The sequence below is a fragment of the Streptomyces sp. NPDC005574 genome (genome assembly GCF_040605435.1).
Lineage (GTDB): Bacteria > Actinomycetota > Actinomycetes > Streptomycetales > Streptomycetaceae > Streptomyces.
On record NZ_JBEXCW010000006.1, the window covers coordinates 1 to 109,953 of the forward strand.

The 109,953-nt window shown below is 71.2% G+C and carries 105 protein-coding genes and 7 pseudogenes (1 of these 112 only partly in view); 54 read left to right on the forward strand and 58 right to left on the reverse strand.

The features are described 5' to 3' along the window. Positions 1 to 125: 125 nt before the first annotated feature. From ABZT03_RS06190 to ABZT03_RS06200, 3 genes are all read right to left on the reverse strand, one after another. Positions 126 to 1,463, reverse strand: a complete 1,338-nt coding sequence (locus ABZT03_RS06190; RefSeq protein WP_356034189.1) for a sugar ABC transporter substrate-binding protein — start codon at positions 1,461 to 1,463, stop codon at positions 126 to 128. Between the two features lie 89 nt (positions 1,464 to 1,552). Next, positions 1,553 to 2,512, reverse strand: a complete 960-nt coding sequence (locus tag ABZT03_RS06195; RefSeq protein WP_356034192.1) for a carbohydrate ABC transporter permease — start codon at positions 2,510 to 2,512, stop codon at positions 1,553 to 1,555. 4 nt (positions 2,513 to 2,516) lie between these two features. Continuing rightward, positions 2,517 to 3,443 carry a sugar ABC transporter permease gene (locus tag ABZT03_RS06200; protein WP_356034194.1) on the reverse strand — a complete coding sequence of 309 codons (927 nt, stop codon included), beginning with the start codon at positions 3,441 to 3,443 and terminating at the stop codon, positions 2,517 to 2,519. Positions 3,444 to 3,815: 372 nt separating this feature from the next. Between ABZT03_RS06200 and ABZT03_RS06205 the strand changes: the two genes are divergently transcribed. After that, the gene (locus ABZT03_RS06205; protein WP_356034699.1) at positions 3,816 to 4,817 is read left to right on the forward strand and encodes a LacI family DNA-binding transcriptional regulator; all 1,002 of its coding nucleotides are present in this window, start codon (positions 3,816 to 3,818) and stop codon (positions 4,815 to 4,817) included. A 37-nt stretch (positions 4,818 to 4,854) separates the two neighbouring features. Here ABZT03_RS06205 and ABZT03_RS06210 read toward each other — a convergent pair whose 3' ends face one another. The 4 genes from ABZT03_RS06210 to ABZT03_RS06225 form a co-directional block, all read right to left on the reverse strand. Next, positions 4,855 to 5,001, reverse strand: coding sequence for a hypothetical protein (locus ABZT03_RS06210; RefSeq protein WP_356034197.1), 147 nt, complete (start codon positions 4,999 to 5,001; stop codon positions 4,855 to 4,857). Positions 5,002 to 5,023: 22 nt separating this feature from the next. Continuing rightward, positions 5,024 to 5,374 (reverse strand): hypothetical protein, encoded by a 351-nt coding sequence (locus ABZT03_RS06215; RefSeq protein ID WP_356034199.1) that lies wholly within the window; start codon positions 5,372 to 5,374, stop codon positions 5,024 to 5,026. Positions 5,375 to 5,523: 149 nt separating this feature from the next. Next, positions 5,524 to 6,291 carry a hypothetical protein gene (locus ABZT03_RS06220; RefSeq protein WP_356034202.1) on the reverse strand — a complete coding sequence of 256 codons (768 nt, stop codon included), beginning with the start codon at positions 6,289 to 6,291 and terminating at the stop codon, positions 5,524 to 5,526. A 236-nt stretch (positions 6,292 to 6,527) separates the two neighbouring features. Further along, positions 6,528 to 7,073: a dihydrofolate reductase family protein gene (locus ABZT03_RS06225; RefSeq protein WP_356034204.1), complete on the reverse strand. Its 546-nt coding sequence runs from the start codon at positions 7,071 to 7,073 to the stop codon at positions 6,528 to 6,530. A gap of 278 nt (positions 7,074 to 7,351) precedes the next feature. On the opposite strand from ABZT03_RS06225, the gene ABZT03_RS06230 reads away from it, so the two are divergent. Beyond that, a complete protein-coding gene (locus ABZT03_RS06230; RefSeq protein ID WP_356034207.1) occupies positions 7,352 to 7,828 on the forward strand; it encodes a nuclear transport factor 2 family protein in 477 nt (158 codons plus the stop codon). A 196-nt stretch (positions 7,829 to 8,024) separates the two neighbouring features. Next, positions 8,025 to 9,788, forward strand: coding sequence for an FAD-dependent monooxygenase (locus ABZT03_RS06235; RefSeq protein ID WP_356034210.1), 1,764 nt, complete (start codon positions 8,025 to 8,027; stop codon positions 9,786 to 9,788). A 170-nt stretch (positions 9,789 to 9,958) separates the two neighbouring features. On the opposite strand, the gene ABZT03_RS06240 is transcribed toward ABZT03_RS06235, so the two are convergent. The 5 genes from ABZT03_RS06240 to ABZT03_RS06260 are packed head-to-tail and all read right to left on the reverse strand — an operon-like array spanning position 9,959 to position 15,492. Further along, the gene (locus tag ABZT03_RS06240) at positions 9,959 to 11,017 is read right to left on the reverse strand and encodes a histidinol-phosphate transaminase (protein WP_356034212.1); all 1,059 of its coding nucleotides are present in this window, start codon (positions 11,015 to 11,017) and stop codon (positions 9,959 to 9,961) included. Between the two features lie 3 nt (positions 11,018 to 11,020). Further along, the gene (locus tag ABZT03_RS06245) at positions 11,021 to 12,040 is read right to left on the reverse strand and encodes a ketoacyl-ACP synthase III family protein (protein WP_356034215.1); all 1,020 of its coding nucleotides are present in this window, start codon (positions 12,038 to 12,040) and stop codon (positions 11,021 to 11,023) included. Further along, on the reverse strand, positions 12,037 to 12,690 hold the full coding sequence (locus ABZT03_RS06250; RefSeq protein WP_356034218.1) for an SRPBCC family protein: 654 nt from the start codon (positions 12,688 to 12,690) through the stop codon (positions 12,037 to 12,039). The genes ABZT03_RS06245 and ABZT03_RS06250 overlap by 4 nt, the downstream gene beginning before the upstream one ends. Then, a complete protein-coding gene (locus ABZT03_RS06255) occupies positions 12,662 to 14,479 on the reverse strand; it encodes a thiamine pyrophosphate-binding protein (RefSeq protein ID WP_356034221.1) in 1,818 nt (605 codons plus the stop codon). The genes ABZT03_RS06250 and ABZT03_RS06255 overlap by 29 nt, the downstream gene beginning before the upstream one ends. Next, positions 14,476 to 15,492, reverse strand: coding sequence for a GlxA family transcriptional regulator (locus ABZT03_RS06260; protein ID WP_356034223.1), 1,017 nt, complete (start codon positions 15,490 to 15,492; stop codon positions 14,476 to 14,478). The genes ABZT03_RS06255 and ABZT03_RS06260 overlap by 4 nt, the downstream gene beginning before the upstream one ends. 621 nt (positions 15,493 to 16,113) lie before the next feature. Between ABZT03_RS06260 and ABZT03_RS06265 the strand changes: the two genes are divergently transcribed. Beyond that, entirely contained in the window at positions 16,114 to 16,533 is a 420-nt protein-coding gene (locus ABZT03_RS06265; RefSeq protein ID WP_356034226.1) for an ATP-binding protein, read from the forward strand. 994 nt (positions 16,534 to 17,527) lie between these two features. Here ABZT03_RS06265 and ABZT03_RS06270 read toward each other — a convergent pair. The 3 genes from ABZT03_RS06270 to ABZT03_RS06280 all read right to left on the reverse strand — a co-directional run bounded on the left by ABZT03_RS06270 (position 17,528) and on the right by ABZT03_RS06280 (position 19,821). Further along, positions 17,528 to 17,908 carry a PASTA domain-containing protein gene (locus tag ABZT03_RS06270; protein WP_356034229.1) on the reverse strand — a complete coding sequence of 127 codons (381 nt, stop codon included), beginning with the start codon at positions 17,906 to 17,908 and terminating at the stop codon, positions 17,528 to 17,530. 195 nt (positions 17,909 to 18,103) lie between these two features. After that, entirely contained in the window at positions 18,104 to 18,727 is a 624-nt protein-coding gene (locus tag ABZT03_RS06275) for a superoxide dismutase (RefSeq protein ID WP_356034231.1), read from the reverse strand. 533 nt (positions 18,728 to 19,260) lie between these two features. Continuing rightward, entirely contained in the window at positions 19,261 to 19,821 is a 561-nt protein-coding gene (locus ABZT03_RS06280; RefSeq protein WP_356034234.1) for a hypothetical protein, read from the reverse strand. Between the two features lie 271 nt (positions 19,822 to 20,092). On the opposite strand from ABZT03_RS06280, the gene ABZT03_RS06285 reads away from it, so the two are divergent. From ABZT03_RS06285 to ABZT03_RS06295, 3 genes are all read left to right on the forward strand, one after another. Further along, complete coding sequence (locus ABZT03_RS06285) at positions 20,093 to 20,842, forward strand: SDR family oxidoreductase (RefSeq protein ID WP_356034237.1); 750 nt, start codon at positions 20,093 to 20,095, stop codon at positions 20,840 to 20,842. Between the two features lie 853 nt (positions 20,843 to 21,695). Beyond that, positions 21,696 to 22,109, forward strand: a complete 414-nt coding sequence (locus tag ABZT03_RS06290; protein ID WP_356034239.1) for a DUF3224 domain-containing protein — start codon at positions 21,696 to 21,698, stop codon at positions 22,107 to 22,109. Between the two features lie 69 nt (positions 22,110 to 22,178). Further along, positions 22,179 to 23,120 (forward strand): hypothetical protein, encoded by a 942-nt coding sequence (locus ABZT03_RS06295; RefSeq protein ID WP_356034242.1) that lies wholly within the window; start codon positions 22,179 to 22,181, stop codon positions 23,118 to 23,120. A gap of 330 nt (positions 23,121 to 23,450) precedes the next feature. On the opposite strand, the gene ABZT03_RS06300 is transcribed toward ABZT03_RS06295, so the two are convergent. Continuing rightward, positions 23,451 to 23,828, reverse strand: coding sequence for a hypothetical protein (locus ABZT03_RS06300; protein ID WP_356034245.1), 378 nt, complete (start codon positions 23,826 to 23,828; stop codon positions 23,451 to 23,453). A 359-nt stretch (positions 23,829 to 24,187) separates the two neighbouring features. Then, a pseudogene (locus tag ABZT03_RS06305) lies at positions 24,188 to 24,955 on the reverse strand (thiamine pyrophosphate-dependent enzyme); the annotation flags it as partial. On the opposite strand from ABZT03_RS06305, the gene ABZT03_RS06310 reads away from it, so the two are divergent. From ABZT03_RS06310 to ABZT03_RS06320, 3 genes and pseudogenes are all read left to right on the forward strand, one after another. Further along, a complete protein-coding gene (locus ABZT03_RS06310) occupies positions 24,897 to 25,442 on the forward strand; it encodes a TerD family protein (protein WP_356034248.1) in 546 nt (181 codons plus the stop codon). The pseudogene ABZT03_RS06305 and the gene ABZT03_RS06310 overlap by 59 nt on opposite strands. 261 nt (positions 25,443 to 25,703) lie before the next feature. Next, positions 25,704 to 26,563, forward strand: a pseudogene (locus ABZT03_RS06315) (LD-carboxypeptidase). 288 nt (positions 26,564 to 26,851) lie between these two features. Continuing rightward, positions 26,852 to 28,069, forward strand: a complete 1,218-nt coding sequence (locus ABZT03_RS06320) for a cytochrome P450 (protein WP_356034251.1) — start codon at positions 26,852 to 26,854, stop codon at positions 28,067 to 28,069. A gap of 83 nt (positions 28,070 to 28,152) precedes the next feature. On the opposite strand, the gene ABZT03_RS06325 is transcribed toward ABZT03_RS06320, so the two are convergent. Next, entirely contained in the window at positions 28,153 to 28,590 is a 438-nt protein-coding gene (locus tag ABZT03_RS06325) for a VOC family protein (RefSeq protein ID WP_356034253.1), read from the reverse strand. Positions 28,591 to 28,766: 176 nt separating this feature from the next. Beyond that, positions 28,767 to 29,303 carry a hypothetical protein gene (locus ABZT03_RS06330; protein ID WP_356034256.1) on the reverse strand — a complete coding sequence of 179 codons (537 nt, stop codon included), beginning with the start codon at positions 29,301 to 29,303 and terminating at the stop codon, positions 28,767 to 28,769. A gap of 334 nt (positions 29,304 to 29,637) precedes the next feature. Here ABZT03_RS06330 and ABZT03_RS06335 point away from each other — a divergent pair, with 334 nt between their 5' ends. Continuing rightward, positions 29,638 to 30,180, forward strand: coding sequence for a GNAT family N-acetyltransferase (locus ABZT03_RS06335; RefSeq protein ID WP_356034258.1), 543 nt, complete (start codon positions 29,638 to 29,640; stop codon positions 30,178 to 30,180). A 46-nt stretch (positions 30,181 to 30,226) separates the two neighbouring features. Here the strand turns inward: ABZT03_RS06335 and ABZT03_RS06340 are convergent, their stop codons facing one another. Continuing rightward, positions 30,227 to 31,093 carry a helix-turn-helix transcriptional regulator gene (locus ABZT03_RS06340; protein WP_356034260.1) on the reverse strand — a complete coding sequence of 289 codons (867 nt, stop codon included), beginning with the start codon at positions 31,091 to 31,093 and terminating at the stop codon, positions 30,227 to 30,229. 114 nt (positions 31,094 to 31,207) lie between these two features. Between ABZT03_RS06340 and ABZT03_RS06345 the strand changes: the two genes are divergently transcribed. After that, positions 31,208 to 31,906 carry an SDR family NAD(P)-dependent oxidoreductase gene (locus ABZT03_RS06345; protein WP_356034263.1) on the forward strand — a complete coding sequence of 233 codons (699 nt, stop codon included), beginning with the start codon at positions 31,208 to 31,210 and terminating at the stop codon, positions 31,904 to 31,906. A gap of 140 nt (positions 31,907 to 32,046) precedes the next feature. Here the strand turns inward: ABZT03_RS06345 and ABZT03_RS06350 are convergent, their stop codons facing one another. The 3 genes from ABZT03_RS06350 to ABZT03_RS06360 are packed head-to-tail and all read right to left on the reverse strand — an operon-like array spanning position 32,047 to position 34,414. Continuing rightward, positions 32,047 to 33,060 carry an ABC transporter gene (locus ABZT03_RS06350; protein ID WP_356034265.1) on the reverse strand — a complete coding sequence of 338 codons (1,014 nt, stop codon included), beginning with the start codon at positions 33,058 to 33,060 and terminating at the stop codon, positions 32,047 to 32,049. After that, positions 33,057 to 34,004, reverse strand: coding sequence for an ABC transporter ATP-binding protein (locus ABZT03_RS06355; RefSeq protein WP_356034268.1), 948 nt, complete (start codon positions 34,002 to 34,004; stop codon positions 33,057 to 33,059). Before ABZT03_RS06355 ends, ABZT03_RS06350 begins: the two co-directional genes overlap by 4 nt. After that, on the reverse strand, positions 34,001 to 34,414 hold the full coding sequence (locus tag ABZT03_RS06360; RefSeq protein WP_356034271.1) for a GntR family transcriptional regulator: 414 nt from the start codon (positions 34,412 to 34,414) through the stop codon (positions 34,001 to 34,003). Before ABZT03_RS06360 ends, ABZT03_RS06355 begins: the two co-directional genes overlap by 4 nt. A gap of 517 nt (positions 34,415 to 34,931) precedes the next feature. Between ABZT03_RS06360 and ABZT03_RS06365 the strand changes: the two genes are divergently transcribed. From ABZT03_RS06365 to ABZT03_RS06375, 3 genes are read left to right on the forward strand one after another with little or no spacing between them, the layout of a single operon-like run. Next, entirely contained in the window at positions 34,932 to 35,621 is a 690-nt protein-coding gene (locus ABZT03_RS06365; RefSeq protein ID WP_356034274.1) for a hypothetical protein, read from the forward strand. A gap of 1 nt (position 35,622) precedes the next feature. Next, positions 35,623 to 36,045, forward strand: coding sequence for a phage holin family protein (locus ABZT03_RS06370; protein WP_356034276.1), 423 nt, complete (start codon positions 35,623 to 35,625; stop codon positions 36,043 to 36,045). Beyond that, positions 36,021 to 36,692: a DUF3618 domain-containing protein gene (locus ABZT03_RS06375; RefSeq protein WP_356034278.1), complete on the forward strand. Its 672-nt coding sequence runs from the start codon at positions 36,021 to 36,023 to the stop codon at positions 36,690 to 36,692. The genes ABZT03_RS06370 and ABZT03_RS06375 overlap by 25 nt, the downstream gene beginning before the upstream one ends. 114 nt (positions 36,693 to 36,806) lie before the next feature. Here ABZT03_RS06375 and ABZT03_RS06380 read toward each other — a convergent pair whose 3' ends face one another. The 4 genes from ABZT03_RS06380 to ABZT03_RS06395 all read right to left on the reverse strand — a co-directional run bounded on the left by ABZT03_RS06380 (position 36,807) and on the right by ABZT03_RS06395 (position 39,514). Then, a complete protein-coding gene (locus ABZT03_RS06380) occupies positions 36,807 to 37,052 on the reverse strand; it encodes a DUF3761 domain-containing protein (protein ID WP_356034281.1) in 246 nt (81 codons plus the stop codon). Between the two features lie 162 nt (positions 37,053 to 37,214). Continuing rightward, complete coding sequence (ppk2, locus tag ABZT03_RS06385; RefSeq protein WP_356034283.1) at positions 37,215 to 38,204, reverse strand: polyphosphate kinase 2; 990 nt, start codon at positions 38,202 to 38,204, stop codon at positions 37,215 to 37,217. Between the two features lie 120 nt (positions 38,205 to 38,324). After that, complete coding sequence (locus ABZT03_RS06390; protein WP_356034286.1) at positions 38,325 to 38,567, reverse strand: DUF6411 family protein; 243 nt, start codon at positions 38,565 to 38,567, stop codon at positions 38,325 to 38,327. 155 nt (positions 38,568 to 38,722) lie between these two features. Next, a complete protein-coding gene (locus ABZT03_RS06395; RefSeq protein ID WP_356034289.1) occupies positions 38,723 to 39,514 on the reverse strand; it encodes a hypothetical protein in 792 nt (263 codons plus the stop codon). A 202-nt stretch (positions 39,515 to 39,716) separates the two neighbouring features. On the opposite strand from ABZT03_RS06395, the gene ABZT03_RS06400 reads away from it, so the two are divergent. The 4 genes from ABZT03_RS06400 to ABZT03_RS06415 are packed head-to-tail and all read left to right on the forward strand — an operon-like array spanning position 39,717 to position 43,480. Beyond that, positions 39,717 to 40,661: an ATP-binding cassette domain-containing protein gene (locus ABZT03_RS06400; RefSeq protein ID WP_356034290.1), complete on the forward strand. Its 945-nt coding sequence runs from the start codon at positions 39,717 to 39,719 to the stop codon at positions 40,659 to 40,661. After that, entirely contained in the window at positions 40,658 to 41,500 is an 843-nt protein-coding gene (locus ABZT03_RS06405; RefSeq protein WP_356034293.1) for an ABC transporter permease, read from the forward strand. Before ABZT03_RS06400 ends, ABZT03_RS06405 begins: the two co-directional genes overlap by 4 nt. 58 nt (positions 41,501 to 41,558) lie before the next feature. Next, on the forward strand, positions 41,559 to 42,815 hold the full coding sequence (locus ABZT03_RS06410) for a sensor histidine kinase (protein ID WP_356034702.1): 1,257 nt from the start codon (positions 41,559 to 41,561) through the stop codon (positions 42,813 to 42,815). Continuing rightward, positions 42,812 to 43,480 carry a response regulator transcription factor gene (locus ABZT03_RS06415; protein ID WP_356034297.1) on the forward strand — a complete coding sequence of 223 codons (669 nt, stop codon included), beginning with the start codon at positions 42,812 to 42,814 and terminating at the stop codon, positions 43,478 to 43,480. Before ABZT03_RS06410 ends, ABZT03_RS06415 begins: the two co-directional genes overlap by 4 nt. A gap of 137 nt (positions 43,481 to 43,617) precedes the next feature. Here the strand turns inward: ABZT03_RS06415 and ABZT03_RS06420 are convergent. After that, a pseudogene (locus ABZT03_RS06420) lies at positions 43,618 to 43,806 on the reverse strand (hypothetical protein); the annotation flags it as partial. 316 nt (positions 43,807 to 44,122) lie between these two features. Here ABZT03_RS06420 and ABZT03_RS06425 point away from each other — a divergent pair. The 3 genes from ABZT03_RS06425 to ABZT03_RS06435 all read left to right on the forward strand — a co-directional run bounded on the left by ABZT03_RS06425 (position 44,123) and on the right by ABZT03_RS06435 (position 47,578). After that, on the forward strand, positions 44,123 to 45,610 hold the full coding sequence (locus ABZT03_RS06425) for a hypothetical protein (RefSeq protein WP_356034300.1): 1,488 nt from the start codon (positions 44,123 to 44,125) through the stop codon (positions 45,608 to 45,610). 5 nt (positions 45,611 to 45,615) lie between these two features. Next, positions 45,616 to 46,554, forward strand: a complete 939-nt coding sequence (locus tag ABZT03_RS06430) for a YbhN family protein (protein ID WP_356034302.1) — start codon at positions 45,616 to 45,618, stop codon at positions 46,552 to 46,554. Positions 46,555 to 46,738: 184 nt separating this feature from the next. Further along, complete coding sequence (locus ABZT03_RS06435; RefSeq protein ID WP_356034305.1) at positions 46,739 to 47,578, forward strand: hypothetical protein; 840 nt, start codon at positions 46,739 to 46,741, stop codon at positions 47,576 to 47,578. Positions 47,579 to 47,635: 57 nt separating this feature from the next. On the opposite strand, the gene ABZT03_RS06440 is transcribed toward ABZT03_RS06435, so the two are convergent. Further along, complete coding sequence (locus ABZT03_RS06440; RefSeq protein WP_356034308.1) at positions 47,636 to 49,012, reverse strand: HAMP domain-containing sensor histidine kinase; 1,377 nt, start codon at positions 49,010 to 49,012, stop codon at positions 47,636 to 47,638. Beyond that, complete coding sequence (locus ABZT03_RS06445) at positions 49,009 to 49,671, reverse strand: response regulator transcription factor (protein ID WP_356034311.1); 663 nt, start codon at positions 49,669 to 49,671, stop codon at positions 49,009 to 49,011. Before ABZT03_RS06445 ends, ABZT03_RS06440 begins: the two co-directional genes overlap by 4 nt. A 665-nt stretch (positions 49,672 to 50,336) precedes the next feature. Here ABZT03_RS06445 and ABZT03_RS06450 point away from each other — a divergent pair. Next, complete coding sequence (locus tag ABZT03_RS06450; RefSeq protein WP_356034313.1) at positions 50,337 to 52,052, forward strand: LCP family protein; 1,716 nt, start codon at positions 50,337 to 50,339, stop codon at positions 52,050 to 52,052. A gap of 9 nt (positions 52,053 to 52,061) precedes the next feature. Here the strand turns inward: ABZT03_RS06450 and ABZT03_RS06455 are convergent, their stop codons facing one another. Then, a complete protein-coding gene (locus tag ABZT03_RS06455; RefSeq protein WP_356034316.1) occupies positions 52,062 to 52,445 on the reverse strand; it encodes a hypothetical protein in 384 nt (127 codons plus the stop codon). A gap of 152 nt (positions 52,446 to 52,597) precedes the next feature. On the opposite strand from ABZT03_RS06455, the gene ABZT03_RS06460 reads away from it, so the two are divergent. Continuing rightward, on the forward strand, positions 52,598 to 53,182 hold the full coding sequence (locus ABZT03_RS06460) for a TerD family protein (protein WP_356034319.1): 585 nt from the start codon (positions 52,598 to 52,600) through the stop codon (positions 53,180 to 53,182). A 309-nt stretch (positions 53,183 to 53,491) separates the two neighbouring features. Here the strand turns inward: ABZT03_RS06460 and ABZT03_RS06465 are convergent, their stop codons facing one another. Together ABZT03_RS06465 and ABZT03_RS06470 are read right to left on the reverse strand one after the other, a co-directional pair. Then, a complete protein-coding gene (locus ABZT03_RS06465) occupies positions 53,492 to 54,031 on the reverse strand; it encodes a hypothetical protein (RefSeq protein WP_356034322.1) in 540 nt (179 codons plus the stop codon). A 265-nt stretch (positions 54,032 to 54,296) separates the two neighbouring features. After that, a complete protein-coding gene (locus ABZT03_RS06470; RefSeq protein ID WP_356034324.1) occupies positions 54,297 to 55,250 on the reverse strand; it encodes an NADP-dependent oxidoreductase in 954 nt (317 codons plus the stop codon). A 650-nt stretch (positions 55,251 to 55,900) separates the two neighbouring features. Here ABZT03_RS06470 and ABZT03_RS06475 point away from each other — a divergent pair. Beyond that, positions 55,901 to 56,773, forward strand: a complete 873-nt coding sequence (locus tag ABZT03_RS06475; protein WP_356034327.1) for a hypothetical protein — start codon at positions 55,901 to 55,903, stop codon at positions 56,771 to 56,773. 275 nt (positions 56,774 to 57,048) lie between these two features. Here ABZT03_RS06475 and ABZT03_RS06480 read toward each other — a convergent pair whose 3' ends face one another. From ABZT03_RS06480 to ABZT03_RS06490, 3 genes are read right to left on the reverse strand one after another with little or no spacing between them, the layout of a single operon-like run. Then, a complete protein-coding gene (locus ABZT03_RS06480; protein WP_356034330.1) occupies positions 57,049 to 57,840 on the reverse strand; it encodes an ABC transporter permease in 792 nt (263 codons plus the stop codon). Then, positions 57,837 to 58,793, reverse strand: a complete 957-nt coding sequence (locus tag ABZT03_RS06485) for an ATP-binding cassette domain-containing protein (RefSeq protein WP_356034333.1) — start codon at positions 58,791 to 58,793, stop codon at positions 57,837 to 57,839. Before ABZT03_RS06485 ends, ABZT03_RS06480 begins: the two co-directional genes overlap by 4 nt. Before the next feature lie 11 nt (positions 58,794 to 58,804). After that, entirely contained in the window at positions 58,805 to 59,470 is a 666-nt protein-coding gene (locus ABZT03_RS06490; protein WP_356034336.1) for a DUF4097 family beta strand repeat-containing protein, read from the reverse strand. A gap of 226 nt (positions 59,471 to 59,696) precedes the next feature. Between ABZT03_RS06490 and ABZT03_RS06495 the strand changes: the two genes are divergently transcribed. Then, on the forward strand, positions 59,697 to 60,452 hold the full coding sequence (locus ABZT03_RS06495) for a helix-turn-helix domain-containing protein (protein WP_356034339.1): 756 nt from the start codon (positions 59,697 to 59,699) through the stop codon (positions 60,450 to 60,452). A 62-nt stretch (positions 60,453 to 60,514) separates the two neighbouring features. Here the strand turns inward: ABZT03_RS06495 and ABZT03_RS06500 are convergent, their stop codons facing one another. Then, on the reverse strand, positions 60,515 to 61,660 hold the full coding sequence (locus tag ABZT03_RS06500; protein ID WP_356034342.1) for an NAD(P)/FAD-dependent oxidoreductase: 1,146 nt from the start codon (positions 61,658 to 61,660) through the stop codon (positions 60,515 to 60,517). A gap of 142 nt (positions 61,661 to 61,802) precedes the next feature. Between ABZT03_RS06500 and ABZT03_RS06505 the strand changes: the two genes are divergently transcribed. The 4 genes from ABZT03_RS06505 (at position 61,803) to ABZT03_RS06520 (ending at position 64,717) form a co-directional block, all read left to right on the forward strand. Beyond that, positions 61,803 to 62,474: a TetR family transcriptional regulator gene (locus tag ABZT03_RS06505; RefSeq protein WP_356034344.1), complete on the forward strand. Its 672-nt coding sequence runs from the start codon at positions 61,803 to 61,805 to the stop codon at positions 62,472 to 62,474. A 221-nt stretch (positions 62,475 to 62,695) separates the two neighbouring features. After that, on the forward strand, positions 62,696 to 63,406 hold the full coding sequence (locus ABZT03_RS06510; protein ID WP_356034704.1) for a GAF and ANTAR domain-containing protein: 711 nt from the start codon (positions 62,696 to 62,698) through the stop codon (positions 63,404 to 63,406). A gap of 198 nt (positions 63,407 to 63,604) precedes the next feature. Continuing rightward, positions 63,605 to 64,183, forward strand: a complete 579-nt coding sequence (locus ABZT03_RS06515; protein ID WP_356034346.1) for an ATP-binding protein — start codon at positions 63,605 to 63,607, stop codon at positions 64,181 to 64,183. 126 nt (positions 64,184 to 64,309) lie between these two features. Continuing rightward, positions 64,310 to 64,717, forward strand: a complete 408-nt coding sequence (locus tag ABZT03_RS06520; protein ID WP_356034348.1) for a CPCC family cysteine-rich protein — start codon at positions 64,310 to 64,312, stop codon at positions 64,715 to 64,717. A gap of 285 nt (positions 64,718 to 65,002) precedes the next feature. On the opposite strand, the gene ABZT03_RS06525 is transcribed toward ABZT03_RS06520, so the two are convergent. The 3 genes and pseudogenes from ABZT03_RS06525 to ABZT03_RS06535 form a co-directional block, all read right to left on the reverse strand. After that, positions 65,003 to 65,632: an NUDIX hydrolase gene (locus ABZT03_RS06525; RefSeq protein ID WP_356034351.1), complete on the reverse strand. Its 630-nt coding sequence runs from the start codon at positions 65,630 to 65,632 to the stop codon at positions 65,003 to 65,005. Positions 65,633 to 65,644: 12 nt separating this feature from the next. After that, positions 65,645 to 66,046, reverse strand: a complete 402-nt coding sequence (locus tag ABZT03_RS06530) for a hypothetical protein (protein WP_356034354.1) — start codon at positions 66,044 to 66,046, stop codon at positions 65,645 to 65,647. Positions 66,047 to 66,218: 172 nt separating this feature from the next. Beyond that, positions 66,219 to 66,887: pseudogene (locus ABZT03_RS06535) on the reverse strand (transcriptional regulator); the annotation flags it as partial. A 2-nt stretch (positions 66,888 to 66,889) separates the two neighbouring features. Between ABZT03_RS06535 and ABZT03_RS06540 the strand changes: the two are divergent. The 5 genes and pseudogenes from ABZT03_RS06540 to ABZT03_RS06560 form a co-directional block, all read left to right on the forward strand. Further along, positions 66,890 to 67,237, forward strand: a pseudogene (locus ABZT03_RS06540) (LuxR C-terminal-related transcriptional regulator); the annotation flags it as partial. A gap of 149 nt (positions 67,238 to 67,386) precedes the next feature. Next, positions 67,387 to 68,628 carry a PQQ-binding-like beta-propeller repeat protein gene (locus ABZT03_RS06545; RefSeq protein WP_356034357.1) on the forward strand — a complete coding sequence of 414 codons (1,242 nt, stop codon included), beginning with the start codon at positions 67,387 to 67,389 and terminating at the stop codon, positions 68,626 to 68,628. Positions 68,629 to 68,750: 122 nt separating this feature from the next. Continuing rightward, complete coding sequence (locus ABZT03_RS06550) at positions 68,751 to 70,037, forward strand: M48 family metallopeptidase (protein WP_356034360.1); 1,287 nt, start codon at positions 68,751 to 68,753, stop codon at positions 70,035 to 70,037. A gap of 79 nt (positions 70,038 to 70,116) precedes the next feature. Continuing rightward, positions 70,117 to 70,503, forward strand: coding sequence for a nuclear transport factor 2 family protein (locus ABZT03_RS06555; protein WP_356034362.1), 387 nt, complete (start codon positions 70,117 to 70,119; stop codon positions 70,501 to 70,503). Positions 70,504 to 70,554: 51 nt separating this feature from the next. After that, entirely contained in the window at positions 70,555 to 71,256 is a 702-nt protein-coding gene (locus tag ABZT03_RS06560) for a 2-phosphosulfolactate phosphatase (RefSeq protein ID WP_356034365.1), read from the forward strand. A gap of 49 nt (positions 71,257 to 71,305) precedes the next feature. Here ABZT03_RS06560 and ABZT03_RS06565 read toward each other — a convergent pair whose 3' ends face one another. Then, positions 71,306 to 71,818, reverse strand: a complete 513-nt coding sequence (locus tag ABZT03_RS06565) for a MarR family transcriptional regulator (protein WP_356034367.1) — start codon at positions 71,816 to 71,818, stop codon at positions 71,306 to 71,308. A 130-nt stretch (positions 71,819 to 71,948) separates the two neighbouring features. Here ABZT03_RS06565 and ABZT03_RS06570 point away from each other — a divergent pair, with 130 nt between their 5' ends. Beyond that, on the forward strand, positions 71,949 to 72,761 hold the full coding sequence (locus ABZT03_RS06570; RefSeq protein ID WP_356034370.1) for an oxidoreductase: 813 nt from the start codon (positions 71,949 to 71,951) through the stop codon (positions 72,759 to 72,761). Between the two features lie 77 nt (positions 72,762 to 72,838). On the opposite strand, the pseudogene ABZT03_RS06575 reads toward ABZT03_RS06570, so the two are convergent. The 3 genes and pseudogenes from ABZT03_RS06575 to ABZT03_RS06585 form a co-directional block, all read right to left on the reverse strand. Next, a pseudogene (locus tag ABZT03_RS06575) lies at positions 72,839 to 73,021 on the reverse strand (DUF899 family protein); the annotation flags it as partial. Between the two features lie 299 nt (positions 73,022 to 73,320). Further along, positions 73,321 to 74,058, reverse strand: coding sequence for a class I SAM-dependent methyltransferase (locus ABZT03_RS06580; RefSeq protein WP_356034373.1), 738 nt, complete (start codon positions 74,056 to 74,058; stop codon positions 73,321 to 73,323). 282 nt (positions 74,059 to 74,340) lie between these two features. Further along, positions 74,341 to 74,775 carry a VOC family protein gene (locus ABZT03_RS06585; protein WP_356034375.1) on the reverse strand — a complete coding sequence of 145 codons (435 nt, stop codon included), beginning with the start codon at positions 74,773 to 74,775 and terminating at the stop codon, positions 74,341 to 74,343. A gap of 274 nt (positions 74,776 to 75,049) precedes the next feature. Between ABZT03_RS06585 and ABZT03_RS06590 the strand changes: the two genes are divergently transcribed. The 7 genes from ABZT03_RS06590 to ABZT03_RS06620 all read left to right on the forward strand — a co-directional run bounded on the left by ABZT03_RS06590 (position 75,050) and on the right by ABZT03_RS06620 (position 80,801). Next, the gene (locus tag ABZT03_RS06590) at positions 75,050 to 75,754 is read left to right on the forward strand and encodes a response regulator transcription factor (RefSeq protein ID WP_356034707.1); all 705 of its coding nucleotides are present in this window, start codon (positions 75,050 to 75,052) and stop codon (positions 75,752 to 75,754) included. Next, on the forward strand, positions 75,751 to 77,136 hold the full coding sequence (locus ABZT03_RS06595) for a HAMP domain-containing sensor histidine kinase (protein WP_356034378.1): 1,386 nt from the start codon (positions 75,751 to 75,753) through the stop codon (positions 77,134 to 77,136). The genes ABZT03_RS06590 and ABZT03_RS06595 overlap by 4 nt, the downstream gene beginning before the upstream one ends. Before the next feature lie 90 nt (positions 77,137 to 77,226). Next, on the forward strand, positions 77,227 to 77,610 hold the full coding sequence (locus ABZT03_RS06600; protein ID WP_356034381.1) for a hypothetical protein: 384 nt from the start codon (positions 77,227 to 77,229) through the stop codon (positions 77,608 to 77,610). Next, a complete protein-coding gene (locus ABZT03_RS06605; RefSeq protein ID WP_356034384.1) occupies positions 77,607 to 78,572 on the forward strand; it encodes an FAD:protein FMN transferase in 966 nt (321 codons plus the stop codon). The genes ABZT03_RS06600 and ABZT03_RS06605 overlap by 4 nt, the downstream gene beginning before the upstream one ends. Then, positions 78,569 to 79,255: a ferric reductase-like transmembrane domain-containing protein gene (locus ABZT03_RS06610; RefSeq protein ID WP_356034387.1), complete on the forward strand. Its 687-nt coding sequence runs from the start codon at positions 78,569 to 78,571 to the stop codon at positions 79,253 to 79,255. Before ABZT03_RS06605 ends, ABZT03_RS06610 begins: the two co-directional genes overlap by 4 nt. Further along, complete coding sequence (locus ABZT03_RS06615) at positions 79,252 to 80,592, forward strand: NADH-ubiquinone oxidoreductase-F iron-sulfur binding region domain-containing protein (protein WP_356034389.1); 1,341 nt, start codon at positions 79,252 to 79,254, stop codon at positions 80,590 to 80,592. Before ABZT03_RS06610 ends, ABZT03_RS06615 begins: the two co-directional genes overlap by 4 nt. Then, a complete protein-coding gene (locus ABZT03_RS06620) occupies positions 80,589 to 80,801 on the forward strand; it encodes a ferredoxin (RefSeq protein ID WP_356034392.1) in 213 nt (70 codons plus the stop codon). Before ABZT03_RS06615 ends, ABZT03_RS06620 begins: the two co-directional genes overlap by 4 nt. 38 nt (positions 80,802 to 80,839) lie before the next feature. On the opposite strand, the gene ABZT03_RS06625 is transcribed toward ABZT03_RS06620, so the two are convergent. Continuing rightward, positions 80,840 to 81,250: a hypothetical protein gene (locus tag ABZT03_RS06625; RefSeq protein ID WP_356034394.1), complete on the reverse strand. Its 411-nt coding sequence runs from the start codon at positions 81,248 to 81,250 to the stop codon at positions 80,840 to 80,842. 404 nt (positions 81,251 to 81,654) lie between these two features. Between ABZT03_RS06625 and ABZT03_RS06630 the strand changes: the two genes are divergently transcribed. Together ABZT03_RS06630 and ABZT03_RS06635 are read left to right on the forward strand one after the other, a co-directional pair. After that, positions 81,655 to 82,017 (forward strand): carboxymuconolactone decarboxylase family protein, encoded by a 363-nt coding sequence (locus ABZT03_RS06630; RefSeq protein ID WP_356034397.1) that lies wholly within the window; start codon positions 81,655 to 81,657, stop codon positions 82,015 to 82,017. Beyond that, a complete protein-coding gene (locus ABZT03_RS06635; protein WP_356034399.1) occupies positions 82,014 to 82,421 on the forward strand; it encodes an SHOCT domain-containing protein in 408 nt (135 codons plus the stop codon). Before ABZT03_RS06630 ends, ABZT03_RS06635 begins: the two co-directional genes overlap by 4 nt. Before the next feature lie 73 nt (positions 82,422 to 82,494). On the opposite strand, the gene ABZT03_RS06640 is transcribed toward ABZT03_RS06635, so the two are convergent. Both ABZT03_RS06640 and ABZT03_RS06645 read right to left on the reverse strand, forming a co-directional pair. Further along, the gene (locus ABZT03_RS06640) at positions 82,495 to 83,913 is read right to left on the reverse strand and encodes a DUF2252 domain-containing protein (RefSeq protein WP_356034402.1); all 1,419 of its coding nucleotides are present in this window, start codon (positions 83,911 to 83,913) and stop codon (positions 82,495 to 82,497) included. A 273-nt stretch (positions 83,914 to 84,186) separates the two neighbouring features. After that, positions 84,187 to 85,527, reverse strand: a complete 1,341-nt coding sequence (locus ABZT03_RS06645; protein WP_356034404.1) for a hypothetical protein — start codon at positions 85,525 to 85,527, stop codon at positions 84,187 to 84,189. Between the two features lie 203 nt (positions 85,528 to 85,730). On the opposite strand from ABZT03_RS06645, the gene ABZT03_RS06650 reads away from it, so the two are divergent. After that, positions 85,731 to 86,015, forward strand: coding sequence for a hypothetical protein (locus ABZT03_RS06650; RefSeq protein ID WP_356034406.1), 285 nt, complete (start codon positions 85,731 to 85,733; stop codon positions 86,013 to 86,015). A gap of 180 nt (positions 86,016 to 86,195) precedes the next feature. On the opposite strand, the gene ABZT03_RS06655 is transcribed toward ABZT03_RS06650, so the two are convergent. From ABZT03_RS06655 to ABZT03_RS06675, 5 genes are all read right to left on the reverse strand, one after another. Then, positions 86,196 to 87,566: a chloride channel protein gene (locus tag ABZT03_RS06655; protein ID WP_356034409.1), complete on the reverse strand. Its 1,371-nt coding sequence runs from the start codon at positions 87,564 to 87,566 to the stop codon at positions 86,196 to 86,198. A 196-nt stretch (positions 87,567 to 87,762) separates the two neighbouring features. Further along, positions 87,763 to 89,535 (reverse strand): MOSC and FAD-binding oxidoreductase domain-containing protein, encoded by a 1,773-nt coding sequence (locus ABZT03_RS06660; protein ID WP_356034412.1) that lies wholly within the window; start codon positions 89,533 to 89,535, stop codon positions 87,763 to 87,765. 254 nt (positions 89,536 to 89,789) lie between these two features. Continuing rightward, positions 89,790 to 91,280, reverse strand: a complete 1,491-nt coding sequence (locus tag ABZT03_RS06665; RefSeq protein ID WP_356034415.1) for an NAD(P)/FAD-dependent oxidoreductase — start codon at positions 91,278 to 91,280, stop codon at positions 89,790 to 89,792. A 246-nt stretch (positions 91,281 to 91,526) separates the two neighbouring features. Beyond that, positions 91,527 to 91,703, reverse strand: a complete 177-nt coding sequence (locus ABZT03_RS06670; RefSeq protein ID WP_356034418.1) for a hypothetical protein — start codon at positions 91,701 to 91,703, stop codon at positions 91,527 to 91,529. A 91-nt stretch (positions 91,704 to 91,794) separates the two neighbouring features. Next, the gene (locus ABZT03_RS06675) at positions 91,795 to 92,199 is read right to left on the reverse strand and encodes a DUF302 domain-containing protein (RefSeq protein ID WP_356034420.1); all 405 of its coding nucleotides are present in this window, start codon (positions 92,197 to 92,199) and stop codon (positions 91,795 to 91,797) included. Positions 92,200 to 92,757: 558 nt separating this feature from the next. Between ABZT03_RS06675 and ABZT03_RS06680 the strand changes: the two genes are divergently transcribed. Then, positions 92,758 to 93,045 carry a metal-sensitive transcriptional regulator gene (locus tag ABZT03_RS06680; protein ID WP_356034423.1) on the forward strand — a complete coding sequence of 96 codons (288 nt, stop codon included), beginning with the start codon at positions 92,758 to 92,760 and terminating at the stop codon, positions 93,043 to 93,045. 163 nt (positions 93,046 to 93,208) lie between these two features. Here the strand turns inward: ABZT03_RS06680 and ABZT03_RS06685 are convergent, their stop codons facing one another. Continuing rightward, a complete protein-coding gene (locus ABZT03_RS06685) occupies positions 93,209 to 93,880 on the reverse strand; it encodes a hypothetical protein (RefSeq protein WP_356034426.1) in 672 nt (223 codons plus the stop codon). Positions 93,881 to 94,212: 332 nt separating this feature from the next. Between ABZT03_RS06685 and ABZT03_RS06690 the strand changes: the two genes are divergently transcribed. Both ABZT03_RS06690 and ABZT03_RS06695 read left to right on the forward strand, forming a co-directional pair. Next, complete coding sequence (locus tag ABZT03_RS06690; RefSeq protein ID WP_356034429.1) at positions 94,213 to 95,400, forward strand: TDT family transporter; 1,188 nt, start codon at positions 94,213 to 94,215, stop codon at positions 95,398 to 95,400. 381 nt (positions 95,401 to 95,781) lie between these two features. After that, positions 95,782 to 98,491 (forward strand): annotated as a pseudogene (locus ABZT03_RS06695) (multifunctional oxoglutarate decarboxylase/oxoglutarate dehydrogenase thiamine pyrophosphate-binding subunit/dihydrolipoyllysine-residue succinyltransferase subunit); the annotation flags it as partial. Positions 98,492 to 98,762: 271 nt separating this feature from the next. Here the strand turns inward: ABZT03_RS06695 and ABZT03_RS06700 are convergent. Beyond that, positions 98,763 to 99,146: a hypothetical protein gene (locus ABZT03_RS06700; RefSeq protein WP_356034431.1), complete on the reverse strand. Its 384-nt coding sequence runs from the start codon at positions 99,144 to 99,146 to the stop codon at positions 98,763 to 98,765. Positions 99,147 to 99,486: 340 nt separating this feature from the next. After that, the gene (locus tag ABZT03_RS06705; protein ID WP_356034434.1) at positions 99,487 to 100,506 is read right to left on the reverse strand and encodes a GlxA family transcriptional regulator; all 1,020 of its coding nucleotides are present in this window, start codon (positions 100,504 to 100,506) and stop codon (positions 99,487 to 99,489) included. A 431-nt stretch (positions 100,507 to 100,937) separates the two neighbouring features. On the opposite strand from ABZT03_RS06705, the gene ABZT03_RS06710 reads away from it, so the two are divergent. From ABZT03_RS06710 to ABZT03_RS06725, 4 genes are all read left to right on the forward strand, one after another. Next, the gene (locus ABZT03_RS06710) at positions 100,938 to 101,630 is read left to right on the forward strand and encodes a type 1 glutamine amidotransferase domain-containing protein (RefSeq protein WP_356034436.1); all 693 of its coding nucleotides are present in this window, start codon (positions 100,938 to 100,940) and stop codon (positions 101,628 to 101,630) included. Positions 101,631 to 101,673: 43 nt separating this feature from the next. After that, complete coding sequence (locus ABZT03_RS06715) at positions 101,674 to 102,291, forward strand: VOC family protein (protein WP_356034439.1); 618 nt, start codon at positions 101,674 to 101,676, stop codon at positions 102,289 to 102,291. Positions 102,292 to 102,558: 267 nt separating this feature from the next. After that, positions 102,559 to 103,158, forward strand: coding sequence for a redoxin domain-containing protein (locus ABZT03_RS06720; RefSeq protein WP_356034442.1), 600 nt, complete (start codon positions 102,559 to 102,561; stop codon positions 103,156 to 103,158). A 107-nt stretch (positions 103,159 to 103,265) separates the two neighbouring features. Further along, positions 103,266 to 106,049: an AAA family ATPase gene (locus tag ABZT03_RS06725; RefSeq protein ID WP_356034444.1), complete on the forward strand. Its 2,784-nt coding sequence runs from the start codon at positions 103,266 to 103,268 to the stop codon at positions 106,047 to 106,049. On the opposite strand, the gene ABZT03_RS06730 is transcribed toward ABZT03_RS06725, so the two are convergent. Continuing rightward, complete coding sequence (locus tag ABZT03_RS06730; RefSeq protein ID WP_356034447.1) at positions 106,039 to 106,758, reverse strand: SDR family oxidoreductase; 720 nt, start codon at positions 106,756 to 106,758, stop codon at positions 106,039 to 106,041. The genes ABZT03_RS06725 and ABZT03_RS06730 overlap by 11 nt on opposite strands. Before the next feature lie 499 nt (positions 106,759 to 107,257). On the opposite strand from ABZT03_RS06730, the gene ABZT03_RS06735 reads away from it, so the two are divergent. Continuing rightward, the gene (locus ABZT03_RS06735) at positions 107,258 to 107,971 is read left to right on the forward strand and encodes an SDR family oxidoreductase (RefSeq protein ID WP_356034450.1); all 714 of its coding nucleotides are present in this window, start codon (positions 107,258 to 107,260) and stop codon (positions 107,969 to 107,971) included. Between the two features lie 31 nt (positions 107,972 to 108,002). Here ABZT03_RS06735 and ABZT03_RS06740 read toward each other — a convergent pair whose 3' ends face one another. Next, a complete protein-coding gene (locus ABZT03_RS06740; protein ID WP_356034452.1) occupies positions 108,003 to 109,451 on the reverse strand; it encodes a DUF488 family protein in 1,449 nt (482 codons plus the stop codon). A gap of 352 nt (positions 109,452 to 109,803) precedes the next feature. Beyond that, positions 109,804 to 109,953, reverse strand: the 3' portion of a protein-coding gene (locus ABZT03_RS06745; protein WP_356034455.1) for an SgcJ/EcaC family oxidoreductase. It continues 222 nt past the right edge of the window; 150 of the gene's 372 nt are visible here — the last part of the coding sequence; the start codon falls outside the window, past its right edge; the stop codon is at positions 109,804 to 109,806.

A 109,953-nucleotide genomic window follows, 5' to 3' on the forward strand; every position in this document is an offset into this window, starting at 1 on the left:
TTTCTTTTATATTCTTTGTTTTTGTTTTATCTTGGCTTGTTTGTAGTTTGGGCGGGGGGTGTGGGTGGGGGCGGGGGGGGCGGGGCGCGGGCCCCCCCCCGCCCGGCGTTCCTGCTCGGTTGCTGCTACTTCTCGACGGTGAAGCCCTGCTCCTGGCCGTACTTGATCGAGGCGTTCTGCCACGACTTCAGCGCGTCCGCCAGCTTGGTGCCGGAGACGTAGGCCTTGCCGACCGTGTCGTTGAAGATCGAGTTGGCGTACTGCTGGAAGGGCAGGTACGACCAGTCGGAGGCGACGTTGGCGGCGGACTCGGCGAAGATCTTGTTCGCCTGCTGGCCTCCGAAGTAGTCGAACTTGGTGTTCTGGAACTCGGTGGACTTCAGCTCCGCGGTGGTCGCCGGGAAGGCGCCCTGCTTGACACGGGTCTGCACACCGTCTCCGGCGTTCGCGTACTCGACGAAGGCGTAGGCGAGTTCCTTGTTCTTGCCCAGCGCGGGCAGCGCCAGGGAGCTGCCGCCGTTCTCCGTGCTCGCCTTGTCACCCTTGGTCCAGGCCGGCATCGGGGCCGCTCGCCAGTCACCGGAGGCGTTCTTCACACCGGTGGCGAAGTTGGCCGGCATCCAGGCGCCGCTCGGCAGGGTGGCGATGGTGCCGTCGCCCAGGCCCTTGTACCAGTCGTCGGTCCAGCCGTAGATGGGCGCGACGAGCTTCTCGTCGATGAGCTTCTGCCAGGTCTCGGTGTACTTCTTGGCGCCCGCGTCGGCGAAGTCGATCTTCACCTTGGTGCCGTCGACCTTGTAGGGGCGCGAACCGGCCTGCCACAGCAGGCTGGTGGTGAGGCCCGCGTCGCCGGCGTCGGCGGCTATGTAGGCCTTGGGGTCGGCCTTGTGCAGCTTGCGGGCCGCCTCGACGTACTCGTCCCAGGTGGTCGGAACGCTGATCTTGTACTTGTCGAAGACCTTCTTGTTGTAGAACAGCGCCATCGGGCCGGAGTCCATCGGCAGGCCGTAGACGGCCTTGCCGTCGCTGACCGCGTTCCACGGGCCCGGGGTGTACTTGGAGGCGAGCTTGTCGGCGCCGTACGCGGACAGGTCCGTGAGGCCCTTGGTCAGGGAGTACTGGCCCAGCGCGAAGTACTCGACCTGGGCGACGTCGGGGACGCCCTTGCCGGCGGAGATGGCGTTCGACAGGGCGGTGTAGTGCTTGTCGCCGGAGCGCTCGCTGACGAGGTTGATCTTGACCTTCGGGTACTTCTTCTCGAAGTCGGCGGCGACCGTCTTGAGCGTCGGCTCCCAGGCCCAGACCGAGACCGTCCCGCCCTTCTGCAGGGCTGCCTGGATGTCTCCGGCCGAGACCTGCTTCTGCTCGGAGCTGTCGTCCGAGCCGCCGCAGGCGGTGGCGCCCAGGGCGAGGGTGGACAGGAGAGCGAGGCCGCGCAGGATGCGGCCGGTCTTTCTGCGCATGGAGGTGCTTCCGCTTCTTCGTGGGTGGGACAGGTGAGGGTGGGGATGAACGGACGTGGGGCTGGGGGGCCGGCCGGAGGGACGCGAGGTCACTCCTTGACGCTTCCGGCGGAGAGTCCCGACTGCCAGTACTTCTGCAGCAGGAGGAAGGCGGCGATCAGCGGCAGGATGGTGATCAGTGAGCCGGTGATGACCAGGTTGTAGATCACATCGCCTCCGATGGTCTCCGCCTGCGAGTTCCAGGCGCTCAGGCCCAGGGTCAGCGGATACCAGTCGGAGTCCTTGAGCATGATCAGCGGCAGGAAGTAGTTGTTCCAGGTGGCCACGGTGGTGAACAGCAGGACCGTCACGAGACCGGGGGCGAGCAGCGGCAGGGCGACCTGGAAGAAGGTGCGCACCTCGCCGGCTCCGTCGATGCGGGCCGCCTCCAGGAGTTCGGTCGGGATGGCCTCGGTGGCGAAGACCCACATCAGGTACAGACCGAACGGCGACACCAGCGACGGGATGATGACCGCCCAGGGGGTGTCGGTCAGGCCCATCTTGCTGAACATCAGGAAGGTGGGTACCGCGAGCGCCGTGCCGGGGACGGCGACGGCACCGATGACCACGGCGAAGACGCCGCGCTTGCCGAAGAAGTCGAACTTCGCAAGCGCGTAGCCGCCCAGCACGGCAAGGAGAGTGGCGCCACCGGCGCCGAGTACGACGTACATCGCCGTGTTCAGGAGCCAGCGCCCGAAGATGCCGTCGTGGTACGTGAACGTGTCGCGGATGTTGTCCCAGAGGGCGAAGTCGTGGGCGAACCACAGCCCGGACGAATCGGCCAGGCCCGACTGGGTCTTGGTGGCGTTGATGACCAGCCAGATCAGCGGTACGACGGTGTACAGGACCACCAGCGCGGTCAGTACCGTGAGCAGCACGCTGCGCTTGGGCCGCCCGGGGGAGTGCCGGCGCGGAGTGCGCAGCCGGGGCGCGCCGTTGCCGGCGGCGGCGCCGGCGCGGGCTGCCTCGGCGGGCGGGGTGGGGGAGGTGGTGGTGACGTGGGTGCTCATCGGGTCACGCTCCCTTGCGCATGCCGCGCAGCTGCACGACGTAGGCGATCACCATCGTGATCAGGCCCATGATGATGGCCACCGCCGCGGAGTAGTTCTGCTGCTGGCCGTTGAAGGACAGCGAGTACGTGTAGAAGTTCGGGGTGTAGTCGGTGGTGATGGCGTTGCGCGCCAGCGGCCGCAGGATGTTCGGCTCGTTGAACAGCTGGAAGCTGCCGATGATGGAGAAGATCGTCGCGATGACCAGGGCGCCGCGGATCGCGGGCAGTTTGATCGCGGTGATCATCCGGATCTGGCCGGCGCCGTCGATCTCCGCCGCCTCGTACAGGGAGGTCGGGATGACGCGCAGCGCCGAGTAGAAGATCAGCATGTTGTAGCCGACGAACTCCCACGTCACGATGTTGCCGATCGAGGCCAGCACCAGGTGCGGGGAGAGCGGGTCGGGCAGCGTGACGCCGAAGGCGTCGTTGATGTCGCCGACCAGGCCGTACTTGGTGCCGTACATGAAGCCCCACATCAGGGTGGCGACCACTGCGGGCACGGCGTACGGCAGGAAGATCGTGATCCGGAAGAAGCTCTTGCCGTAGAGGCGCCCGCTGTCCAGTGCCAGCGCCACCAGCAGGGCGATGCCGAGCATGACCGGGACCTGCACGCACAGGAAGAGGGAGACCCGGCCGAGCGAGGCCCAGAACTGGTCGTCCTTGAGGGCCTGGGTGTAGTTGTCCAGGCCGACGAAGGTGTTCCCGCCGATGAGCTGGTCGCGGAAGAGGCTCAGGTAGATCGAGTACACGATCGGAGCCAGGAAGACCAGGGCGAACACGGCCACGAAGGGACCGATGAAACCCCATCCCGTCCAGGAGCGGCGGTCCCGTTTCGCCGGAGGCGGTGCCGGCCGCGGCTCGGCGGCCACCGGCGGTTGCAGCGTCGTCATGTCGTTCCTCGCTCGTTCACGTTCCGGAACCGGTGGTGCACGGCCGGACGTTCGACGCGTGGGCCGTACCACCTCGATGTTTACGCAAACATCCATCGTCCCGAAAAAGCCGGGAGCTGTTATGTTTACGTAAACATCTGATGGCGGCATGTCTACACTGTCCCGTTGACGGGGGTCAAGGGTCCCCTGGGTAAACCGTGACGTGGGCAGCGGTGGAGAGGTGGCGGACAGCGAGTGGAGACGTCCGGAAGAACGCCGACGAACGGACCCGGACCGGCCGCGGAAGCGGTGTGCGGGCCCGCCGGCGCGCCGGGTGACGGTCCGAAACCCGCCACCGCGCGCACCCGCGGCGGCGGCCGGGCCAGCGCCTCCATGGCGGACGTGGCCCAGCTGGCGGGCGTGTCCTCACAGACCGTGTCCCGCGTCTCCAACGGTTACGCCGGGGTGAACGAGGAGACCCGCCGCCAGGTGCTCGCCGCCATGAAGGAGCTCGGCTACCGCCCCAACAGCGCGGCCCGCGCACTCAAGCGCGGCGAGTTCCGCACCATAGGCGTCATCACCTTCACGCTGTCCACCACCGGCAACGTGCGCACCCTGGAGGCGATCGCCACCTCCGCGGCGGCCGAGGGATACGCGGTGACCCTGCTGCCGGTCGCCATGCCCACCCAGGACGAGGTGCGGGGCGCGTTCTCCCGGCTGGAGGAACTCGCGGTCGACGCGGTCATCGTCATCATGGAGGTGCACCTCCTGGACGCGGCGACCGTCACGCTGCCACCGCACGTCCAGGTCGTGGTCGTCGACTCCGACGCCGGCGACCGGTACACGGTCGTCGACACCGACCAGAGCGGCGGCACCCGGACCGCCGTACAGCACCTGCTCGACCTCGGGCACCGGACCGTATGGCATCTCGGCGGCCCCGAGGGGTCGTTCGCCGCGCAGCGCCGCACCGACGCCTGGCGCGCGACCCTCATCGAGGCCGGCCGGACCATCCCACCCCTCGTCCGAGGCGACTGGTCCGCGGAGTCCGGCTACCGCGCAGGCCTCGAACTCGCCGCCCGGGACGAGTGCACCGCCGTCTTCGCGGCCAACGACCAGATGGCCCTGGGCCTGCTGCGCGCCCTGCACGAACGCGGGCGGCGGGTGCCCGAGGACGTCAGCGTCATCGGCTTCGACGACATCCCCGAAGCCAGCTCCTTCCTTCCCCCGCTCACCACCCTGCACCAGGACTTCGCCGAGGTGGGCCGCCTCTGCGTCGAGGCGGTGCTGCGCAACATGCGCCTGGGCGGAGCACAGCGCGGGACGACGCTCGTACCCACCCGCCTTGTGCCGCGGTCCAGTACGGCGCCGCCGAAGGGGCACGGGACGGGGGCCTGAGACGGCTCCGACATCCGCGCACGCTCCGGAGGGCCGCTCAGGGGAGGCCGTCCGGAGAGGCGGTCCGGAGACCGCCAGCACCAGCTCGCCCCGCGGCTCGCTCGACCAGGTCGTCCCCGCAGGCGACCGGGATCGCGCCGACGGGGCGGCGGAAGTCGTGGTTGGCCGGGGAGGCGATGTCCACGACCGGGACGGTCGCCCGGTGCTCAGCTGAAGGTGTGGACGACTCGGATCGTGCCGGCGATGTGCGTGTTGAACTCGTCGAGCTCCTCGGACGGAACCCACAGTTCGAGGATCGTCTCTCCGCCCGCCTGTCGGACGGGGTAGCGGGACAGGAAGTCCGAGTCGACGTCGAAGCGGGTCACGAAGCCCGCTCCGTCGTGCTTGACGTTCCAGTCACGCGCGATCCTGATCGCGTAGTCCTCGTTGAGCACGGGGTAGAAGATCGGCTGCTCGGGCAGCCGGGGCGGCCAGGCGCGCCACTCGAGCTCACGGACCAGATCCAGCTCCTTGGGGCCGGTCGGCCGCCACAGGGTCGTCGTAGGCCGGCTGGTCATCGCGGTAACTCTCCGAGTAGGTACGTCTGGTAGGGAGACTGGACGATACCGGCGCCCGCGAGTCGCGGACCAGGAGTTTTCCGGAGGTCGGAGCAGTGATCCCCGCCGGGCCCCGCTCTCCGGTCCCGCTGCCCTCCTGACCGGTCAGGTCAGACCGTGGAGGGCGGAGGAGCGGGGGCGTCGGTCGTGGGGGAGGACGAGGTGTCCTCGAAGTCACCGCGGAGAGCGGCCATGACGAACGCCACCATGGAAGCGAGGAGCAGCAGCGCGAATGGCGCCCAGACCGCCGGGATCGCCCACATCGGCCAGTCGTTGGCGGCCTGTGCCCAGGACGTGAGGAGGGCGGCGACGCCTATGCCGACGCCGTGCCACCACACGACGGCTGTTGCTCTCGCGTGACGCCGGTTGCGCGGTGCGACCAGGGACCACAGTCCTGCGACCAGCGTGATCAGGCCGAAGGGGATGCAGGCGAGCGCGCCGCTGAGGCGGTCCTCCGGCCCCCCGGCGGGCCCCGCCGACGTCTGCTGTAGCCGCCCCTCGGCGTCCCGCACCTCGACGATCTGCCCGTGCCAGATCAGGCCGACGGCGTTCTCGCCCGGGGCCATCTCCGACAGGACCGGTTCCGTCCGTGGGAACGTCACCGTCCACAACGCGCCGGAGGGCAGTGACAGTTCGGCCTCCGGCGTCACCCGCCTTCCGCGGTGCAGGTCCGCCTTCCGCACGGTGAAGTCCTGCTCCCACCGACAACCCGACGGCTTCACCGGGACGGAGACGCACATCGGTGCGGCCCGAAACTCCCGCTCCCGCTCGACGGCTCCGCGGAACCCGCGGGCACTCATCACCCCCACGACGAGAACCAGAACCGCGAGCGACAGCAACGCCACGCTCCCGCCGACCCGGCGCCATGCCGATCCCATCGTGCATCCCCCCGACCTAGACCTCGCCGCTCCGCAGGTGGATTCGAACACGGCGGCCGACGGCGGCCCATACCCACTCCCGGCAGCGCGTCACCGGCCGGGATTGCCGGACCAAGGCAACGAGACAGCGGAGCCGACGAGTTGGCTGTGGCTCTCGGACGGTAGACGTCGCGGCCGTGGGTCGTCCGGTGGGGATGGGGAGACGGTGAACCTCGTGGTCGTGGGGCGCCGGATCCTCAGGCCGGCCGGTAGCGCAGGTCCACGGCCAGCGCGGGGTCGCCGTCGTGGATGCGGGCCCAGCGGACCGGCTCGACACCGGGACTGTCGAACAGTCGCACCCCCGAGCCGAGCATGACCGGTGCGAGATGGACGGAGAACTCGTCGATCAGGCCGCGCTCGACGCACTGGCGGGCGATGTCCTGGCCGTGGATCTCCAGGTCCCTGCCGTTGGCCGCGGCCAGTCCGATCTCCACCGCCTCGGCCACGTCGCAGTCGAGAAAGGTGACCCCGTCGTCCGGGATCGCGTCCTCGGGATGGTGCGTCAGCACGAACACCGGACCGCTCCAGGCCCCGCCGTAGGGCTGCCTGCTCGCCCGGCCCGGATGCCGCTCGGCGACCGCGTCGTATCCACGGCGGCCGCCCAGCACGGCCCCCAGGCCGGCGATCGACTCCTGGTGGACACCGGGGGTGACCTTCGTCCCGGACATCCAGTCCATCGAGTGGTGCGGGCCGGCCACGAATCCGTCCAACGACATCATCAGATGCCACAGCACCTTGCCCATCGGATGCTCCGTTCGTCTCGGTGTGCAGGTGAAGACTTCCTGGAGCTCCGAAAGTCATCGGTGGACGACCGAGCCGTCCGTACTGACTCGTCCGCGGCGGGTTACGACGGCCGGGCGGTGCGGAGCGGCTACCGCAGCGCCGTGACAGCGCCGGCTGTCGGCCGAGCGGCGGTCACCTCGGGACCCTGCCGGCCATACGGCCGTCCAGCGGCGGGTGTTGACCGCTGGGCCGGGTAAACCGGTCGTGGACGGGACGGCGGGACTGGTAGGAAGAGGCGATGACCACCGGTGATCTCGACCCCCTGGAACGCTTCCTCGCGGAACGCGCCTGCGAACGCCTGATACTCGAGCTGGTCCGTCGCCTCGACCTCGGTGAGCCGAGCGCGGTCGCCGACCTGTTCACCCCCGACGGTGTCTGGGAGTGGCCCTGCGACAAGCGGCGGATCGTGGGCCGCCAGGCCCTGCGCGCGTACTTCGGATCCCGGCCGGTGGACCGTCTGTCGCGCCGCATGTGCACGAACGTCCTGGTCACGCTCGATTCGCCGGACACGGCCGCGGCGACCACCTACTTCGCCACCTACCGGGTCGACGGCCATACCGAGGGCACGCTGGTCGCACCCCCGCTGCCGGCGAACGTCGGCCACTACGCGGACACGTTCCGCAGGATCGACGGCACCTGGCTCCTCGCGACACGGACCCTCTTCCTTGCCTTCGGCGGGCCGACGGAACGGCTGGACGGTCCCCGTCGGACCTGACCGGATCCGGGACGCCCCGTGCCGGCCCGCGCGCGGTGTGCCGTCGTGCGCGCGACCCCGCGTGGCCTCCCGTACACGAGCCGGGACCGGGCCGTCGCGCACCGTGGCGGCAGCCGCGGCCCGGCTCGCTCTCCGGGGTCTCCCGGGTGACCATGAACTACGGGACCGGTCCGAGGCCAGGCACTGGGAGGCACCCGTGGCGCACACCCGCACCACCGACGTACTGATCGCGGGCGCCGGTCCGGTCGGACTGAGTGCGGCCGCCGAGCTCTGCCGGCGCGGAGTGCGCTGCCGTCTCGTCGACCGGCTGCCGGCCCGGCTGCCGTACGCCAAGGCGGTCGGCGTCCAGCCGCGCACCCTGGAGATCTGGGACCGGATGGGTCTGGCCCGCACCGTCCTGGAGACCGCCACTCCGCTGCGCGGCCAGCTGACCTACGTCAACGGCCGGGAGCAGGGCCGCATCGATCTCCTGCTGCCGCCCGAGGTGCCGTACCACTTCGCGGCGCTGCCGCAGTACGAGACCGAGCGTCTGCTCGAAACCTACGTCGGCGGATGGGGCACGGTCATCGAACGCGGCACCGAACTGCTGTCCTTCACCCAGGACCCCGACGGCGTCACCGCCCGGCTGCGCACCGCCTCCGGCGCCGAGGAGGAGGTCCGCGCCGGCTACCTGATCGGCTGCGACGGAGCGCACAGCACCGTACGCAAGCAACTCGGGCTCGCCTTCGAGGGCAGCGCGTTTCCCGAGGAGTACATGCTGGCCGACGTCGAGACCGACTGGGATCTTCCGCACGGATACGGCGTACGGTCCAGCCATCGTGCCGACGACGGTTCGACCGACGACGGGCTGGTCTGCATCCCGCTGCCCGGCAACGGCCGCTACCGCATGTCGATGCTGGTCCCGCCCGAACTGTCCACGCGGAACACCGGCCGGGGCGCCGCACCGGACAGCGGCGTCGCGCACGGCCTGGAGGGGGGTGTCGTGCCCCGGCTGTCCGACATCCAGGCCGTCGTGGACCGGCTGGCGCCCAGGCCGGCCGTCCTGTCCCGGCTGCGGTGGGCGTCGGTGTTCCGTATCAGTCACCGCATCGTCGACCGCTACGGCGACGGCCGGGTCTTCGTCGCCGGCGACGCCGCGCACATCCACCCGCCCACCGGCGCCCAGGGCATGAACACCGGCATCCAGGATGCCTGCAACCTGGCCTGGAAGCTGGCCCTCGTCGTCCGGGGAGAGGCGCGACCCGCACTGCTCAGCAGCTACGACGCCGAGCGGCGCCCCGTCGGCGAGGAGGTCGTCGGCCGGACGGTGCGGCACGCCACCCAGGGCTTCGACGCCGACCCCGACACCCCGCGAACCCTCATGCTCCGCGAGGCCCAACTTCTGGTGAGCTACCGCGAAGGTCCTCTCGCCGGCAGCCCCCACTGCCCGGCCGACGCACCCGGGCCCGGTGACCGCGCCCCGGACTGCGCCGGGCTGACCACCGCCCTCGCGGCCTACCCGATGCGCCTCCTCGACGTCCTGCGCGGCCACACGGGGCACGTCATGCTCCTCTACGCGCCCGACCCCACGGAACTGACCAAGGCCGCCGAGGCGAGCGGGGCGGTCGAAGCGCGCCGGGCGAGCGGGGCAACGGAGGCCGGCGCGGCGGCCGGGGACACGGTGGCCGCCGGCGCGCCGTTGACGCCGGACGCCGGCGCGAACTCCTCGGACCACCCACGTTCCTGTACGGCCCTGCACACCATCGCCGTCCTCGCCCGCGAAGCCCCACCCACCGCGTCCGAGACCCTGCCCGTGCCGGGATACGCCGACACCGCCGGAGAGTTCGCCCGCCTCTACCGCCCCGACGGCTCAACCGGCTTCGTCATCCGCCCCGATGGCCAACTCGGCACCAGATTCCCCCTCGCGGACGCGGGAACCGCCGTGTCCGACTACCTCGCGGTTCTGTCGATGCCCGCTTGAACGGCGGAGGTGAACGAGGTCAGCGAGCTGTCCGCTGGGCGGGTCGCGGGTCAACCGGCCCGCCGACGAGGCGTTTTGCCTGCGCTGCCCATCGCCCGGGGGCGCCGGTCGCGGGTGGGCGCGCCGACCTGGACCCCGGCGGGCGCCCGCCGGAGTCCAGGTGTACGGCTCTACGCCCTCACCACCCCGCCGGAGCGGGCGACGCTCACCGCGTCACCGCCTGACATCCTGTCCCGGCCCACCGCCGCCAGTGCGGTGCGCACGGCGTCGTTGGCCTCCCGGCTGCCGACGGTCAGCCGTATGCCCTCGCCGGGGTAGTGGCGTGCCTGGACCCCGGCGGCGGCGAGTGCGGCGGCGCCGTCCTCGACCGGGTCGGGTGCGGCCAGCCAGAGCGAGTTGGTGTGGCTCGGGCGTATGCGCCAACCCAGGGTGACGAGTTGCCGACGTAACCGCTCCCGTTCGGCGGTCACGCTCTCCACCCGCCGCTCCAGCTCATCACCGGCCCGCAGCGAGGCCTCCACGGCAGCACTCGCCACGGAGTTGACGCCGAAGGGGAGTTGCTGCCGGCGGACGCGCGCCACCAGGTCGGGGGAGCCGATTCCGTAACCGACCCGCAGGGCCGCCAGCCCGTAGGCCTTGGAGAAGGTGCGCAGGACCAGCAGACCGGGATGCGCGTCCAACAACGCGAGGGCGTCGGGCAGTCGGGTGTCTCGGGCGAACTCCACGTACGCCTCGTCCAGAAGCACCGTCACATGTGGAGGGACGCGCCGCAGGAAGTCGACCAGATCGTCCGCGGTGATCAGGCTTCCGGTGGGGTTGTGCGGATTGCAGAGCACCACGACGCGCGTGCGGTGGTCGAGCGCCGCCAGCAGGGCGGGCAGATCCTGCCGTCCGTCCGGGGACAGGGGCACCGTGATGGATCGGGCGCCGACCATGGACGCCAGCAGGGGATACGCGTCGAAGGTGCGCCAGGCGTAGACCATCGAGTCGCCGCGCTCGACGACCGCGTGCAGCAACTGCAGGGCCACGCCCACCGATCCGCTGCCGACCGCGACGCGGGCCGGCGGCACCCGGCACCACGCCGCGATCCGCTCGGTGAGGTCGTCGGGGTGGAACTGCGGGTAGCGGTGCGCCTCGGCGACAGCCGCCCGCATCGCCTCGCGTACCGAGGGCAGCGGGGGGAAGGGGCTCTCGTTGAGGGCCAGCCGGTGCAGTACGGGGATGTCCATCGGTCAGCCCCGCCCGCCGCGCCAGCGGACGGCGGCCGCGCCGGCGAAGTCACCGGCGTGGGCGAAGCCCCCGAGCACCACCAGGTCACCGTCCTCGACCTGCCCCGAGCGGATCGCGCGGTCCAGCGTGACCGGCATCGCCGCGCCGAACAGGTTCCCGCAGTCGTCGAAGGTGTTCAGGTGCCGTTCGGCGGGGAGTTGCAGCGCCTCCCGCCAGTTGCGCAGGAACGTGCGGTTGGGCTGGTTGGTGATGAGGGCGTCGATGTCGGTGGTCGCGACGCCCAGGCGCCGGCACAGCTCCGTGACCACCTCGGGGACCAGGCGGTTCCCACGGGCCAGCACCTTGGCGACACTCGCGTCGGTGAAGCCGATCCGGAGCTGGGACTCGCCCGGCTCCCAGTACTTGCGGCCGTCGTCGAGCGCCACCGTCATGTCCCCCGCGTACGCGGCGATGTGCCGTGTCTCCACGTCGAGGACCGGGCTGTCGGCCGACGTCGTCACGTAACCCACGCCGCAGCCGTCGCCCGGGATCGCGGCCTGGGCGAGCCTGCGGACCTCGGACTGGGTGAAGCACTGGCCCGCCGCGCTCTGCGCGTTGCAGATGAGCGCGGTCTTCGCGTCGGTGGTGGCGAGGATCTGCCGGGCCAGCTTCAGCATGTACACGAACGACGCGCAGCCCGCGTTGGCCACGTCGACCAGCCACTCCGGACTCAGCCCGAGCCGGCGCGCCACCTCGGTGCCGGCGCCCACGAACGGCAGGTCCGGGAGCTGGCTGTGGACCAGCAGTACGTCGACGCCGCGGATCTCGTGGCTGCCGTGGCGTTCGATCAGGGGCTGTACGGCCCGCTCGACCATGTCCGCGTTCGTCTCGTCGGCGGCGACATGGTGCCGGGCCGGCGGCACCTTGAACATGGGGTGGTCGCGGAGCTTGTCCTCGGCTCCGGGGTAGTCGGTGTAGAACGCGGCGGGAACCGGCTCGCCGGGCAGGTAGCTCGCGACGTCGGTGAGGCTGACCGTCGTCACCGGGCCACCGCCTTCGACGGTGCCACACTGACGGGCAGACCGTTGCGGTGGCGGTACTCCAGGATCGCTTTGAGGTTGTTCATCTCCACGGTGTGTCCCGCGTAGAAGAGGTCCCAGAAGTCGCCGACCCAGGCCCGGTCGGGGCGCGGAGCCTTCTCGGGGTGCGGGTTGTCGTCGTAGTAGGGGTGCCGGCAGTTGGTCCAGGTGATCACCGATCCCGGCTTGTCGAGCACCAGCGCCGCCGGCACGACCCTCATCAGGTAGATCATCCAGAGCTTGTCGCCCTGGTCCCATGAGCAGTGGTAGTCCACGGTCAGCGCGTCGGGGTTGGCGACGACCTCGCAGTAGATCTCCGTGTCGTCCTCGAGCCGGTCGCGGCCCACCCACAGGCCGGGGGTGCCGGAGGGCGCGAAGTCCCGCAGGCTGCACGTCCATTCCTCCAGGTGGTGTCCCTGGCGCAGATAGTCGTAGGCCTGGTCGGGAGGGCAGTCGACGTAGGCGTGGATCGTGCAGTACTGGCCGTAGACCTGGTCGTGGGGGTAGACGGCGTGGGTGAGGTCCATGCAGTGGGCGGTCAGCTCCTCCCTGCCGGGGTTCTCGATCCGCATCAGGCCGGGGATGTCAGCCAACGTGGACGACGCCTCGCTCATGGGGGCACTCCTTGCTCTCGGTTGTCGCTTCAGGGCTGTCGGTGGGCTCGGTGGCTTCGCCGGCGCGCGGGCCCGGGGGTGCCGCGTCGGCCGGGGTGCGTCGCTGGAAGGACCGGAAGGGGAGGAACGGCGGGATCTCGTGGGGGTCGCAGTCCACGGCGACGAACGCCGGGCCCCCGCCCGCGTTGCCCCGCAGCAGCGCCTCACGCAGGTGGACCGCGTCCGCCGCGCCGGTGACGTCCAGGGACGGAAAGGCCGCGGCCACCGCGGCGGCGATGTCGGTCGGGGCGAACAGGTCGTCGTCGCGGCCCCCGCCCTGGAGGAACTCCTCACGCACCGCGCACATGGCGTGCGCGTTGTTGTTGAAGATCACGAAGGTGACGGGTGCGGAGTGCTCCACGGCGGTGTGCACTTCCATCCCGTGCATGAAGAAGGCTCCGTCGCCGGCGAGGACGTAGGTACGCCGGCCGGTGGCGAGCGCGGCGCCGATGCCGGCGCCGAAGGTGTAGCCCATGCCTCCCATGCCGAGCGCCACGACGAAACGGCCCTCTCGCGGCGCGGGCAGCAGATGGATCGCGCTGGCTCCCGTGTTGCCGGCGTCCACGAAGACGTGAGCGTGGTGGGGGAGCGCGGCGTCCACCGCGGCGACCGCGTCGGCGTAGGGGACGGTACGCCCGGGAATCCGCGACACCGGGCCCGGCGGGGGCGTGGGAAGCGGGCCGGAGTGCGGCGGGCAGGGGCGGGGGAGCGGTGGGAGCCGGTCGGTCACCGCGCGCAGGACCTGGCGCAGGTCACCGCCCAGCGCGGTGCCTTTCACGAACGGCGGCTCCGGTCCCAGGGACACGACGTCGGTGTCTGTCAGGGCCTGGTCGAGTCCGCCGCGGGCCAGCAGCGGCAGCCGGGTGCCGGCAAGCACGCACACGTCGGCCCGGCGCAGGCAGTCCTCGACGTTGGCATGGCCCATCACTCCGGCGACCCCGGCGAACCGGGGATCGCGGTTGTCGAAGACGTCCTTGGCGTCGGGGGTCACCGCCACCCACGCCCCCAGCCGCCGGGCCAGTTCGGCCAGCTCCGCGCGCGCGTCGGCGGCGCCGACGTCCTCCCCGGCGATGATCAGCGCCCGGGGGGACCCGCGCAGGGTGTCCGCCACGGCGGCCAGGGCCGAGGTGTCGAGGCGCTCCGTCGACAACGGCGCACCACGGGTCGGTGCGGGGCGGCCCGGCGGGTGGAACTCCGTCTGCTGCACGTCCTTGGGCAGCAGCAGTACGGCGGGCCCACGCGGACCGGTCTGCGCGGCGGCCAGGGCGCGGGGCAACAGCTCCGGCAGCGCGTCGGCGTCGTCCACCCGGGCGCAGAACCGGGATACCGGGGCGAAGACGTCCCGGGCGTCGAAGGAGCCCGCCCTGCCGCTGGAGTCCTGGAACGCTCCGCGGCCCTCCTGGCCGGTCGGCGGCTGTCCGACCAGGGCGAGCACGGGCACCCGGGAGGCGTGCGCCTCGGCCAGGCCCGGGACGAGGTTCATCGCGCCGCCGCCCGAGGTGGCGGCGACGACGCCCAGCCGCCCGGTGGTGCGGGCGTATCCGTCGGCCATCGTGACGGCGGCGAACTCGTGCTTGGCGACGACGCCGCGGACCGCGCCGCCGCGGTGGACGGCGTCGTACAGGTCCTCGATGTTCGCGCCGCCGACGCCGAACAGGTGGGTGACACCCGACCGGGCGAGTTCCCCCGCCAGGTAGTCGACCATGCGTATCGCCTCTGACCTGGGGGTGTCCGAGGTCGTGGTGGTCATACGGGGCTCCTGTCCGTCTCGTGGTGACGGTCGGTGAGGCCGGACGGTGAGATGAGCTGAAAGCGGTGCCGGTACTGCTTGGGGGTGAGGCCCAGGGTTCGTCCGAAGGAGCGGAAGAAGGTCTCGGGGGCCGGGAAACCGCAGCGCCGCGCGATCTGGCTGATGGTCAGATCGGTGGTCTCGAGCAGTTCGCGGGCGCGGGCGATGCGTTCGCGTTCGACGTACTGCCCGGGGGTCGCGCCCACCTCGCGCCGGAAGACCCGGGCGAAGTTGCGCAGGCTCATGTTGGCGCGCCGGGCGATGTCGGCCACGGGCAGCGGGTTGTGCAGGTTGTGCAGGATCCACTCCTGCGCGGCCCGGATCGGCGGATGGTCGGCCAGCTGGGCGTCGAGGACGGCGCTGAACTGCGGTTGCGCCGCGGGCCGTTTGAGGGACAGCACCAGGAACCGTGCCGCCTCCAGCGCCAGTGGCGCGCCGTGGTCGGCCTCCACCAGAGCCAGCGCCATGTCGATCCCGGTCGACACACCGGCCGACGTCACGTAGGGGCCGTCCCAGACGAAGATCGGTTCCGCGTCCACCGTCACGTCCGGGTAGCGGCAGGCCATCGCGTCCGTGTACGCCCAGTGCGTGGTCGCGTGTCTGCCGTCGAGCAGGCCGGCCTCGGCGAGCAGGAAGGACCCACCGCACACGGAGGTGACCCGGCGGGAGCGGGCCGCCGCACGGCGGATCCAGGACAGCAGCGCCCGGTCCTGGAGGGCGCGGTTGAGACTCCACCCGCCCGGCACCAGGAGCGTGTCGATCGGTCCGTCCGCAGCCTCCAGCGGCAGGGCTTCCACGATCACACCCGAACTCGTGCGTACCCGTGGGCCGTCGGCGGAGACGAGGTCGATCCGGTAGGGCATGCCCGGTGAGGGGAGAAGCCGGTTGGCGGTATCGAACACTTCAATCGGTCCGGTGATGTCCAGGGCGAGTGCGCCCGCGTACACCACCACAACAACACGTCGCTCAAACACGATCACACCCTGTATCGGGCGTGGCACTGGCTGCAATGCCAGATTATTGACGTATCCGGCCAAGGCTCGGTCGACGACTACCGAAAACGCGAACTGACCAGGCAGTTCAAGTTCCGGCCGGGAAAGGGGCGGGTGAGGCGGCTCACAACGCGCTGGCTGGTTTTACCGGGTGGCCGGCGGCTTGATCCGGAGAGCGGGAAAGCCGTGTCCTACGGCGGCCGGTCGGAGATCGTCCGCGATGACCCACCGCGCGGTGATGCACGTCAACCGCACTTTCGTGCGGCCGGGCGTCACCGGTCAGGGACCGAACTCGCCCCCACCATGCGGGGAAGCGCTTTCACCGGGGAGGGGGCGATGAGGTCCGAGCCGTCGGAAGGTTGTAGCGGGCAATCTTCAATGTAAATGGTTGAAGGCGACGCGGTTTGAGCGCGGCTCGTGTCGTTCTCCGGAGTGCGGCGGTAAAGCGAGGCCCTTTCTTCACGAGATCTCCCGATCGTTTCCCACGGAGGGTGGTGCAAAGCTGAGATTCGGGTAACCGACTGTCAGGGGACGTCGGTCGCGGACAGCCCGGCCGCGACCGGCAGGCAGCAACGGCAGCAACGGGCCGCGGGGAGGAAATTCATGACCACCAGACCGTCCGTCGCCCAGTGCGTTTCCCGCTTCCCGGCCGTCGCCGCGAGCATCGCCGCGGCCCGGGACTGGGCCAGGGCGTGTGTGCAGGGCTTCGGTGACCCGCTGCGCCAGCACCGCATCATCGAGGCCGCGGAACTGCTGGTCTCCGAGCTGATCACCAACGCGATCCGGCACGGCGCCGGCTCGCCCGTGATCCGGCTCAGCTGGAACGGGCGGATGCTCCGGATCGCGGTCAGCGACCGCGGTCCCCGCTGGCCCCGAATGCGAACCGCGGACGCCGCCGAGCCCGGAGGCTTCGGCATCCGGATCGTGGAACAACTCACGCAGCGCTGGGGTGTCACGCCGGACGACACCGGTAAGACGGTCTGGGCCGAACTCAGCCCTCATGTCCGGCCTGCTGCGACCTGAGGGGCGCCGGACGGCTGCGAGTTGACGGGTGCCGGCCTGCTGCGAGCTGGCGGGTGTCGGCCTGCCGCGACCCGGCAGGCGCCGGACGGCTGAGGTCAGGAGTCCGTGCGCCACACGGCCGGCACTCCGACGGCCGCCTGCTCGCCCGGGCCGCTTCGGCCTCTACATCGCGAGTTTCTCCCACTCGGCCTCAACGCTCCAGGTCCGCGCCCCGCGTGCGAAGTCCGTGAACACGGCGGCGACCTGGTCGAGATCGCGCAGTGGACACCGGTAGTGGCGATCCGCCGAACCGTCTCGGTGCTCGACACCGAAGCAATCCCGGCTCCACCCCGGCCCGCGCCCCGGCGCCCACCTGGACATACCGCTCGCCGCTCCCCTCCAGGATGACGAACCAGTTGTCCGCCGACAGCCCCCGCACCGCTCGCTCGACCGTCGCCGGATCCGAATCCTCCACCGCCAGGCCGGTGCACGAGTCGAGCCGCAGCGCCCTCTGCCCGCGCAGGCCGGCGGGACATGCACCACCCCTGCCTGCGGGTGAAGCAGACGAGGCCGTGCTCACCGGCCAGTTCGACGACCCGGGGAGCCGCGACCGCGACGCGACCCCATCCCATCGCCATCAGGACATGCTCCCCGGAGACGCCCAGCCTGCCGAGCACGGCGATGCCGCATCGGCCATCGCGCCCGCGTCGCCCGGCAGTTCGGGAAACTCCGCGACCAGCGCCCTGTGGAACCGCGCCACCGCCGGATGCCCGACCGCCGCCCCGGAAGCACCTCCGCACAACCGCTCGTACGTCCGCAGTGCTTCGGCGCCCGACGGACGCGTCTGCTCGAACCACACCGCGAGGTCAAACCCATGACACCCCTGTCCCCTGGAATCCCGCCCCGATCGCGGGCGATCCCAGGCGACACCTCTGACAGCGCCGGCACCTCTCATGGGGCGCACTGTTCCCGCAACTCCCGTTCTGGGCCTGCTCGACAGGCGGTGATCACGGCTTCACCGGCCGGGGACCGTGAGCGTCACGGTGGCGCCCGTCTTCAGGGCGGCGCCGGGGGCCGGGGACTGGGCGGTGACCTTGAGGGAGTCGTCACCGATCTGGGAGTCGTCAGTGAACGCCATGCCGTAGTCCAGTTCGGCGAGCCGACCGCGCGCGTCGGCGACGGTGAGTCCCGTGAGGTCGGGGACGATGCCCTGCGCGGCGGTGGGGCTCGCCTTGCCGTCGGTCGTCGGCGACGTGGCGACGGTGGTCGGTGCCGGTGCGGGCGCGTCGTCGTCGTTGCCCTGGCAGGCGGTGAGCGGGCCGCAGGTGAGGAGCAGTGCGGTGATGGCGAGGGCGGCGCGGCGGACAAGGCAGGGGCGAGGGCGGACGTGGTGCATGGAGTACTCCCCGTGAATGGTGCGTTACGTGCCGCACCCAGGGTGGCGGGCGGTCCACGTCGGGCGCCATACGCCGGGCGAGGTAACCGGCCGTCCTGCCGCTTCCGCAGATCAGCAGATCATGCGCGGTCCGCCGGAGCCTGTTCCCCCGCCCGGTGGGCCGGGATCCGGCGGGGGCTCCCGGCCCACCTTTGATCAGGCGGACGCCGGACGGACGCCGACCGCAGCCGTGTAACGGGCGGCCACGTCATCCCAGTTGACCAGGTCCCACAGCTTGGTGACGTAGTCGGGGCGGACGTTCTTGTACTGCAGGTAGTAGGCGTGCTCCCAGGCGTCGAAGACCAGCAGCGGGGTGGTGCCCTGGCCGACGTTGCCGTGGTGGTCGTAGACCTGTTCCACGATCAGGCGGCGGCCGACCGGCTCCCAGGCGAGCACGCCCCAGCCCGAGCCCTGCACGCTCGTGGTGGCCATGGTGAGCTGCTTCCTGAACGCCTCGAAGCCGCCGAGGTGCTCGTCGATGGCTTGGCCCAACGCTCCGTCGGGGCGATCGCCGCCGTCGGGGGAGAGGTTCTGCCAGAAGATCGAGTGCAGGACGTGGCCGGAGAGGTTGAACGCGAACGTCTTCTCCAGACCGACCAACCCGGTCGGCACGAGCTGGTCCTTGGCGCGCGCCTCGGCGATCTGCTCCAGGGTGTCGTTGGCGCCCTTGACGTAGGCGGCGTGGTGCTTGGCGTGGTGCAACTCCAGGATCTGCCCGGTGATGGCCGGTTCCAGCGCCGCGTAGTCGTAGGGCAGGTCGGGAAGCTCGTAGGTGCCCATCAGGCATGGCCCCTCTCTGGTCGGGTGATCGTCAGGAGACACCCTAGCCACTTATTGCAAATAACTTGCAACAGCGAGAAACATGCAGCAACATGATGGATGGCGGGGTCGGCCCGTCAGCTTTCGGGAGCGCGGTACGGGTGCTGGTGCGTGCCGTCCCGAAGGGTGATCGTCTCCTCACCCGGCGTCCGCCGGTCCCGGCCGACCCTGCCCCGCGTGGAGCCCACCTCCCGCAGGTCGAAGTGCACGGTGGGTTGCGGCGGTGAACTCAGACGCGCCGTGTGGATGTAGCCCCGGCCGCGCTGCTCACTTCCAGCCCGGTGCTCACCTCGACGGGAGCTTCGACGCCGCCTTCATCGTGGGCGTCGACGGCAGCGAGCAGCCGCTCGGTACCGCGGACACCGCGCCGACTCGCGCTTGACTCCCGCCGTGATGCGCCGGCGTCATGCGACGGGAGGATCGACACGGTCCGGGCGTCGGAGGAGCGGCAGCACCTGGCTGAGGATGATGAGCAGGAGTCCGCCGAGCAAGCCCTATTGCCAACAGGTGGCCGCGTCGCCGTCCCGCTCGGTGCCGACCGATACCACGTAGACGAGACCCGTGCGGGTCTTCGGGTCCGGCCTGGGTCGGGGTGAGAAGCCTCCTGTGTGGAAGTTGACGCTGAGCAGGAGGTGCCGGCCCTGCTCGGTGCTGGTCCAGCAGGCGCCCTCCACGGTCGCGGGCGCTGCCCAGGCGTCAGGATCCCTCTCCAGCTGCCAGCCGGCCGCCGCCGCCGTCTTCGTGTAATGGGCGATGACGGCGGCGGGCCGGCCGGGGACGGCGTACACGCGGTCCGCGTGCAGCCAGGGCGCTCCGCTGCTGTCGTCGTCGCAGCCGGTCATCACGCCGGCGCCCCGGTAGTTGGCCGGCGCTGTGGCGTGGGCGGGCGCTGCCGCGAGGAGCGGCTGTGCGGCGAGCCGGCTGAGTTCGGGGTCCGTACCGCGGCAGCCGTCACCACCGGCGACTGAGCACGCGCTGAGGGACGTGGCCAGCAGGGGAAGCGTCGCCACTGCCAGCACGGCGCGGCTGACGACCGACGAAGAGGTGAGGGGCAACGGTGCTCCAAATCGGGTGGTGGGCCGCCTGCCTGTCGCCAACTGCCCTAGCGGGTACGGCTGATGATGCACCAAGACGAGACTGGAGGAGCGAGCGCTGGAGTGCCGGGACGGGCCGATCCGGGCGACGGCGCGAGTGCGACGTTCGGGTGGCCGCCTGCCTGGGCCCGTGCTCGGTCATGGCCCTTGACGGCGCGAGGTGGCCTCCGTAGCGTCACGCCTCGTACGTACACATGACCGGCGTTCACATCCAAGGACAGGGGGAGTGGTCGTGACCCAGCGACGCGTGGTGGTGTCCGGCGGCGGGACCGGGATCGGGCTGGCGACGGCCCGGCTCTTCGCCGCGGAGGGAGACCGGGTCGTGCTGCTCGGCCGCCGCGAGGAGTTGCTGCGCAAGGCCGCCGAGGAGCTGAACGACCGCCACGGCGCGGGCACGGCCACCTGGTACGCCGCCGACCTTTCCCTGCCCGAACAGGTGCGTGGGGCGACGGAGTTCATCGTCGCCGACGAGACTCCCCTGGACGTGGTCGTCGCCAACGCCGGGGGCAACGTCGCTCCCGCGCACGACGGGACCCTGGAGTCGGTCGCCGACAGCTACCGGGCCAACTTCGACGCCAACGTCCTGACCGCGGTCCTGCTCACCGAAGCGCTGCTGCCCCACATCCGCCGCCCGGGCGGTCGCATCGTGCAGCTCTCCTCCATCGCCTCGCTGCGTGGTCCCGGCTCGTACGGCGGGTCGAAGGGCTGGATCAACACGTACACCTACGACCTCGCCCAGCGCCTCGGCGCCGAGGGGATCACCGCCAACGCGGTCGCTCCCGGATTCGTCGGCGACACGGAGTTCTTCGGCGACCGGGCGACCCCGGAGTTCGTGGCCGCCCGCGTGGGCCAGACCCTGACCGGGCAGCCGGGCCGCCCCTCCGACGTCGCGGCCGCGATCCTCTACCTGGCCTCGTCGGCGGCGGCCTACATGACGGGCCAACTCCTGCACCTCAACGGAGGCGCTGCGCTCGGGCGTTGACGGGTGGGCGGTGGGGAGAGCCACGGGCGGCCGACCTGTCGTCACCGCCTCAGCACTGCTGGTCGTGTCGCAGCGTCTCGTAGCGTCCGGCGGCGATGTCCTCGCGGGTGCCGACGATCAGGTTCAGTACGAACCCGCCGTAGTCGACGGCCTGTCCCGGTATCTGAACGAGCAGTGTCTACTCACCCTCGTCCGGCGGCATGTCCCACGGGTCGGAGTGGCCGCCGATCTGGATGGCGGAGCCGACCCCTTTGCCGCCGTCCGCGGTCCTGCGGGCCGTGTCCTCGAAGCGGTCCACCCTCTCCGGGGGACAGGACAGGTTCGAGAAGAACAGCAGCGACCCCTCGGCCGGCAGGTCGATGTCCGGGACCTCACGAAGGCAGGGCCGCGCAGTCGAGGGTCAGCAGGAGCGGTTTACCAGCCCTCGGGCCACTCGACGCCCGCCGGCAGCGACGGAAGCCCGCCCTTGCGCGGCCGGCCGGGCGTTCTCCTTCTCGGGCAACTCCTCGTACGGCACGAAGTACACGCGGGGGCGTAAGTCCCGGATCAACTCATCCGCTCGCCGTATCCGGCGCCGACCATGCCGTATGAATGGTGTGCGGTGTTCCGAGGCTCCGGGCGTTGCGGCACTGGTACGCCCAGTTCTGGCCGCCGGAGGACGACAAGATCGCAGAGACCACCGGCATCGAGCCATGCGTGCGCCTCGGTGTAAATGCGGTTTGGTGGACCTGCCTCGTGATCCGCGGTTGACGAGACCCTGGATTGCCTCATCGCGCCATAGGCCTCGAGGAGATGGATGCACGCCACGCGTCACCGACCGAGCATTGTCAGACCGCACCGATACGGTCGTTCCATGAGAGCAGCAGGCACGTTCACAGTGGAAGCGTTCGTCCCGACCGAGCTGAAGCCGGACCCGGCTGTGCCCACCGGGCTGCCCGTGGGGGTGGCGACGATGGAGAAGCGTTTCGAGGGCGAGGTCACCGGCCGCTCGGCGACCCTGTTCACCGCCGCGTTCGACCAGGAGACCGGTGTGGGCACCTATGTGGCCATGGAGTCGTTCGAAGGCTCGCTGCGCGGCAGGACCGGCGCCTTCAACTTCGTGCACTCGGCGACGACGTCCGGCAGCGATCGTACGGCGGAGTTCTTCACCATCGTGCCCACCAGCGGCACGCAGGAGCTGGCGGGAATCTCCGGCGCCGGAGGACTGGCCGTCGACGCGGACGGAACCCATCGGGTCTGGTTCGACTACGAGTTGGAGGCGTCGTGATGACCCTCGACGTGCGGGACGCAGCCCGCCGCCCTTGAAGCCCCGTCGACCAGCGAGGAGCAACAGATCGTGAACGTCGAGATCGACCCGCTCGTACGCGACACCGCCGCCCGGTTCGGGGCCGGCGTCCCGTACGCCCTGAAAGCGCTGGCCGGGCAGTTGGTGGATGATCCGGGCATGGGGCGGCCCTCGGAGCTGCCCGGCGTTCTCACCGTGATGGTCGACGGCGACATGTTCGACGACTGCCCCGACCTGGCCGTCGGCTACGTCCGCGAGCCGGACTTGATCCAGATCCGCTTCCTGCAACCGGCGCGCACCACCGAGCCCCCGGCCCACGAAGAGGACCAGACGCAGGAGTTGGGCCGAGACGAGGGCCTGCGCGCCGATCCCGCCGCGACCGCCCTCGCCGTGCGGCAGATCGCCGATGCCTGGCAGCGCGTCACCGGCTGGCTCAAGGACAACGCCCCGGACTCCTACGCCGCTCTCCGCGCCGGTGCCGGCCCGGCCGCCGTCGCCGCCCTGGAAGGAGACCTCGACACCCGGATACCTGTCGAGCTGCGCGCCCTGTGGATGCTGACGGCGGGGGACGGCCGGGGGTGCCTTCCGGGCAATGAGGCCCTGATGCCTCTGGACGCCGTGGCCGCGTTCTACCGGCGGAGCATGGACGCGCAGTCCCGCGAGGACGTGGACAACGCCCGTCGCCAGGAGGAGGATCGGATCACCGTGTGGAAGGCGACCTGGATTCCCGTCGTCTCGCGCGGCCCGGCTGACAGCACCTCGGGACTGTACCTGGACGCCTCGACCGGCTACCTGGGCCGCTGGTCCCGCTACAACGACGCCTACGGCGAAGAGCTCGACACGCTGGTCACCTATCTCGAAGAGGCTGCCGACATGCTCCAAGCGCCGGCCCTGGCCACGCGGGACAAACCCGGACTCGTCGGTGGAGAGCTGGTGTGGCGCAGCACCGTCGACCCCGAGACGCAGGACCACTGGCAACCCCTGGCCTCCTGACCCCCGGTCTCTCCGAGTCGGATTGAGGGGCGACGGCGCTGCCGGCAACCCTGCTGCGACCAGTGCGCGAGATCCGCCACGACGGTCTCCACCGCGGTGGCATCGCCGAGTTTCGCGGCCGGCGTGGCGAGCCGCTCGGCTCGCCGGGCCACCAGGACCAGGCCCCAGCCTCGCCGGGCCAGCTCCCGGATTCTTCGCTCGAAGCCCGCTCGAAGGCCCGCTTGAAGCCTCCTCGATGTTCGCTCGACGTGCGCTCGGCTCGCGGTGGGTGAGTACGGCCGAAAGGTCGGTCGGTCTCCGCGGGCTCCACGACACCTGTAACTGTGGCCGTCAGGATGTTGCCGGAGGGGTGCCGGTGAGGGCCGCGACTGCCAGCCCCGCCCAGCCCAGAGCACTGGCGGTGCCCGCCACGCGGCGGGTCCGGCCGGGGAGACCGCGGCACAGGAGGACGGCGTCACCGACGTCGGAGGCGATGCGCAGGGAGGTGGCCGTGACCAGCGCCGGTCCCTGGGGTGCGACGAGCATCGCCAGGCCGGTGGCGGCGTCCCGCCATGCCAGGGGGCGTACGACCAGGGCGGTGTGGGGGTCGACCCGCCCCTGCGGATCGACCAGCCCGCAAGGCCGCGCCAGCAGGCCCGGCCGGTAGGTGGTGGCGAGTCCGTAGGCGAGCGTCGCCGCTCCGAGGGCCCTCAGCATTCCGGTCCGCATCGTCAGCACCTTCCCACGCCGGTCGCTCGGTCTTTCCTGCCGTTCACGCGGCCGAGTACCCCGACCGGTGCGACAGCCACGCGCGTCGGCCCAGCCGGTCTCTCAGGGCAGGAAACCGTGTCGGCCCGCAGGGACACACGCCATCGCCTCGTTCGTCGATCTTCACGCGGTCGATGCGGGTTGGTCGTGCAGCACCTGCGTCCCGGGCGCGGAGGAGATCACCTGCTGCTGCCCGTGCTGCCCGTGCTGCCCGTGCTGCCCGTGCTGCCCGTGCTGCCCGTGCTGCCCGTGCTGCCCGTGCTGCCCGTGCTGTCTGTGCTGTCTGTGCTGTCCGTGCTGTCCGTGCTGTCGTCCGGTCCCGCGCCGTGCCGGTCACGGCGGTGCCTGCGGCCGGGCAGCATCTCCTGGATCTTGGCCTTGAGGCCCTGTTTGACCATGGAGTCGCGGTCACTGTCGCCGTGCAGGACGGCGGACGCGGTGGCCTCCATCTGGTCCAGGTCGGCGTGCGGCGGGATCGGCGGTACGGCCGGGTCGGTGCGGAAGTCGATGACGAAGGGCCGGTCGGCCGCGAGCGCCCGGTCCCAGGCCGCCTCGACCTGCTCGGGCTTCTCCACCCGTACGCCGTCCAGGCCGATGCGCTGGGCGATCTCCGCGTACGGCAGATCGGGGATGTGCTGCGACTCCTCGAACTGCGGGGCGCCCGACATGGCCCGCATCTCCCAGGTGACCTGGTTGAGGTCCCCGTTGTTCAGCACGGCCACGATCAGCCGGGGGTCGGACCACTCGGGCCAGTACTTGGCGGCCGTGACCATCTCCATCATGCCGTTCATCTGCATCGCGCCGTCTCCCACCAGGGCGATGGCAGGACGGTCGGGGTGGGCGAACTTGGCGCCGATGGCGTACGGCACACCCGGTCCCATCGTCGCCAGGGTGCCGGACAGGGAGCCGCGCGTCCGCCTGCGGCGGGGGAGGTGCCGCTGCGGATGCTTCAACACGGTGACACCGAGACATACTTGACCTGCGGGGGATTTCCCGTGGTGGTGTGACGGCGCGAGGGGCAGTACTACGGTGATCAGCGGCAGCGGGAGCGGCGGCAAGGGGCTGGTGAAGGCCCAGGTGCGGCTCAAGTGGGATCCGGCTCCGTTCGACCGGCCGCCTCACCATCTCGACATCGTCGCCGCGACCTACTCCGCGGACGCTCCCCACGGGCGGCCGGTGTACGTCGTCCACTACGACAGCCGCTCACCGGACGGCACCATCAACATGGGCCGGCACAGCCAGACCGGGCAGGGCTTCGGCTACGTCGAGGAGATGACCCTCGAACTCGATCGCCTCGCGTCCTCTTTCGCTCGGGTCGTCGTGGGGGTGGTGATCCACCAGAACACCGGGTTCAAGACCTTCGGCGACCTGACGAATGCGGGAGTTCTCGTCGTCGAGGGATACCGGGAACTGTTGAAGGACGACCTGACGCAGATCGCCGGATCCACCGCCGGGACCGTCGCGGAGTTCACCAAGGACGCGTCCGGAACATGGGAGTTCCACGCGAGAGTCCAGGGATTCGACAGCGACCCTGTGGGTTTCATGGCGGAGATGGGATCGGCACCGCAGCTCTGAACCCTCCGCCCGGGTTCTCACGCCGGGCGCGTGTCCCGAAGGGCCGAGCGACCGCTCATCAGTAGGCCCCCGGGCTCCCGGTTCCGCCGATGACCGTCACGGAGCCGCCTGTGGTCAGTCGTGCGCCCCGATGACGGCGGCCCGACCGGCTCCCGATCACGGCGTCGCACCACTGTTTTTGACCTGGCCGATTCGGAGCCCGAGGGGCGTTGACGGAAACGCGGGTGATCAGACGTCGACCGGACCCCTAACCTGACCCGCATGATCTCGCCCGTCTACCCTCCCAAGCCCGTGCCCGGCGACCGTATCGCGGTCATCTCGCCCTCGTCCGGGCTGCCGGCGCTCTTCCCTGTCCACACCTGGACCGGGAACTCCTGCGCGCCCATCCCAAGCCGTTCTTCGGAGCGAGCGACAACACCAATCTGCTGTTGTTCCTGCACAACCTGGGCATCGTCGCCTACCACGGCGCCTGCGTGATGACGGAGATCGGTCGCCCGTACGCCCTTCATCCCCTGACCGCCGACTCGGTGCGCGCGGCCCTGTTCACCTCGGGCCCTTACGAACTCCGCCCCGCGGAGCGCTATCGCGACACCGCCCGCGACTGGGCGGAGCCGGCCACCTTCACCACGGAGCCGGACTCGCAGCCCGCCGACGGCTGGATCTGGCATCACGCCGGCGGAGTTGTCGAGGGCCGCGCCTGGGGCGGCAACCTGGAGATCCTGTCGTGGCTCCTGATGGCCGACCGTGAAATCGAGCGCGACCCCGCCGTCCACGAGGGCCGCGTACTGTTCCTGGAGACGTCGGAGGAGATGCCGAGCGGGGAGGACGTCTACCGCATCCTGCGCAACATGGGGGAGCGGGGCCTGCTGGCGCGCTTCCCCGCCCTGTTGATGGGCCGCGCCAAAGCCTGGTCCTTCGAGCAGCCGAACAGCCTTGCGGACAGGCGGCGTTACGCGCTCGCGCAGCGCGATGCGGTGCTGCGCGCCCTGGCCGAGTACGCCCCGCACACGATGGCGGTGTTCGACGTCGACTTCGGGCACACCGATCCCCAACTGGTGATCCCCTACGGCGGATCGGTGAGAGTCGACGGATCGGCGCGGCGGATCACGGTGACGTACTGAGTCTTCGCCCGGTGGCCGGTCGCCGGGCGCCGAGCGCTGGTCGCGCCGGTTCGCGGGCAGGCCCGGAAACTCCTGTGCGCCGGCGCACCGCTCCACGAATATCCCCGCATAGCGCACAGTCTCGAATCGCTTGCCAACCGGCACGCCCACAGTCTTGCTTCCCTCGTGGGCCTCACCGCGCGAGCACCGCCCGAGCCGTTCCAGGTCGTGCGCAGCAGCGACGGCCGGACAGCCCGGCACGGTCAGGTGCGCGGTGAGAAGCCCGTCGTGATCTGCTTAGCTGTCGTGATGAGCAAGTCAACCTCCCCCACGCACACCGCCGTTGACCCCGGTGAACTGTTCCGTGACCCCTACGGCGTCTACGGACGGCTGCGCGAGGAGGGGCCCGTTCACCGGATCACCGGGACGGACGGTCTCCCCGCCTGGCTGGTCACGCGCTACGAGGACGTCCGGCAGGCGCTCGCCGACCCCCGGCTCTGCCTGGACAAGCGCAACGCGACCCCGGGCGGCTACCGCGGCATGGCCCTGCCCCCTGCGCTCGACGCCAACCTCCTCAACATGGACCCGCCGGACCACACCCGCATCCGCCGCATGGTCTCCCAGGCCTTCACCCCCCGGCAGATGGAGCGGCTGCGCGAACCGATCCGGCTGACCGCGGAACGACTGCTCGACTCCCTGCCCGAGGGAGAGCAGGTCGACCTGATCTCCTCCTACGCCGCCCCGCTGCCGATCATCGTCATCTGCGACCTCCTCGGTGTGCCCGAGGCGCACCGCCCCGACTTCCGCGCCTGGACCGACGCCCTGGTCGCCCCCGACCCGGCGCGGCCGGAACGGGCCCGGGCTGCCGTCGGCCACCTGCTGGCCTTCTTCACCCGGCTGATCGCGGACAAGCGCTCCGACCCCGCAGACGACCTCCTGTCCGCCCTCGTCGCCGTACGGGACCAGGAAGACCGGCTGAGCGAGGACGAGTTGATGTCGCTCGCCTTCCTCGTGCTCGCCGCGGGGTACGAGAACACGGTGCACCTGATCGGCAACGCGATCGCCGCGCTGCTCACCCACCCGGGTCAACTCGCCGCGCTGCGGGCCGATCCGCACCTGATGGACCGGGCCGTCGAGGAACTGGCGCGCTACGACGGCCCCGTCCCCCTCGCCGTCCGGCGCTTCCCCACCGAGGACATCGTCATCGGCGAGGTCACCGTGCCGGCGGGCGAGACGGTCCTGCTCTCACTCGCTGCCGCGCACCGCGATCCACGCCGCTTCACGGAACCCGACCGGCTCGACATCGGACGCGACGCCACCGGGCACCTGGCGCTCGGACACGGCATCCACTACTGCCTCGGCGCTCCGTTGGCCCGGATCGAGACCGGCATCGCGCTCACCGCGCTCTTCGCCCGCTTCCCCGACCTCACCCTCGCCCGGCCGCCCCGGGAACTGAGCCGTCGCCCCTCGATGCGCTCGCGCGGACTGACGGCACTGCCGGTCCACACAGCGGGCCCGCCGTCGTAGCCGACCATTCCCGCATGAAGCGATGAGGCGACGACGGCGCCCGGACGGAGGATGCGGACTCCGTCCCCCGCCCCGATCAGCCGTCAGTTCTTCTTCAGCTCCTCGGCGAGCATCACGAGGATGCCGCTGGGACCGCGGAGGTAGGTGAGCTTGTAGACGTCCTCATAGGTCGCCACACCGCGAAGCGGAAGGCATCCGTGCCTCGCGGCCGTCTCAAGGGCTGCGTCGATGTCGTCGACCGAGAAGGCGACGCGATGCATGCCGATCTCGTTGGGACGAGTGGGCTCCGACTCGATCGCTTCGGGGTGGATGTACTCGAAGAGCTCAAGGCGACCGTGACCGTCCGGCGTCTGGAGCATCGCGATGTTGGCGTGGTTGCCGTCCAGGCCGACGGCGGTGTCGGTCCACTCACCACTGACCGTGTCACGGCCGAGGACCGTGAGGCCGAGGTCGGTGAAAAAGGAGATCGCCGCTTCGAGGTCGCGAACGGCGATGCCGACGTTCTCAAGTTTGATGGCCATGCGTCGCATGCTAGCGAGCCGGGCCGATCCTGTGCCTCGGGCGAGAACGCAGCCGAGTACCGGGGCACTGTCGAGGTCGGCCGTGTTCTGGCCTTCGGCGTCCGAAGCATGTCTGCCGGCGGGTGACCAGACCCGGTCACGCACCGCGGACCGCGAGGCAGATGCCGGTGTCCCGGTCAGGGGAGGAGGCGGCGGGTGCGGGTCCAGATCAGGAGTTGGTCCTGTACCGGGCCGGACCGCAGGTGGGCGAGGAGTGTCTCCAGGTGGGCGGTGAGGTTCTTGTGCCGGCGTAGTGCGCGGATCTGCTCGATGGGCAGATCACGCCAGTGACCGGCCAGGGCTGTCGCCTGTGAGGGGGTGAGGGTCAGCGCGTCGAGCGTGTCGGACGCGAGCGACTCGGGGTGCCAGTAGGGATTCTCGTCGTCGCGGCCGAGTCGGTCGATGACCCACGTCCTGAGAGCGAACTCCTGCGCCTTCACGCGCGCTTGCTCCGCCGGCCCGTCGACACGCATGCGCTGGTTCGCCAGCAACGACAGTTCGGCCCACTGCCGACGTTCGTCCAGCGGTTGTCCGGCGCGGTAGGCATGTGCCTGCGCAATGACACGTACCACCTCCAACCGCCAGTCGGCGGCGTCCGCGGTGAGTGACCGAAGACGTTCGACGGGCCACCCGCTGATGTCGTCGTTCCGCTCGAAGTCCGCGCCGCCGCTCATCGGTCTCCGTTCCCGGTCATGGGCACGAGCACGTGATGCGATTCTCCCGGCCCCTTTCCCATCCCCTTCTCATATCCAAGCACCCGCCGATCCTCGGGCGAGCTGAGACGTCCGGTCCGATCGCAGCCGACGTGCGACGCCGACGCCCGCGATGGTCGACGTCATGCAGCGGCTCCACCCGCTCGCCGGAGACCGGTCGTGGTCGAGCGGTTGCCCGAGGCGGGGACGGTCGTCGCCGCGACCCGGCCGAGGAGTCTTCCGGGAATGCTGGTCCGCCGGTGGCCGACCCCGGTTATCCTGCCTCGTTCCGCACAGGCCAGGGAGGTCCCGCACCATGACCAGCACCACGTCGTCCTTTCCCGAGCGGATCGAGCTCGCGGGGGAGGGGCTTGTCCTGCGCGACTGGACGGAAGCGGACCTGGGCGCGATGCCGGAGCTGTTCGACCACCCTGACATCGCGTACTGGACGCCGATCGTCTCCCCCTTCGACGCGCCGGCCGCCCGCCTGCGACTGGACCGGGCCCGGCAGCTGCGTGCGGAGGGCACGACCATCCTGCTCGCCATCACCGTCGACGGCGGCGCACCGCTCGGCGAGGTGATGTTGCGCAGGGCTCCCGAGGGCGCGGAGCTCGGTTACGCGGTGGGTCCGGCGCACCGAGGCCAGGGACTGGCCGTGCGGGCGGTGCGCGTGATGGCCGCGTACGCCTTCGAGCAACTGGGCGTGGATCAGGTGATCCTGGAGCTGGAGGCCGAGAACACCGCCAGCGCCGCCGTGGCCGTCAAGGCGGGCTTCGAACTGCTCGACGTACCGCTGATCGAGGGGGACGAGAAGGGGCGGCCCTTCGCCCTGCAGACGTGGGGGCTGAGCCGGTCCTGATCGATGCGCGGCCGCAGTGCGACGACGCCGGACACGCGGGAGCCGCTCACGGCCGCGTGCCGGCATCCACGCCCGCGACGGCGGTGAGCCGGAGTCTGGTCTCGTCCTCGCTGCCCGGGGCGGCGGTCATGATGACGATCTTGAGTTCGGCGTCGCCGTCGGCCAGGATGTCGCAGTCCACCGTGACCGGGCCCACCGACGGGTGGTGGATCGTCTTGTGGTCCTCGCGGTGTGCGGCCACCGCCCCCGTCGCCCACAGGTCGGTGAACCTCCCGCTCCCCGCGCTCAGTTCGCGGACCAGGCCGGCCAAGCGGGTGTCGTGGGGGAAGCGGCCGGTGGCGCGGCGCAGGTCGGAGACGACGGCCGCGTCGGTGGCGTCGCGGTCCGCCTCGGTCACCGGCCACCGCGCGAGGTGGGCGGGGCCGCCGTCCGTGAGGAACCTGTCGCGGGCGAAGTTGCGCAGCCGCGGCGGGGAGGCGGCGGGATCTCCCAGCAGGGCGGCCCAGCCGTGGTTCCACCAGACCAGCTGCCAGTCCGCCGCGAACACGGCGACCGCCACGTCCCCGAGCCGGGCGAGCACCCGCTGCACGCCGGGCGGCAGATGGTCGGAGATGGCGCCGTCCGCCGGCGGGACGAGCCGGGCCAGTCGGTACAGGTGGTCCCGCTCGGCCGTCGACAGCTGCAGGGCGCGCGCCAGCGAGGCCACCACCGATGCCGAAGGGGTCGTGGAACGCCCCTGCTCCAGTCGTACGACGTAGTCGACCGACACGCCGGCCAGCTCGGCCAGCTCCTCGCGCCGCAGCCCGGCCGCCCTGCGCCCGTGGGCCACCGGCAGCGCGGCGGCCGACGGGGGCAGCCGGTCGCGCCACGTGCGGATCATCGCGCCCAGTCCGGTTCCGGGAGTCGTCGGCATGATCCCCATCCTTCCGCATCCCCGGTCGAGCGCGGGGACGCCAGAGGGGTACTGGTTTTCCTACCGTCGAAGCGTCCCTGTCGCGCGAGAGACGGCGGGGCCATGGTGGGACCCATGACGATCACCTTCATCACCGGAGCCAACAAGGGTCTCGGCCGCGAGACCGCCCGCCGCCTCGTCGAGTACGGCCACACCGTGCTCGTGGGAGCCCGCGACCGTGAGCAGGGCGAGGAAGCCGCCGCGGCACTCGGCGCACGGTATGTCCCCATCGACGTGAGCGACGACGCGTCCGTGGCCGCCGCGGCCGCGAACATCGCCGAACACGAGGGCAGGATCGACGTCCTGATCAACAACGCCGGGGTCCACGGCCCCGCCGGCGACCCCGGTGACCTCACCGCCGCCGACGCCCTGGCCGTCCTCGACGTCAACGTCATCGGTGTCGTCCGCACCACCACGGCGTTCCTGCCGCTGCTGCGCCGCTCGGACTCCCCGGTGATCGTCAACGTCAGCAGCGGCATGGGCTCCCTCGCGCTCACCCACGACCCAGCGCGGCCCGAGTCACGTGTCGTGGCGCCGCTGTACACCGCGTCGAAGGCGGCCCTGACGATGCTGACCACGCAGTACGCCAAGGGGCTCAAGGACATACGCGTCAACGCCGCCGACCCCGGCTACACCGCCACCGACCTCAACGGTCACAGCGGCCCCCAGACCGTCACCGAGGGCACGGACGCGATCGTCGCCCTCGCCACCGAGGAACCCGGCGCCGGCACCGGGCGCTTCCTCTCCCGCCATGGCGAGATCGGGTGGTCGTGACCGCGCCGGACCCGGGCCGGACGGGCATCGGCCGGGGGTGGGCGACCGGCGTCGCCCACCCGCTGTGACCCGCACCGCCGGTCAGGAGCGTGACCGTCCTCGCGGAGGCACCCGCCGCGGCGGGCGGGTGGCGGCCCCGGTCACGCGAGGCGCTTGCGGCCCCACAGGACGATGAACGCCGTGATGCCGGCGGTGAGGGCCAGCAGGAAGGCGGCGCCCGACCACTGCATGGCGGACATCCGGGTGATGGGAATGTACTCGACCGACCAGCCGACGACGTGCGCCTTGTCCAGGCAGGCGGCCGTGGCCTTCGCCGTGGCCTCGGTGCAGGTGCCCCAGCCGGTCAGGTCACCGGACGCCGTGAGGTAGGACTGGTCCACGACGTGCGCGGCGTCGGGCAGCGTGGGGAAGGCCCCGTCACCGACACCCTTGTGCGTGGTGACGGTGGCGGTGTCCCCGAGGGACATCCGGAAGTGCGACCAGACCACCTGCACGACGATGGCGAAGCCGAACGTGACGACCATCGACATCAGGGTGCGGCGCAGCAGCATGCCGATCGCGACGCCGCCGACGACCGTGATCAGGCTGAGTGCCGTGAGCACCGGCCCGGTGTTGTCGAAGGCCGAGCCCTCGTCCCAGCCGATGATGTACGGCGAGGTCCTGACCGGGGACCACCACCAGCCGAACGCGACGGAGAGAGCCGCGGTGCACACCACGATGACGAGTGCCGTCACGCCGAGCTTGGTGACGAGCCAGCGGACACGGCTGGCCGACTGGGAGTTGACCAGTTTGGCGGTGCCGCTCTCCAGGTCGCCGGCGAGCAGAGGAGCCCCCAGGAACACGCCGAGCAGGATGGGCAGGACGCCGATCACCTGGGCTGCCGTGGTGAGCGGTCGCTGATCGAACCGCTGCTCCCAACCGGACTTCAGATGGGGCCAGCCGTAGTCGTCGAGATAGGACACCATCTGGTGGCGCTCGTAGACGATCACCGCGACGATCACCGCGGTGGCGGCCAGGAGGGTCCAGTACGCGGCGCGGTGCTGACGCCAGACGAGCCAGTTCATGCCGCTGAGGCGGAGAGCGGGGCCCCGGCGGGGCGCGGCCGTCGCGGGGCCGGCGGGGGCCGGGTTGCCGGTGCTGGTCATCGTGCTCATGCCGCCACCGCCGTGTGGGGACCGACGTGGGAACTGGGACTGATCAGGGGTGGGGCCTCGGGGGAGCGGAGATAGGCGAGCAGGAGTTCCTCCAGGTTGGGGGAGTCCACCTCCCAGGGGCCGTCGACCGGTCCGTCGGGGCGGATGAGCGAGGTGAACTGCCGTCCGCTGGTGCGGGTTTCGACGACGGTGTGGCGCGCGAGTTCAGCGGGTTCGCGCCCGTCGGTCCGTACGCCGGTGAGCAGGGCGTGGGCGGTGAGGAGTTCGTCGACCTCACCGGCCATGCGCAGGCCGCCGTCCGCGATGACCAGCAGGTAGTCGCAGGTGTTCTCCAGTTCGGCGAGCATGTGGGTGGACATCAGCACGGTGGTGCCGCGCTCGGTGGCCTCCGACAGCAGCGTGCCCATCAGCTCGTGGCGCACCAGCGGGTCGAGGTCGGACATCGGCTCGTCGAGGAGCAGCAGGTCGGGACGCTTGCCGAAGGCCAGGGCGAAGGCCACCCGGGTGCGCTGACCGCCGGAGAGGGTGCCGATCTTCGCCTCGAAGGGCACCTTGCCCGCGCGGACGATGTTCTCGGCGGCCCGCTGGTCCCAGCCGGGGTTCAGCTCGCGGCCCATGCGGAGGGTCTCTGCGACGGTGAAGCGCCGGAAGAGGGGCTTCTCCTGGGCGAGGAACGCAGTACGGCGGCCGGCCTCCGCGGACTCCGGGGCCGCGCCGAACACCCGCAGGGTGCCGGCGGTGGGCTCCAGCAGGTTGGCGGCGACGGCCATCAGCGTCGTCTTGCCGGCGCCGTTGGGCCCGACGAGTCCGCAGATCCGTCCGGCCGGCAGCCGGAACGAGCAGTCCTTCAGCGCCCAGCCCCGCCGGTACCTCCTGCCGACACCGCGGGCCTCTATCGCCGATTCCTCGGCCCGGTCCCCGTGGCCTGTCCCGTCGTGCCTCATGCGTGTCCCTCGTTCCCCGCGGCCGCCCTGGTCCCGGCGTACCGCTCGGCCATCACGGACACGACCAGCGCGGTCACGTCCTCCTGCTCCAGACCGGCCGCCCGGGCCCGGTCCATCCACGTCTCCAGCTCGCCGCGCAGCGGTGAGTCCGCCGCCGCCTGCGGGCGGGCCAGCGACTGGCACACGAACGTGCCCTGGCCCTGCCGCAGTTCGACCAGGCCCTCCCGCTCCAACTCGCGGTAGGCCTTGAGTGTCGTGTTCGGGTTCACCGCGCAGATCTCCGTGACGGCCTTGGCCGTTGGCAACTGGTCCCCGGGCACGAGCACGCCGAGGCGCAGCGCCTGTCTGGTCTGCTGCACGATCTGCTGGTAGGCGGCGACCCCGCTGCGCCTGTCGATGCGGAACTCCACGTCCTCACCACCATTCAGCTAGTCAACTAGTGGACGGATGATGGGACATGGGCCGAAGTTCTGTCAAAAGCCGCTGGCTGTACGGGATTTCGTCGTGACCGGTCGGCGGGCGCGGCCGAGGTGGTGGTGATCGACTCTCCGGGTCGAGGGTGATCGACTCTCCGGGTCGAGGGTGATCGACTCTCCGGCCGTGACGGCTGCGTGACGGGGGCGCGCCTCCCCGTTCGGCGCACGGGTGACCGGCACATCCGCGCCGTACGAGGTCGGCTTCGGGGTGTGCCGAAGGGCGGTGCGTACATGCCGGGGACGGTGGTGCGGGACCGGTTCCGGACGCGACGGGAACCGCCGGCCTGCGAAGTGCGCGACCTCGTCGCCGTAAATGTGTGTCGAACGCGAGTTACTGGCCACTCGGGGGCGAGACGGACGGTCGCGTGTCATAGCGGTGTATCACCCCAGGTATGCGCACCTGTCAGGACACGGGGCCGCACCCTGGACGTCCGATGAGGAGAAGTCGCTGATGACTGAGTCCATACAGACCGGAACCGGGAGTACGGGAGAAAGGGTCAAGGAAGAGACCTCCGCCACCGCTGACCAGGCCAAACAGGCCGCGAATCAGGTTGTGGGAACGGCAGCCGAACAGGCTCGGACCGTCGTGGGCGAGGCACGGCAGCAGGCCGGCACGGTCGTCGATGACCTGCGGGGCCGCGCGATGGAGGAGGCCGAGGGGCAGACCAGGCGGGCGGCCGACGTACTGCGTCAGTGGTCGCACGATCTGTCCGGCCTCGCCGAGCACGCCCAGGACGAGTCACCGGCCCGCAGCCTGGCCGCCCAGGCGGCCGACCGGGGGCACCGAGCCGCGGACTACCTGGAGAAACAAGGGGTCGAGGGCATTGTCTCCGACCTCCAGGGCTTCGCCCGCCGACGTCCGGGAGCCTTCCTGGGCGGCGCGCTGCTGGCCGGACTGGCCGTCGGGCGGCTGGCGAAGGTGGCCAAGGGCGCTTCCCAGTCCGGCGGAAGCGGCCAGGGGCGGGAGCAGGTCGGCCGAGCGCCGGACCGCACGGAGCTGAGCGCCCCGGTCTCGACGACCCTGCCGGCCGGTCCTCCGCCGGGGCCTGTGCCGGAGACCCTGCCACCGCCTCCGCCGGTCCCGCCGACCCCCGGCACGCCGCCGGGCGGCATGCCGGGCCGGCCCTATCCGGAGGTGTGAGATGACCTCGATGCCGCCCACACCCACCCCCGCCGGCCCGCAGGCGCAGGACAAGTCCGTGGGACAGCTCCTGTCCGTGATCACCTCGGACCTGCAGACCCTGTTCCGTCAGGAGGTTGAGCTGGCCAAGGCCGAGGTGAAGGAGGAGGCCACCAAGGCGGGCAAGGCCGCCGGCATGTACGGCGGTGCGGGCTTCGCGGGCTACATGGTGCTGCTGTTCCTGTCGCTGGCCGCCGTGCTGGGCCTGTCCAACGTGATGGACGGGGGCTGGGCCGCACTGATCGTCACCGCGGTGTGGGCCGTCGTCGCGGCCGTGCTGTACCAGCGGGGCCGTACGGAGATGCGCACGGTCTCCCCGAAGCCCGAGCGAACCGTCGAGACCATGAAGGAGAACGCGGAATGGGCACGTCACCCGACCAAGTGAGGGCCGAGATCGAGGCCACCCGCGGCCGGCTGTCCGCCGACGTGGACCAGCTCACCGACCGCACCAGTCCCCGACGGGTCGTGCACCGGCGCAAGGAGCGGATGCGCGGCGCGGTGGGAGGGCTCCGCGACCGGGTCATGGGCACCGCGTCCCACACCTCGCAGGGTGTGGCGGACAGCGCCCAGTCGGCGGCCGGCTCGCTGCAGGAGGGCGCCGGCCGGGCAGCCGACTCGGCACGCGACGTCGTGGGCCAGGCGGGACAGGCGGTGCAGCAGGCACCCGACACCGTCCGGAGCCAGACGCAGGGCAATCCGCTCGCGGCGGGCCTGGTCGCCTTCGGGGTCGGTCTGCTGGCGTCCTCGCTGCTGCCCGCCACCCAGGCGGAGCAGGACAAGGCCGCCGACCTGCTGCAGAGTGACGCGCTGGAGCCGGTGAAGCAGGCTGCCGGCGAGTCGGCGCAGCACCTGAAGGAAGGCGCCAAGGAGGTCACGCAGAGCGCGGTCGCCGAAGTGAAGGACACCGCCACGCAGGCCGCCCAGACCACCCAGGACAAGGCGCGTGAGCAGGCGGGTCAGGTCACCGAGCAGACCCGTGACTCCGGCCGGACCCTGGCGGACGAGGCCCGTCAGCGCACCGGCCAGAGCTGAGCGACACCGATGTGCCCGGCCGCCGTCCCACCGGCGGCCGGGCACTCGCGTCGCACCGGCCCCCGTACGTCGACGCCTTGCGGCCTGCCGGTCGGTCGGCTGAACTGAACTTCCTCACCAGTACCAGTACTTGACGCCCTTGTGGTACGAGCACGTGCCCCGGAAGTGGGCGCTGTGGGAGTAGGTGCCGTCCTTGCACTTCGCCTTCGTGCCGTAAGGATGGGGCGAGTTGGCCCGGCACACCCCCACCGTGTGCCGGGCACATGTCGCGGCGGAGGCGTCGGTGGCGACGGTGACCGGCGCGAGCAGCGCACCGGTCACGAAGGCCGCGGCCACGGCGCCCCGGAATCTGGTCAGCATGATGTCCTCCCTGACCGGGCGGGAGACGCGAACCCGACCTGGTGACCCACCGCCCATTTTGCCCCCGACCGCTGATGATCGCCCGGTGGCACCGGCCGCACTGGCAGGGGCCGGCGACGCAGCGGCTCTTCAACGCGCCCTGACCAAGAGGGAGTTCGGCAACTAGTTCGGGTGGTTCCCCGGGCCGTGCCCGTAACCCGCCAGCGGGGTGGGGGAGAGGTCGGTGGGCTCCTCGCCGGTCTCCAGGAGGGTGTTCGCCGCGCCCACGATGAGCGGGTCCGGCTTGCCGACGGCCGTGTGGTCCTTGGCCGGGTAGTCGCAGCGGTCGAGCAGACTGCGCATCGCTTCGAGCCGGCCCCGGCGCTTGTCGTTGTTCTTGACCACTGTCCACGGGGCGTGCGGTGTGTCCGTCGCCCGGAACATGTCGACCTTGGCGGCGGTGTACTGGTCCCACAGGTCGAGTGAGGCCAGGTCGGTCGGAGAGAGCTTCCAACGGCGTACGGGGTCGACCTGCCGGATCGCGAACCGGGTCCGCTGCTCGGCCCGGGAGACCGAGAACCAGTACTTGACCAGGAGGATCCCGTCCTTGGTCAGCATCTCCTCGAACAGCGGGGCCTGTTCGAGGAAGGCGCGGTACTCGGCCTCGGTGCAGAAGCCCATGACGCGCTCGACGCCGGCCCGGTTGTACCAGGAGCGGTCGAAGAAGACGATCTCACCGCGGGAGGGCAGGTGCGGCACGTACCGCTGGAAGTACCACTGGCCCGCTTCCCGCTCGGTCGGCTTCGCCAGCGCCACCACGCGGGCGCCTCGCGGGTTGAGCCGCTCGGTGAACCGCTGGATCGTGCCTCCTTTGCCGGCCGCGTCACGGCCCTCGCACAGCACGACGACCCGCTGCCCGGTCTCGTTCACCCAGCGCTGCATCTTCAGCAGCTCAATCTGCAGGACGCGCTTGGTGCGGTCGTAGGCGGCCCGCTTCACCTTCCGGTCGTACGGGTAGTTCTCCCGCCATGTGTCAACGGGGCTTCCGTCGGCGTCCAGCAGGATCGGCTTCTCCGGCCGGCGCTCGTCCACGCGCAGGCCGTCGAGCAGGTCCTCCTCGGTGCGCGTCTCGTCGTCCTCGTACGGCCGCGTCGTCTCGTCGTGCTCTGACATCGTCAGTCTCCCCATAGTCCCCGTGTACTGGCCGACGTGGACAGTTCCCGCAGGACACGGAGACGAACACGCGCCGCCGACCGGGTTCGGTCGGCGGCGCGTCCCGGGGACGTACGACGGTCAGAACGGCAGGTGGCCACGGGCCCGGCGGCCGGCGGAGCCGCTGCGGCCGACGGCGCGCGAGCTGGAGCTGAAGGGCTTGCTCAGCAGCCGTCCCAGCGGGCCGGGAGCCTTCGACCCGGCGCGGGAGCCGGCCCCGAGGCCGCGCTGGGCACCGTTCTGCGGGTGCCGGGACAGCCGCGGCAGGAAGAAGGCCAGCACGGCCAGCAGGACACAGGCGGCGAGGACGACGGCGATGATCATTCACGGGCTCCCGGAGCGTCGAGCGGATGGCGCGGTTGTGGATGTCTGCTCCACCGCCTGCCCGGTCCCTCCGCGATCACTCCGGGCAGAGCTGCCCACCCCGGCCCGCCAAGCTGCGGCCCCCCGCCGCGAGGCACCCGGAGAACGGCGCGTTCTCAGGCCGCGGAGCGGGCGCGCGACCCGCGCTGCGACAGCGTCAGCCAGCTCACGCAGCCGACGATCGCCGCCGTCCACGCCAGGGTGACGGGTGACAGGCCCAGGCCGAGGCCGCCCCGGGTGTGGCTCAGCGCCATCCAGTCGGCCAGGGAGGCCCCGAGGGGGCGGGTGATGACGTAGGCCGTCCAGAAGGCGGCCACCGCGTTCAGCGCGCAGAAGCGGTGGGCCAGGGCGGGGACGCAGATGGCTGCGGCGAAGAGGACGACCGACCCCGCGTACCCGAAGCCGACGGTGGCGGTGAGGTCCCCGGCGGCGGTGCCGAGGGCGAAGGTGGCGAGCACCGCGGCCCAGTAGAACGCCTCCCGGCGCCGGGTCCGTACGGTGTGGACGGACAGGGTCCGCTCGCTCGCGTACCAGAGGGCGAAGACGGCGATCAGGACGGTCAGGAAGGCCGGTGTCGACACGGCGTAGGGCACGCCGAGGCCGACGTGCAGGACGTCGGCGGCCATGGTGCCGAACACGCTGACCATGACGACGGCGGTCCAGTACGCCCAGGCGGTGTAGCGCCGAAGTGTGAACTGGACGGCCAGGGAGACCACGAGCGCGAGGCCGCCGAGCGCGACGGCGGGCACCGGCCCGAGCAGATGGGCCAGAAGGTCCGACGCCGTCTCGCCCATGCCGGTGGTCAGTACCTTGACGATCCAGAAGGTGACGGTCACCTCCGGCACCTTGTTCGCCATCCGGCGGACGGGGGCGAGGGGCCGGTCGTCGAGGACGTGCTCTGCGGTCATGATCCGCACCATGGCACCCCGAGCCTGAACGCAGCCTGAACGGCCTGCCCCCGACGGGGCGGCACGTAGTACCGCGGTACGACCGGACGGGTGTGGATCAGTCCCCGGTACCACCGCATCGGGGCGGTTCGGTGCCTAGGTTGTCGGGTGAGGCGCTCGGGGGCGACCGATGGACGCCAGTGCCCGACAGGAAGAAACGCGAATGATCGACGCACAGCAGCTGACGAAGAGGTACGGCGAGAAGACCGCCGTCGACGGGTTGGACTTCACCGTCAAGCCGGGCACGGTGACCGGCTTCCTCGGGCCCAACGGCGCCGGGAAGTCGACCACCATGCGCATGATCGTCGGACTCGACGCCCCGACGCGAGGGTCCGTCTCGGTCAACGGCCGGCACTACGCCCGGCACCGCGCGCCGCTCCAGGAGGTCGGGGCCCTGCTGGAGGCGAAGTCGATCCACCCGGGCCGCTCGGCCCACAACCACCTGAGGGCGCTCGCGCTGACGCACGGGATTCCCCGGAGCCGGGTCGACGAGGTCATCGACCTCGCGGGGCTCGGCAGTGTGGCGAGGAAGCGGGCCGGCGCCTTCTCCCTCGGCATGGGCCAGCGCCTGGGCATCGCGGCGGCGCTGCTGGGCGACCCGCAGACGGTGATGCTGGACGAGCCCGTCAACGGGCTGGACCCGGAGGGCGTCCTCTGGATCCGCAACCTGCTGAAGTCGCTCGCCGACGAGGGCCGCACGGTGTTCGTGTCGTCCCACCTGATGAGCGAGATGGCCCTGGTCGCGGACCACCTCATCATCGTCGGCCGGGGCCGGCTGCTGGCCGACACCACCGTGGCGGACCTCATCCGCGAGGCGGGCGGCGACACCGTGAGGGTCGCCACGCAGGACCCCGCGCGGCTGCGGGACGTCCTGGCCGGTCCGGGCGTCGACATCACGGGCCGTATCGGAGCTGAGGAACTGCAGGTGACCGGGCTCAGTGCCCGCGAGATCGGCCTCAAGGCGGCCGAGCACGGGATCGCGCTGTTCGAGCTGAGCGCGCGCACCGTGTCACTGGAGGAGGCGTTCATGGAGCTGACCAGGGATGCCGTGGAGTACCACGGCACCACGACCGTCGAGAGCCTGGCGACCGCCGGGAGGCCCGCATGAGCACCCTGACGACGACCCCCGAGGCGGCGCCCCCGGCCGCGCCCTCCCGGCCCGCCTACCGGGTGACCGGACGCCGGGTGCTGGCCTCCGAGTGGTCCAAGCTCTGGACGCTGCGTTCGACGTGGATCACCCTGGGCCTCGGCCTGCTCTTCCTCGTCGCCTTCGGGCTGATCGCCTCCAGCCGCTACAAGTCCGGCGTCGACTCCGGCCACCTGGACGGGGACTTCGCCGATTCCACGGCCGTGAGCCTGTCGCTGTTCGGCACCAACTTCGCCCAGCTCGCCCTCGGCGTGCTCGGCGTGCTGGTGACGGCGGGGGAGTACTCGACCGGCATGATCCGCTCGACCCTGGCGGCCGTACCGCGCCGGCTGCCCGTCCTGTGGTCCAAGGCGACCGTGTTCGGCCTGGTCGCCCTGGTGGTCGGCACCCTGGGCGCGTTCGTCGCCTTCGGGTTCGGCAGCGGCATCGTCTCCGGCACGCCCGCGGCCCTGAGCCTCTCGCACGCCGGAGCGGTGCGCAGCCTGCTGGGCGCCGGGCTCTACCTCGGACTCGTAGGAGTGGTCGGCGTCGCCCTGGGCGCGCTGCTGCGGTCGGTGGCCGGCGGCATCTCGGTGCTGGTCGCCACGTTCATGCTGATCCCGGGACTCGTCTCCCTGCTCCCCAGCTCCTGGCGGGACGACATCAGCCCGTACCTGCCCAGCAACGCGGGCCAGTCACTGTTCGCCCTGACCCACGACAGCACCACGCTGTCGCCCGCGGCCGGAGGGCTGGTCTTCCTCGGCTGGACTGCGCTCGCGCTGGCGGGAGCGGCGTACCGACTGGTCCGCAGCGACGTCTGACCGCCCGCACCATGGGCAGGTGACCACCTTGACGACCACCAGCGAAGACGTCAGCGGCATGGGACCGCTGGTCGCCCGGCTCGGCCGGGGCGGCCAGCGGCTGCGCCACGCGGACCGGGCACACCCGTGGGTGCTGGACACCGCGGTGGTGGTGCTGGTCTTCCTCATGTTCTGCCTGCCGGACCTGATGCACGGGGGTACCGGGGACGGCGACGCCCCACGCCGGTTCCGGCTCGCCTTCACCCGGCTCCCCCCGGTGGCCATGCTGGCCCTCCAGCTCGGTCTGGTGCTGCCGCTGCTGTGGCGGCGGCGCAGGCCCATGGTGGCCTTCGCCACCATCACGGCCGTGTTCGTCCTCCAGTGGTCCCTGGGCGCGGCGCTGCGCGCGGACATCGCCCTGTTCATCGCCCTGTACAGCCTGGCCCTGCACGGTCCGCTACGGCAGCTGCCGTGGGCCTGCGCGGTCATGGCGGCCGGGATGGGACTGGTCGCGCTGCGCGCGTCGGACGCGGTGTCCGTGTGGGACGCGCTGTTCTTCCTGCTGAGCACGGCGACCGCGGCCCTGGCGCTCGGCCTGGTGGTACGCATCCGCCGGGCCCAGCTCGCCGGGCTGCGGGACCGGGCGGCCCGCCTGGAGATAGAACGCGACCAGCGCAGCCGGCTCGCGGCCGCCACCGAACGTGCCCGTGTCGCCCGCGAGATGCACGACATCGTCGGCCACAACCTCTCCGTCATGATCACGCTCGCCGACGCCGGCGCCTACGCCACGGACACCTCCCCCGAACGCGGCTTGGAGGCACTGCAGCTCATCGGCGACACCGGCCGGACCGCCCTCGGCGAGCTGCGGCGCGTCCTCGGCGTCCTGCGGGATGCGGCGGACGGCCCTGCCAGGGCGCCGGAACTCAGTCCGCAGCCCGGCGTCGCGGACGTCGAGGCACTGTGCGACGGTGTGCGCGGCGCCGGCCTGGAGGTCGTCTACCGGACCGCCGGCGAGGTGGACGCCCTGGACAGCGGGGTGCAGCTGACGGTCTACCGCATCGTCCAGGAAGCCCTCACCAACACCCTGAAGCACGCAGGCGCCGGCACCCGGGTCAACCTGTCGGTCGTCGTCGAGGACGCCCGGCTGGTCATCCGGGTCCGTGACAACGGCCCCGCCGGCCACCCCGGAACCGGCAACGAGGAAGGACACGGCCTGGTGGGCATGCGAGAACGAGCGGCGCTCTACGGAGGTACCGTCAGCGCGGAACCCGCGGCCGGCGGCGGATGGACGGTCGAGGCCACCCTCGAACTCACCCACCGGGCGGGCACCCGGTGACCACCGTGCTCATCGTCGACGACCAGCCCCTCCAGCGGTACGGCTTCCGGGTGCTCCTCGACTCCATCCCCGAGACCGAGGTGGTCGGCGAGGCCGCACACGGCGCCGAGGCCGTCCGCAAGACGGCCGAACTGCGCCCCGACGTCGTGCTGATGGACGTACGGATGCCGGGCATGGACGGCATCGAGGCCACCCGCCGGATCACCGCCGCCGGTGCCCGCTCCCGCGTCCTGGTGCTGACCACCTTCGACCTGGACGAGTACGTCCACGCCGCCCTGCGCGCCGGAGCCAGCGGTTTCCTCCTCAAGGACGCGCGCCCCGAGGAACTCCTCGCGGGCATCCGGGCCGTCGCGGTCGGCGACGCCGTCATCGCGCCGGCCCTCACCCGCCGCCTGCTGGACGAGTACGCCCAGCACGTGCCCGCTCGCCGCGGCGACCACGGCGACGACCCGCGACTGGACTCCCTGACCGACCGGGAGCGCGAGATCCTCGTCGCCATCGGCAAGGGCTGGACCAACGGGGAGATCGCCGCCCACTTCGTCGTGGCCGAGTCCACCGTGAAGACACACGTGGGCCGCGTCCTGTCCAAGATCGGCGCCCGCGACCGCATCCAGGCCGTGATCTTCGCCTACGACCGCGGACTCGTCCGCCCGGACGCCGGGTGAACGGACGCCGAGGGAGCGGAGGCCGGGTGTCCGGACGCCGGGGGAGCGGAGGCCGGGTGTCCGGACGCCGGGTGAACGGACGCTGGGTGAACGGGCGCCGGGTGAACGGACGGCAGGCCGCAGCCCGCCGACTCCGAGGCGGCGACCGCGGCGGCCCGGAAGTGGCGTCGCTCGCCGAGGTGCTGCACGAGTTCGAGCAGCGTCCGCTCGGGGCAGGTCGCCACCCGCACGTCGAGGCCGGGCGCTGAGGCGACGGCGGCGCGGAAGGCGGTCGACCGTTCGTCGATTAGTCGCAGCAGCGTGGCGAACTCACGTGTCGTTGTCACAGGGGACTCTCCATCAACGCGCTCTGACGGGACGACAGCGAATCAACGGCCGGGGCGGCCGGCGCCGCGCATGGGCGGACACCGGGTTCCGATCCGCCCGGGCGAGCGTCACCCGTGCGGTCGGAACCTGCCCGTCCGAGCGTCGGCACTACGCCGTTCGGACTTCTGCTGTGGGCTCCTGCCGCTCGCCTCGGTCACTCTGCGGAGGTGGGAGAACGTCCTCTCACCTGTCTCTAACCCGCGATTCGTACGGTGGGCAGGCGCTTCCACGGACATTGGGCGTCGGTCCCGTGGCGTCGACGACGAGAGGTGCACGATGGCCGACGGCTCGCACGCCACAACGACCGGCGCCCCACCCGCCGGCCTCCCCTCCCCGGCTGCCCGGCTCCGGCGCCCGCCGGTCGACCCCTGGCTCGCGGCGGTCGCGGCGGCCTTCACCCTCGCCCAGATCCTGCTGGTCCGGCCCGGCCTGGGCCTCGGCTGGGACGAGACGGTCTATGTCAGCCAGGTCAGCGGCCATGCCCCCGCCGCCTTCTTCAGCGCGCCCCGGGCCCGCGGTGTTCCCCTGCTCGTCGCCCCGATCACCTCGTGGTCCGACTCCACCGCCCTGCTCAGGTGCTACCTGGCCGTCCTCTCCGGCCTGGCTCTCTACTTCGCCCTGCGCGTCTGGCGGGCGCACCTCATGCCCCGCGTCCTGGCACTGGCGGGCGCCCTGTTCGCCTCGCTGTGGGTGACGGTGTTCTACGGCCCCCAGGCCATGCCCAACTACTGGGTCGCCATCGGCGCCCTGGTCTGCGTCGGCTGCGTCCTGCGCGCCCGCGCGCACACGCGGGACCCGGCGGCGTGGTGGGGCGTGTTCTCGGGGGCGGCACTGATGGCGTGGATGCGTCCCATGGACGCCGTGTACGTCGTGCTGCCCCTGCTCGCCCTCGGTCTGCGCCGACCGCGTCTGCTCGCCGTGCTGGTGGCCGGGCTGCTGGCGGGCGCCGCCGAGTGGGTGGTCGAGGCGTACACGGGCTACGGCGGCCTCACGCAACGCCTGTCCGACGCCTCCAGCATCCAGGGCGGCCTCGGCTGGCATCTCGCCGTCGCCGATCAGCTGCGCGGCCTCGGCGGCCGCATCCTCTGCCGGCCCTGCACCGGATCGCTCCCCCACCCCGCGGTGACCCTGTGGTGGTTCGTGCTGCCGCTCCTCGCCGCCGCCGGCGCGGTGGCCGCCGTGCGCGCCCGGCGTGCGCTGCCCATCATGCTCCCGCTGGCCTGCGCGGTCACGGCGGCCGTCCCCTACCTGTTCCTCATCGGCTACGCGGCCCCGCGCTTCCTGCTGCCCGCCTACGCCCTGCTGGCCCTCCCGGTCGCGTACGGCCTCGTCCACTTCGCCGGCGCCCCGGCCCGGGGGACCGCCCGCACCCTCGCCGTCGGCCTGGTGGCGGTCTGCCTCCTGGGCCACCTGGCGGTGCAGTTCGTCGTCCTGGAACGCACCGTGCACCGTTCCGTGGCGGGCCGCGCCGAATGGTCCCGTACAGCCGCCGCCCTCCACACCGCCGGGGTACGTCCGCCGTGTCTGCTCAGCGGCTACGAGGCCGTCCCGATCGCGTTCTACACCGGCTGCGGTTCGGCCGAGACCGCCGGTCACGACACCAGCACCACCGCGGCCGAACTGGCCCGGACCACCCACGGGACGCCTGTCGCGGTTCTCACCCGACCGGGCGGCCGCCCGCCCGCCTACGCGCGCTCCTGGCCGGTGGAGCGGGTGGGAGCGCTCACGGCACATCTGGCTCCCGGCATCCGGGCCGGGCGTTGAGTGCTGTGACGGTGACCGACGGCCTGCCGGTGACGGGTGGCAGGCGCCTGTACTGGCAGCTGGGGGTCACCGGGGCGGTGCTCGTCGCCGCCGGGGCGACCCTCGTCGCGCACCGGGCCATGCTCGACAGCGGGACCGACCGGCTGGCGACGGCCGACGGGGAGTGGCTGGTGCTGGCCTGCCTCGCCGCGCTGGCCACCTGGGTGTGCGCGGCCGTGGCGCAGCAGGGCGCCGTCACCGAGCGACTGCCGCGGGGGCGGCTGGTGGCCGCGCAGTTCGCCGCGTCCGCCGCCAACCACCTGCTTCCCGCGGGAGCCGGAGCAACCGTGGTCAACCTGCGGTTTTTGACGCGATGCGGGCTGTCCACCGGGCGCTCGGCGACCGCGCTGGCGGTCAAGGCGGCCGTCGGCGGGATCGTCCGGTGTGTGATCGCCGTGGCTCTCCTGGTGACCTCGTCGGGCACGGTCCGGCTCTCCCCGCGGGTCCCGCATCTGCTGATCCTGCTGCCGGTGGCAGGCGGCCTCGTCCTGCTGGCAGTCGCGGTGAGCGGTCGGCTCCGGCGCGCCGCGGCCCGGTTCCTCGCCGACGTGCGGGACGTGCACCGCAGTCCGGCACGCGCCTGCGCGCTGTGGGGCGGCTCGGTCGCGTTCGCGCTGCTGCACGCCGGGGTGGTCGTCGCCGTACTCCACGCGCTCGGCCTCGGACTGCCCACGGGCCGTGTGGTCATGGCGTACCTCATCGCCAGCGGCGCGGCCGCCATGCTGCCCACCCCCGGCGGACTGGGATCCCTGGACGCCGCGCTCGCCCTCGCTCTCACGGCCTCCGGGGCTCCGCAGCAGACGGCGCTCGCCGCGGTCCTCGGGTACCGCCTGCTGACGGGGTGGCTGCCGATGGCCCCCGGCCTACTGGTCCTCGGCCTGCTGGCCCGGCGCTCGGCGCTGTGAACCGTGCGGCGGCGGGGCCGCCAGGCCGCTCTGCCATCGCCTTGGGCCTGCCCTCGGACCCCGGCCGCGCGCACGCCCGTGTCGCCGTCCGTTCACCCATGGTGGGCGCGCGAGGCGGGAGAGGACGGTGAGGCCGCACGGTGGTCAGGATGTGTTCAGGTAGGCCGTGGCACGGTCGGGCCGCATGACATACGAGACGTCCGAGACCGCTGTTCCCCCGTCCGACGGCACCGGAGAGCCGGCCCCCGGCCGCCGGCCGCGCTGGAGCAAGGTGCCCGAAGTCACCGCCTACTTCTGGATCATCAAGGTGCTGTGCACGACCGTGGGCGAGACCGCGGCCGACCTGCTCAACGACAAGGCCGGCCTCGGCCTGACCGGTGTGTCGGTGCTGATGAGCGCCCTGCTGGCGGTCGTCCTGGTCGTGCAGTTCCGCACCCGTGCCTACCGGGCGGGCGTCTACTGGCTCGCTGTCGCCCTGATCAGCGTCGTCGGCACACTGATCAGCGACAACCTCACCGACAACTTGGGCGTGCCCCTGGAGACCAGCACCACCGTCTTCGCGATCCTCCTCGCGGTCGTCTTCGTCGTCTGGTACCGGCGCGAGCGGACGCTGTCCATTCACAGCATCGACACCACCGGCCGCGAGTCCTTCTACTGGCTCGCAGTGCTGTTCACGTTCGCCCTCGGCACCGCGGCCGGTGACCTGGTCTCCGAGCGCATGGACCTCGGCTACTGGCTCTCGGCCGTCCTGTTCGGCCTGGCCATCGCCGCGGTCGCCCTCGCGCACTTCAAGCTGGGCCTGGACGCGGTGTGGAGCTTCTGGATCGCCTACATCCTCACCCGCCCCCTGGGCGCCTCCATCGGCGACTACCTCTCCCAGCCGACCGACGACAGGGGCCTCGGCCTGGGCACGGTCGTCACCAGCACGCTGTTCCTCGCGGTCATCCTCGGACTGGTGGTCCATCTGTCGGTGACGCGGAAGGACGTGGCGGAGGTACCGGAACCCGCGCGGACCGCGGCCTGAGCCGGGCGGGTGCGGCCGAGGACGTGAGCGCACCCCGGGCCGCACCCTGACGCCCTGCTACCCGGCAGGCAGGTCGACCTGGAAGCGGGCCCCGGGGGTGTGCTCGGGGTCGTGGGACACCTCACCGCCCACGGCCCGGGCGAGACGGCGCGCGAGGGGCAGTCCGAGGCCCGCGCCGTCGTGCCCGTCTCCGGGGTCGGCGCGACGACCGGGCTGGAACAGGTCGCCGAGGAACGCGTCCGGCACGCCGGGACCGTCGTCGGTGACGTCGATGTGCACCCGGCCGGGTATCGGCCGCGCGGACAGGACCACCGCGCAGCGGGCGTACCGGACCGCGTTGACCAGCAGCGGGCTGACGATGCGTTCGAGGAGGGCGGGCGCGACGCCCGCCCTCAGCGCCGGATCAGCCACCTCGACGACGACGCTCGTCGGCTCGTCCGCGCCGAGATGTCCGGCCAGCCGGCGCAGGACGGGTTCGACGGCGGTCGCACCGGGAGCCGTGGAGGCGTTCAGAGAGCCCTCTCGGGCGTCGTCGAGGAGCGTGTCGCAGATGGCGCGCATGGATTCGGCGGCCTCGGCGATCACCTCATGCGTGGCCCGGGTCTCGGCGGCCGAGCGCTGCCGGGCCCGCCACCAGTCGAGTTCGACGATGATCCGGGTGAGCGGGGTGCGGAGTTCGTGGGACAACTCCCCGGTCAGTTGCTGCTCATGACGCAGAACGGAGCGTATGCGGTCCAGCAGGGCATCCAACGAAGCGCCCAGGCGGGCGAGTTCGGCCGGCTGGTCCTCGGCCCCGAAGCGTTCGTCGGAGCCTACGGCGCTCCACTGGGTCGCCTGGTCGGTCATGGTCCGCACCGGGCGCAGCGCGCGTCCGACGGCCAGACGTGTCAGGCCGTAGGTGCTCGCGAGCATGACGGCGTCCAGGAGGAGTGACCCCAGCAGCAGGGTGTCCGCCGAGTTGCGGTACGGGGTGAGATCCAGCGCGGTGACGACTGTGCCGGTGCTGCGGTCACCGGGTAGCGGCGCGGAACACAGCCGGACGAAGTGAGGGTTGTGGGCCTCGATGGTCGTACAGAGCCGCTTCCCGCGCGTGGCGAGTCGGTCTGCGGCCCGGGTCAGTGTGCTGTCGGCCGCGGCCGTGGGCGGCTTCTCCAGCAACCGTGCCCCGGAGTAGATCCACACGTTGGCGTCGAGAAGGCGGTCGTTGACGGTCTCCAGGATCCGCATCCGGGGGCCGCTGGTGTCGATGGTCGTGGCCACGGCGGCCGCGCGGGTGCGCAGTTCGTCGTCCGCCTGGTGCTGCAGGTGCCGGTTCATCACCGTGGTGAACGCGACGGTCAGCACGGTCATCAGCAGCGCGGCGGTGGTCAGCGCCACGAGGGAGAGCCGGCCGCGCAGGGTGCGGGGGCCCCATCGGCGCGGGAGACGGTTCATGACAGCCGGTGTCCGATGCCGCGCACGGTCGTCAGGGTCAGCGCGCTGCCGGCCGCCCGCAGTTTGCGGCGCAGCCGGCTCAGGTACTGGTCCAGGGTGTTGTCGCTGACCTGGGCGCCGTCCGGCCAGGCCGCCCTGACCAGATCGCGGCGCCGTACGAGTCCGCCGCCCGCGGCCACGAGCGTCGCCAGCAGGCGGAACTCCGTCGGGGACAGCTCGGTGCGGACCTCTCCGACCCTCGCACTGTGCCGGGTCGCGTCCAGTACGAGATCGCCCGTCGTGGCGAGGGCAGGCGGTCCGGCGCGTTTGAGCAGGGCGCGCAGCCGGGCGAGGAGTTCGGCGAGGTGGAAGGGCTTGGGCAGGTAGTCGTCCGCTCCGGCGGAGAAGCCGGACAGCCGGTCGGTGAGGTGGTGGCGAGCGGTGAGGAAGATGATCGGGGCGGCGAACCCGTTGGCCCGCATCGCCTGGCACACGTCCCGGCCGTCCGCGTCGGGCAGCCCGACGTCCAGGACGGCGGCGGCGATTCCGTCGCCTGCCAGGCGCAGGGCGGTGGATCCGTCGGGAGCGAGCACGGGCTCGAAGTCCTCGTCGTACAGGCCGCGGCGCAGCACGTCACGCAGGGCGTGGTCGTCCTCGACGACCAGGATCTTGTCGCGCATGCTCCTCCGTCGGATCGCGGGCCGTGTGCTCCTAGGGTGGCCGTGGGGACACCCACGACCCGTCGACTACAAACGTGTAGACATCGTCCCGCACTGTAGACGACCGGGCGACGCCATCCGTTCCCGCGCCTTCCCCCGAACGGTGGTCCGCGGGAGGCGGCTGTCCGCCGCCGGCCGCCCTCACCCCGGCCGGTCGGCCCAACCAGCTCGCTGCAAAGCGCAGTTGCTCAGACCGAGTCGAGTAGGGGCACCCACCCGCAGCGCCACCCCGCCCGGCGGTCATGGACGCGACGGCGCCGCCGAGGGCGCCGGTCAGCTTCGGCTGAGACGAACGGAGGGACTTCGCCTCGCGTAGCGGAACCGTCGCCCTCCGTGGGAACTGTCGGGCGGGCGGGGCGGTTGCGGTGGAGTCGTCCCCATCGGTCCCGCCCGCTCCTGACGGACCAGACCGCTCGGCACCGACGAGTCGAAAACGCCCGTGTCGGTTCCATGACATCGCTCACCTGTGAATTGCCCCAGGATTCGTGCTGTGCGGGCCGCGGCTGCACTAGATTGCGCAACTACGCACTCGGAGTGATCTTTGCCAGCCCGTACACCGCCGCGCAAGCCCGGCCGCCGCCCCCAATGGCCCGCCTGGAGCGTCCGACCGTTCGTGGGAGTGGGAAATGAGCGACCCCTGGAACGGTCCGGGCGGCCAGGCCACGCGCAGCCGTAGCACCCGGGTCCCCGGACAGCGGAGTGCCGTACCGGACGGCACGCGCCCGCCGGGCGGCCGGGCCGCGGCGCGGGCCGCCTCCCGCCCGGGCGCGCGGTCGCGGCGGCAGGTCCGGCCGGTGCGCCGCGCCAGACGCGTGCTGCGGATCGTCGGGATCTGCCTGGCCGTCCTGGTGCTCGGTACGGCCGGCGGGGGCTGGTGGTTCTACCAGCACCTCAACAGCAACATCAACACCGTCCCGATCGACGGCAAGGGCGGGACGGAGAAGGCCGACGCGTTCGGCCGCACCCCCATCAACCTGCTCGTCATGGGGTCGGACGGCCGTACCAGCAAGGCGGACTGCAAACTCGGCGGTGGCTGCTCGCAGACCGGGGTGCAGACGGGCAGCAACGCGGACGTGCAGATGGTGGTGCACATATCCGCCGACCGCTCCAACGCCACCGTCATGAGCATCCCCCGCGACACCATGACCAACGTGCCGGCGTGCAAGGACGGCGAGACCGGCAAGTCCACGGCCGGCTACTACGGCCAGATCAACAGTGCGCTGCAGTACGGCCCCGCCTGCCAGGTCGCCACCGTCCACGAGCTGACGGGCATACCCATCGACCACTTCGTGAAGCTCGACTTCTCCGGCGTGGTCAAGATGTCCGACGCGGTCGGCGGCGTCTCGGTGTGCGTCGACGCCGACGTCTACGACACCTACTCGCACCTGAAGCTCTCCGAGGGCACGCACACCCTCAAGGGCGTCGCGGCCCTGGAGTTCGTCCGCTCGCGGCACGGTTTCGGCGACGGCAGCGACCTCGGCCGTACGATCTCCCAGCACATCTTCCTCAGCGCGATGATCCGCAAGTTCAAGAGCGCGGGGACGCTCACCGACCCGACCGCGGTCTACGATCTCGCGAACGCCGCCACGAAGGCGCTCACCGTGGACGACGGCCTCGGCACCGTCAAGAAGCTCATGGGCCTCGCGGCGGACCTGAACAAGGTGCCCACCAAACGGCTGACCTTCGCCACGATGCAGACCGTCCCCGACCCGGACGACGACAACCGGGTGGTGGTGGGCGCCGGCGCCAAGACCCTCTTCGCGACCATCGCGGACGACCAGTCGCTCACCACCGGTTCCGGCAAGAAGTCCTCGGCGGCGTCGGCGACCGCCGGCGCGAAGGCCACGGACACCGCCTCGGCCGTGCCCCCCTCCCGGATCGCCGTCACCATCCAGAACGGCACCGGCATCACCGGCCGCGCCTCCGCCATCGCCGGCGCGCTCATCGACGCGGGCTTCAACTCCGGTACGACCACCGCCAACGCGCCCATCCGCTCGACCACCACCATCCTCACCTACGGCGCCGGTCAGAAGGCCGAGGCCAAGACCGCCGCCAAGGCGCTGGACCTGCCCTCCTCGCATCTGAAGCAGGGCACCGGTACCGGCCTGACCCTGGTGGTCGGCAGCGACTGGCCGAGCGGTACGACGTTCCCCGGCGGCGCGTCCTCGCCCGAGCCCGCCGACACGAAGGCCGCCGTCTCCAACGCCCACGCCCAGACCGCCGACGAGGCCAAGACCTGCGCCAAGGTCAGCCCCTACAGGACGGTCTCCCTCAACGGCGTCGCCATGACCCCGTCCCAGGCCTACGCGGCGGCGAGCACCAAGGCCGACTCCGACGAGTGAGGGGTGTGCTCACCGCGCCCCGAACCACCTGTCGGAGGCGTGAGGGGCCGCTGCCTCGCGCCTCCGGGCGGCGATGAGCACGATGCCCGTCCCCGCCGCCCCGTAGAAGATGAACAGCGTCCCCTGCCGATACAGGCTCCGCCGCTTCAAGTCCTGCGCGAACACGGCCTGTTGGTAGGTGCCGGTGCCGATCGAGTGGCCGGTGGCGGTGTCGTAGGAGAGTGCGCAGGTGTCGCCGGGCCTCATGGGGCCGGGGTGATCCTCCCCGTCCGGGCCCAGCTGGAGCCCTGGGCAGTCGGGGGTGCCGTGGGCCGAAGCGGCCCTCAGCAGGGAGACCGCCCCCCACAGCAGCGGGATCAGGAACAGGGCGATCAACACGGCTCTGTAGCGCATCGGATCACCTTAGTGAGGCCGAGGACGGGGGCCGGCGGCGGCCGATGGCCGGTGAGGGGCGGGGGCGCAGAGCGGGACCCCACGTGCGCAACCACCGGGAGACCAGGCACACTCTGCGTGTCGTAGTTCCATACCAAGAGGATGACCCACGCATGATCACGCTCACGAAGGAAGACGGCCCGGCGGACCTGGACGGAGTGACCCATCTGTCCATCGGCGTGTCCTGGGATCCCACGGCCGGCAGCAGCGGCGGGGTCATGGGCGTGCTCCGCCGCAAGAGCGGCACCGACCTCGACCTGATCGCCATCGCCCTGCAGGGAGCGGACCCGGTGCGCCTGGCGGGCCTCGACTCGCTGGATCCCATGGGCAACGGCTCGTTGCTGCACAGTGGCGACAACCAGACCGGGCGCGGCGACGGCGACGACGAGACCGTCACGGTCGAGTTCGCGCGGGTCCCAGCCAACATCACGTCGATCGTGTTCGTCGCCGCCGCCTTCAAGAAGGGCAGCTCGTTCCAGAAGGCCCGCAACATCAGCTTCAAGGTCTACGACGCGACGGGCGGAACCTCCCAGCAGGTCGCCGACATCTGGCCGAGCCTGCTGAACCAGGACAACGGATGCGCGGTCGCCAAGGCGGTGCGCGTGGGCGGCGCCTGGAAGCTCGAAGTGATCAATGTGACGGGGAAGATCAAGCAGGGTGACGAGCACGCCCTGATGCGCTTCGCGATCAGCAAGTAGTCGCGGGGCCCGACGCCCGGTCGGCGTCCGGGCCGACGGGCCGTCAGCCGGTGACCGTGAGCCGGTGACCGTGAGCCGGCCAGGGCACGTCATGAGTCGCGAGGTCCGGTGCTCCGGCGTGACGGTGCGGGCCCGGGACGTGCACGGAGATGCCGGCCTCGCAGCAGCGCGCTTCGCACCACCGGCGGAAGCAGACGTTGACCTGGTGGGCACCGGGACCCGGCGGAGTGATGCGGCTGCGCGCGCGGAACTACGCGCGGCTGTGGGCGACTTCAGCGTCCGTCGCCGTGCCTGTGGAGTGCCGGATCGTCAACGGTGGCGTATCCCAGCCCAGTTGTCGTGGCGCGTCCGTGATCGGCGCCGGGACCTGTTCGCGTCGTCGCCGGGTCCGCGGTCCGGCCACGACAACGTCACGCTGCCGCCGGCCGGCAGGGCGTGCCAGCGTGTGGCGAAGTCGTCCAGACGGATCAGGATGCGCTCGATGAGGGGCGACATCTCGAAGCCCGGCGCCGCCGCGAGGAACCAGTCCGGGAGCTCGGAGCGTTGCCCCGCGCGCAGTTCCCACAACGGGGCGCACAGGGAGGCCAGCGTCTCGGACCGCGCCATGTCGGCATGCTCGGCCCGGCTCGGCGGCCGTTTGGCTTCCCGACGCGCCTGACGCTTTCTGACGGCAGGATCGGCGGCCCAGAAGAGGTTGCTCCGTCCTGCCGCGATACGGCCGAAGGCGCCCCCGGTCAAGCCGGCCTCGGCCTCGACGAGGAAGTGCACGGCGTCGTGCGGCAGATGGTCGTCGTAGCCCGGGCCCTGCCGCGGTGCCAACTCCGGACCGCGTTCCCGAACGACAGCCACGCGATAACGGCGCCCAGGACCTTTGGTGAACGTCACGTCCATGGGTCAGCACGGTATCCACTGCCGCTGGAAGATCGCCTGTGATTACTCACGGGGCCGGGTCAGGACGTGAGGTTCACGTGCTGCGCAGGCCACGGGCGGTGAAAGCGATCAGCCACTCGAGGCTCTCATCGACGTCGGCGCTCCACTGGAACCAATCCGTCGACCGCCCGGAGGATGGCGAACCCGTCAATGGCCGGAGGGTGACGTGAGGGCCGGTCCGCCCTCAGGAGACGCGGACGACGATCTTGCCCTGGTGGTGCTCCCGTTCCAGCGTGCTGTACGCGAGGGAGGTGTCCTGCAGCGGGACGATCCGGTCGACGTACGGCACCAGGCGCCCCTCCTCGACGAGCTTCGAGAGCGCGACCAGGCCGGTGCGGTCGGGTTCGACCACGAAGAAGACACCGCGCGTGCCGTCGGCCGGGCCGGGCCCGGGCGGGGAGACGATGCTGACCAGGGTGCCGCCGTCCCGCAGCACCTGCCATGAACGCGCCTGGGTGTCACCGCCCACCGTGTCGAAGACCACCGCGACACCGGCCACGGCGGACTCGAACCGCTGGGCCGCGTAGTCGATCACCCGCTCGGCACCGAGCGTGCGCACGAACTCCGCGTCCTTGGCCCGGGCCGTGGCGACGACCGTCGCGCCGAGGGCCACGGCGATCTGGACCGCCGTCGACCCGACGCCGCCGGCCGCGCCATGGACGAGAACGGTGTCTCCCGGTTGCAGGCCGGCGTGGCGCACGAGCCCCTGCCACGCCGTGAGGCCGGGCAGGGCCAGAGCCGCCGCCCCGTCGTGGTCCAGCGAGGGCGGCTTCACCGCCAGGACGTCCGCGGGGACGGCGGTGAACTCCGCGGCGGCACCGTCCCGGGTGAAGGGGATGAGCCCGAAGACCTCGTCGCCGACGCTCAGGTCCCGTACGGCGGACCCGACCTCCACGACCTGCCCCGAGACCTCCTTCGCCGGGACGATCGGCAGTCGCAGGCTGCCCGAGCCGTCGAAACGGTCCGTCCAGGTCGCGTCCCAGTCCAGTTCGCCGCGTGTGATGGCAGCCGACCTCACGGCCACCAGCACCTCGTCGGCGGCGGGTGTGGGCCTGGGGGCGAGGTCGTACGTCAGACGTTCGGGACCGCCACGGCGGTGACCGCGGACGGCGCGCATGGTGGTGTGCTGGGTGTCCATCACAGCTGCCTTCCTGAGCGAAAGGGTTTTACCGGGTGGCGGCGAATCCGAGCGGGACCGCCTGCTCGGTCTCCCAGCTGGAAGAACCGCCCTGACCGCCCTGACCGCGCTGCCGCTGTAGCGTCCATTGCCTGGCCAGTATCTCCGACGGGGACGCTTCTCGGCAGAAGCGATGACGCCCGCGTGGATCGCGGAGACCGTGAACTCGCAGGACACGGGACGCCCCAGCCGTCCGATTTGCGGGCGCCGGCGGCTCCGTACGGGGAATGCGTGCGTCGGGTCATTGCTTCAGGAATCCATAATTCCGAATTCCCGCATCCGTACACGCGCCTTCAGCGCTTCTGCCAGGCCGGGACAGTGATCGGCGCCATGGCGACGGCGGTGAGGAAGCCGGTTCGGGTGAGCACCTCGGTCCCGTCGTCACTGACGTATTTTACGGCTGTGCCGCGGGCGCTTCTTTCCCCCGGTCGCGCGGTCCATTCGCGGGGAAGCCCCCGTTGTCTGAGAAGGAACGCGTGCGGTTGAGATCCCCGCGCTTTTGCGCCAAGCCGCCTGTGCGGCAGGTGTGTTCGGGTGACTCATGGGAAATCGGGACGGCACAAAGCGCTGGGTCGAAGTGCCCGGCGGTCGTTGAGACGATGGGGATTCTTATGCGTAGCAGGGGGATGAAGGCCGGGGCGATCGGTGTGGCCGCGGTGATGGCCGGTGTCGTCCTGACGGGCTGCGGTGACGACAGTGAGCCGGCCGCCGGGAAGCCGGGGGCCTCGGCCGGCGCGAGCGGGGGCGCGGGCGCTCAGGAGGAGGGCACCGCGGCGGTACGGGCCGCCTACGACAAGACGGCTGAGGCCGGGACGGCCAAGATGGCGATCGACATGAAGCTCTCCGCGAAGGGTGAGTCGGTCACGACGGCCGGCAGGGGCGCGCTCGACCTCAAGGAGGGCGACAGTGTCATGACCGTCGCCGCTGAGGGCAAGACCGTCGAGCAGCGTGTGGTCGACCAGGTGCTCTACCAGAAGGTGCCTGGCCAGAAGGTGCAGGGCGGCAAGACGTGGATGAAGATCGATCTGAAGAAGGCCGCGCAGTCGCAGGGCGTGAGCGGACGGCAGATCGGTGACCCGGCCCAGTCCGCCGCGTACGCCAAGGCGATCACCGACAAGGACGTCACCAAGGTCGGCACCCAGAAGATCGACGGCGTCGACACGACCCACTACCGGGTCTCGGTGGACGTCGCCGAGCTGCCTGGCGGCGCCAAGATGCGGCAGCAGCTCGGGGCGACGCTGCCGATGCACGTGTGGCTCGACGAGGACGGTCGGCTGCGCCGTCAGCAGATCGACATGACGGTCAAGGCCCCGGCCTCCGCCAGCGCGAAGCCGGACAACAGTGCCGCGCCGCAGCAGGTCAAGATGCGTACGGTGATGAACTTCTCCGACTTCGGCACGGACGTCGACGCCGAGGCCCCGCCGGCCGGCCAGGTGGCCGACATGACGGACGAGGCCATGCGGCAGAGCCGGCAGCAGAGTTGACCTGACCCCAGGAGGAGGCGCTCCTTCAGCATGGTGCGGGTCCCGCGCCACCGTCGGATGACTGAGCGGCCAGGACAGCGGCCGCGCAACTCCGACCTCCGGGCGAGCGGCTACGGACCTGCGGCCAGAGCGCGGGCTCGGGGCCGCCGGGAGCTGACCTGCGCCCGGCGCGGGGCCCGGAACGCCTACGGGGCGGCGTACCTCGACATGGTGTCGGTGTACGCCGCCCTCGGGGTGGGACGGGTCGCGGGAGGTGGCCCGCGTGGTCATGGCGGTTACTTCGGGTCCTGGTCGAACTTCGAGGTGGACCAGAAGTAGCCGAGTACCGCGAGGCCCAGGCACCACAGGACCGCGAGCCAGCCGTCGTCGCCGATCTCGCTGCCGAGCAGCAGGCCGCGCAGGGTCTCGATGGCCGGCGTGAACGGCTGGTACTCGGCGACCGGCTGGAACCAGCCCGGCATCGAGTGGATGGGGACGAAGGCGCTGGACAGGAGCGGCAGCAGGATCAGCGGCAGCGCGTTGTTGCTGGCCGCTTCGGCGTTGGGGCTGATGAGGCCCATGCCGACGGCGATCCAGGTGACCGCCGTGGCGAAGAGGACGAGCAGCCCGAAGGCCGCGAGCCACTCCAGGACACCGGCGTCGACGGACCGGAAGCCGATGGCCACGGCGACGGCGCCCACGAGGACCACGCTGATGATCGACTGCAGCACGCTGCCGACGACGTGCCCGACGAGCACGGAACCACGGTGGATCGCCATCGTCCGGAAGCGGGCGATGATGCCCTCGGTCATGTCGTTGGAGACGGAGACCGCGGTTCCGACCACGGTGCTGCCGATGGTCATCAGTAACAGCCCCGGGACGATGTACGCGATGTACCGGGAGCGGTCGGGATCACCGCCGCCGAGGCCCGCGCTCATCGTGTCACCGAAGACGTAGACGAAGAGCAACAGCAGCATGATCGGCGTGAGCAGCAGGTTCAGGGTGAGCGACGGATAGCGCCGGGCGTGCAGCAGGTTGCGGCGCAGCATCGTGGCCGAGTCACGTACGGCGAGGGGCAGGGAGCTCACAGGGCGGCCTCCTTGGGCTGGTCGGGGATGACGGCTCCGCCGGTCAGGGCGAAGAAGACATCGTCGAGGTCGGGGGTGTGCACGGTGAGTTCGTCGGCCTCGACGGCGGCCGAGTCCAGCCGGTCGAGGATGGAGCGCAGCTCGCGCTGGCTGCCGTCGCTCGGGATCTGCAGCGCCAGCGCCTCGTTGTCGCGGGTGGCGTCGTGGAGGGCGGAGGCGGCGCTCTGGTACGTCGCCGGGTCGGTGAAGCGCAGCCGTACGTGTCCGCCGGGCACGAGCCGTTTGAGTTCGCCGGCCGTGCCGTGCGCGGCGATCTTCCCGTCGTGGAGTACGGCGATGCGGTCGGCCAGTTCGTCGGCCTCCTCCAGGTACTGGGTGGTGAGGAAGACGGTGACGCCGCCCGTGACCAGCTCGCGGATGATCTGCCACATGTTGTGGCGGGAGCGGGGGTCGAGGCCGGTGGTGGGTTCGTCGAGGAAGATGATCCGCGGGTCGCCGACCAGGGTCATGGCGAGGTCCAGGCGGCGCTTCATGCCGCCGGAGTAGGTGGAGGCGGGCTTCTTCGCCGCGTCGCCGAGGTCGAAGCGTTCGAGCAGTTCGGCGGCGGTGCGGCGGCCCTCGTGCCGGGACAGGTGGTGCAGGTCGGCCATGAGGAGCATGTTCTCCTCGCCGGTGATCAGGCCGTCGACGGCGGAGAACTGGCCGGTGACGCCGATCGCGGCGCGTACCGCCTGGGGGGCGGTGGCCAGGTCGTGTCCGCCGACGCGGATCTCGCCCGCGTCGGCGGTGATGAGGGTGGAGAGGATCTTCACGGCGGTGGTCTTGCCGGCGCCGTTCGGGCCGAGTAGGGAGAAGGTCGTTCCCTCGGGGACGGCCAGGTCGACCCCGTCGAGCACGACCTTCTCGCCGTAGGACTTGCGCAGTCCGGTCGCCGCGATGGCCAGGTTGGTCATGGGGGTGCTCCTCAGAGGCTGCGGGCGACGATGTCGCCGTAGGCGGTGGTCGCGTGGATGCTCAGTTCGGCGGTGCCTTCGGTGTTCCTGAGCGCGTTGTGGATGCGGCCGTAGGTGGTGCCGGCGTCGAGGGAGGCGGAAACGCCGGCGGCGGCGTCGACCGACACGTTGCCGGCCTGGGTGCGCAGCACGACCGTGCCCTTTGAGGCTTCGGCGATGGTGATGTCGCCCTTGACGGTGCTGATCTCCGCGGGGCCGTTGAGGCGGCCGACCGAGACGTCGCCGGCCTGTGTGGTGAGCCGGACGTCGCCCGCCTCGTCGAGCTTGACGGTGCTGAGCGCGCTCTCGAAGGCGACGTCGCCGAGCCGTCCGACGCCCCGGAGTTCGGCGCTGGCCGCCTTCGCCTCGACCCGGGAGCCGGCGGGCAGCTGAACCGTCACCTCGATGGAGCCGGAGGAGCCGAGGAACTGGTTCTTCGCCGACGCCTCGATCCGCAGGACGCCGTCGCCGTACGCGACCTCGGTCTGCTCCGCCACCTTCACGTCGCGGCTCTTCGAGGGATCCGCGGGCAGAACCTCGACCGTGGTGTCGGTCCGGTCGGCCGCGATGAACCTGATGCGTCCGGCGGGGATGTCGAGGACGGCGGAGATGGGGGAGGGGGTGTCGAACTTCTGCATGGTGGTCTCCTGCGCTGCGGTTCGTTGTTTCCGACGTTGGAAACGCTACGTTGCATTCACCGAAGTCACAACGAGGTCGTTGCGCGGAAATACTGTTTATGCAGATCAAGACCTTAATATCGTTGCGTTGCGCTGCCGGATAACGCAACTAGGGGAGCTCGGTGCGTTGCAATGACTTGAAGGTGAACGCTATGCTGGGGGCATCGGGACCACGGAGGAGAGTGCGATGCCGGGAGGCAGGCTCAGCCAGCAGGAACGTCAGCAGATCGCACTGGGGCTGGCCGACGGCCTCGCCTACGCGGAGATCGGCAGACGGCTCGACCGCCCCACCTCGACCGTCACGCGTGAAGTGATGCGCAACGGCGGCCCCACCGCGTATCGCGCCGAACTCGCCCACCGCGCCACCGAACGCCGCGCCCACCAGCGCAGGCAGGGTGCGCCGCGGGGGGCGGAGGCGCCCGGACCGGATCACGGACGTGACCCCGAGGCCGTACGTGAGTACGAGGAGGTGTTCACCACCGTCCTCATGCAGTCGGGCCTGCCCAAGATGATGTCCCGGGTGCTGGGCTGCCTCTACACCACCGACGCGGGCAGCCTCACGGCGTCGGAACTCGCACAGCGCCTCAAGGTCAGTCCGGCGTCGGTCTCCAAGGCGATCGCGTTCCTGGAGAGCCAGGACCTCGTCCGCCGCGAACGCGACGAACGCCGCCGCGAGCGCTACGCCGTCGACGACGAGCTCTGGTACCAGGCGATGATGGCGAGCGCCCGGTCCAACGCCAAGCTCGTGGAGACCGCACGGCAGGGGGTCGGCGTTCTGGGGGCGGGCACTCCGGCCGCCACCCGTCTCGAGAACATCGCCCGCTTCCTCGACTTCGTCGGAGAGAGCCTCACCCGCGCCGCGGAGCAGGCCCGTGAGGTGCTCTACACGAAGGTCGAAACGCCCCCGGACGCTGCGGGCGGCCCGAGTTCGGAGCGCGCATGAACGTCTTCGGCTCCGCTTCCGGCTGTGTTCGGATTCCGGCCGTGTTCAGGAGCGGTCGCGGTTCACTCGGCCTGTTCGTGAGCGGTGAAGAAGCCGACCAGGCTGTGCGGGGCGTTGTCGTCGATGCAGAGCAGGTGGATGTCCAGTGACTCCTCGGCGGCGGCGGCGCTGCGCGGGAACAGGGCCTCCTCGTACGCGGTGAGCGCCGCCTCGGTGTCGTCCGGGTGTGCGGCCAGCGCCTTGCCGAGTTCGGCACCGTCGTACATGGCGAGATTGGCCCCCTCGCCGGACGGGGCCATCAGGTGGGCAGCGTCGCCGGCCAGGGTCACGCCGGGCACGCGATCCCAACGGTGGCCGATCGGAAGGCAGTTGACGGTACGCGGTACGGGAGCGGTCGCGCTGTCCGTGATCAGGGCGGTGAGTTCAGGGGCCCAGCCGTCGAACTCCGCGGCGACGCGGGCCGTTGCCGCCTGCGCGTCGGTGAAGTCGATGGCGTCGATCCACTCCCGCGGCTTGGTGAGGATCGCGTAGGTGTGCAGCACACCGTCCGCCTCGCGGTGCGCGAAGATCCCCTTGCCGGGGGCGGGCGCGAACAGCGAGCCGTTGCCGACGGCCCGGGCGCTCGCCGGGTGGCGGGTGTCGCCGTCGTGGAGGTAGGTCTCGATCATGCATGTGCCGACGTACTCGGGCCGGGCGTCGGACAGCAGCGGACGTACCCGCGACCACGCTCCGTCCGCGCCGACCAGGAGCCCGGTCGTCACGGTCGCCCCGTCGGCGAACGTCACCTCGTGCCGGCCGTCCCCTGAAGCCTGGACGGCGGTGACCTTGTGACCCCACCGGACCGTGCCGGCGGGCAGTGAGTCGAGCAGCATCTGCCGGAGGGCGCCGCGAGGTGCTTCCGGACGCCCGCCGGTGCCGTCGTCGGGCTCGTCCAGCAGGACCTTCCCGTCCTGGTCGAGTACGCGGGACGCCTCTCCGCCCTTGTGGATGATGGCGTGGAATTCGGCGGACAGTCCGGCCGCCTCCAGCGCGAGCTGCCCGTTGTAGTCGTGGATGTCGAGCAGACCGCCCTGCGTGCGTGCCATCGGCGACGCCTCGGCTTCGTAGACCGTCGCAGGGATGCCGTGGACGTGGAGGACGCGGGCGAGCGTCAGCCCTCCGAGCCCCGCGCCGATGATCGTGACCGGAGACGTCCTGGTGTTTCCCATGGTGCTTCCCTTCGGGCCGCGGACCGCCGGCGGACGCCTGGCGGCTTCCTGTCTGGAACGTCGTTCCAGCACGCTCAGCATGGAACGTTGTTCCAGTTCTTGTCAAGGTGGAACATCGTTCCAGGGTGTCTAGAATGCGGACATGGCTACCAGGGCGCGGCGCACGGAACGACGGCAGGAACCTCTCTCGCGGGAGCGCATCGTCAGCGCCGCCGTCGAACTCCTCGACACGGTGGGCGAGAGCGGCCTGACGTTCCGCGCGCTGGCCGAGCGCCTCGCGACCGGGCCGGGGGCGATCTACTGGCACGTCACCGGCAAGAGCGAGCTGCTCGGCGCCGCCACGGACGCCGTCGTCACCGAGGCCCTCGCCGGAGAGGACACCGGGGCGACGCCGCAGGACGCGGTCCGCGCCCTGGCGGTCGGACTGTTCGACGCGATCGACGACCACCCGTGGATGGGCGCACAGCTCGCCCGCACACCGGCGGGGTCACCCATGCTGCGCGTCTTCGAACGCATCGGACGGCAGCTCCAGGCGCTCGAAGTGCCCGAGGCCGCCCAGTTCACCGCCGCGTCCACGCTGCTCAACTACATCCTCGGAGTGGCCGGCCAGAACGCGGCCAACGCCCGGTCGCATCACACCGGCATGAGCCGTACCGAGTTCCTCGACTCCGTGGCGACCACCTGGTCGGAACTCGACCCCGATCAGTACCCGTTCACCCGGAACGTCGCCGGCCGGCTGCGTGAGCACGACGACCGGGTGGAGTTCCTCGGCGGCATCGACCTCATCCTCACCGGCATCACGGCTCGGCAGTAGTACGTCGGCGGGAACGGTGCTCCTCGTGCGGCCCAGCAGTCGTTCCAGCCGTTCCTCACCCGCCTGCGCCAGGTCGAGCGGCTTCGTCGCGCGGGAGCCTCGGGGCGAGGGAACCGGGCCCGGCCGCAAGGGGCCGCACCACACGCGCGCTCTGCTGCCTCCGAGCTGTTGGTGCAGGCGAAAGGGGTGAAGAGGCCGGAGATACTGTGGCCCAATCAGTGATGGGAGGGGTGGTGGCGGTGGAGTGGCGGGAATTCGCCGAGCAGATGGCTCTGCTGGCGCGGGACCTGTTGGCGCAGGATTCGGTCCAGGCGACGCTGGACCAGATCGCGGCGTCGGCGGTGAAACTGGTGGAGGGCTGCGACGAGGCGGGGATCCTCGCCGTGCGCAAGGGCCGAGCCGTGTCCCTGGCGGCCTGCGGGGACATGGTCCGGGAGGCGGACCGGTTGCAGGGGGAGCTGCGCGAAGGACCCTGCTTCGACCTGGCGCGGAGTAAGAACGGTGACCGTCTGTACCGGATCGCGGACATGACCCAGCCGCAGCCCACCTGGCAGCGTTTCGCCGCGGAGGCCCGCCGGCTTGGGATGGGCAGCATGACCGGCGTCCTGCTTTACACCGACAACGACGACTTCGGCGCGCTGAACCTGTACTCGCGCCGTCGCGGAGCCTTCGGCAAGGACATCGAGACCGCGGGCTGGCTGCTGGCCTCGCACGCCGCCGTGGCCCTGGACAGCGCCCGGACCATCGACCAGCTCGAACACGCGATGGAGAGCCGGCACGCCATCGGGGAGGCGCTCGGCATCCTCAGGGAGCGCCACGGCCTGAGCGAGGACGACGCCTTCGACGTGCTGCGCCGCTTCTCCCAGGACCACAACATCAAACTGCGTGACGTCGCCCAGCGCGTCCGCGCCGAGGGCACCGCGCCGGCCTGATCGCCGGGCCGCGTGTCGAGGCGGCGACCGGGACACGGGGTGTGCGGGTTGTGAGGAGAGGGGTGGGACCGGACCGTGGAGGGGGCAGACGGCGGGGAAGCGAGAGACGGGATTTCGCTCCTGGTGTGCGCGGTCGGCCCCCGGGTAGACGCAAAACGGAAAACCGCTCCAACGTCGGACACAACGAAAGAGCCCTACATGATCATCCCGCTTATGAAGCAGGCGGCAGATGAGCAGGGCAAGGGAGAGCGCGCCACGCTGAGTTCCAGCGTGGCGTGGGACAGCGGCGCGGTGCGCGTCGCCGACGCGCGCCGTATGCTGCGCGCCTTCCTCGCCCGCGCCCCGCAGGCCGGCCGCGCGTCCTTGCCGACGCGCACGTCGATGGACGCGCAACTGGCCGTCAGCGAGCTCGTCACGAACGCGATCCGCCACGCTCCGGGCCCGTGCGGAATGGTCCTGGAGCTGTCCGCCGGTGAACTGTCGATCACCGTGTGGGACACCTCCACCGACGAACCGGTGATGAGAGAGCACGACCCCCGTCGGGTAGGCGGCCATGGACTGCGCCTGGTGCAGTCCGTCAGCCACAGAGTGGCTGTCGCCTCCCGCTCCTGGGGCAAGCAGATCACCGCCCGGCTCCTCCTGGATCCCGACGCCGCGACCGACGCGTCCGACCTCACGATCCGTCCCCTTCCCTTGCAGGGGCCCACAAGCGCACACCCGTACCGCTTCCCGGCGCACCCCGCAGACCAGGCACGGGCCGAGGGCCACGACGGCTGACTCGAGCGCAAGGCAGGCGCACCGGTCGTACGTACCGCTGATGGCCCTCTGCGACGCCGACGGCCCCTGAGCTTGGCGGATCGGAATCGCTGGCACCCGACACCACCGGTTAACCAGTCTGTGCAGGTGAGCCGCCGCTACCCCTGCCCCTGCTGTGGCCATCTCGTACCGGACGAGATGGCCGGCTCGTACGCGATCTGCCCCATCCGCTCCTGGGAGGACGACGGTGTCCAGTTCCGCCGGCCGACCATGACCGGCGGGGCCGCCAAGGTCTCTCTGGTGGAGGCGCAGCGCACCTTCCAGGTCTTCGGTGCATGCGACGAGGATGGCCGCCGTTTCGTCCGGCCGCCCGCACCGGATGAGCCGCTCGATCCGATGTGGCGGCCGATCGACCGCACGCGAGACTCGTTCGAGCACTGGGAGACCACGGACCGCGTCCCCTGGCCGGAGGACCGCCGGGTGCTCTGCTGGTGGCTGCCCTCCTTCCGGCACCGGAACCGATCCGCCTGGCACCGGAACCGATCCGCGCGATGACGTCACCTGTCGAAAGACTCGTCCAGCAGCTCGACGGCGAAGCCGACGCGTCCTGCGACGCCAACTCGACTGGACCGCGCCCTGGGCGCGACTCGTAGAAGAGGCCCGCGAGTGGTCCCTGCTGGAGGCCGGCGAAGCACCGGTGGGCGACAGCATCTTCGTCGTCCCTGCGTGGATCGACCGCACCGACTTCTACCTGGAGACGTGACGCGGCCTCGCCGTTCCTGAACACGACGTCGTCGGCAGCGGCCGTTGTGGAGTGGCCCCGTGGGCGTGCGGAGGTGGCTACCCGCGACGCTCCCGGGCCCGCGCGTGTTGGAGCTTGCGGATGAAACGGTGCATGTGGGGGTCGATACGTTCGCCCGGTTCCTGGAGCACCTGCTCTTCGGTCAGCCATCGAATGGCGCTGAACTCGCCCTGGTCGTAGGAGGTGATGGTCCGGGCGTCGGTGTTGAGGAGATACCAGAGGCAGACGTCGGTGTGCGAGCCAGGGCCTCGGGTTCGGGTGACAGTGAGGAAGAGGGGCTGCTCACCGGTGATCGGCGATGCCACGGCTTCGAGGCCCAGCTCTTCCTGGCTTTCGCGCACCACGGTGACCCAGGGGTCCTCACCCGGCTCGACGTGTCCTCCGGCCGGCAGCCACAGGCCCGCTTTGCGGTGGGCGACGAGCAGAACCAGCCCACGGGCGTCGTCGAGGACGACGAAGTAGCTCACGAGATGCATCGCCGGAACATCCGGTGCGCGTGTCCGGTGGACCGGAGCTCCACCCGCGAGCCAGCGGAAGGTGGTCTCCAGGTGGGCGCGCTCCAGTTCGTCCCAGGCTTCGATGGCCCCGACCACGTGCAGAAGGCGGGCGCGGGCCGGATCCGCGGGCACGGGGGCGACGGCGGGGAGTGGATGATCGGGCGGCGTCATCGGATCACCGCATCAAGCCAGGTCCGCTGACGCTCGCTTGTCCTCGACGTGGACCGCGCGCAGTTCCGTTCCGTCCCGGTGACGCTTGGACCGCCCGGACAACCCGGCAGCGATCTCCGACCGGTCGTGTGGCTCATCAGGGCCGACGTAGGTGAGGACGTCGTGGTGATGGCCGGTGACGACCCAGCCCTCGACGTCCCTGACGTCGATCACGGAGAAGTCGCCTGCCGAAGATCCGGCGTGGGCGGGGCCGAACTTCCTGAGGATCTCGGTGGCCTGTTCGGCAAGGTCTCCCTCCGAAGCGGTCAGCACAACGCATGTGCCGTGCTCGAACAGCACCCACGACTTACGAGGGTCTGTGAGAAGCCGTCGCCAGACGTCGATCAGTGCCTCGGTGTCCACGGCGGCCATCATGCCGCAACCCACTGACACAGCAAGGCAATTGTTGCGCTGCTGAGATCCGCTGGAGAGGCGGGCGAAGCGGGCGGACCACCACCACCGCCCAGGGCGGGGGAGCGGGGGCCGCGGTGATGACCGGACGGGGTTCCGCCATGGCTGTCGGGCCCGCGCTCGACGAGGCGGCTGATCACCGTGTCGAAGTGTCCGTCGCCTCGGCGGGGAACTCCTCGACGCCGAGAACCTGCAGCAGTTCCAGCCGCTCGCGGGTCTCCGCGTCCACCGGCGTGAGCACCAGCAGCTGCTGGCTCTGGTCGGGAGTGACCAGGGTTTCGCAGTCCATCGTCAGGCGGCCCACCCGCGGATTGAGGAACGTTTTGCGGTCGGCGCGCCGTACCGCCACCTCGTGCTCGGTCCACAACCGGCGGAAGTCGGCACTCGCGGCCTGCAACCGCTCGACGAGTCCGGTGACCGTGGGGTCGCCGGCCCTTCGGCCGGCGACGGCCCGCAGATCCGCCACGAGCCTGCGGGCATGACGCTCATGCTCCTCGGGCGGGGCGATGGCGCGCGCCGCGGGGTCGGTGAACCAGCGGTATGCGGCGTAACGCCGGTCGCCGGAGAAGCCGCTGTGGTCATCCGTCATCAGGACGGATGCCCGGTTCCGGGCGAGGATCTCGCCCAGGTCGGACAGGACCAGGGCCGGGGTGGCACCGAGCAGGTCGAGCATGCGGATCAGGCCGGCGCGCGCCGGCCGGGCCGCCCCGTCGGCACGCGGAGGCCGGTGACCGGCCAGGTGGAACAGGTGGTCACGCTCGTCCTCCGAGAGCCGCAACGCCCGGGCCAGCGCGCGCAGCAGCTGCGGCGATGATCTCGGTCAGCAGCGACGACACGGCTGCGGGCGCCGTCCTGCTCACCGGGCAGGGCACGCTCACCGCGCTGTGCGCGCTCTTCGAGACGACCTGGGAATCCGCCCAGCCGCTCGGCGAAGTGGTCCCCACCGACCCGCACGGCCTCACCGGCCAGCAGACGACCGCCCTGCGCCTCCTGGCGGGCGGCCACACCGACGAGACGATCGCCAAGCGGCTCGGCGTCTCACACCGCACCGCGCGGCGCATCGCCTCCGAACTGATGGACCGCCTCGACGCCCGCAGCCGTTTCGAGGCAGGCGTACGCGCCGTCCAGCGGGGATGGCTCCCGGCCCGCTCGTAACCGGCCCTTCACCAGCGCCAGTTCGGCTACTTTCATGAGCCCGCGACAACAACCGGAGTGGTCTCATCCTCGCCCGCCGCGACGGCCTGTCTTGTTACCGTCGTGCCGACCAGCCCCGCACCCGGGGCCGCATCCGCGGGGAGACGAAGATGCCAGGGCAACGGCGGTTACGCGGCGCGGCACTCGCAGGAGCCCTGACGCTGTGCGCCCTGCTGGGCGCCGGATGCTCGACATCGGGGCGCGGTGGGCCCGGCGACGCGTCGTCCGACGCCTCGCCGCGTACGGCGGCGTCGGGAGCGTCCCCTGTATCCGGCCCGTGGCGGTCCTGGGACACCAAGCTGTCCCCGGGGGAGGCATCCGGTGCCTGCGGTGCGACGGCCCACCAGGTCGTGTGCGCGACCGGCTCCGGCGGACTCCTCGGGCGGTCCCGGACTGACGGTCGTATCACCTGGACGGTCCCCGCGAACGACCGCGGCAAGAGCGCCGGGCTGGTCGTGGACACGGCGGACGAACGGGCCGTGACCGGCGTCGCCGGTGTGCTGCGTGCCGCTGATCTGCGGACGGGCACGAGCGTGTGGACCCGTCGGGTGTCCACCGGCGGCGCCTACGTGGCCCTCGGTGCGGGGGACGGGGTCGTCTACGCCATCGACGTGGCGGACCCCGCGTCCCGTACCGCCGTCCTCGACGCCGTCCGGGCATCCGACGGCAGGGCCCTGTGGCACCGGACCGTCGCCTGGGAAACAGGCGAGGGCATCGCCGCCTTCCGGGGCCGCGTCTACGCCACCGACGGCGCCCGGGTCACCGCCCGCGACGCCCGCACCGGCGACACCGTGGCGGTCAGCCCCCGAAGCGTCGCGTGCCCGCACCTCGTCTCCGGGGGCCACTACCTGGTCTGCACCGGCAGCCGGCTCTCCGCCGGGGACGTCTTCCCGCCCATGCGGCGCCTGGACCCGGGCGCGCTCCGGCCGCTTCCCACCCCGAGGGGCACGGTCGACAAGCCCATGCGCGGTCTGATCTCCCCCGACGGGGTGCTGATGCTGTACGAGGCCGGGGCCGAGGACTCCAGCGCCGGCTACTGGAACGCCTACGACCTCGAAAGCCGGCGCAAGCTGTGGGGCTACTACGACACCACGGACGAGGCAGCTCTTGCCGGCGGCCGGTTCGTGACCTTCACCCCGGGCAACGACCGGGCCAGGCGGGGACGCGTGATCGCGCTCGACCTGCACGCCGGCCCGAAGGGGACCGGCGTCGCCGCGCCGGGCATGTCGGCGCCCTACCCGCAGACGAGGGACGGCGAACACCCGCTGCTCGTCGTCCCGGAAGGCGACGCGCGCCATCTCGTCGTCATGGCGCGAACTCACGCTTCGCTGCGCTCACTTGCGCTGCCCTGAGGCCTGCGAGGCGACGACGCCTTCGTGGGGCGACTGCGCCCCGGCGGCTCCGTGTGTCGCGCGCCCGGGGAGGACCTGACACCTGCGGGCACCGGTAAATGCTGCAGCCTTGTCACAACGCTGTGCGCCTCGGCAAAAGCCTGTTCGAGCTCGACGTTCGATCATATTCTGACTCCCTTGCGCGCAACGGGGGAGACACAGTGCAGAAAAGCGAAGTGTCGGACGAGGTCAGGCCTGCTGTTCCCGAGCGGGCCGACTGGTCGAGGGCAGCGGCGTACGGCCTGGCGGGATTGATCAATCTCGTGACGGCCGGCCTGTTCGTCGGTGGTCTGCTGCTGGTGATACTCGGCTGGGCGGCGCTCGTCCCGCTGCTGACGGGGACGCTGTTCATCGCTCTGGCCGTCCAGATGCGGCCTCGCTTCGACCGGCTCGGGAAGGACGATCAGCCCGTCCTCACACGGGGGGACGCGCCGGTCCTCTACGCGTTGTTGGACGAGATAGCCGACGCCGCGGGAGTGCGACGCGTCGACGCCGTTCAGATCGGCGCGGACTTCGCGGTACGGGTCGCCGCCACCGACGGTGGGCGCAAACGGGTGTTGACGGTGGGTATGCCGCTCTGGGTGACCTTCACTCCTCAGCAACGCGTCGCAGCGATCGCACACGAGTTGGCGCATGTGGCATCGGGGGATGTCCGACGCGGCCTACTCGTGAGCATGGCGCTGAGTTCCCTGAACAGCGGTACGGAACTGCTGAAGGGCCGCGAAGTCGAGGACGTGGAAACCCCCACAGGGTCCGTCTCCATAGCGCACGCGGACAAGGTGGCTGGAGCGGCACGAGCGTTCGAGTCGCGTGGACGCCGCAACTGGATCATGTGGCTGCCGGGCCTGGTGACGAGGGGCGTTGCGCGGTTGCTCGTTCGGCTCGCTCTGAACGGGTCGCGGCACGCGGAGTACCTGGCGGACGCCGCCACCGCCCGGGTGGCGTCCACCCGGGCTGCCATCTCCGTTCTGCACGATCGGCATCTGGCCGACGCCGTCACCATCGAGGTGCACCGACTGGCGGTCACCGCACGGACGTTCCGCCGAGAGACCGCGGAGAGCATCGACCAGGAGTTCTGGGAGCGGGTGGCCACACGCGCCAGGACGCTGCCCTCCCGGGTCGGAGACAGCCTCGACACCCACCCCGGCGGTGACACGCCGCCGATCGCCTCCGTCGCTGCGGGCTCGCGGAGGGACGGGTGTGACGTGTCGGTCCCGGCCGCGCTGCGTATCGCCTGGCTGTCCCACGCGGAAGCGCGGCCCGCGACGGTCACCATGACCGCGACCGCGGCCGACGCCATCGCCGAGGAACTACACGAACCGGGGCACCAGTTGGCCCGCGACATCATCCAGGGATCTGTTCAGACCTGACCGTGGGGGTAGTGGGCCACATCCCAAGCGGCGGCGGAACCCGGTTGCGACGAGCCGGTGAACTCGATGGGATGCATCCATGGATGGTGCGACAGACGATGTGAACCAGGCGATCGCGTGCGAGCTGCAGCTCATGGATCCGCAGGTCCGTGCCTCGCGGGAGCTCGCCGGGCAGCTGCTGGACCCGGAGTTCGTGGAGGTCGGCGGGTCCGGGCGACGGTGGACGTACGAGACGATGCTCGCCGAACTGCCGGACCATCCGGGGAGTTCGCAGGACGCGCCCCGCTACGAGCCCTCCAGTATTTCGGGTGTGCTGCTGGCTCCGGGGCTGGTCCATCTGACGTTCCAGGCCGTCCTCGGTGAGCGCAGGTCCAGGCACAGTTCGATCTGGCGCAGGGGCGAGGGGGACGCGGGCTGGCGGATGTACTACCACCAGGCCACGCGCGTGCCACCCGGGGTGGAGTAGGAGTCCGACAGAACGGCGTTTGCCGGAAAGGGATGTGCAAGCATGGCCGGAATGGACGCTCGCTTCCTCGGCATCGCCGAGCTGGCCGAAACCCCGTCCGTGGCGGTCGTGGTCGACGTCATGCGTGCCTTCACCGTGGCTGCCTGGGCCTTTGCCCGGGGCGCGGAAAGAATCATTCTTGCCGAGTCCCTGGACGAGGCTCTGGGCCTCAAGGCTCGCCACCCGGAGTGGTTGGCCCTCAAGGACGGTCCGCCCGCGCCCGGATTCGACGCCGTCAACTCGCCGGCGCTGCTGCGGTCTGTTGACCTCGGCGGGCGGACCGTTGTGCAGAAGACGACGGCAGGGACGGTCGGCGCCCTCGCGGTCAAGGAGGCGGCTCGGGTGCTGTGCGCCGGCTTCGTGGTGGCGGAGGCGACAGCCCGGTTCCTGCGGACGCTCACGAGCGACGGCGTCACGTTCGTGGTCACCGGCGAGAGCGGGCGGGCCGAAGAGGACCTGGCGTGTGCCCAGTACATCGCCCGGAGGGCCACCGAGCCGACGACGGATGTCACTGAGTACGTCCGCCGCGCTGCCGAGTCGCGCGCCGCTGCCGCTCTGGCGCGGGGGATACGCCAGGGAGCCCATCCCGATGACGTAGCGCTCTGCCTTGAGGTCGACAGGTTTCCCTTCGCCATGGTGGCGACCTTGGAGAGTTCGCTCATGGTCCTGCGCCCGCACCCGGTGCCTTCGGCGGCCGTCGACGGCGCGATCTGATCCGCAGCTCAGGGCCTGAAGAGGCCTGGCGGCGGCGGAGTTCGCGGCTTCACGACGTCTTCCTGTCAAGCGACGTCGGGGTACCGCAGTGCTCGTCGCCGCCGGTCAGGTCGTCACGCACCAGGATGAGCAGGCGGGTCAGCTGCGTGCGCTGAGTGGCGGTCAGCGAACGGAAGAGGTCGTCCTCCACCTCCTGCTGCGCGGCTGCCGCGTCTCGCAGCCGCTGCTGACCGGCCTCCGTCAGCACGACGAGGTGGCGCCGTCGGTCACGGGGGTCGCGTGTGCGCGTCACGACGCCCTCGTCCTCCAGCGGGTTGAGTTGCGTGACGAGCACGCTGGCCGCCGTGTCCGTCTCCTCGGCCAGGTCGGTCTGCGCCAGCGGGCCCCGATCTCGGAGCAGTCCGAGGATGTGGAACTGCCGCGGCGTGAGGCCGTTGACGGTGTGCGCGTCCCTCAGGCGGCGCATGGCCTCGTGCCCCAGGAGGGCGAGCAGGAGGCCGGGGCTGTTGCGGTGCTCGTCGAGCAGCGCCGGGCGAGGAGCAGGCGAGTTGGCCGAAGTCACTCGGTCACTTTATCTCATGCGATCGTGTAGGTTGCTAAATGAATCATCACTCTGAACGATACAGGTCCAGCAAGCGCCTCGGCTCTCGCGTTCTCCGCAACAAGCCGTCCCCCTCTGATGAAGGAGCGCCATGTCGCTGTCGCCCTCCCACCCCACCCTGCTCCCGGACCGCACCCAGGATCTGGGCCTGCAGGGGGCGCGCGCCGTCGTCACCGGCGGAACCCGCGGCATCGGCGCCGCGACCGTGCGCCGTCTGACCGCGGCCGGCGCGCGCGTGGTCGCCGTCGCCCGTAGCCGAGCGGAGGTTCCCGCCGGAGCGCATCTGGTGACCGCCGACCTGAACGCCCCCGACGGGGTCTCGCACGCGGCAACCGCGGCGCTCGACTTTCTCGGCGGTATCGACGTGCTCGTCGACAACGCCGGAGGCAACACCCAGGTGCCTGACGGCGTCCTGGCGGCGACCGACGAGGACTGGCAGGCCAACCTGGATGCCAACCTGCTGTCCGTCGTGCGCCTCGACCGTGTCCTCGTCCCGCACATGACCGAGCAGGGTCATGGGGCGGTCGTCCACGTCTCGTCGAACGCGGCCCGGTACCCGCAGCCCAACGGTGTTCCGTACGCCGCGGCCAAGGCCGCCCTCAACGCCTACAGCAAGAGCCTCGCCCTCGCCTGCGGCCCGCACGGCGTGCGCGTCACCGCGGTCATGCCCGGAGTCATCGAGACCGACGCCGTCGAAGCCAGCCTGCGGCAGGCGGCGGAGCGCACCGGTCGCGACCTGGAGACCATCCGGAAGGACTTCCACCAGCGCCTCGCCGCCCCGCTCGGCCGCCCAGGGCGGCCGGAGGAGGCCGCGGAGCTGATCGCCTTCCTCGCCTCCCCGCGGGCCTCCTACCTGACCGGCATCACTGTCTCGGTCGACGGCGGAATCCTCCCCACCCTCTGACGGGCCGTCCGGAGCGTCCGTGCCCGACGGCCTCGGGCGAGGGTCCGCGCATGAACCCCTGTGCCGCCGCCGCGGACGACCGTTCCGTCGAACTGCACCATCGGCAGCCGGCGGCGGGCCGCCGCGATGGCGTCGCCCTCACGGGTGTGGGCCTTCTCGCGAACCAGGAGCTCGTCACGGGCGGCCTGTCAGGTGGCCACGTCGACCACGGGCGGGAGGCCGGGCAGCGCGGTGTTCGGGTCGTCCGGTGCGGTCGTCACGAAATCCTCCGTATGTCTCGTGCCGCGGCGGCGTCGTACGACGTTCCACGGCGGTCACGAGTACAGACCGGCACCCCGCCCGAAACTCATCGCAGTCCGGCGCGCCCGCAATTGAGCGGCGGTGGGCCACCTCTGCGACCCAGGCCCTCAGGTGCCGAAGGCGGCGGCGGTACCTGCTCTGCGGTAGCGATCCGCTGCGTCACCCCGGGCGTCCGGGGCGACGCAGCCGACCACACGACGTTTCGTGAAGACCCGCCGGTCAGTCTGCCTTCGGTCGTAAGCCTTTGGCCGGCAGTCGTTCAGTGGTGGGTCGGGCGCAGGATCAGGCTGATGAAGCCGAAGGAGTTCCGGTAGGCGCGCAGCCATTCGCTGCGATGGGTGGTGGCTGTCGTCAGTGCCTGGGAACTGTCCGGATCGTCGGGGTGGTCCAGAGCCCACGAGGCCAGCGATCCCGTCCACGCCCACTCGTAGTCGTCGAGCTCGCGGCGGGTGCTGATGTGACCGTGGACGGGCGCCCAACCGTCGGCGATGACACGGTCCATGGTGGTCGGCAGGTCAGTGAGGTCGCCGAGCATGTCGACTGCCTCGGAGGAGGGTTCGTGCTCCCAGAACCCGTCGCCGATCAGGACGCGACCGCCGGGGGCCAGGTGCTCGCGCGCCGCCGCGAGGGTGGCGAGGAGGCCGCCGAAGGCGTGCGTGGCTCCCACGCTGATCACCAGGTCGAAGGTGTGTGAGGCGGTGAAGGCCGCCGCATCCTCCCGGTGAAGGATGAGGCGCTCCTGGAGGCCGTGGGCGCGTGCGTTCTCGCGAGCGTGCGCCAGCGAGACCTCGGAGAGGTCGACGCCCTGGGCTCGCAGGTGCGGGTGTGCGCTCAGGGCTCGCAGGAGCCACTCTCCGCCACCGCAGCCGAGGTCGAGGACGCGCGCGGCGCCGGGCGAGATCCCGCACTCCAGCAGCCGGCGTACCGCATCGTCGTCGAGCGGGGCCGCGATCGGATGATCCGCATGGGCGAGACGTGAGATCTGTTCCCGGTTCACCGCCGCATCCTGACCGGGGCACACGCTGTACGCACCCGCATTTTCTGCGGAGACGGGAGGTCTCCCCGGCCAGGAACGCACACGAGGAGAGGGATCACGGGCTGACCGCGAGAGCCGGAGGAACACGCCGTACACCGCGATGCCGATTCGAGCGAAGGAACCGATCGGCCCCGCCTGCCGTCACCGCTCCGGACAGCGCCGGCGGGCCCGCCCGTAGCCCAATCCCGATGCCGGCGTGGGGAGTTGTCAGGAGACATCCATGCGGAGGACGTCCGAGGACGCTCAGTCGAGGCAGAACTCGTTGCCCTCGATGTCCTGCATCACTATGCACGACTCGTTGTCCTCGTCGGCGAGCAGCACCTGCACGGTTGTCGCGCCGAGCGCGACCAGTCGTGCGCACTCGGCCTGAAGGGTGGCCAGGCGCTCTTCTCCGACGAGCCCGGTGCCGACCCGCACGTCAAGATGCACCCGATTCTTGACGGCCTTGCCTTCGGGCACCCGCTGAAAGAACAGTCGCGGGCCGACACCCGAGGGATCAACGCATGCGAACCAGGAATCCTGCTCCTCGGGCGGCAGCGAGCGAGCGTATTCGTCCCAGGTGGTGAAGCCCTCCGGCGGCGGCGGTACGACGTACCCCAACACCTCGCACCAGAAGCGAGCGACGCGCTCGGGTTCGGCGCAGTCGAAGGTGACTTGGAACTTCTTGATCGTCGGCATCCGGCGCACGATAGCAGGGCGACATCCGATGTCTGCAACGGGTTTTTCGTCGCTCCGGACCGGCCTGCGACACCCGCCCTCGCGACGTCTGAGGACGGGATGCCGGTCCGGGTCCAAGCACCGGGATCCGATCCCGGTCCCGGTGTGTCCTCGCCGCATGGCTGCGGGTGTGTGGCGGAAGGGGACCAACGGCCCCTGCCGTCGAGACCGGGTGCGGGTGCAGGCTGAAAGCGTGCCGACGCAGCCGATCGCGTCCGGGAGGCAGGTGGTGCGCATGAACGCCCAGGCCACCGACGCGGCCGAGGAGACGCGCGTGCTGGTCGTGGAGGACGACCGCGGCATCGCGGAGTCCCTCGTGCGCGGGCTGCGACAGGCCGGTTACGCGGCCGAGGGTGTCCGGACCGGGCGGGCGGCACTGGCAGCCGCGACCCCCGACGTGGTGCTGCTCGATCTGGGACTCCCGGACATCGACGGTGTCGAGGTGTGCCGGCGGCTGCGCGCGCGGTCGGACGCCGCGATCATCGCCGTCACCGCGCGGGGTGAGGAGGCGGATCGGGTGGTCGCCCTGGACGAGGGCGCCGACGACTACCTGGTCAAGCCGTTCGGGCTGGCCGAACTGCTCGCGAGGATCCGGGCCGTGCTGCGCCGACGCCGCCCGGCGGAGCCGGAGATCCAGCGGCACGGCCCGCTGGCGCTCGACCTGCGCACCCGGCAGGTCTTGGTCGACGGACGCGCGGTGGCGCTGACGCCGAAGGAGTTCGGAGTCCTGGAGTGCCTGGCCGCCGACCCGGGCCGGGTGCTGAGCCGGCAGCAGATCCTCGAGCGGGCGTGGGACGCCCACTGGTACGGCCCCACCAAGGTGCTGGACGTGCATGTCGCGGCGCTGCGCCGCAAGCTCGGCCTGCCGGGGCTGATCGAGACGGTCTACGGGCACGGCTTCCGGCTCGGGGCGGTCCAGGAGTCCCAGGAGCACTCGTGACCCGCCGGATCACCTGGACGCTCCTGGTCCTGACCTCCGTGCTGCTGGTGCTGGCGGTCGTGCCGTTGGCGGCGTTGGTGACGGCGCGTGAGCGCGTCGCGCACCGCGACAGTCAGCGAGCGGCCACCCGCGTGATCGCCGCGGCGGCCGAGGAACACCTCTCCGACCACAGGCCGGCGACCGCCATGCGTCAGGAGCTGGCCGCCGCGGCCCGGGCGGGGGACTGCGCCGCGGTGTACGACGCCTCCGCGCGACTGGTGGCCGCTACGCCCTGTACGGCGGCCCAGGGCGAGGAGGCGGACGAACTGGTGGCGGACGTGCTGGCCGGGCACGAGCCGGAGCCACCGGAGAACGAGGGCCGGCTGCTGGCCGCGGAGCCGGCCGGTGAGGTCCGGCATCCCGCCGGAGCTGTCGTCCTGGCTCGCTCCGCGGCGCCGCTCGACGCCCGTATCGCCGCGATCTGGGGCTGGGCCGCCGCGATCGGCACGGCGGGGCTGGCCGCCTCCGTACTGCTGTCCGTCCGTCTGGCCGGCTGGGTCAGCCGTCCCGTGTCGGCGCTGGACGCAAGCGCCCGGCGACTGGGCGAGGGCGCCCTGGACGAGCGGGCCGACGTCGGGCCCGGGCCGCCGGAGGTCCGCCGTCTGGCCGCCACCTTCAACACCATGGCGGCCCGCACCGAGGCCCTGGTGCACGGCCACCGGGCCGTGATCGCGGATGTGTCCCATCAGCTGCGCACCCCCCTGGCCGCCCTGCGGCTGCGGCTGGACGTGCTGGCCGCCGGCGCCGAAGGCGACACCGCCACGGAGCTGGCCGCCGCTCAGGAGGAGATCGCCCGGCTGTCCCGGCTGGTGGACGGGCTGCTGGAGGTCGCGCGCGCCGAACAGGCGACGCCCCGCCCGACCGCTGTGCGGCTCGACGAGGTGGTGGCCGAGCGGGTGGCGGCCTGGTCGCCCGTTGCGCAGGAGCGCGGAGTCCGGCTGACCGCCGAGTCCGAGTCGGCCCTGACAGTGGCGCTGGGCGCGGGTCATCTGGAGCAGATCCTCGACAACCTGATCGCCAACGCCGTGGACGCCGTGCCCGCCGACGGCAGCGTCTGCGTCGACACCCGCGTGGCGGGCGGATCAGTCCGGGTGCTCGTGCGGGACGACGGTCCCGGGATGACGGCCGAGGCGAAGGCGGTCGCGTTCCGCCGGTTCGGGAACCCGCAGGCCAGGGGCACCGGCCTGGGGCTGGCCATCGTCCACCGGCTCGTCACGGTCAACGGCGGCACGGCACGGCTGGCGGACACCCCCGGTGGCGGGCTGACCGTCGTACTGGATCTGCCGCCGTGGACGGAGCGCGGACATGAGCGGGTTCCGCGTCGAGATCTTTACCGGTTCTGAAGAAGACGTGAGCCGGTTCCCGAGTGCGGTCCGCGGAGCCTGGAGGTGCACGCAGCCGATCCGCGCCGCCGATCCACCAGGAGCGCCGCCATGGCATACCCGCCCGACGACATCGACCAGCAGCCCTTCCCGACCGGTTCCGGGCGCGCACGCGATCGCGGACTGCGGCGCGGCCGCCGTCTCACCCGGTGGATCGCCGTCACGGCCGTGGCCGGCGCTGCGGCCCTGGGCAGCCTGTACACCCATCTGCTGCCGGGCGCCTCCGCCGCCCCCGCGCCGCCGAGCCCGTCCGTACAGCACCCCGCGGCGTCCACTGCCGGTACCGCGGGAGGGGACGACGCGGAACACGGCGAGGAGAGCGGGCACGAGGACGACGGGGGTGCCGCCCCCACCGCACAACCGGCACCGCAACCCCCGTCCCAGCCGCCGGCCGCCACCCAGCAGCAGCCGCACACCACGACGGGGGCGTCATGACCACGCGCACCCCGGCGCCGTCACCCGCCCGGGTCGCCTTCCCCGCCCTCGGTACCACGGCCGTACTGCTGGTGACGGCTCCCCGCTCACTGCCCGCCGCGGAAGCTGTCCTCCGCGCCGAACTGGCCGCCGTCGACCTCACCTGCAGCCGCTTCCGTCCGGACTCGGAACTCAGCCGCGTGAACGTGAGCGCAGGTGCCACGACGACAGTCAGTGAACGCTTCGCCGAAGCCCTGGAGGCCGCCCTCCGTGCCGCCCGGCTCACCGACGGTGCCGTGGACCCGACAGTGGGAAGCGCGGTGCTGGCACTCGGCTACGACCGCACCTTCGCCTCCCTGCGTCCCGACGACGTCCGCCCCCTTCCCCTGGCCCGTCCCGCCCCCGGCTGGCGAAGCATCAGCTGGAACCCGCGCACCCGGCGGCTGCGCCTGCCGCCGCACACCCACCTCGACCTGGGTGCCACCGCCAAGGCCCTCACCGCCGACCGCGCCGCCCGGCGTGCCGCGGCCACCACCGGAAGCGGGGTTCTCGTCGGTCTCGGCGGCGACCTGGCCACGGCCGGCCCGGTGCCGGAGGGCGGCTGGCGGATCGCACTCGCCGACGACCACGCACAAACGGTCACGGAGCAGGACCCCGCCGTCGCCGTCTCCGGCGGCGCGCTGGCGACCTCCGGCATCCGCGTGCGTACCTGGCGGCGTGGCGGGCGCACGCTGCACCACATCGTCGACCCGGCCACCGGCGAACCCGCCGCCCCCGTCTGGCGCACCGTCACCGTCGCGGCCGACACGTGCGTGGACGCCAACACCGCAAGTACGGCGGCGATCGTGCTCGGCGGCCGGGCCGTGGACTGGTTGCGCAGTGCCGCCCTGCCCGCCCGGCTGACCGGCCTCGACGGCGATGTCGTGTGCCTCGGCGGCTGGCCGTCCGACGCTCGCTCTCCCGGCTGCGGAGGCCCGCGATGACGACGGCCGCTCTGACAGGCAGCCCGCTGTGGTACGCCAGCCGCGCGGGCGGCACCCTGGCGCTGATCCTGCTCACCGCCACCGTGGTGCTCGGCATCGCCTCCGGCGGGCGCGCCGCACCCCGCCGGATGGGCCGGTTCGAGATCAGCCTGCTGCACCGCAACCTGTCCCTGCTCACTGTGGTCTTCCTCGCCCTGCACGTGGTGACCGCGGTACTCGATCCGTTCGTCCACCTGGGGTGGGCGGTGGCCCTGGTGCCGTTCGGAGCGTCCTATCGCCCGCTGTGGCTCGGGCTGGGGACAGCCGCGTTCGACCTGTTGCTCGCGGTGCTGGTCACCAGCGCCTTCCGGTCGCGGCTGGGGGTGCGGCGCTGGAAGGCCGTGCACTGGCTGGCGTACGCGGCGTGGCCGCTCGCTGTCTTCCACGGCGCGGGCACCGGCACCGACACCCCGCTCCCCCTCCAACTGTGGCTCTACGCCGGGTGCCTGGCCGCGGTGGTCGGTGCCGTCGGGTGGCGGCTGGCGAAGGCCGGTCCGGGCCGGGTCGCCGGGCGACTGGCCGCCGCCGTGGCCGCCACCGCCGTACCCGTGGTGCTGACGGCGTTCCTCGCCGCCGGGCCGCTCCAGCCCGGCTGGGCCCAGCGGGCCGCCACGACGGCGATCCAGTTCGGGGGCGGACGGTGAACTCCCCGCCGACGGCGGCCTTCGAGCCCCACCCCACGACCGGGCCGGACGCCCCTGCCGCCGCCCGGCTGCTGGCGAGCTGGTACGCCACCGGGCGACCGGCCGTCCTGACCGATCATCTGAGGCGTCACGGACCGCCCCCCGTGACCGCGACTCCCGGTGACCGTACGGCAATGCCGCTGGTGGAGGCCGTCGAGGCGGCCGGGCTCACCGGACGCGGCGGCGCCGCGTTCCCCACCGCCGGCAAGCTGCGCGCCGTCGCCGAACGGCGTGGCCGGGCCGTGGTCGTCGTCAACGCCATGGAGAGTGAACCGGCCAGCCGCAAGGACCAGTTCCTGCTCGCCGTCGCACCGCACCTCGTACTCGACGGAGCGGTCCTGGCCGCGACCGCGGTCGGCTCCGACACCGTCCACGTCTGCCTGCCCCGCACCCGCACCGCCCAGTACAGGCAGCTCGGCGCCGCTCTCGACGAGCGCCGACGCGCCCACCTCGATCCTGTACGGCTGCGCCTGCACGCCCTTCCACCCGCCTACGTCTCCAGTGAGTCGACCGCTCTGGTGCGCTGGCTCAACGGGGGACCGGCTCGGCCCCGGGGCAGCCCGCCGCGGGCCCATGAACGCGGCATCGACCGGCGCCCCACGCTCGTGCACAACGCCGAGACCCTCGCCCACCTGGCCCTCATCGCCCGCCACGGGCCCGGCTGGTTCCGGCAGATCGGGCCCCCGGACGAGCCCGGCACCATGCTGGTCACCGTGTCCGGCGCCGTCGCCGCTCCGCAGGTTCTGGAGGTCGCGCTCGGCACGCCACTCGCCACGGTCCTCGACCGCGTCGCAGAACGCACCCAGCCTCTGCTGGCCGTACTGGTCGGGGGTTTCGCCGGCACCTGGCTCCCGGTGGAGCACCTGCGGGTACCGCTCACCCGGCGGGACCTGGCCCCCCTGGGTGCCGCGCCCGGCGCGGGCGTGCTCGTCGCGCTCGCGCAGCCGGCCTGCGGGTTGACCGAGACCGCCCGGATACTCGCCTACCTGGCCGCCCACGGCGCCCGCCAATGCGGTCCCTGCCGCTTCGGACTGCCCGCCGTGGCCCAGGACTTCACCGCTCTGGCCGCCGGACGGGCCGACCCCGACCTGCTCTCCCGCCTGCGCCGCCGCGTCGGTCTGCTGCCGGGCCGGGGAGCCTGCCGCCACCCCGACGGCGCCGCCCGCCTCGCCGCCTCCGCCCTGCGGACCTTCGCCGACGACGTCGACCACCACCTCGCCCGCGGCGCCTGCCGCGCGGCCCGGCGTCCGACCCGGATCGACGTACCACCCGCCACACCCCCGGAGACCTGGCGATGACCCCCGCCCGAACTCTGCGTGTCGACCGCATCGCCTGCATAGGTCACGGCCTGTGCGCCGAGCTCCTCCCCGAGCTCATCGACCTCGACGAATGGGGTTACCCGATCCTCACAGACCGGGCCGTCCCCGACCGGCTGCGCACCCACGCCCGCCGGGCCGTCGCAGCCTGCCCGCGCCTGGCCCTCCACACGGACGACGGCCCGGCGTGACAGGCGCACGCACTGGCCGATGGCCTGGCCGCGCCACCTCAGTCTTCCCGTCCCACGACGCACAGGGCCCAGATGACGAAGGCGTACAGCGCGATCAGGGTGAGCGACCAGACCGGGTAGTACGGGATCGAGAGGAAGTTGGCGATGATCAGCAGACCCGCTATACCGATCCCGACCACTCGGGCCCACGTCGCGCGCGTGAAGAGGCCGGCGCTCACGGCCATGGCGATCACTCCGAGGACCAGCTGGATCCAGCCCCAGCTGGTCAGGTCGAACTTGAAGACGTAGTTGGGGGTGTTCACGTACACGTCGTCGTTGGCGATCGCCATGATGCCCCGGAACAGGTCCAGAACACCGGCGATGAACAGCATGACTCCGGCGAACATCACCAGTCCGCCGGCACCCGCCCGGGTTGTTCCCGAGCGGTGGTGGGTCGTGGTCGCGGCCATGAGGAATCCTCGCTCTCTGAACAGATGCAACGCCAGGCGCTGCATCTCCGAGCCTGCCGGATGTCCCCCGGCGGGTGATCACCCGTGGCGGGTGAAGTCGGCGAGGTGAGGTACGGATGGCCGGTGGACAACCGGCCGAGGAGGGTGGGTACGGGCCCACACCCGCCCTGGCCGGTGAGGCCGTGCCACCACGACAACACCGGATGGACCTCAGGTCGTAGGTCCGCGGTCGGCTCACGAACGACCGATGGTCGCGCCCGCCCGCCGACGGACGTGGCCGATGCTGTCGGCGGCACCCGGCATCGATATCACCCGCTGCGGGCGATGCCCCTTCGGACAGGCGGGGCTCGACTGGAGTCCTGCAGGAACCGCAGCACCACACCCTCTGGAGAAGGAGCCGTGGAATGGCCGACGAAACGACCACGACAGGTGGGGTCAGCGCCCTCGCCGAGGCGGACGCACCCGTGTTCGAAACGCTGGTTCAGATGACGCTCGACACGTTCGAACGGTCGGGGCTGGACCCGGAGACCTACCTGCTGACGCGCATCGCGGCGCTGGTGGCCATGGATGCCTCGCCCGCCTCGTACCTGCTCAACGTCGGCGCCGCGGAAGAACTCGGCGTGCCCCTGGAGCAGATCCAGGGTGTCCTCGTGGCCGTCGCCCCCGTGGTCGGCAGCGCCCGCGTGGTGTCGGCTGCCCGCAACATCGGTGAGGCCTTCGGTCTGTCCCTGCCCGACGAGGGCGGGGAAGAAGGAGCGGCCACATGAATCTGGCCTACGACTACCCGGTCCTCGGGGTCTTCTGGACGACCATGTGGTTCTTCCTGTGGATCCTGTGGTTCGTCCTGCTCTTCCGCTGCATCGGTGACATCTTCCGGGACGACGCGCTCAGCGGAATGGGCAAGACGGGGTGGCTGATCTTCGTGGTCGTGCTCCCCTTCCTCGGCGTGTTCGTCTACGTCCTGGCCCGCGGCAAGGGCATGGGCGCGCGGGAGAGGCGGCATGCCCAAGCCCGGCAGCAGGCGTTCGACGACCACATCCGCGAGACCGCCGGTGGGGGCGCGCGCCCCGCGACCGAGGCGGAGCAACTCGCGAAGCTCTCCGAGATCCGTTCCAAGGGCGACATCTCGGACGACGAGTTCCAGCGGGCCAAGGAGAAGATCCTCCACTGACCACCGTGCATGCGGGAAGGGCGTGATCTCCGCTGGGAGGTCACGCCCTTCCCGCATGCCGGATCTCCTGGGGTCAGGCCGTCTCGGCGACCACCCGACCGTTGTGGACGGCGTCGACGAGTGCCTGGTGGTCCCGTTCGTTCTGGTCGGCGTAGCGCTCGGCGAACGTCACCAGCGCCCGGTCGAAGGCGTCGCCGCCGCCCAGGTAGGAGGCGATGGCGATCCGGTCGCCTGACCTCGCGTGGGCGCGTGCCAGGGTCGCGCCGCAGAGCGCTCCGAAGGTGCGCATGCCCCGCGGCACCATGTCCTCGGCCACCGCGACGCCCTTCCAGTCCCGCAACTGCCGTACGTAGAAGTCCCGTCGGCGGCCGTCGAGTCCGTCAACCCGCTCCCAGCCCAGGAAGATGTCGCTGGTGGCCTGCATCAGCCGCTGCCCGGAGACGACCCTCTCACCCTGATTCCGGTACGCGCTGCCCCCGACGTGGGGTGCCAGGACCGACTCGTCGGCCTCCTTGGCCTGCAGGAACAGCGGATCCTCGTCGTCCCTGCCCAGCAGGAGCACGATCCAGCAGCGGGTCCCCACACTGCCGACCCCGACCACCTTGCGCGCGATGTCGGCCACTCGGTGCTGTTCCAGGAGGAAGCGCCGGTCCGACTGCAGGCTCTGGCCGTAGCGCTCGATGAGCCGGAGGATCAGCTGCTCCAGCGTGCCGCGTTGGCCGTCCGACAGCAGGTCATGCAGGGGGGTGATCAGCGGTGGGTCGGGGGTGATCCGGCGCTTGCCGTCCACCATGTGGGTCAGTTTGTCGAAGACCTGCTGGGTGTCGTGCGAACGCGCCTTCGTCACCGCCCGCCCCCAGCGGTCGCGGCCCCGCGCGGACAGGTCCGCCCCGAACCGCTCACGTACCCAGTCCACGTCGAACTGGGCGTACCAGACGGCCATGTTGCCGAGTCCGGCGAACGCGCGCATGTTCTCGCGATAGGACTGCACCGCGGCCCGTACGACCGCGGCCCGCTCCTTGGTGCTGAAGCCGTTCAGCCGGCCGGCGATGACGAAGCTGGCGGCCAGGCGCTTGACGTCCCACTCCCAGGGGCCGGGCAGCGTCTCGTCGAAGTCGTTGATGTCGAACATGAGGCGGCGCTCGGGCGAGGCCAGCAGCCGGAAGTTCAGCATGTGCGCGTCGCCGCACAGCTGTGTCGTGATTCCCGACCTCGGCGTGTCCGCGAGGTCGGAGGCCATGATGGCGGCCGCCCCCCGGTAGAAGCGGAAGGGCGACTCGGTCATCCTGCCGTAGCGGATCGGTACGAGTTCGGGCACCCGGCTCGCCGACTGCTTCTCGATGATCTCCAAGGGGTCCGGCCGTTTCGGTCCGGGAGTGAACTCGGCATGGCTGCTGCGGGGTACGGTCGCCCGTGCCGCCTTGCCGAGTGCGGCCCGCTCCTGCGGTGTGTGGTCCCGAATCCGGTATCCGTCCACGTGGTCTGGGGTCATGGCGCCGCTCCAGGGGGTGGCCGCCGACGCCCGGGGCGGCGACGGCCGTCAGGGGGATCGACCGCTTCGGCCGACCGCTCCGACGCCCCGCGCCCTCGCCGCGCCCCATGCCATGACCGACACAGACGGCCACTGGTTCCGGAGCGCGCTCCGAGTCCCGCCGAGCCGATCAGGAATGACCGACCAAAGTACAATATATCCTGGTTTGATGCTCCGGGCGGCTCGGCGCCGGGAGCACCCGGGTTCCCACGTGACGGCTTCCCTGGCGATGCGTCAGGGAGCGGCGGCCGCGTGGACGTCGCTGGCCGGTGAGGGGCCGGTGTCCAGGAATTCACGGATGGCGAAGCCCACCAGCACGATCACCGTGGTCCACACCACGACCATCGTGGTCGGGTAGGTCCAGGTGAACAGGACGATCGCGGCGATGACCAGGATGGCTGCCCCGATCCAGCGCTTGAAGCGGTGCACGAACCGTCCGACCGCCCCCAGGCGAAGCCCGCCCGACGTCGCCACGTCGCGCAGGGCGCCGATGCTTCTGCGGCAGCTCTGCCGGACGAGGACGGCGATCCGGGACGGGCCGCTGAGGAAGGCGCCGATGGCGGTGATGAGGGCGACGGCACCGAGCGCCCGTACACCGGCGCGCAGGAACTTGATCAGCGCGTCGTACACCGCTCCGGCGGCGGCCGGAGACCCGCCGGGGGGCAGATGGTCGAGGTAGATGTCACGGAAGACGGTGAGCGTGATTCCGAGGAACAGCATGGCCGCGAACACCGCCAGCGCCGCGCCGATCAACGCGTGCCGGCGGTTGAACGCGGTGTACACCCCCGCGGCGGCGACCAGCAGGGCGATGACCGGCAGCCAGACACCCATGATCTGCAGCACCCTCAGATAGGTCTTGACCTTCCCGATGTCCTTCGACTGGAACACCACGAAGTCCGTGTGCACATCAGGGATCTTCGCGGCCGCTCCGAGGCCGGCAGCGACCAGCCGGTCCTTGACCTTGGCCACCAGCGGTCCCACGTCGATGGCCACCTCGCCGTCCTTCAGGGCGACCGCGCCGTTGTTGCTGCCCGTCAGGGCGTTGTCGAGCGCGCTGTGGATTGAGCGGTTCGCGCCGATCCAGACCGTTTCGAAGGCGCTGCTGCTGACCACCCGCTCCACCGTGCCGCTGACCAACTGCTTCAGACCGTTGGTGATCGGCGCCTTCAGGTTGCCGACCAGCTGGGCCGCCTTCGGCGGGACGCCCTTCTCCGACGCGGCGTCCTGCAGCTGCTTGACCAGCGCGTTCACGTCGATCTGGGCCAGCACCACGTTGGTGACCCGGTTGGTCACCGCCTTCTGCACATCCGGATCGGAGGCGAGCGGCCCCACCGTGGCGACATAGCGGTCGGTGTCCCGCACGATGCTGTTCGCCCACACCGCGACGACGGACAGCATCGAGAGGAGGGCCGCGAAAAGGATCAGCAGGACCGCGCCCGTGGAGCGAAACCGGTGATGCCGAGCCGCATGCGGGCGGGCGGTGCCCTCCAGGGCGCCTACCCGGTGCCGCAGCTCGTCCAGTTCACTGCGCTCCCGGGCCGAGAGCGGCTCGTCGCCTCCACTGTTCATGGGCATCAGAAGATCTGTACGGCGCCGTACGCGCGACCGGGGTGAGCCTGACGGGTGAATCGCCCACGATGTGCGACCGGTGCGGTGCGACGCCGCAATGGCTTGCGCACTGTGCCGACGGCCACCTGGCGATGCCTTCCCGATCGCGGATGGCGGCCTGAGCCGTCGGTCGGGATGCGAGGCGGTTTACCCCGTTGGATGGTGGAGTCATGAACCATCACCGCCAGCAGTCCCATCGGACGATCGACATCGACACCCGGCTCGTCAGGATCGGCGCCGTGCTCACCGCGGCCGGTGCCATGGTGGCGAGCGCCGGCATGGCCTTGGGGGCCGTGGCCGTGTTCACCGCGGGCCGGCGCATGATCCGCGACATGGACGTGCCCCCGACCCAGCAGGCGGCCGCGAAGTGGCAGCAGGCCAAAGAGGCGTCCCGAGCGGGTATGCGGGCGTGGCAGTCCGCGTCCGACGCCCAGAACGGGTCGCTCGCCCGCTAGTTCCAGGAGCTGTCCACGAAGCCGCTCCGCCCCTCCGGGTCCCGGTCCGGAGGGGTGCAGTGCTGCCCAGGTCTCGGGACCAGGCCCCGACGGCCCGCAGGTCTCGCCCCCTTACGGCGGACGGCCCAGCACCCCAGGTGCACAGCCAGCGGACGGGCGGGTCTCTCAGCGAGCGCACGGCTACTGCCGACGCGGGCTTGAGCCCTCTCCCGGCTTCGGCTCCGGCTCCGGCTTCGGCTCCGCGGGACGAGGTGTCAGCCTCGCCGTCGCGACGTAGGAGACCACGACCGCGACGATCACCAGCGGCATGACGGTGAGACCCTCCGCCCCGATCAGCAGCGTGGCAAGCAGGACGGAGACCAGCGGAAGCCCCAGCATCGTGGCGCTCATCGCTCCGATACCCATCGCGAACCCCGCGACCAGGCTGAGGCCTGGCAGGTGCGAGAACAGGATGCCGCCGGCCGCTCCCACGAACATCGCGGGAAAGATCGGGCCTCCCCTGAAACCACTGAGCGACGCGCAGTAGGCCAGGCCCTTGCACAGCACCAGCAGCGACAACGCTCCCACCGAATACGCGGCGTTGTGCGTCAGGAACGGATCCAGCGCCGTCTGGCCCGAGTACAACACGTCGGTCGCTGCTTTGCCGGTGCCCTCCGCGTAGCCGATCGCCAGCCCCGCCACGACCAGACCCAGGACCACCGTGGCCGGGAGCCGTCGCCTCTCGACGTGCGTCCTGAGCCGGACGGCGAGCCATCGGATTCCCACGCCCACCAGTGCGGCTGACAGTCCGATGACCAGAGCCCAGCCGAACTCCGCCGCTGTCGGGCGCGTGGCCTCGGGGACGTCGTGCAGTGCCAGCGAGTAGGTGCCCAGCCCGGTCCACGATCCCAGCCCGACGAAGATGAGTGCGCCGATGCCCGCAGCCAGCAGGCCGGGCACCAACACCACCGCCATCATCGGCCCACCCAGCCCCGAGGCTTCCATCAGGAGGAATGCTCCGAGCAGGGGCGATCCCAGCAGCGAGCTGACGGCCGCGAAACTGCCCGCCGCGCCCAACACCGCGCTCACCTGCTCCGGGGGGTTCCGTTTGATCATCCGCACGGCACCGGCGGCGAGCCCTCCGCCGAGCGCCAGGAGAGGTGCCTCGGGCCCGAGGACGGCGCCGAAGCAGAGCGTCGCCGTGGCGGCGAGAAAGATGCCGGGCAGCTCGACGGGTGCGGGCGGGCCGGCGGCCTTGAACCCGGCCGACGGTTCATGGCCGCCGTTACCCGGCAGATGCCTGATCGTCAGTGCCGTGAGGATTCCCCCTACGGCGAGCAGCGGCAGCGGCCACCACGGTGGCGTTCCGTCGAACCCCAGCGACCTGGGCAGATCCTTGTAGAGCAAAGGCTGGAGTTTGCCGACCAGTGCGAGGAAGCCGAACGCCGCCGCGGACACCGGCACACCGATCAGCGCGGACAGCACCAGAAGGAGCAGGTATGCGCGGCTTCGAAGGAGAGTCAGCGGGTCGGGCGGTGACGGGGACGTGGGTCCCGTTCTGGCGACCGGCATGCGCATTGCCTCCTCGCGATGCGGACCTCGTCGGGGTCGCGCGGGCCGCGCTCAGCGAACCTGGACCACTCCGTCACCTGGTACGACAGGCGCTGTTCCGAGCCTGGCACGCCGCTGCCGCCGGGGCATTCCAACGCCACCCATGCGGGTAACTACGACGCGTCACCCTTGACCGACCGGATCCGGACCGCCCCGGTCAAAGGTCGAGGATCACGTCGACGGGTGGCCGGGAGCAGCAGATGAGGACGTTGCCGTCGGCCGGGGCGTCGATGGGATCGGGGGAGTAGTCGACCTGCCCGGAGACGAGGGCGGTCTCGCAGGTGTGGCACACGCCGCTGCGGCAGGACCACCGGACGGGGACGTCGCAGGCTTCGGCCAGCTCCAGGAGGGTGTCGTAGCCGGGGTCCCATGGGACGGTGAGGCCGCTGCGGGCGAAGGAGACCGTCGGGCCGGTTCCTGGTCCCGGGGGTGCGGTCGGAAGGTGGGGCGCCGGCGCGTCGGTGGGCACGATGCCGGGGGTGATGGCGGACACCGAGCCGAAAATCTCCGTATGGATGCGGGAGGGGTCGGTACCGCCGTCCACCAGCGCCTTGCTCATGTCGTCCATGAAGGACACGGGTCCGCAGATGTAGGCGTCCGCCTCCGGCGGCAGGGCCAGATCGGCGAGGACCTCGCGGGAGAGCCGGCCGGCGCTCTGGTAGTCCTCACCGAGGCGGTCGTCGTCGCGCGGCCTGCTGTAGGTGATGTGCCGGTGGCTCGCGGGCAGTTGTGCCAGCAGGGTGCGGGTTTCGCCGGCGAAGGGGTGCTCGCTTCCGTCGCGTGCCCCGTGGACCCACCACACCGGGCGCGGATCGTGTTTGCCGGCCAGGCTGTTGAGCATGGCCAGCAGGGGGGTGGCTCCCACTCCGGCCGAGATCAGCACGAGGGGGGCCGAGGTGTCGCCCAGGACGAAGGTGCCTCGGGGGGCCGCCACTTCCAGGGTGTCGTGTACGGCCACGTGCTGACGCAGATAGCCGCTGCCGGCGCCGTGGGGCTCCTGTTTGACGCTGATGCGGTAGTACCCCTCACCGGGCTTTCCGGACAGCGAGTAGCTGCGGATGACGGGAGGGCCGAGCGGATCAGGGCGCATACGTACGGTGATGAACTGGCCCGGCAGAGCCGGAGGGAGCGGATGGCCGTCCGGGGCGTCGAGGCGGAGCGAGAAGATGCTGGTGCTCTCCGGGACGATGCCGGTGACGGCGAGGGAGCGGAAGCCCGGCCAGGCCGGCGGCGCGCTGCCCGCGGCGGCGCTGAGACCGGCGTTCCCCGTGGTCCTGCCCGTGCTGTCGTAGCCGTCGAGGAGCGACCGCATGGAGGTCTTCCAGCCGGGGCTCAGGGCGGGGATGCGCAGGGCCCGCTCGAGTTGGCGGCGGGGGTGGTCCGGCTTGTAGAGGAGCGCGTCGATCTCCGCCACCGTCATGCTCTCCGGGCCGGAGGCGATCTTGTGGATCTCGTCCCCCGCCTCGACGGTTCCTTCGGCCAGGACCTTCAGGTAGAAGCCGGGACGTGCGTGGGCGACGAGGAGGGCGGGCATCCGGGGTTCGTTCATCCGCAGGCCCACGCGGTAGCAGGTGACACGGGGCTGCGTCACCTCGAACACGGCGGTGCCGATGCGGTATTGGTCGCCGATGCAGACCTTGTCGTCGGGCAGACCGTCGACCGTGAAGTTCTCGCCGAACTGGCCGTGGGTGAAGTCGTCGCGCCCGAGGTGCTGCTGCCAGTGCCGGTAGGAGTCGAGCTGGTAGACGAGTACGGCGCGGTGGGGGCCGCCGTGTCCGCCGAGATCGCCCTGTCCGTCGCCTTCGATGTTGAGCCGCCGGACCATGAGAGGACCGGTGGCCGGCCGCTTCCAGATACCCGTGTGCGTGATGCGGCCCTTCCAGGGCACGTCCTGTGGCAGTCCCACATTCACCGCGATCAGTGTCGCCATGCGCGCATCTCCTGTCGGGTGGACATCCCTCGGGAGCCACGCTAGTCCGCCGGGTCGCGATGGCAACTCATGCCCGGTTCCGGTCTCACGCCGGAGTGATACGCCATCAGCTGACTTCTCCCGGCCGCGTTGTCGCCCGGACGCCCGGTGCACGGCTGGTGGCCGGAGCCCTGCGCCCGGGGTCCGCCGTACGTCCTTCCGGTCGGCGTACGGCGGTCACGGCGCGTGAACGGCCCGTGTGGTCGCGGGTCGGCTCAGGTGCCCGTGGTGTGCGAGGGGGTGCGTGCCGCGTGGCGTTGTGCGCGCAGTGTCTCCAGCAGGCGCAGCCAGATCTCGCTGACGGTGGGGTAGCTGGGCACGACGTGCCACAGCGTGGACAGCGGGATGCGTCCCACGATCGCCGTGGTCGCCGCGTGCACGAGTTCCGCGGTATTCGGGCCGGCGAACGTCGCTCCCACCACCAGGTCCCGGGCAGGGTCGACGACCAGCTTGGCGCGGCCGCGGTAGTCGGGGCGGAGGACGTAGGTTCCCGCGAGCGCCGCGAGGTCGTATTCGACGACTTCCGGGTCGAGGCCCTGTTCACGTGCCTGCTGTTCGGTGAGGCCGGCGCTGCCGACCTCGGTGGTGGTGAAGACGACCTGGGGTACGCAGGCGTGTCCGGCCGCCGCCGACGGCAGATCGCTGAGGCCCGCGTGGCGCGCCGCGATGACCTCGCCGGCGATACGGGCCTGGTACTTGCCCATGTGAGTCAGCAGTGCGCGGCCGCACACGTCCCCGATCGCGTACAGCCAGTCTCCGGGTACACCGCGTACGGCCTGGTGGTCGTCTACGTCGAGGTGTCCGCCGGGGGACACACCGATGGTCTCCAGGCCGATGTCCTCGGTGTTGGGCGTACGGCCGGCGGCCACGAGGATCTCGTCGGCCAGGATGAGCGTGCCGTCGTCGAGGGTCGCACTCACCTCACCCCCGTGGACCCTGCCCGTGCCCGTGTCGCGGGGGTCGGCGCGCTCGACACGGGAGATGGTGCGCCCCGGACACAGCCGGACGCCCGCTTCGCGGAGGTCCTGGCCGACGAGGCTTCCCACGAAGGGTTCGTGGCGGGGCAGGAGCTGCCCACCGCGATGCACGACACTCACCTCGGCCCCCAGACCGCGAAGCCAGGTGGCTGCCTCACAGGCGACCACGCCGCCGCCCAGGACGACCACGCGCCGCGGCACCTCCTTCATGTTCGTCGCGTCCCGGGAGTCCCAGGGCAGGGCAGCCCGCAGACCGGGGATGTCCGGGCGGGCGGGGCGGGAACCGGTATCCACGACCACGGCGTGTTCGGCCCTCAGGGTCCGGGTTCCGCCGTCGGGCAGGCGGACCTCGATCGTCCGTTCACCGGCGAGCCTTCCGTAGCCGTGCACCACGTCGATCCCGGTCTTCAGCGCCCAGGTCACCTGTGAGGTGTCGTCCAGGTCGTTGATCACGCGGTCGCGCCGCTGGAGCACTCCGGGCGGATCGAGCCGCGCCGACACTCCGGGCAGGTGGGCGGCGGCTTCGACCACCTCCACGGGACGCAGAAGGGCTTTGCTGGGCATGCACGCCCAGTACGAGCATTCGCCGCCCACGAGTTGGTCCTCGACCAGCACCGAGGAGAGCCCCGAGAACTGGCTCGCGTACTGGGCGGCCACCTCGCCCGCCGCGGCGGCACCGAGGACGATCACGTCCCAGGTCGAGCGATCGGGGTCCACGGCTGCGGTCATGAGCATCTCCGGGTGGTTCTGGTGCAGGGGCAGGGCAGGGCAGGGGTGCGGTGTAGCGGTGCCGGCAGTCGATCTTCGGACGACCGGCGACCGGCGACAGGCGACGGGCGCAGGTTGCATGCGACGCGAAGGTGCCTGCGCGGGCGCGTCGAGTCGGCCACCGCGCGACGCCCGGAGGCGGCAGCCTCATCCCGCGTTGCCCCCGGGCGCGGCGGATCTCCGGATCCGGCTCGGCCGGTCCTGGGATCACTCCTCGCGTTCGAACTCCGCCTGCGCCCGCTGGGCGTCCAGCTCGTCCTGGGCGGTCCGGTAGATGTCGCTGACCATTTGTCGGGCGGCCCGGCTGTCCGGAGCTCCGGAGAGGCTCTGAACGCGATCGGCCCACTCGTCCACCCCATGCGGTGTCTCCGTGTTTTCCTTCATCTCTCGTTTGTACTCCTCCGCGCGGCCGGCTGCCTTTCGGACCGGTCGCGGAGACGGTCCGGGGTCCGCGGCCCCACCGACGGGTTCGCGGTCAGCTGCCGGCGGCGGCCGCGTCGAGTGCGCTGAGGGCCGCGTCGAGACGGCGGGTGGCCTCTTCGGCGACCGGGCGCAGCGCGTCGAGTTCCGTGAGGGCGACCATCGTGTTCGGGTCGAGGGCCTGTACGACGGTTCGGTCACCCTCGCGGCGGACGACGACGTTGCAGGGCAGGAGCAGCCCGATGGAGCGGTCGGTCTCCAGCGCCCGGTGGGCGAGCGGCGGATTGCAGGCGCCGAGGATGACGTAGTCCTCCATGTCGTGGTCGAGCTTCGCCTTGAGGGTGGCGGTGACGTCGATCTCGGTGAGGATGCCGAAGCCCTGGGCGGCGAGGGCTTCGCGTGTGTGCGTGAGGGTGGTGGCGAAGTCGGTGGCGAGGTGCACGGAGCGGTCGTAGCGCATGGCGGTGGCCCTTCTCTTCGGCTGATGTGGGGCGGGGAGGTGGCTTGCTGTGCGCGGGGGTGTGCGTGCTGCCCGGTGGAGGCGATATGCGGGCGGAGACATACCCCCGGGGGTAATCGGCTTTCCTTGTCGAATATACCCCCGGGGGTAATGTCCGGTCGGGTGGCGCCGGTCGGCCGCGCGTGTTCCGGCCAGGCCGAGACCTGCCTCGCTGCGCAGTCGTAGGGGCGGGAAGTGACCGGTGTGCCGCCAACGCGCTGCTTGCGGCCGATCGGCTCCTTCAGGCCCGGCGGGCGCCTGGACCGTGTGCGGGAGCGGGCGCTCGGTCGTGGGAGAAACCCCAGGGGGTGTTTATGGAGTGCCTGGGTTCGCCGCTCGCCTGTACGTCCGTGCCCGGAGCGGCCCTCGACCCGGCGGCGGGAGGGCCGCCTTCGCTGGACCCGGGGTCGGCCGAGGTGGTCGCTGAGGGCGCTGTCCTGCCGTTTCCGCGTTCGTGCCGACAGGGCCGCGGAAAGAGTGCAGTAGATTACCCCCGGGGGTATCGACGAGGAGTGACTGATGGAGCTGGAACTCGAGGGCACGGAACTCCGAGCGGTCCTGAACCGGCTGCGCCGGGCTCAGGGGCAGCTCGCCGGGGTGATCCGGATGATCGAGGAGGGCCGTGACTGCGAGGACGTCGTCACGCAGCTCGCCGCCGCTTCACGCGCTCTGGACCGCGCCGGCTTCGCCATCATCGCCACCGGCCTGCAGCAGTGCCTCACGGGCCCGAACGACGGTGAAGGACCCGGTGAGGACCGCGAGGTGATGCGGGCCCGCCTGGAGAAGCTGTTCCTGTCCCTCGCCTGACGGGTGTGCGGCCGCGGACACCGGGGCGCGCGGGCTGACACCTCGCCGGCGTTCGCTGCCGTCGTCGACCGGTGGCGGAACCGTCAACTCTTCGGACCAGGGCGCGCCTCAGCCGACGGCCGGTTGCCCGGCCGTCGGCTGGAGTGCTTACCCCGCAGCTCGCTCAGTGACGCAGTACCGCCGCTTCCGCCGCCGGGGTGAGGACGCGTGCCGCGCTGCGGTACGTGCAGATGCCCACGGCCAGCAGCCAGTAGCTGAGGATGGCGCCCATCATGGCGGTCGTGCCCCAGCCGTTGGCGGCGTAGAAGAACGAGGGGTCGTTGCCGAAGAACAGTGACGGCACGAAGGCCAGGCTGAGGCCGGCCAGGACGTGGGCCGAGCGGCCGGTCCAGCGCGGCAGCAGGTGGGTGCGGGACACGGCATGGCCGAGCGCCGTCAGGAAGAGCGCCAGCATGAGCCGGGAGATCGAGCCGTAGAGGATGTAGGTGCCGCTCACGTCGATGGTCGGGTCGATCGGGTGGTCGACGGCGATGACCGCGCCTGCCTCGAGGCCCATCGAGACGAGGGTGATCGTGGCGTACACGAGGCCCGTGGCGAAGGCGATCGAGCCGATCCATTCGTGCGCCGGGCTGACCCGTCTGACCAGCTCCCGGAAGGCCGTGACGAACACGACCAGGGAGGCGAGCGCGACGATTCCGACGAGGAGCCGGGACAGGACGTTGGCGTCCGGCGGCGGGCCGGAGTAGAGGAAGTACAGCGGCACCTGGACGATCAGGGCGATCGCGGCGATGACGGCGGCGAGGCCGGTCAGGCGCCGGGCGACGGCTTCGGGCATGGGATCCCCCGAGTTCTCGGTGTGGCGGATTCGGTGCCGGCGGCCGCGTGTTCGCGCTCGTTCCCGCCGACATGTGAAGCCTGCCGTTCCCGAGGCGCGCAGTCCCTGGGCCTGAGCACCGGATCCGGGGGTGTACCTACCACCACCCCTGCGGTGCGCCTCGCACAGTGAGCCGGTGAGCCGGTGAGCCGGTGAGCCGGTGGGCCGATGACCGGATGCCGCGAGAAGACGACCGTCACGCGCCCGCACTGCCCCCTCACTGTGTGCCATGAGGCCCTCGCATCGGGACATCTGTGGCGGAGCTGCCTCAAACCCGCCATAGGGTTCGCCTCATGATCCTCTCTGTGCCCGCTCGTCCTCCGTCGCCGACGGCGAGGAGGCCGACCCGTCCACTGCTCGGCCCCAGTTGGTTCGCGGCCGTGATGGGCACCGGCATCGTCGCTGACGCGGCGGTCGCCCTGCCGTGGGGTTTCCCGTGGCTGCGGAATGCCGCCACGGCGGTCTGGCTGGGTGCCGCGCTGCTGTTGGTGCTGCTGGCCGTCGGCTACCTCCGGCAGGGGGCGGCGCGGTCGCACGCCGCCGATCCCGTGACGGCCCAGTTCTTCGGTGCGCCGCCGATGGCCCTGCTCACGGTGGGTGCCGGGGCGCTGCTGCTCGGCAAACGAGTGATCGGGCTCGAGGCGGCTCTGTACGTGGACTGGGTGCTGTGGTCCCTCGGCACCGCCCTCGGCCTGGTCACCGCCTGCGCCGTGCCCTACCTGATGATGACCCGTCACCGGTTCGCGCCCGACGCGGCGTTCGGCGGCTGGTTGATGCCGGTGGTGCCGCCGATGGTCTCCGCCGCGACGGGCGCGCTCCTCGTTCCCTACGCACCGGCCGGACAGATGCGGCTCGCCCTGCTGCTGGGCTGCTACGCGATGCTCGGACTCGGACTCATCGCGACACTGCTGGTGCTGGCCATGATCTACGGCCGTCTGGTGCACCACGACGCGCCCACCGCGACCGTGGTGCCGACGGTGTGGATCGGCCTGGGAGCCCTGAGCCAGTCGGTCACGGCGCTCGGGGCGCTGGCCGTGGCGGCGCCGGGTGCGCTGCCCGCGTTGTACGCACGTGGCGGTGCGGTGTTCGCGCTGCTGGGCGGCTTGGTGATGTGGGGTTTCGCCATGCTGTGGCTGGCGCTCGCCGCAGGGCTGACCGCACGGACGATCCGGCACGGGTTGCCCTTCGCGCCGACGTGGTGGTCCTTCATCTTCCCGGTCGGTGCCTGCGTGACCGCCACCGGCAGCCTCGCGGCGCAGACCGGCTCGAACCTCTTCACCTGGGCGGCCGTCGTGCTCTACGCGCTGCTCGTCCTGGCCTGGGTGGTGGTGGCCGGCCACTCGGTGCGGCACGCCGCCAGGCACGTCAGGTGCGTGTGGTGTCCCCGCGCGGAGCCGCGAGTCGTGCCGGCTGTTCACCCATGCCCCGGGTTCCGGTCAGCGGTGTGCGGACGTGAGGCCGGAGGGTCCGGGCAAGGCTGACGTGTCGGGCGCCACCGAGGGCGACGACGGGGTCGAGGGGCAGGCCGTCGCGCAGGGCCGCCTGCTCCAGAAGGACGTCCGCCGCCGTCATGATGTCGGCGGCGCCGCGCATTCAAGCCTGTCCCTCGAAGGCCGCCGGGCCGATGCCATGTCCCGATGTGAGGCTGCCATGTCCTTTCCGGGAGTCCCTTCCGCTCTCGCGACGTCCTAGCCTCGCCGGTGTGACACGAACGGGCCGGCTCGCCTCCCCTTGATGTGAGGCGACAACCGTGGGTCCGATGGGGGACGACCAGGCGGCCCGGCCGTGTCGACCATCGGTATTCCAGATCAGGGAAGAAGGCGATCCACCCCGTGGCATCGCAATCACTCACCGGGGAACCGGTGCTTCAGGGGCGCGCGTTCGGCCTCAACGAATGGCTCGTGGACGAACAGTACGAGCGGTATCTGAACGACCCCGACTCGGTCGATGAGGCATGGAGACAGTTCTTCACCTCGTCGGCAACAGTGCCGGCGCAGCCGACCGGCGCAAGCGTGACAGCACACGAAGACGCGGAAGAGGCGGCGGTCAAGGCCGTCCGTGTCGCCGCGCTCATCCACGCGTACAGGGTGCGCGGACATCTGGTGGCCGACACCGACCCGCTCAACAGCCCGGCGGCCACGCACCCCGAACTCGACATCACGGCGTTCGGGCTACGGGACGCGGAAGTGGAAAGGGAGTTCGTCGTCGACGGATTCGCCGGACGGGCCACCATGAAACTCCGGGACGTTCTCCACGTCCTGCGGGAGTCGTACTGCCGCACGGTCGGCACCGAATACATGCACATCCAGTCCTTCGGCGAACGTCGCTGGATTCAGCAGCGGATCGAATCGCCTCAGCCCCGGCCCGACCGGGCCGAACAGTTGCAGATTCTGTACCGGTTGGGGGCGGCTGAGGCTTTCGAGACGTTCCTGCAGACCAAATACGTGGGCCAGAAAAGGTATTCACTCGAAGGCGGCGAGTCGGCGATCGTGCTGCTCGACGCCCTGTTGCTCCGTGCCATCGGGCAGGGAACGAGTGAAGCCGTCATCGGTATGGCGCACCGTGGCCGGCTGAATGTCCTGGCCAACATCGTGGGGAAGTCCTACGCGGACATTTTCCACGAGTTCGAGGACGCGGTGGACGTGCGCTCGGTGCAGGGATCCGGCGACGTGAAGTACCACCTGGGGGCCGAGGGCACCTACCGTGCTCTGAACGGTGGCACGATCGCGGTCTCCGTCGTGGCGAACCCCTCGCATCTGGAGATCGTCGGGCCGGTCGCACAGGGGGTCGTCCGCGGCAAGCAGGACCAGGCCACTGACGGTGACGCAGCCCGCGCCGTCCTGGCGATCGCCGTCCACGGCGATGCCGCGTTCGCCGGTCAGGGTGTGGTCTCCGAGACGTTGAACATGTCGCAGCTGCCCGGCTACCGCACCGGTGGCACGGTCCACCTCGTCATCGACAATCAGCTCGGTTTCACGACCTCAGCCGCCGACGCACGCTCAAGTGCGTATGCCACCGACGTGGCACGGGCGGTCCAGGCCCCCATCTTCCACGTCAACGGAGACGACCCCGAGGCCGTCGCCCGGGTCGCGCGTGGCCTTCGACTATCGCCAGGCGTTCCACAAGGACGTCGTGGTGGACCTGATCTGCTACCGGCGCCACGGACACAGCGAGGTCGACGACCCGTCCATCACACAGCCGGCGATGTACGACCGCATCGACGCCACGCCTTCGGTGCGCACGCTGTACGCCGAGTCGCTGGTTCGCCGCGGGGACATCGACGAGCGGCAGGCGAAGGGCGCTCTCCGGGACTACCGGGGTCACCTCGAGCGCGCCTTCGCCGAAACCCGGACGCCGGCGGCGCCCACCTCAGTGCATCCCGTTGATCCGGGGGTCGTCGAGGACGAAGTCGTCCCTCCGACGGTCACCGCGATCGCGGAGGCGATCGCCCGGCGCGTCATCGCGTCGCAGACCGCACTGCCGCCGGGCTTCACCGTGCACCCGCGCGTTCTGCCGCAGCTCCAGAGGCGTGCCGCGATGCCGGACGTGGGGACGATCGACTGGGCTGCCGCGGAGACTCTGGCCATCGGCTCCCTGCTCCTGGACGGTGTTCCGGTGCGGCTGACCGGGCAGGACTCCCGCCGCGGCACGTTCGGCCAACGGCATGCCGTGCTGACCGACCGGCGCACCGGCGTGGAGCACACACCGCTGAGGTCCCTCGGCCCGCAGGCCGCGGACTTCACGCCCTACGACTCGATGCTGTCCGAACTGGCGGCGCTGGCCTTCGAGTACGGCTACTCCCTGGCGCGCCCCGACGCCCTGGTGCTGTGGGAGGCCCAGTTCGGCGACTTCGCCGACGGCGCCCAGACGGTCGTGGACGAGTACATCTCGTCGGCCGAACAGAAATGGGGGCAGCGCTCAGGGGTGACGCTCCTGCTGCCGCACGGCCTGGAGGGTCAGGGACCGGACCACTCCTCCGGCAGGATCGAGCGATTCCTCCAGCTGTGCGCGCAGGACAACATGACCGTCGCTGTGCCCTCACTGCCGAGCAACTACTTCCATCTGCTCCGGCAGCAAGCCCTCGCCGAGCGCAGAAGGCCACTGGTCGTCTTCACTCCGAAATCGATGCTGCGGTCGAAGGCGGCCACCTCCGCCCTGACGGAGTTCACCACAGGCGCCTTCCGCGCTGTCGTCCCCGACGACGTGGTGGACGCCGACCGGGTCCGGCGCGTACTGGTGTGCTCGGGCAAGGTCTTCTACGACCTGGACGCCCATCGGCGGGGCTCCGGCCTCTCGGACACCGCGATCGTCCGCCTGGAGCGTCTCCACCCGTTCCCCGCCGATGAACTCCGCGCGGAGCTCTCGCGTTTCCCTGCCTGGGCCGAGGTGCGGTGGGTGCAGGAGGAGCCGGAGAACCAAGGTGCCTGGTCGTTCCTGTGGCCGCGCATCCAGCGGCTGACGGATCGTCCCGTCGGATGCGTCAGCCGGCCGCAGGCCCCGGCTCCCGCCGTGGGCTCCGCCCGGCGGCATGCCGACCAGCAGCGGGATCTGGTGGCGTCGGCCTTCCGCTGACTTCGCCTGCCCCGCGGAGCGGCCGTCAGGGTCGTTGGGGGCCGACACCCGACGCCGGTTGGGGCCGACGCCTGACGGCCGGTTGGGGTCGACGCCTGACGCCGGTCGGGGCCGACGCCGTATGGTCGCGCCGCCGACGGCATCCTGCTGAGCCGCGGGATCCCGGCCCGGCGGGCCGCTCCCCGCGGTCGGCCGGCCGAACCGCAGACACCGCATCGCCCCGCGGCCGGATCTCCGGCCGCGGGCTCACCTCTGTGGGGTCCGTGACGTGTCAGGCCGCGCGTTGCCGTGACTTCTTCCGCAGCGTCCGGGCTGTGGCAGTGATCGTCAGGTGGATGCCGACGAAGCCGAGCTGGGCGCCGAAGGCCGTCACACCGGCGGCGACGGCGAAGCTGAGGGCGTAGCCGGCCGCGGTGGCGGTCGTCGCGTCGACGCCCGCATGCCGTAGCGCGGTGGTGTGACTGGTGCCCGCCGAGACCTGCGGCCGGCCGCGCTTCGCCGCCCGGCTCTCCGCGACGAGTCTCGGGGTGGCGAGGGTCCGCGACGGCGGCGTAGCTGTTGACGACCGAGGCCAGGCCCGTCGTGGTGAAGCCGAGGTCTCGCGGGATGGGGGCAGCGCGATGTTGACCACGGTCACGTCGAGCAGCAACATCACCTGTGCGAGGCAGATGACACCGAGCGGGCGTCATCGTGCGTGGATCGGGTTCGGGGGTCGGAGTGGTCGAACTCGTCGTCGATCGCCTTCTGTTCGGCCGGGCCGGCGCGTCTCGGCCGCCTGTCGGCGGGACGAGGCCACGAACACGGGCCGCGCCCACGGACATCAGTGACGCGTTGAACCGCCGGGGGCCGCGTGGCCGTGGCCGCAGACGGGGACAACCAGGCCGCACTCCCGGTCCTCGCCTCGACGTGCGTCGGTCGGCGACGACTCGCACTCGGGTGACCTGTAGGCCGTCGTCGCGCGAATAGTCGTAGGGCAGAAGGGAGTTGGTCCTCGGCTACGAGGAGACGCTGTCGGACGCCGAGTCCTTCGCGCTGACACCGGTCGTTCGGAAGCTCGTCCGGAAGGCGCCGGGGGTCACGCCCAGGCGTCGCACGAACGCCCTGCGGAGCGACTCGGGTGACCCGAACCCGGTGCGGCGCGCGACCACCGCCATGGGGTCGTCACCCGTCTCCAGCATCGCCTGGGCGGCTTCCAGCCTGACCTCTTCCACGTACCGGGCCGGTGTCGTGCCCACCTCTTCGCAGAAGAGCCGGCTCATGTGCCGGACACTGACGCCCGCCCCGCGCGCCATCGCCGACAGTGTGTGATTGGCCCCAGGATTCTCCGCGACCGCGTCCAGGACCCGGCGGAGCATCTCCTGACGGGGGTGGGGAGCCAGCGCGCGGACGCTGAACTGGGACTGGCCGCCGGGCCGTTGCATGAAGACGACCATGTCCTTGGCCACCGCCCGAGCGACCTCCGCACCGTAGTGGTCCTCGACGAGCGCCAGCGACAGGTCGATGCCGGCGCTGACCCCCGCCGACGTCATCGTCCGCCCGTCCCGCACGAAGATGGCGTCCGGATCGACCCGCACGGAGGGGAAGCGCAGGGCCAGTTCCCGTGAGTGCCGCCAGTGCGTCGTGGCGCGGCGGCCGTCCAGGAGTCCGGCCGCCGCCAGCAGGAACGCTCCCGTGCACACCGATGCCGTGCGATCGGCCTGCTCACTCAGCCGCCGCACCACGTCCAGCAGAGCGTCGTCCTTGATCACCGTCTCCCATTCCGGGCCGCCGGGGATCACCAGAACGTCGGAGGGCTCAGCGAGGTCGTCGACCGAGAGGTCGGCGCCCAGGCGGGTTCCGGCGGACGTGACCACCTCTGCGCCGTCCTGCGAGACGACCTGGACCCGGTAGTGCCCGCCGAACTCGTTCGCCGTCGTGAACACCTCGACGGGACCCGTCACGTCCAGCAGCCGCACCCCCGGGAAGACGAACACGGTCACGGTGCGCGAGCCCGCTGCACGGTGCTCGTGACGCATGGGATGCCTCCTGGACGATTGGGTGTGAGCGCTGGACGGCCCAGACACCGGCGGCAGTGCGCGGGTCACCGCGCCGCCGCTGTGCGGGGCGGGATCGCGACGGATGTCCGTGCGCCCAACGTACGCAGGCGACCGCCAGGCACGCTACGACCGGCTTGCTCTCTGCTGAGAGGTACGGCATCCCAGCCTCTCGACCGGAGGAGACCGGCGGCAAGCCGGCTCGGGTCGCCTCCTGTGCGAGCGGGCAGTCGGGCCGGACCGGAGGCAGCGAACGAGGGCGTGATCGTGCCGGCGGACCCGCGCGGAGCCCGGGACGTCGACCAGGGTGTTCCACGGGTGCGACCGACCGCCGCGCGAGGGAGCGTGAAGGCCACGGCGGTTCCGCGGCGCGGACGACGGCCGCGAGCCCGGGACGACAGGAGTGATCGCAGATGGCGAAGATCTTGTTCATGGTGTCCGGCGCCACGTACCTGACGTTGAAGGACGGCACCCGGTACGCGACCGGTTACTGGGCCGAGGAGTTCGCGGCCCCGTACAAGCAACTCACCGAAGCCGGCCACCAGGTCGTCGTCGCGACACCCAACGGGGTGACCCCGAACGTCGACATGATGAGCCTGCGGCCCGAGATGGCGGGCGGTGTCGAGGCGGCCCTCGAACTCGAGGCCATCATCCGTTCCGCCGAGGTCATGCGCCGGCCGCGTCAGCTGTCCGACGTGCGCCTCGAGGACTACGACGCGGTGTACCTCCCCGGCGGCCACGGTCCCATGGAGGACATGTGGGTGGACGCCGACGCGGGACGGCTGCTCACCGAACAGCTCGAGTCGGGCAGGCCGCTCGTGATCGTCTGCCATGCCCCCGCCGCGATGCTGGCCACCCGGATCCACGGCGTGTCGCCGTTCAAGGGCTACCGGGTCACGTGCTTCACCAACGACGAGGAGGAGGCCGTCGGGCTCGCGTCCAGGACGCGGTGGCTGCTGGAGGACGAGCTGAAGGAACTCGGCGTCGAGTTCAGCCGTGGCGAGATCTGGAAGCCGTACATGGTGGAGGACCGGAACCTGATCACCGGGCAGAATCCCCACTCGGCCGCTGTACTGGGAGAGCGGCTGCTTCAGGTCGTGAAGTAGATCCCCCGCGAAGACGCTCGTGTCGAACATGGAGGCGCAGGTCATGGACATGAAGCTGGAGGTCGTGGTGGTGCCGGTGTCCGACGTCGACCGGGCCAAGGACTTCTACACGGCGCTGGGCTGGAGGCTCGACGCGGACGTCGCCACGGACGAGAACTTCAGGGTCGTGCAGGTCACGCCGCCGGGTTCCTCGGCATCGGTCATCTTCGGTACCTCGCTCACCTCCCAGGCGGCGGGCTCCGCGCAGGGCCTGCATCTGGTCGTCGACGACATCGTCGGAGCCCACGACGAGCTGAAGCGGCTCGGCGTCGACGTCAGCGAGGTGTTCCATGATGCCGGCGGCGTCTTCCACCACGCCGGCACCGACGCGCGGGTGCCCGGTCCGGATCCGCAGCGCGGCAGCTACGGTTCGTTCCTGTCGTTCAGCGACCCCGACGGCAACGGCTGGCTGCTGCAGGAGATCACCACCCGGCTGCCGGGGCGCCTGGACCCGACCTCCACGGTGTTCGCCTCGGCCGAGGACATGGCGGCCGCGCTGCGCCGCGCGGCCGCGGCGCATGGCGAGCACGAAGCGAGGACCGGTGCGGAGGACGCGGACTGGCCGGACTGGTACGCGCAGTACATGGTGCGGGAACAGGCCGGCAGCGAACTGCCGTCCTGAGGCCCTCGCCGGTCACGGATCGTGCACCGGCTGCCACGGATCGGGGGCCGCCTGCCGGAACCATGGCGTTGATCACCGGTGCCGGCCGTGGCGTCGGTGCGCGACAGCCCAGGCGCGGGAGGCCGGCCTCGGACTCTGCCGGGCGGGCTGACGCGCGGAGGTCCATCTGCTCGACGGCGGCCACTTCGTCCTGGGCATGCGCGCGGGAGAGGCGGCCGAGTGGATCCCGGGCCTTCCTGACAGCGAGCGAGAGAGGCGGTCGAGTTCATGCGTCCCGACATCGTCCCAGGGGGCACCTTTCCGGACTTCGCGTTGCCCGATCACACCGGAGAGGTCCGCACACTCAGCGAACTGCAGGGCGGCGACCCCTTGGTCCTCACCCTGGCGCGGGGGCACTACTGCCCGAAGGAGCACCAGCAGCACCGCGAGATGGCGGCGGTGCTCCGGCCGAAGGCCGCGGTCGCCTACACACAGATGGTGACGATCGCCACCGACGACCACCACACACTGCAGGAGTTCCGTCTCTCCGTCGGGGCCCAGTGGCCGTTCCTGTCCGATCCGGAGAGGACCGTCCAGCGGGCACTCGACATTCAGGAGTACACCGACCCCGATCACGATCCGATGATCCCGCACACGCTGGTGCTCAAGCCGGGGCTGATCGTGCACACCGTCTACAACGGCTACTGGTTCTGGGGCCGGCCCTCGCCCTACGACCTGTGGCGCGATCTCGCCGCTGTCACACGGGAGATCCGACCGGACTGGGACCTGAGCACTCCCGGCCTGCGCGAGGCCTGGGACTCCGGCGACCACTCCGCGTTCCACGGCTGGGACAGGCGCCCGGCCGACGCGGGAGCGCGGGCCCGATAGGCGCGCTCTCCTCGACAGCAGGGCCCACCAGGTGAAGATGCGTGCCACCATGACGCCGCTGTAGCGTGCAGTGTGTCCGGCGGAAAAACCGGCAAAGGCGGGCAACGGTGGCATCTCCGGGGCACAACGCAGGGCACGGGACGCAGGCAGGGCTGCTCGGGCGGCAGAGCGAATGTGCCTTCCTCGACGAGATGATCAACGCGGTCCGCGCGGGGGAGAGCCGTGCACTCGTCGTCCACGGCGCGCCCGGCGTGGGGAAATCGGCGCTGCTCGCCCACCTGATGGACACCGCCGCCGATCTGCGTGTGCTGCGCGCCGTCGGCATCGAATCCGAGCGGGAACTCGACTTCGCGGTCCTGCACCAGCTGTGCGCTCCGCTGCTCGTCCGGCTGAAGAGCCTGCCCGACCCCCAGCGCGGTGCGCTGGAGACGGTGTTCGGGACGCGGACAGGGGCTCCGCCCCCGGGCCTTCTGGTCGGCCTCGCGGTGCTCGGTCTGCTCTCGGACGCCTCGGTGGAACGCGCCTTGCTCTGCGTCGTCGACGACGCGCAGTGGATGGACCGCGCCTCGGCGCAGGTGCTGGGCTTCATCGCCCGCCGGCTGCCTGCGGAGTCGGTCGCCCTCGTCTTCGGCGCCCGCGAGCAGGCTCAGGAGCTGCTCGGACTACCGGAGTTGGAGGTCACCGGACTCAGTGACGCCGACGCCCACGCCTTGCTCGACTCGGTCACGCACGCCCGGTTCGACCAGCAGGTCCGCGACCGGATCGTCGCGGAGACCCGGGGCAATCCCCTGGCCCTGCTGGAGTTGCCGCACGGGCCGGCCGTCGGCGAGGTGGCCGGGGGATTCGGTCCGGTACCCGCCGACAGTGTGCCGGGCCGGATCGAGCGGAGCTTCGCGAGCAGGATCGCCGAACTGCCGGAACAGACACGTCTGTTGCTGCTGGTCGCCGCCATCGAGCCGGTCGGTGACCCCGCCCTGGTGTGGCGTGCCGCCGGTCGGCTCGGTGTGACGGAGGCGGCGCTGGCCGGTGGCACGCACGGGCTGCTGTCGTTCGACGTACGCGTCAGGTTCCGCCACCCGCTCGCGCGGTCCGCCGCGTACCGGTCGGCGACGGAAGAGGATCGCCGGGCGGCGCACCTCGCCCTCGCGGAGGTCACCGACCCGCAGGCCGACCCGGATCGCCGCGCCTGGCACCTCGCGTCCGCCGCCACCGAGCCCGACGAGCGCGTCGCCCGCGCACTGGAGCAGTCCGCCGACCGTGCGCAGGCGCGGGGTGGGGCGGCCGCCTCGGCGGCGTTTCTGCAACGGTCCGTCGCTCTGACCGTCGACACCTCACGGCGCGCGGACCGCGCCGTGGCGGCCGCGGCCGCCACCCTTCAGGCCGGCGACCTCGAAGGGGCACGCACACTCGTCGGCATCGCGGACACGGATGCCCGGACCGAGTTCCAGCGCGCGCGATGCGATCTCCTGCGCGGCCGGATCGCATTGGCGGCCGGGCTCGACGACGAGGCACCGCGTCTCCTGCTGAGAGCCGCGCAGCGGCTCGAACCGTTCGACGCGGGTCTCGCGCGCGAGACCTGTCTGATCGCGTGGGGCGCGTCGGCGTTGATCGCGGCCGACGCGGACAGCCTGGAGCTGATCTCCCGCGCGATGAACGAACTGCCGCCCTGCCAGGGCGTTCCGCACGCCCTCGATCTCGTGATCAAGGGGTGCGCTCTGCTCGTCACCGACGGGAGCGCCACCGCCGTACCCGTGCTGCGGCGGGCTGTGACCGAACTGGCGGATCTACCAGCTCGTGACGTCCTGAAGTGGGGTTGGGTGGCCAACTGCGTGAGTGCGGCCCTCTGGGACGACGAGATCCTTCGCGTCATGTACGGCCAGGCGGTCGAGGTGGTCCGGACCGCCGGCGCCCTGACCGAACTCCCGTTGTGCCTGGCTTCGCTCGGGATGGCGGCCACCTGGGCCGGGGACTTCGACGGCGCGGCGGCGATCGTCGCCGAGGCCGACATCGTGGCCGCGGCGACCGGCGTTCCCATCGCGCCGTGCGTCGAGCTGCGGCTCAGCGCCCTGCGGGGCCGGGGCGCCGAAGCGGAGGCACTCATCGCCGGCACGATCGAAGAGGCGGGAGCGGGCGGCCGGTTGATGGGGGTCGCCGGCGCGCAGTGGGCGGCTGCGGTCCTCTACAACGGTCTCGCCCGCTACGAACAGGCGATGTCGGCGGCCCGGGCCGGTACGCGGACGGCGGGGCTGTGGGTCTCGGTGTGGGTGCTGCCCGAACTCGTCGAGGCCGCCGTGCGTGTCGGGGACGAGGAAACCGCCCGCGGTGCGCTCGAACGGCTCGCGGAGGCGGCGGAACCGTGTGAGACCGACTGGGCGCAGGGAACGCTGGCCCGGTCACGGGCGCTGCTGCACCAGGGAGCGGCCGCGGACCGCCTGTACCGTGCGGCGGTCGAGCGCCTGGGCCGGACGCAGCTGCGTCCCGAACTCGCGCGGGCCCACCTGCTGTACGGGGAGTGGCTGCGCCGTGGGCGGCAGCGGGTCCAGGCCCGTGAGCATCTGCGCACGGCGTACGAGATCTTCGTGTCCATCGGGATGGAGGCGTTCGCCGAACGGGCCCGCCGCGAGCTGCTCGCCACCGGGGAGTCCGCGCGCAAGCGCACGGTCGAGGCGTCGTCGAGTGACGAACTGACGCCGCAGGAGCGGCAGATCGCGCTGCTGGTGCGGGCCGGTCTGTCCAACCCGGAGGTCGGGACGCGGCTCTTCCTGAGCCCGCGGACGGTCGAGTGGCATCTGCGCAAGGTCTTCACCAAGCTGTCGATCACCTCCCGCAGGCAGCTGCGGGACGCTCTGCCTCACGGCGAGTTGGCGCCGGAGTGGGGCCTCAAGGGATGAGCTGCTGGCCGCCGTCCACGTCGTAGGTCGCGCCGGTCAGGGCCGTGTTGGTCATCAGGTGCAGCGCGAGTGCCGCCACGTCCGCCGGTCCGACGACGCGCCTGATGGGCAGCGTGGCGCGCAGCTGTTCCCGGCGGGCCTCGATCTCGTCGCCGAGCAGGTGCGCCGACAACGGGGTGTCGACGAACCCGGCGGCGATCGCGTTGACCCGCATCGGGGCGAGTTCGAGGGCGGCGTTCGCGACGACGGCGGGCAGTGCGGCCGCCGCGACGGCCGCGATGCTCAGGCCCACGCCGGGACGACGGGCGTGCGTGCCCGTGATGTACGTCAGTGATCCGCCGGGGCGGACACGGTCCGCGCACTCCCTGGCGATGCGCAGCGACCCCAGGACGTGTTCGTCGAGCACACTCCGTGCCTGATCGAAGTCCATCTCGAGGATCGGCGCATAGACGGGGCCGCCGCCGCTGACCAGTACGTGGTCGACGGGCAGGGGCAGCTCGGCGAAGAACCGGCGCAGGCCCTCGGCGTCGCTCAGGACGAGTGTGGCGGCCAACGCCCCCAGCTCGTCCCGGGCGGCGTCGAGCCGTCCTTGATCACGACCGGTGAGGATGAGTTTCGCCCCGGCCGCGTGTGCTTGGCGGGCGGTCTCCAACCCGATGCCGGAGCTGCCGCCGATGACGACGACGGTGTTTCCCGAGAGATCGTTCACTGCGTCCTCCCGCGCGGTCACTGCCTGCTTCGTCTGAGTGCCGGTGGGTGATCGAGGAACCGGTCGGGCGTACCCGCGAACCGTGCGCGGCGACCTCGGTGGGCAACCGGGTGGTGGTCGTGACCAGGCCTTCCCTGTCCGTCCGTCTCAGACGTTGCTCGGTCCAGCATCGGACGGCCGGGTGAACGCTCGCGCCCGTGAAGTTCCCTGGCCGTGCGCCGGCCAGTGAGTTCCACGGGCGCGACGACACACCCTCGCCCGCCACTGTGGAGGAGGGCACAACCCGCCCGCCGGGCCGCAGCCGCAGGCGGGCAGGGCGGTACGGCGGGAGTTCGGATGGTCTTCGTCAGCGAGGAAGGCCGCCTCGGGCAGGGTGCCTCCGCACGACGACCTGCTGGCCGGGTTCCCCTACCTGGGGCTGCCGCACAGGTAGGCAGGCGCCGTCCGCAGGCGGGTCACCGGGGGATCGCTTCGTAGGTCACGACGGAAGAGGGCCAGCATGAGCGTGCCGGGCAGGAAGGTCGCCGTCATCACGGGTGCCTCGCAGGGCATCGGTGCGGCCCTGGTCGAGGCGTACGGGAAGCTCGGGTACGGCGTCGTGGCGACGTCGCGGAGCATCGCCGCCGGGCCGGATCCGGATGTCCTCGCGGTCCGGGGCGACATCGCCGACCCCGCCGTGGCCGAGCACGTGGTCGCGGCAGCCATCGAGCGGTTCGGCCGCGTCGACACCCTGATCAACAACGCCGGCATCTACATCGCCAAGCCGTTCACCGAGTACACCCGGGCCGACTTCGAGGCCATCACCGGCGTGAACCTGGCGGGCTTCTTCTTCGTCACGCAGCTCGCCGTCGCGCAGATGCTCCGCCAGGGCGGCGGTCATGTCGTCCAGATCAGCACGAGTCTGGCCGACCACGCCAACTCCTCGGTGACCGCGGCACTGGCCTCCTTGACCAAGGGGGGACTGCAGTCCGTCACCCGGGCTCTGGCCATCGAGTACGCGGCCCGCGGTATCCGCAGCAACGCGGTCGCCCTGGGCGTGATCAGGACGCCGATGAACTCGGGAGCGGACGACGGCTCACTCGCCCGCAGCCATCCCCTGGGAAGAATGGGAGAGGTCAGCGACGTCGTCGACGCGATCGTCTATCTGGAGAACGCCCCCTTCGTCACCGGCGAGATCCTCCACGTCGACGGCGGCCAGAACGCCGGTCACTGAACCGCTCGGTCAGGTGACGGCGACCAGGCCGTCAGGTGGAGGAGCCGACGGCGGCGCCCTCGTGCCCGGCCGGGAGGCGGGGCCGGACCGCGGCCACCGCCATGGCGGTGATCACCGCCAGCCAGACCAGTGCGCCGACCCATATCTCCCACCGGCCCAGTGTGGTCAGCCATGAGGTTCCCGTCGTACGTCCCAGTTCGTGGGTGGTGACCCCGTACATGCCGATCGGGAACACCAGGTTCCACCAGCCGAGCTCGTAACGGAACGGGATCTTCCGCATGCCGTGCTTCCAGACACCCAGAGCGAGCAGCAGCGGGATCAGCCAGGTGGAGAACGACCAGAGGACCACCGACGAGCCGGCGATGGCCGGACGTGACAGCAGCATGCTTCCGGAGGGCAGTTCGAGCAGTCTCGTTCCGGCGAGTACGGTGATCGCCGCCGCCCCCATGAAGATCCAGGACGACGTCATGAGGCTTCGCGGCTCGACCGGCCGCGTCAGGAGCCTGCCCAGGACGAGACCGGCGACCAACAGGTACTGCACCAGGCCGATGCCCCAGCAGACCAGGGCAAGGGTCGGCAACTGTGGGCCCGACACCTGCTGAGCCAGCGCCGCCGCCGCCACGGCCACCGACTCCGACCCCACGGCCCACAGGAACCAGGTGCCGTTCACGTGGTCGACCGAGGGGTTGCGTCGTGCGCTGGTGATCAATCCGAGGGGAATCGCGTAGCCCAGCAGCAACCACCCCACCGTTCCGAAGGCCAGGAACGCGCCGGTCACCGCAGTGTGGCCGTCCGGTGCGAGGCGCGCGGCCATCACGTCGGCGGCGATGAAGACGGTGAGGAACGAGAACCCGCGCGGCCCGACGAAGTCCGCGACGACGCGCTGCCGCATGCCCAGCAGACGCCAGGCGTAGGCGGGCAGCAGCACCGCGCAGCCGATCAGGCCGATCACCAGCAGAACCGCGGAGGCGGTGTGCGCGCCGTTGATGTTCAGGCCGGTGGAGACGATGCCGGTGCCCATGACGAAGGCGAACGCCCCGGCGTTGAGGTTTGCGACCGCGGAGGACACACGCGTCAGGTACCCACGCGGGGGCGGATCAGGTTGCGCACGCTCCCCGTCGGCCAGCCATTCCGCGAGGACGGCGACATGGCCGCCGTGCGGGTCCTCGGCGGAGGTCAGCAGGGTCAGCCTCGTGTGTTCGGCCAGGTCGCGCAGGTGGTTCGCCGCTTGTCGGTGCTCAGGATCCCCGAGTTCGGCCAGATAGCGGTGGCGGAACTCGGAGTACTGCAGGAATTCTTGGCTGTAGCTGCGCTGCAACGCGGCGGATGGCGCGACAGTGCTCAGCCATTCGTCGAGATGCGCTGCTTCTTCGCTGATGCCCCGCGGCCAGACGCGGTCGACGAGCACCCGGGTGCCGTCCTCGAAGTCCTCGAAGGGCGTCTGTTCGTAGACCGTGCGACAGGTCACCTGCTGGGCCATGACGTACCTTTCCCGGGCACGGCCTGGAGGCGGCCGAGAAGTCACACCGGTTCGAGAAACACGGGGCGGGCCGGGAGATCACCCCATCGGTGGTGAGGTCCGGCGGGCCGGACGCCGGGCGGCCGCGTCACGAGGTCCGGTCGTCAACCACCGTCTCGCTCGACACCTGGCCTCGCAACTCGTGCGGTACCCGCTTGTCGTGCGACCAGGACTCCGTCTGATGCGACCGCCTGTACGACCGGACTCCGTATCGCGGGTGCGCACCGGCACGCCGCCGGAGCTCAGCACCGGCCGGCCCCGGCGGGCCATGGACGGACCGCGCCGGGGCCGGGCCGCAGCGGACCGGGACCGGCTAGCCGAGGCGGGACACCTGGTAGTGGACGATCGACCAGTCGTCCTCGGCACGCTTCAGCAGCACGGCGAGTTTGACGGCGAGCGTGGGCCGGTCGGTGAAGGAGAAGTCGACGTCCAGGTACCCGAGCAGCAGGTCGTCCGCGAGGCG

Excerpts from the sequence above, each read along its gene's own strand:
- ABZT03_RS06190 (WP_356034189.1), bottom strand. The coding sequence starts at position 1,463 with ATGCGCAGAAAGACCGGCCGCATCCTGCGCGGCCTCGCTCTCCTGTCC.
- ABZT03_RS06195 (WP_356034192.1), bottom strand. The coding sequence starts at position 2,512 with ATGAGCACCCACGTCACCACCACCTCCCCCACCCCGCCCGCCGAGGCA.
- ABZT03_RS06200 (WP_356034194.1), bottom strand. The coding sequence starts at position 3,443 with ATGACGACGCTGCAACCGCCGGTGGCCGCCGAGCCGCGGCCGGCACCG.
- ABZT03_RS06205 (WP_356034699.1), top strand. The coding sequence starts at position 3,816 with ATGGCGGACGTGGCCCAGCTGGCGGGCGTGTCCTCACAGACCGTGTCC.
- ABZT03_RS06215 (WP_356034199.1), bottom strand. The coding sequence starts at position 5,374 with ATGACCAGCCGGCCTACGACGACCCTGTGGCGGCCGACCGGCCCCAAG.
- ABZT03_RS06220 (WP_356034202.1), bottom strand. The coding sequence starts at position 6,291 with ATGGGATCGGCATGGCGCCGGGTCGGCGGGAGCGTGGCGTTGCTGTCG.
- ABZT03_RS06225 (WP_356034204.1), bottom strand. The coding sequence starts at position 7,073 with ATGGGCAAGGTGCTGTGGCATCTGATGATGTCGTTGGACGGATTCGTG.
- ABZT03_RS06230 (WP_356034207.1), top strand. The coding sequence starts at position 7,352 with ATGACCACCGGTGATCTCGACCCCCTGGAACGCTTCCTCGCGGAACGC.
- ABZT03_RS06240 (WP_356034212.1), bottom strand. The coding sequence starts at position 11,017 with ATGGACATCCCCGTACTGCACCGGCTGGCCCTCAACGAGAGCCCCTTC.
- ABZT03_RS06250 (WP_356034218.1), bottom strand. The coding sequence starts at position 12,690 with ATGAGCGAGGCGTCGTCCACGTTGGCTGACATCCCCGGCCTGATGCGG.
- ABZT03_RS06255 (WP_356034221.1), bottom strand. The coding sequence starts at position 14,479 with ATGACCACCACGACCTCGGACACCCCCAGGTCAGAGGCGATACGCATG.
- ABZT03_RS06265 (WP_356034226.1), top strand. The coding sequence starts at position 16,114 with ATGACCACCAGACCGTCCGTCGCCCAGTGCGTTTCCCGCTTCCCGGCC.
- ABZT03_RS06270 (WP_356034229.1), bottom strand. The coding sequence starts at position 17,908 with ATGCACCACGTCCGCCCTCGCCCCTGCCTTGTCCGCCGCGCCGCCCTC.
- ABZT03_RS06275 (WP_356034231.1), bottom strand. The coding sequence starts at position 18,727 with ATGGGCACCTACGAGCTTCCCGACCTGCCCTACGACTACGCGGCGCTG.
- ABZT03_RS06290 (WP_356034239.1), top strand. The coding sequence starts at position 21,696 with ATGAGAGCAGCAGGCACGTTCACAGTGGAAGCGTTCGTCCCGACCGAG.
- ABZT03_RS06300 (WP_356034245.1), bottom strand. The coding sequence starts at position 23,828 with ATGCGGACCGGAATGCTGAGGGCCCTCGGAGCGGCGACGCTCGCCTAC.
- ABZT03_RS06320 (WP_356034251.1), top strand. The coding sequence starts at position 26,852 with ATGAGCAAGTCAACCTCCCCCACGCACACCGCCGTTGACCCCGGTGAA.
- ABZT03_RS06325 (WP_356034253.1), bottom strand. The coding sequence starts at position 28,590 with ATGGCCATCAAACTTGAGAACGTCGGCATCGCCGTTCGCGACCTCGAA.
- ABZT03_RS06330 (WP_356034256.1), bottom strand. The coding sequence starts at position 29,303 with ATGAGCGGCGGCGCGGACTTCGAGCGGAACGACGACATCAGCGGGTGG.
- ABZT03_RS06335 (WP_356034258.1), top strand. The coding sequence starts at position 29,638 with ATGACCAGCACCACGTCGTCCTTTCCCGAGCGGATCGAGCTCGCGGGG.
- ABZT03_RS06340 (WP_356034260.1), bottom strand. The coding sequence starts at position 31,093 with ATGCCGACGACTCCCGGAACCGGACTGGGCGCGATGATCCGCACGTGG.
- ABZT03_RS06345 (WP_356034263.1), top strand. The coding sequence starts at position 31,208 with ATGACGATCACCTTCATCACCGGAGCCAACAAGGGTCTCGGCCGCGAG.
- ABZT03_RS06350 (WP_356034265.1), bottom strand. The coding sequence starts at position 33,060 with ATGAGCACGATGACCAGCACCGGCAACCCGGCCCCCGCCGGCCCCGCG.
- ABZT03_RS06355 (WP_356034268.1), bottom strand. The coding sequence starts at position 34,004 with ATGAGGCACGACGGGACAGGCCACGGGGACCGGGCCGAGGAATCGGCG.
- ABZT03_RS06365 (WP_356034274.1), top strand. The coding sequence starts at position 34,932 with ATGACTGAGTCCATACAGACCGGAACCGGGAGTACGGGAGAAAGGGTC.
- ABZT03_RS06370 (WP_356034276.1), top strand. The coding sequence starts at position 35,623 with ATGACCTCGATGCCGCCCACACCCACCCCCGCCGGCCCGCAGGCGCAG.
- ABZT03_RS06375 (WP_356034278.1), top strand. The coding sequence starts at position 36,021 with ATGGGCACGTCACCCGACCAAGTGAGGGCCGAGATCGAGGCCACCCGC.
- ABZT03_RS06380 (WP_356034281.1), bottom strand. The coding sequence starts at position 37,052 with ATGCTGACCAGATTCCGGGGCGCCGTGGCCGCGGCCTTCGTGACCGGT.
- ppk2 (WP_356034283.1), bottom strand. The coding sequence starts at position 38,204 with ATGTCAGAGCACGACGAGACGACGCGGCCGTACGAGGACGACGAGACG.
- ABZT03_RS06390 (WP_356034286.1), bottom strand. The coding sequence starts at position 38,567 with ATGATCATCGCCGTCGTCCTCGCCGCCTGTGTCCTGCTGGCCGTGCTG.
- ABZT03_RS06395 (WP_356034289.1), bottom strand. The coding sequence starts at position 39,514 with ATGACCGCAGAGCACGTCCTCGACGACCGGCCCCTCGCCCCCGTCCGC.
- ABZT03_RS06400 (WP_356034290.1), top strand. The coding sequence starts at position 39,717 with ATGATCGACGCACAGCAGCTGACGAAGAGGTACGGCGAGAAGACCGCC.
- ABZT03_RS06405 (WP_356034293.1), top strand. The coding sequence starts at position 40,658 with ATGAGCACCCTGACGACGACCCCCGAGGCGGCGCCCCCGGCCGCGCCC.
- ABZT03_RS06410 (WP_356034702.1), top strand. The coding sequence starts at position 41,559 with ATGGGACCGCTGGTCGCCCGGCTCGGCCGGGGCGGCCAGCGGCTGCGC.
- ABZT03_RS06425 (WP_356034300.1), top strand. The coding sequence starts at position 44,123 with ATGGCCGACGGCTCGCACGCCACAACGACCGGCGCCCCACCCGCCGGC.
- ABZT03_RS06435 (WP_356034305.1), top strand. The coding sequence starts at position 46,739 with ATGACATACGAGACGTCCGAGACCGCTGTTCCCCCGTCCGACGGCACC.
- ABZT03_RS06440 (WP_356034308.1), bottom strand. The coding sequence starts at position 49,012 with ATGAACCGTCTCCCGCGCCGATGGGGCCCCCGCACCCTGCGCGGCCGG.
- ABZT03_RS06445 (WP_356034311.1), bottom strand. The coding sequence starts at position 49,671 with ATGCGCGACAAGATCCTGGTCGTCGAGGACGACCACGCCCTGCGTGAC.
- ABZT03_RS06450 (WP_356034313.1), top strand. The coding sequence starts at position 50,337 with ATGAGCGACCCCTGGAACGGTCCGGGCGGCCAGGCCACGCGCAGCCGT.
- ABZT03_RS06455 (WP_356034316.1), bottom strand. The coding sequence starts at position 52,445 with ATGCGCTACAGAGCCGTGTTGATCGCCCTGTTCCTGATCCCGCTGCTG.
- ABZT03_RS06460 (WP_356034319.1), top strand. The coding sequence starts at position 52,598 with ATGATCACGCTCACGAAGGAAGACGGCCCGGCGGACCTGGACGGAGTG.
- ABZT03_RS06470 (WP_356034324.1), bottom strand. The coding sequence starts at position 55,250 with ATGGACACCCAGCACACCACCATGCGCGCCGTCCGCGGTCACCGCCGT.
- ABZT03_RS06475 (WP_356034327.1), top strand. The coding sequence starts at position 55,901 with ATGCGTAGCAGGGGGATGAAGGCCGGGGCGATCGGTGTGGCCGCGGTG.
- ABZT03_RS06485 (WP_356034333.1), bottom strand. The coding sequence starts at position 58,793 with ATGACCAACCTGGCCATCGCGGCGACCGGACTGCGCAAGTCCTACGGC.
- ABZT03_RS06490 (WP_356034336.1), bottom strand. The coding sequence starts at position 59,470 with ATGCAGAAGTTCGACACCCCCTCCCCCATCTCCGCCGTCCTCGACATC.
- ABZT03_RS06495 (WP_356034339.1), top strand. The coding sequence starts at position 59,697 with ATGCCGGGAGGCAGGCTCAGCCAGCAGGAACGTCAGCAGATCGCACTG.
- ABZT03_RS06500 (WP_356034342.1), bottom strand. The coding sequence starts at position 61,660 with ATGGGAAACACCAGGACGTCTCCGGTCACGATCATCGGCGCGGGGCTC.
- ABZT03_RS06505 (WP_356034344.1), top strand. The coding sequence starts at position 61,803 with ATGGCTACCAGGGCGCGGCGCACGGAACGACGGCAGGAACCTCTCTCG.
- ABZT03_RS06510 (WP_356034704.1), top strand. The coding sequence starts at position 62,696 with ATGGGAGGGGTGGTGGCGGTGGAGTGGCGGGAATTCGCCGAGCAGATG.
- ABZT03_RS06515 (WP_356034346.1), top strand. The coding sequence starts at position 63,605 with ATGATCATCCCGCTTATGAAGCAGGCGGCAGATGAGCAGGGCAAGGGA.
- ABZT03_RS06525 (WP_356034351.1), bottom strand. The coding sequence starts at position 65,632 with ATGACGCCGCCCGATCATCCACTCCCCGCCGTCGCCCCCGTGCCCGCG.
- ABZT03_RS06530 (WP_356034354.1), bottom strand. The coding sequence starts at position 66,046 with ATGATGGCCGCCGTGGACACCGAGGCACTGATCGACGTCTGGCGACGG.
- ABZT03_RS06545 (WP_356034357.1), top strand. The coding sequence starts at position 67,387 with ATGCCAGGGCAACGGCGGTTACGCGGCGCGGCACTCGCAGGAGCCCTG.
- ABZT03_RS06555 (WP_356034362.1), top strand. The coding sequence starts at position 70,117 with ATGGATGGTGCGACAGACGATGTGAACCAGGCGATCGCGTGCGAGCTG.
- ABZT03_RS06560 (WP_356034365.1), top strand. The coding sequence starts at position 70,555 with ATGGACGCTCGCTTCCTCGGCATCGCCGAGCTGGCCGAAACCCCGTCC.
- ABZT03_RS06570 (WP_356034370.1), top strand. The coding sequence starts at position 71,949 with ATGTCGCTGTCGCCCTCCCACCCCACCCTGCTCCCGGACCGCACCCAG.
- ABZT03_RS06585 (WP_356034375.1), bottom strand. The coding sequence starts at position 74,775 with ATGCCGACGATCAAGAAGTTCCAAGTCACCTTCGACTGCGCCGAACCC.
- ABZT03_RS06590 (WP_356034707.1), top strand. The coding sequence starts at position 75,050 with ATGAACGCCCAGGCCACCGACGCGGCCGAGGAGACGCGCGTGCTGGTC.
- ABZT03_RS06600 (WP_356034381.1), top strand. The coding sequence starts at position 77,227 with ATGGCATACCCGCCCGACGACATCGACCAGCAGCCCTTCCCGACCGGT.
- ABZT03_RS06605 (WP_356034384.1), top strand. The coding sequence starts at position 77,607 with ATGACCACGCGCACCCCGGCGCCGTCACCCGCCCGGGTCGCCTTCCCC.
- ABZT03_RS06610 (WP_356034387.1), top strand. The coding sequence starts at position 78,569 with ATGACGACGGCCGCTCTGACAGGCAGCCCGCTGTGGTACGCCAGCCGC.
- ABZT03_RS06620 (WP_356034392.1), top strand. The coding sequence starts at position 80,589 with ATGACCCCCGCCCGAACTCTGCGTGTCGACCGCATCGCCTGCATAGGT.
- ABZT03_RS06625 (WP_356034394.1), bottom strand. The coding sequence starts at position 81,250 with ATGGCCGCGACCACGACCCACCACCGCTCGGGAACAACCCGGGCGGGT.
- ABZT03_RS06630 (WP_356034397.1), top strand. The coding sequence starts at position 81,655 with ATGGCCGACGAAACGACCACGACAGGTGGGGTCAGCGCCCTCGCCGAG.
- ABZT03_RS06635 (WP_356034399.1), top strand. The coding sequence starts at position 82,014 with ATGAATCTGGCCTACGACTACCCGGTCCTCGGGGTCTTCTGGACGACC.
- ABZT03_RS06640 (WP_356034402.1), bottom strand. The coding sequence starts at position 83,913 with ATGACCCCAGACCACGTGGACGGATACCGGATTCGGGACCACACACCG.
- ABZT03_RS06645 (WP_356034404.1), bottom strand. The coding sequence starts at position 85,527 with ATGCCCATGAACAGTGGAGGCGACGAGCCGCTCTCGGCCCGGGAGCGC.
- ABZT03_RS06650 (WP_356034406.1), top strand. The coding sequence starts at position 85,731 with ATGAACCATCACCGCCAGCAGTCCCATCGGACGATCGACATCGACACC.
- ABZT03_RS06655 (WP_356034409.1), bottom strand. The coding sequence starts at position 87,566 with ATGCCGGTCGCCAGAACGGGACCCACGTCCCCGTCACCGCCCGACCCG.
- ABZT03_RS06660 (WP_356034412.1), bottom strand. The coding sequence starts at position 89,535 with ATGGCGACACTGATCGCGGTGAATGTGGGACTGCCACAGGACGTGCCC.
- ABZT03_RS06665 (WP_356034415.1), bottom strand. The coding sequence starts at position 91,280 with ATGACCGCAGCCGTGGACCCCGATCGCTCGACCTGGGACGTGATCGTC.
- ABZT03_RS06670 (WP_356034418.1), bottom strand. The coding sequence starts at position 91,703 with ATGAAGGAAAACACGGAGACACCGCATGGGGTGGACGAGTGGGCCGAT.
- ABZT03_RS06675 (WP_356034420.1), bottom strand. The coding sequence starts at position 92,199 with ATGCGCTACGACCGCTCCGTGCACCTCGCCACCGACTTCGCCACCACC.
- ABZT03_RS06680 (WP_356034423.1), top strand. The coding sequence starts at position 92,758 with ATGGAGCTGGAACTCGAGGGCACGGAACTCCGAGCGGTCCTGAACCGG.
- ABZT03_RS06685 (WP_356034426.1), bottom strand. The coding sequence starts at position 93,880 with ATGCCCGAAGCCGTCGCCCGGCGCCTGACCGGCCTCGCCGCCGTCATC.
- ABZT03_RS06690 (WP_356034429.1), top strand. The coding sequence starts at position 94,213 with ATGATCCTCTCTGTGCCCGCTCGTCCTCCGTCGCCGACGGCGAGGAGG.
- ABZT03_RS06705 (WP_356034434.1), bottom strand. The coding sequence starts at position 100,506 with ATGCGTCACGAGCACCGTGCAGCGGGCTCGCGCACCGTGACCGTGTTC.
- ABZT03_RS06710 (WP_356034436.1), top strand. The coding sequence starts at position 100,938 with ATGGCGAAGATCTTGTTCATGGTGTCCGGCGCCACGTACCTGACGTTG.
- ABZT03_RS06715 (WP_356034439.1), top strand. The coding sequence starts at position 101,674 with ATGGACATGAAGCTGGAGGTCGTGGTGGTGCCGGTGTCCGACGTCGAC.
- ABZT03_RS06720 (WP_356034442.1), top strand. The coding sequence starts at position 102,559 with ATGCGTCCCGACATCGTCCCAGGGGGCACCTTTCCGGACTTCGCGTTG.
- ABZT03_RS06735 (WP_356034450.1), top strand. The coding sequence starts at position 107,258 with ATGAGCGTGCCGGGCAGGAAGGTCGCCGTCATCACGGGTGCCTCGCAG.
- ABZT03_RS06740 (WP_356034452.1), bottom strand. The coding sequence starts at position 109,451 with ATGGCCCAGCAGGTGACCTGTCGCACGGTCTACGAACAGACGCCCTTC.